At 60.6% G+C, this 108,536-nt stretch carries 99 protein-coding genes and 1 riboswitch; of the genes, 39 read left to right on the forward strand and 60 right to left on the reverse strand.

Going from position 1 to position 108,536, the window contains the following annotated elements:
* Window positions 1-549, forward strand: a 549-nt coding sequence (locus tag AB4Z13_RS30205) for a DUF4082 domain-containing protein (protein WP_442207576.1), incomplete at its 5' end; no start/stop codon positions are given.
* Window positions 550-640: 91 nt separating this feature from the next.
* Window positions 641-1,825 (forward strand): GTP-binding protein, encoded by a 1,185-nt coding sequence (locus AB4Z13_RS30210; protein ID WP_442207577.1) that lies wholly within the window; start codon window positions 641-643, stop codon window positions 1,823-1,825.
* Between the two features lie 69 nt (window positions 1,826-1,894).
* Here AB4Z13_RS30210 and AB4Z13_RS30215 read toward each other — a convergent pair whose 3' ends face one another.
* From AB4Z13_RS30215 to AB4Z13_RS30235, 5 genes are all read right to left on the reverse strand, one after another.
* Entirely contained in the window at window positions 1,895-3,076 is a 1,182-nt protein-coding gene (locus AB4Z13_RS30215; RefSeq protein ID WP_442207578.1) for a M20 aminoacylase family protein, read from the reverse strand.
* 87 nt (window positions 3,077-3,163) lie between these two features.
* On the reverse strand, window positions 3,164-3,943 hold the full coding sequence (locus tag AB4Z13_RS30220) for an amino acid ABC transporter ATP-binding protein (RefSeq protein WP_113323821.1): 780 nt from the start codon (window positions 3,941-3,943) through the stop codon (window positions 3,164-3,166).
* Window positions 3,940-4,881, reverse strand: coding sequence for an amino acid ABC transporter permease (locus tag AB4Z13_RS30225; protein ID WP_442207579.1), 942 nt, complete (start codon window positions 4,879-4,881; stop codon window positions 3,940-3,942). The genes AB4Z13_RS30220 and AB4Z13_RS30225 overlap by 4 nt, the downstream gene beginning before the upstream one ends.
* On the reverse strand, window positions 4,878-5,768 hold the full coding sequence (locus AB4Z13_RS30230) for an ABC transporter substrate-binding protein (protein ID WP_442207580.1): 891 nt from the start codon (window positions 5,766-5,768) through the stop codon (window positions 4,878-4,880). The genes AB4Z13_RS30225 and AB4Z13_RS30230 overlap by 4 nt, the downstream gene beginning before the upstream one ends.
* A 46-nt stretch (window positions 5,769-5,814) precedes the next feature.
* On the reverse strand, window positions 5,815-6,786 hold the full coding sequence (locus AB4Z13_RS30235) for a nitrate ABC transporter substrate-binding protein (protein WP_442207581.1): 972 nt from the start codon (window positions 6,784-6,786) through the stop codon (window positions 5,815-5,817).
* A 100-nt stretch (window positions 6,787-6,886) separates the two neighbouring features.
* Between AB4Z13_RS30235 and AB4Z13_RS30240 the strand changes: the two genes are divergently transcribed.
* Window positions 6,887-8,215 carry an aminotransferase-like domain-containing protein gene (locus tag AB4Z13_RS30240; protein WP_442207582.1) on the forward strand — a complete coding sequence of 443 codons (1,329 nt, stop codon included), beginning with the start codon at window positions 6,887-6,889 and terminating at the stop codon, window positions 8,213-8,215.
* Window positions 8,216-8,233: 18 nt separating this feature from the next.
* Here AB4Z13_RS30240 and AB4Z13_RS30245 read toward each other — a convergent pair whose 3' ends face one another.
* From AB4Z13_RS30245 to AB4Z13_RS30270, 6 genes are all read right to left on the reverse strand, one after another.
* Complete coding sequence (locus tag AB4Z13_RS30245; protein WP_442207583.1) at window positions 8,234-9,919, reverse strand: GMC oxidoreductase; 1,686 nt, start codon at window positions 9,917-9,919, stop codon at window positions 8,234-8,236.
* A 72-nt stretch (window positions 9,920-9,991) separates the two neighbouring features.
* Window positions 9,992-11,071 (reverse strand): ABC transporter ATP-binding protein, encoded by a 1,080-nt coding sequence (locus tag AB4Z13_RS30250; RefSeq protein ID WP_442207584.1) that lies wholly within the window; start codon window positions 11,069-11,071, stop codon window positions 9,992-9,994.
* Between the two features lie 6 nt (window positions 11,072-11,077).
* Window positions 11,078-11,956: a carbohydrate ABC transporter permease gene (locus AB4Z13_RS30255; RefSeq protein ID WP_113324019.1), complete on the reverse strand. Its 879-nt coding sequence runs from the start codon at window positions 11,954-11,956 to the stop codon at window positions 11,078-11,080.
* Window positions 11,953-12,843, reverse strand: a complete 891-nt coding sequence (locus tag AB4Z13_RS30260) for a carbohydrate ABC transporter permease (RefSeq protein ID WP_442207585.1) — start codon at window positions 12,841-12,843, stop codon at window positions 11,953-11,955. Before AB4Z13_RS30260 ends, AB4Z13_RS30255 begins: the two co-directional genes overlap by 4 nt.
* A 74-nt stretch (window positions 12,844-12,917) precedes the next feature.
* Window positions 12,918-14,147, reverse strand: coding sequence for an ABC transporter substrate-binding protein (locus tag AB4Z13_RS30265; RefSeq protein ID WP_442207586.1), 1,230 nt, complete (start codon window positions 14,145-14,147; stop codon window positions 12,918-12,920).
* Between the two features lie 55 nt (window positions 14,148-14,202).
* Entirely contained in the window at window positions 14,203-15,156 is a 954-nt protein-coding gene (locus AB4Z13_RS30270; RefSeq protein WP_442207587.1) for a sugar phosphate isomerase/epimerase family protein, read from the reverse strand.
* A 234-nt stretch (window positions 15,157-15,390) separates the two neighbouring features.
* Here AB4Z13_RS30270 and AB4Z13_RS30275 point away from each other — a divergent pair, with 234 nt between their 5' ends.
* Window positions 15,391-16,470 carry a LacI family DNA-binding transcriptional regulator gene (locus tag AB4Z13_RS30275; protein WP_442207625.1) on the forward strand — a complete coding sequence of 360 codons (1,080 nt, stop codon included), beginning with the start codon at window positions 15,391-15,393 and terminating at the stop codon, window positions 16,468-16,470.
* A 260-nt stretch (window positions 16,471-16,730) separates the two neighbouring features.
* On the opposite strand, the gene AB4Z13_RS30280 is transcribed toward AB4Z13_RS30275, so the two are convergent.
* The 6 genes from AB4Z13_RS30280 to AB4Z13_RS30305 are packed head-to-tail and all read right to left on the reverse strand — an operon-like array spanning window position 16,731 to window position 21,509.
* On the reverse strand, window positions 16,731-17,012 hold the full coding sequence (locus AB4Z13_RS30280; protein ID WP_162748064.1) for a hypothetical protein: 282 nt from the start codon (window positions 17,010-17,012) through the stop codon (window positions 16,731-16,733).
* Window positions 17,013-17,057: 45 nt separating this feature from the next.
* Entirely contained in the window at window positions 17,058-17,795 is a 738-nt protein-coding gene (locus AB4Z13_RS30285) for a TfuA-like protein (RefSeq protein ID WP_442207588.1), read from the reverse strand.
* Entirely contained in the window at window positions 17,792-18,949 is a 1,158-nt protein-coding gene (locus tag AB4Z13_RS30290) for a YcaO-like family protein (protein ID WP_442207626.1), read from the reverse strand. Before AB4Z13_RS30290 ends, AB4Z13_RS30285 begins: the two co-directional genes overlap by 4 nt.
* A 48-nt stretch (window positions 18,950-18,997) precedes the next feature.
* A complete protein-coding gene (locus tag AB4Z13_RS30295) occupies window positions 18,998-19,216 on the reverse strand; it encodes a hypothetical protein (RefSeq protein ID WP_113324011.1) in 219 nt (72 codons plus the stop codon).
* 11 nt (window positions 19,217-19,227) lie between these two features.
* Window positions 19,228-21,069, reverse strand: coding sequence for a peptide antibiotic resistance protein (locus AB4Z13_RS30300; RefSeq protein WP_442207589.1), 1,842 nt, complete (start codon window positions 21,067-21,069; stop codon window positions 19,228-19,230).
* Window positions 21,070-21,077: 8 nt separating this feature from the next.
* Window positions 21,078-21,509, reverse strand: a complete 432-nt coding sequence (locus AB4Z13_RS30305) for a helix-turn-helix domain-containing protein (RefSeq protein WP_113324009.1) — start codon at window positions 21,507-21,509, stop codon at window positions 21,078-21,080.
* A gap of 398 nt (window positions 21,510-21,907) precedes the next feature.
* Between AB4Z13_RS30305 and AB4Z13_RS30310 the strand changes: the two genes are divergently transcribed.
* Together AB4Z13_RS30310 and AB4Z13_RS30315 are read left to right on the forward strand one after the other, a co-directional pair.
* Complete coding sequence (locus AB4Z13_RS30310) at window positions 21,908-22,594, forward strand: dimethylsulfonioproprionate lyase family protein (RefSeq protein ID WP_025668907.1); 687 nt, start codon at window positions 21,908-21,910, stop codon at window positions 22,592-22,594.
* Between the two features lie 174 nt (window positions 22,595-22,768).
* Window positions 22,769-24,052: a cystathionine gamma-synthase family protein gene (locus tag AB4Z13_RS30315; protein WP_113324007.1), complete on the forward strand. Its 1,284-nt coding sequence runs from the start codon at window positions 22,769-22,771 to the stop codon at window positions 24,050-24,052.
* Here the strand turns inward: AB4Z13_RS30315 and AB4Z13_RS30320 are convergent.
* The gene (locus AB4Z13_RS30320; protein ID WP_442207590.1) at window positions 24,027-24,476 is read right to left on the reverse strand and encodes an efflux RND transporter permease subunit; all 450 of its coding nucleotides are present in this window, start codon (window positions 24,474-24,476) and stop codon (window positions 24,027-24,029) included. The genes AB4Z13_RS30315 and AB4Z13_RS30320 overlap by 26 nt on opposite strands.
* Here AB4Z13_RS30320 and AB4Z13_RS30325 point away from each other — a divergent pair.
* From AB4Z13_RS30325 to AB4Z13_RS30350, 6 genes are all read left to right on the forward strand, one after another.
* Window positions 24,470-24,763, forward strand: coding sequence for a DUF2934 domain-containing protein (locus AB4Z13_RS30325; protein WP_442207591.1), 294 nt, complete (start codon window positions 24,470-24,472; stop codon window positions 24,761-24,763). The genes AB4Z13_RS30320 and AB4Z13_RS30325 overlap by 7 nt on opposite strands.
* 380 nt (window positions 24,764-25,143) lie before the next feature.
* Window positions 25,144-25,578, forward strand: coding sequence for a flagellar hook assembly protein FlgD (flgD, locus tag AB4Z13_RS30330; protein WP_113324005.1), 435 nt, complete (start codon window positions 25,144-25,146; stop codon window positions 25,576-25,578).
* A 314-nt stretch (window positions 25,579-25,892) separates the two neighbouring features.
* Window positions 25,893-26,474 (forward strand): TetR/AcrR family transcriptional regulator, encoded by a 582-nt coding sequence (locus tag AB4Z13_RS30335; RefSeq protein ID WP_442207627.1) that lies wholly within the window; start codon window positions 25,893-25,895, stop codon window positions 26,472-26,474.
* A gap of 121 nt (window positions 26,475-26,595) precedes the next feature.
* Window positions 26,596-27,198, forward strand: a complete 603-nt coding sequence (locus AB4Z13_RS30340) for a hypothetical protein (protein WP_442207628.1) — start codon at window positions 26,596-26,598, stop codon at window positions 27,196-27,198.
* Window positions 27,199-27,299: 101 nt separating this feature from the next.
* Complete coding sequence (locus AB4Z13_RS30345; RefSeq protein ID WP_442207592.1) at window positions 27,300-28,154, forward strand: cytochrome b/b6 domain-containing protein; 855 nt, start codon at window positions 27,300-27,302, stop codon at window positions 28,152-28,154.
* Complete coding sequence (locus tag AB4Z13_RS30350) at window positions 28,151-28,930, forward strand: molybdopterin-dependent oxidoreductase (protein WP_113324001.1); 780 nt, start codon at window positions 28,151-28,153, stop codon at window positions 28,928-28,930. Before AB4Z13_RS30345 ends, AB4Z13_RS30350 begins: the two co-directional genes overlap by 4 nt.
* Window positions 28,931-29,057: 127 nt before the next feature.
* Here the strand turns inward: AB4Z13_RS30350 and AB4Z13_RS30355 are convergent, their stop codons facing one another.
* Together AB4Z13_RS30355 and AB4Z13_RS30360 are read right to left on the reverse strand one after the other, a co-directional pair.
* A complete protein-coding gene (locus AB4Z13_RS30355; protein WP_113324000.1) occupies window positions 29,058-30,086 on the reverse strand; it encodes a zinc transporter ZntB in 1,029 nt (342 codons plus the stop codon).
* 211 nt (window positions 30,087-30,297) lie between these two features.
* Window positions 30,298-31,173, reverse strand: a complete 876-nt coding sequence (locus AB4Z13_RS30360; protein ID WP_113324025.1) for an AraC family transcriptional regulator — start codon at window positions 31,171-31,173, stop codon at window positions 30,298-30,300.
* 214 nt (window positions 31,174-31,387) lie between these two features.
* Between AB4Z13_RS30360 and AB4Z13_RS30365 the strand changes: the two genes are divergently transcribed.
* From AB4Z13_RS30365 to AB4Z13_RS30390, 6 genes are all read left to right on the forward strand, one after another.
* Window positions 31,388-32,854 (forward strand): alpha-glucosidase/alpha-galactosidase, encoded by a 1,467-nt coding sequence (locus AB4Z13_RS30365; RefSeq protein WP_113323999.1) that lies wholly within the window; start codon window positions 31,388-31,390, stop codon window positions 32,852-32,854.
* A gap of 124 nt (window positions 32,855-32,978) precedes the next feature.
* Window positions 32,979-35,066: an ABC transporter substrate-binding protein gene (locus AB4Z13_RS30370; protein WP_442207593.1), complete on the forward strand. Its 2,088-nt coding sequence runs from the start codon at window positions 32,979-32,981 to the stop codon at window positions 35,064-35,066.
* Window positions 35,067-35,184: 118 nt separating this feature from the next.
* A complete protein-coding gene (locus tag AB4Z13_RS30375; RefSeq protein WP_113323997.1) occupies window positions 35,185-36,192 on the forward strand; it encodes an ABC transporter permease in 1,008 nt (335 codons plus the stop codon).
* Window position 36,193: 1 nt separating this feature from the next.
* On the forward strand, window positions 36,194-37,324 hold the full coding sequence (locus AB4Z13_RS30380) for an ABC transporter permease (protein WP_113323996.1): 1,131 nt from the start codon (window positions 36,194-36,196) through the stop codon (window positions 37,322-37,324).
* A gap of 10 nt (window positions 37,325-37,334) precedes the next feature.
* Entirely contained in the window at window positions 37,335-39,002 is a 1,668-nt protein-coding gene (locus tag AB4Z13_RS30385; protein WP_113324024.1) for an ABC transporter ATP-binding protein, read from the forward strand.
* A 22-nt stretch (window positions 39,003-39,024) separates the two neighbouring features.
* Window positions 39,025-40,389, forward strand: a complete 1,365-nt coding sequence (locus tag AB4Z13_RS30390) for an alpha-glucosidase/alpha-galactosidase (RefSeq protein WP_113323995.1) — start codon at window positions 39,025-39,027, stop codon at window positions 40,387-40,389.
* Between the two features lie 53 nt (window positions 40,390-40,442).
* On the opposite strand, the gene AB4Z13_RS30395 is transcribed toward AB4Z13_RS30390, so the two are convergent.
* From AB4Z13_RS30395 to AB4Z13_RS30415, 5 genes are all read right to left on the reverse strand, one after another.
* The gene (locus AB4Z13_RS30395) at window positions 40,443-40,937 is read right to left on the reverse strand and encodes an RES domain-containing protein (protein ID WP_113323994.1); all 495 of its coding nucleotides are present in this window, start codon (window positions 40,935-40,937) and stop codon (window positions 40,443-40,445) included.
* A 9-nt stretch (window positions 40,938-40,946) separates the two neighbouring features.
* Window positions 40,947-41,297, reverse strand: coding sequence for an MbcA/ParS/Xre antitoxin family protein (locus AB4Z13_RS30400; RefSeq protein ID WP_439017437.1), 351 nt, complete (start codon window positions 41,295-41,297; stop codon window positions 40,947-40,949).
* A gap of 55 nt (window positions 41,298-41,352) precedes the next feature.
* A complete protein-coding gene (locus tag AB4Z13_RS30405; RefSeq protein WP_442207594.1) occupies window positions 41,353-42,987 on the reverse strand; it encodes a GMC family oxidoreductase in 1,635 nt (544 codons plus the stop codon).
* A gap of 107 nt (window positions 42,988-43,094) precedes the next feature.
* On the reverse strand, window positions 43,095-43,967 hold the full coding sequence (locus tag AB4Z13_RS30410; RefSeq protein WP_442207595.1) for an amidohydrolase family protein: 873 nt from the start codon (window positions 43,965-43,967) through the stop codon (window positions 43,095-43,097).
* Window positions 43,964-45,676, reverse strand: coding sequence for an IlvD/Edd family dehydratase (locus AB4Z13_RS30415; RefSeq protein ID WP_442207596.1), 1,713 nt, complete (start codon window positions 45,674-45,676; stop codon window positions 43,964-43,966). Before AB4Z13_RS30415 ends, AB4Z13_RS30410 begins: the two co-directional genes overlap by 4 nt.
* Before the next feature lie 220 nt (window positions 45,677-45,896).
* Between AB4Z13_RS30415 and AB4Z13_RS30420 the strand changes: the two genes are divergently transcribed.
* Window positions 45,897-46,922 (forward strand): Gfo/Idh/MocA family protein, encoded by a 1,026-nt coding sequence (locus AB4Z13_RS30420; protein ID WP_442207597.1) that lies wholly within the window; start codon window positions 45,897-45,899, stop codon window positions 46,920-46,922.
* Between the two features lie 26 nt (window positions 46,923-46,948).
* On the forward strand, window positions 46,949-47,620 hold the full coding sequence (locus AB4Z13_RS30425) for a GntR family transcriptional regulator (RefSeq protein WP_442207598.1): 672 nt from the start codon (window positions 46,949-46,951) through the stop codon (window positions 47,618-47,620).
* 4 nt (window positions 47,621-47,624) lie between these two features.
* On the opposite strand, the gene AB4Z13_RS30430 is transcribed toward AB4Z13_RS30425, so the two are convergent.
* From AB4Z13_RS30430 to AB4Z13_RS30465, 8 genes are all read right to left on the reverse strand, one after another.
* Window positions 47,625-48,611 carry a PfkB family carbohydrate kinase gene (locus tag AB4Z13_RS30430; RefSeq protein ID WP_442207599.1) on the reverse strand — a complete coding sequence of 329 codons (987 nt, stop codon included), beginning with the start codon at window positions 48,609-48,611 and terminating at the stop codon, window positions 47,625-47,627.
* Window positions 48,608-49,663, reverse strand: coding sequence for an ABC transporter ATP-binding protein (locus AB4Z13_RS30435; RefSeq protein ID WP_442207600.1), 1,056 nt, complete (start codon window positions 49,661-49,663; stop codon window positions 48,608-48,610). The genes AB4Z13_RS30430 and AB4Z13_RS30435 overlap by 4 nt, the downstream gene beginning before the upstream one ends.
* 24 nt (window positions 49,664-49,687) lie before the next feature.
* A complete protein-coding gene (locus tag AB4Z13_RS30440; RefSeq protein ID WP_442207601.1) occupies window positions 49,688-50,509 on the reverse strand; it encodes a carbohydrate ABC transporter permease in 822 nt (273 codons plus the stop codon).
* Window positions 50,509-51,447, reverse strand: coding sequence for a carbohydrate ABC transporter permease (locus tag AB4Z13_RS30445; protein WP_442207602.1), 939 nt, complete (start codon window positions 51,445-51,447; stop codon window positions 50,509-50,511). The genes AB4Z13_RS30440 and AB4Z13_RS30445 overlap by 1 nt, the downstream gene beginning before the upstream one ends.
* The gene (locus tag AB4Z13_RS30450; RefSeq protein ID WP_442207603.1) at window positions 51,447-52,778 is read right to left on the reverse strand and encodes an ABC transporter substrate-binding protein; all 1,332 of its coding nucleotides are present in this window, start codon (window positions 52,776-52,778) and stop codon (window positions 51,447-51,449) included. Before AB4Z13_RS30450 ends, AB4Z13_RS30445 begins: the two co-directional genes overlap by 1 nt.
* Before the next feature lie 52 nt (window positions 52,779-52,830).
* Window positions 52,831-53,490, reverse strand: coding sequence for a GntR family transcriptional regulator (locus tag AB4Z13_RS30455; RefSeq protein WP_442207604.1), 660 nt, complete (start codon window positions 53,488-53,490; stop codon window positions 52,831-52,833).
* Window positions 53,491-53,513: 23 nt separating this feature from the next.
* Window positions 53,514-54,395 (reverse strand): dihydrodipicolinate synthase family protein, encoded by an 882-nt coding sequence (locus AB4Z13_RS30460; protein ID WP_442207605.1) that lies wholly within the window; start codon window positions 54,393-54,395, stop codon window positions 53,514-53,516.
* 360 nt (window positions 54,396-54,755) lie between these two features.
* A complete protein-coding gene (locus AB4Z13_RS30465; RefSeq protein ID WP_442207606.1) occupies window positions 54,756-56,384 on the reverse strand; it encodes a GH39 family glycosyl hydrolase in 1,629 nt (542 codons plus the stop codon).
* 355 nt (window positions 56,385-56,739) lie between these two features.
* On the opposite strand from AB4Z13_RS30465, the gene AB4Z13_RS30470 reads away from it, so the two are divergent.
* The 5 genes from AB4Z13_RS30470 (at window position 56,740) to AB4Z13_RS30490 (ending at window position 62,487) form a co-directional block, all read left to right on the forward strand.
* The gene (locus tag AB4Z13_RS30470; protein ID WP_113323986.1) at window positions 56,740-58,641 is read left to right on the forward strand and encodes an ABC transporter substrate-binding protein; all 1,902 of its coding nucleotides are present in this window, start codon (window positions 56,740-56,742) and stop codon (window positions 58,639-58,641) included.
* 64 nt (window positions 58,642-58,705) lie between these two features.
* Window positions 58,706-59,710, forward strand: coding sequence for an ABC transporter permease (locus AB4Z13_RS30475; protein ID WP_113323985.1), 1,005 nt, complete (start codon window positions 58,706-58,708; stop codon window positions 59,708-59,710).
* A gap of 5 nt (window positions 59,711-59,715) precedes the next feature.
* On the forward strand, window positions 59,716-60,573 hold the full coding sequence (locus tag AB4Z13_RS30480; RefSeq protein WP_113323984.1) for an ABC transporter permease: 858 nt from the start codon (window positions 59,716-59,718) through the stop codon (window positions 60,571-60,573).
* Between the two features lie 4 nt (window positions 60,574-60,577).
* A complete protein-coding gene (locus AB4Z13_RS30485) occupies window positions 60,578-61,612 on the forward strand; it encodes an ABC transporter ATP-binding protein (RefSeq protein ID WP_310382272.1) in 1,035 nt (344 codons plus the stop codon).
* Entirely contained in the window at window positions 61,609-62,487 is an 879-nt protein-coding gene (locus AB4Z13_RS30490; protein WP_113323982.1) for an ABC transporter ATP-binding protein, read from the forward strand. Before AB4Z13_RS30485 ends, AB4Z13_RS30490 begins: the two co-directional genes overlap by 4 nt.
* Before the next feature lie 40 nt (window positions 62,488-62,527).
* On the opposite strand, the gene AB4Z13_RS30495 is transcribed toward AB4Z13_RS30490, so the two are convergent.
* The 13 genes from AB4Z13_RS30495 to AB4Z13_RS30555 all read right to left on the reverse strand — a co-directional run bounded on the left by AB4Z13_RS30495 (window position 62,528) and on the right by AB4Z13_RS30555 (window position 75,785).
* Window positions 62,528-63,679 carry an alpha-hydroxy acid oxidase gene (locus tag AB4Z13_RS30495; RefSeq protein ID WP_113323981.1) on the reverse strand — a complete coding sequence of 384 codons (1,152 nt, stop codon included), beginning with the start codon at window positions 63,677-63,679 and terminating at the stop codon, window positions 62,528-62,530.
* Window positions 63,680-63,890: 211 nt separating this feature from the next.
* Window positions 63,891-64,571, reverse strand: a complete 681-nt coding sequence (locus tag AB4Z13_RS30500) for a hypothetical protein (protein WP_113323980.1) — start codon at window positions 64,569-64,571, stop codon at window positions 63,891-63,893.
* 69 nt (window positions 64,572-64,640) lie between these two features.
* On the reverse strand, window positions 64,641-65,540 hold the full coding sequence (locus AB4Z13_RS30505; protein ID WP_113323979.1) for an ABC transporter ATP-binding protein: 900 nt from the start codon (window positions 65,538-65,540) through the stop codon (window positions 64,641-64,643).
* Window positions 65,537-66,340: an ABC transporter ATP-binding protein gene (locus tag AB4Z13_RS30510; protein ID WP_113323978.1), complete on the reverse strand. Its 804-nt coding sequence runs from the start codon at window positions 66,338-66,340 to the stop codon at window positions 65,537-65,539. Before AB4Z13_RS30510 ends, AB4Z13_RS30505 begins: the two co-directional genes overlap by 4 nt.
* Complete coding sequence (locus AB4Z13_RS30515) at window positions 66,337-67,215, reverse strand: ABC transporter permease (protein ID WP_113323977.1); 879 nt, start codon at window positions 67,213-67,215, stop codon at window positions 66,337-66,339. Before AB4Z13_RS30515 ends, AB4Z13_RS30510 begins: the two co-directional genes overlap by 4 nt.
* Window position 67,216: 1 nt before the next feature.
* A complete protein-coding gene (locus tag AB4Z13_RS30520; RefSeq protein WP_113323976.1) occupies window positions 67,217-68,194 on the reverse strand; it encodes an ABC transporter permease in 978 nt (325 codons plus the stop codon).
* Window positions 68,195-68,255: 61 nt separating this feature from the next.
* On the reverse strand, window positions 68,256-69,902 hold the full coding sequence (locus AB4Z13_RS30525) for an ABC transporter substrate-binding protein (RefSeq protein WP_442207607.1): 1,647 nt from the start codon (window positions 69,900-69,902) through the stop codon (window positions 68,256-68,258).
* A 44-nt stretch (window positions 69,903-69,946) separates the two neighbouring features.
* Entirely contained in the window at window positions 69,947-70,969 is a 1,023-nt protein-coding gene (locus AB4Z13_RS30530) for a glycoside hydrolase family 3 N-terminal domain-containing protein (protein ID WP_442207608.1), read from the reverse strand.
* Window positions 70,970-70,995: 26 nt separating this feature from the next.
* Window positions 70,996-71,475, reverse strand: a complete 480-nt coding sequence (locus tag AB4Z13_RS30535) for a GNAT family N-acetyltransferase (protein ID WP_113323973.1) — start codon at window positions 71,473-71,475, stop codon at window positions 70,996-70,998.
* Window positions 71,476-71,659: 184 nt separating this feature from the next.
* Window positions 71,660-72,472 carry a bifunctional hydroxymethylpyrimidine kinase/phosphomethylpyrimidine kinase gene (thiD, locus tag AB4Z13_RS30540; protein WP_113323972.1) on the reverse strand — a complete coding sequence of 271 codons (813 nt, stop codon included), beginning with the start codon at window positions 72,470-72,472 and terminating at the stop codon, window positions 71,660-71,662.
* On the reverse strand, window positions 72,469-73,104 hold the full coding sequence (gene thiE, locus AB4Z13_RS30545) for a thiamine phosphate synthase (protein ID WP_442207609.1): 636 nt from the start codon (window positions 73,102-73,104) through the stop codon (window positions 72,469-72,471). The genes thiD and thiE overlap by 4 nt, the downstream gene beginning before the upstream one ends.
* On the reverse strand, window positions 73,101-73,901 hold the full coding sequence (gene thiM / locus AB4Z13_RS30550; protein ID WP_442207610.1) for a hydroxyethylthiazole kinase: 801 nt from the start codon (window positions 73,899-73,901) through the stop codon (window positions 73,101-73,103). Before thiM ends, thiE begins: the two co-directional genes overlap by 4 nt.
* Window positions 73,902-73,952: 51 nt before the next feature.
* Window positions 73,953-74,051: riboswitch (TPP riboswitch) on the reverse strand.
* A 210-nt stretch (window positions 74,052-74,261) separates the two neighbouring features.
* Entirely contained in the window at window positions 74,262-75,785 is a 1,524-nt protein-coding gene (locus tag AB4Z13_RS30555; protein WP_442207611.1) for an aldehyde dehydrogenase (NADP(+)), read from the reverse strand.
* A 225-nt stretch (window positions 75,786-76,010) separates the two neighbouring features.
* Between AB4Z13_RS30555 and AB4Z13_RS30560 the strand changes: the two genes are divergently transcribed.
* Window positions 76,011-77,888: a DUF4139 domain-containing protein gene (locus AB4Z13_RS30560; RefSeq protein WP_113323968.1), complete on the forward strand. Its 1,878-nt coding sequence runs from the start codon at window positions 76,011-76,013 to the stop codon at window positions 77,886-77,888.
* Between the two features lie 166 nt (window positions 77,889-78,054).
* Here AB4Z13_RS30560 and AB4Z13_RS30565 read toward each other — a convergent pair whose 3' ends face one another.
* The gene (locus tag AB4Z13_RS30565) at window positions 78,055-78,489 is read right to left on the reverse strand and encodes a pyridoxamine 5'-phosphate oxidase family protein (RefSeq protein WP_113323967.1); all 435 of its coding nucleotides are present in this window, start codon (window positions 78,487-78,489) and stop codon (window positions 78,055-78,057) included.
* Here AB4Z13_RS30565 and AB4Z13_RS30570 point away from each other — a divergent pair.
* Window positions 78,431-79,738 carry a YihY/virulence factor BrkB family protein gene (locus AB4Z13_RS30570; protein WP_442207612.1) on the forward strand — a complete coding sequence of 436 codons (1,308 nt, stop codon included), beginning with the start codon at window positions 78,431-78,433 and terminating at the stop codon, window positions 79,736-79,738. The two genes, AB4Z13_RS30565 and AB4Z13_RS30570, sit on opposite strands and share 59 nt — an antisense overlap.
* Window positions 79,739-79,824: 86 nt before the next feature.
* On the opposite strand, the gene AB4Z13_RS30575 is transcribed toward AB4Z13_RS30570, so the two are convergent.
* From AB4Z13_RS30575 to AB4Z13_RS30630, 12 genes are all read right to left on the reverse strand, one after another.
* The gene (locus AB4Z13_RS30575) at window positions 79,825-80,277 is read right to left on the reverse strand and encodes a hypothetical protein (RefSeq protein ID WP_113323966.1); all 453 of its coding nucleotides are present in this window, start codon (window positions 80,275-80,277) and stop codon (window positions 79,825-79,827) included.
* 566 nt (window positions 80,278-80,843) lie between these two features.
* Window positions 80,844-81,881 (reverse strand): endonuclease/exonuclease/phosphatase family protein, encoded by a 1,038-nt coding sequence (locus AB4Z13_RS30580; RefSeq protein ID WP_442207613.1) that lies wholly within the window; start codon window positions 81,879-81,881, stop codon window positions 80,844-80,846.
* Window positions 81,882-81,892: 11 nt separating this feature from the next.
* Complete coding sequence (gene ugpC, locus AB4Z13_RS30585; protein ID WP_442207614.1) at window positions 81,893-83,002, reverse strand: sn-glycerol-3-phosphate ABC transporter ATP-binding protein UgpC; 1,110 nt, start codon at window positions 83,000-83,002, stop codon at window positions 81,893-81,895.
* A 13-nt stretch (window positions 83,003-83,015) separates the two neighbouring features.
* Window positions 83,016-83,930: an ABC transporter permease subunit gene (locus tag AB4Z13_RS30590; protein ID WP_113320679.1), complete on the reverse strand. Its 915-nt coding sequence runs from the start codon at window positions 83,928-83,930 to the stop codon at window positions 83,016-83,018.
* A 10-nt stretch (window positions 83,931-83,940) separates the two neighbouring features.
* Window positions 83,941-84,825, reverse strand: a complete 885-nt coding sequence (locus AB4Z13_RS30595) for a carbohydrate ABC transporter permease (RefSeq protein ID WP_113320680.1) — start codon at window positions 84,823-84,825, stop codon at window positions 83,941-83,943.
* Between the two features lie 127 nt (window positions 84,826-84,952).
* Entirely contained in the window at window positions 84,953-86,311 is a 1,359-nt protein-coding gene (locus tag AB4Z13_RS30600; RefSeq protein ID WP_113320681.1) for an extracellular solute-binding protein, read from the reverse strand.
* Window positions 86,312-86,835: 524 nt separating this feature from the next.
* The gene (locus AB4Z13_RS30605) at window positions 86,836-87,684 is read right to left on the reverse strand and encodes an HpcH/HpaI aldolase/citrate lyase family protein (protein ID WP_113320682.1); all 849 of its coding nucleotides are present in this window, start codon (window positions 87,682-87,684) and stop codon (window positions 86,836-86,838) included.
* On the reverse strand, window positions 87,681-88,133 hold the full coding sequence (locus AB4Z13_RS30610; protein ID WP_442207615.1) for a MaoC family dehydratase: 453 nt from the start codon (window positions 88,131-88,133) through the stop codon (window positions 87,681-87,683). The genes AB4Z13_RS30605 and AB4Z13_RS30610 overlap by 4 nt, the downstream gene beginning before the upstream one ends.
* A complete protein-coding gene (locus tag AB4Z13_RS30615) occupies window positions 88,133-89,998 on the reverse strand; it encodes an acetyl/propionyl/methylcrotonyl-CoA carboxylase subunit alpha (protein WP_442207616.1) in 1,866 nt (621 codons plus the stop codon). The genes AB4Z13_RS30610 and AB4Z13_RS30615 overlap by 1 nt, the downstream gene beginning before the upstream one ends.
* A 9-nt stretch (window positions 89,999-90,007) precedes the next feature.
* Window positions 90,008-91,618 (reverse strand): carboxyl transferase domain-containing protein, encoded by a 1,611-nt coding sequence (locus tag AB4Z13_RS30620; protein ID WP_442207617.1) that lies wholly within the window; start codon window positions 91,616-91,618, stop codon window positions 90,008-90,010.
* Entirely contained in the window at window positions 91,615-92,760 is a 1,146-nt protein-coding gene (locus AB4Z13_RS30625; RefSeq protein WP_442207618.1) for an isovaleryl-CoA dehydrogenase, read from the reverse strand. Before AB4Z13_RS30625 ends, AB4Z13_RS30620 begins: the two co-directional genes overlap by 4 nt.
* Before the next feature lie 65 nt (window positions 92,761-92,825).
* Entirely contained in the window at window positions 92,826-93,902 is a 1,077-nt protein-coding gene (locus AB4Z13_RS30630; RefSeq protein WP_442207619.1) for an AraC family transcriptional regulator, read from the reverse strand.
* A gap of 82 nt (window positions 93,903-93,984) precedes the next feature.
* Here AB4Z13_RS30630 and AB4Z13_RS30635 point away from each other — a divergent pair, with 82 nt between their 5' ends.
* The 7 genes from AB4Z13_RS30635 to lpdA are packed head-to-tail and all read left to right on the forward strand — an operon-like array spanning window position 93,985 to window position 102,045.
* Complete coding sequence (locus AB4Z13_RS30635) at window positions 93,985-94,752, forward strand: 3-hydroxyacyl-CoA dehydrogenase (RefSeq protein ID WP_113320688.1); 768 nt, start codon at window positions 93,985-93,987, stop codon at window positions 94,750-94,752.
* A 23-nt stretch (window positions 94,753-94,775) separates the two neighbouring features.
* On the forward strand, window positions 94,776-95,963 hold the full coding sequence (locus tag AB4Z13_RS30640) for an acetyl-CoA C-acyltransferase (protein WP_113320689.1): 1,188 nt from the start codon (window positions 94,776-94,778) through the stop codon (window positions 95,961-95,963).
* Window positions 95,964-95,975: 12 nt separating this feature from the next.
* Window positions 95,976-97,103: an acyl-CoA dehydrogenase family protein gene (locus AB4Z13_RS30645; protein ID WP_113320690.1), complete on the forward strand. Its 1,128-nt coding sequence runs from the start codon at window positions 95,976-95,978 to the stop codon at window positions 97,101-97,103.
* 60 nt (window positions 97,104-97,163) lie between these two features.
* Window positions 97,164-98,396, forward strand: coding sequence for a 3-methyl-2-oxobutanoate dehydrogenase (2-methylpropanoyl-transferring) subunit alpha (locus AB4Z13_RS30650; protein WP_037097466.1), 1,233 nt, complete (start codon window positions 97,164-97,166; stop codon window positions 98,394-98,396).
* 1 nt (window position 98,397) lies between these two features.
* Window positions 98,398-99,411, forward strand: a complete 1,014-nt coding sequence (locus AB4Z13_RS30655) for an alpha-ketoacid dehydrogenase subunit beta (RefSeq protein ID WP_439017474.1) — start codon at window positions 98,398-98,400, stop codon at window positions 99,409-99,411.
* A 3-nt stretch (window positions 99,412-99,414) separates the two neighbouring features.
* Window positions 99,415-100,644, forward strand: a complete 1,230-nt coding sequence (locus tag AB4Z13_RS30660; protein WP_442207620.1) for a dihydrolipoamide acetyltransferase family protein — start codon at window positions 99,415-99,417, stop codon at window positions 100,642-100,644.
* 3 nt (window positions 100,645-100,647) lie between these two features.
* Window positions 100,648-102,045 (forward strand): dihydrolipoyl dehydrogenase, encoded by a 1,398-nt coding sequence (gene lpdA, locus AB4Z13_RS30665; RefSeq protein ID WP_442207621.1) that lies wholly within the window; start codon window positions 100,648-100,650, stop codon window positions 102,043-102,045.
* A 28-nt stretch (window positions 102,046-102,073) separates the two neighbouring features.
* Here the strand turns inward: lpdA and AB4Z13_RS30670 are convergent, their stop codons facing one another.
* Entirely contained in the window at window positions 102,074-103,141 is a 1,068-nt protein-coding gene (locus tag AB4Z13_RS30670; protein ID WP_113320694.1) for a LacI family DNA-binding transcriptional regulator, read from the reverse strand.
* 343 nt (window positions 103,142-103,484) lie between these two features.
* Here AB4Z13_RS30670 and AB4Z13_RS30675 point away from each other — a divergent pair, with 343 nt between their 5' ends.
* The 5 genes from AB4Z13_RS30675 to AB4Z13_RS30695 all read left to right on the forward strand — a co-directional run.
* Window positions 103,485-104,591 (forward strand): mandelate racemase/muconate lactonizing enzyme family protein, encoded by a 1,107-nt coding sequence (locus AB4Z13_RS30675; RefSeq protein ID WP_442207622.1) that lies wholly within the window; start codon window positions 103,485-103,487, stop codon window positions 104,589-104,591.
* Window positions 104,592-104,618: 27 nt separating this feature from the next.
* The gene (locus tag AB4Z13_RS30680; RefSeq protein ID WP_442207623.1) at window positions 104,619-106,217 is read left to right on the forward strand and encodes an ABC transporter substrate-binding protein; all 1,599 of its coding nucleotides are present in this window, start codon (window positions 104,619-104,621) and stop codon (window positions 106,215-106,217) included.
* 33 nt (window positions 106,218-106,250) lie between these two features.
* Entirely contained in the window at window positions 106,251-107,186 is a 936-nt protein-coding gene (locus AB4Z13_RS30685; RefSeq protein WP_113320703.1) for an ABC transporter permease, read from the forward strand.
* Window positions 107,186-108,094, forward strand: coding sequence for an ABC transporter permease (locus AB4Z13_RS30690; RefSeq protein ID WP_113320697.1), 909 nt, complete (start codon window positions 107,186-107,188; stop codon window positions 108,092-108,094). The genes AB4Z13_RS30685 and AB4Z13_RS30690 overlap by 1 nt, the downstream gene beginning before the upstream one ends.
* On the forward strand, window positions 108,091-108,536 hold a 446-nt coding region (locus AB4Z13_RS30695), incomplete at its 3' end, for an ATP-binding cassette domain-containing protein (RefSeq protein WP_442207624.1). The genes AB4Z13_RS30690 and AB4Z13_RS30695, both read left to right, overlap by 4 nt.

Consider the following 108,536-nt stretch of genomic DNA (forward strand, 5'->3'; position numbering starts at 1 on the left):
CTGTCGGCCAACGAGACCTTCAATGTCGCCGTGTCGACGGCGCCAACGAGCTACAGCCTGTTTTCCGCCTCCAGCACGCCGACCCAGACGAACCTCAACGATGGTCAGCAGATTGAACTCGGCGTCAAGTTCCAGTCGAACGTTGCCGGTGACATTACCGGCATCAAGTTTTACCGCAGCGCCAACGACAACGGACAGAATGTCGTCGACCTGTGGACCACGACAGGCACCAAACTCGCGACCGCCACCTTCACCAACACCACGGCGAGCGGCTGGCAGACGGTGAACTTTACAACACCGGTTACCATCACCGCCAACACCAACTATGTCGCCTCCTATCACACGACAGGTGCCTATGTGGCGACGGACGGCTTCTTCACCAATGCGGTGACAAACGGTCCGCTGACGGCTCAGTCAAGCGCTTTGGCCGGTGGCAATGGCGTCTATGCCTATGGCGGCTCCGCAACCGCGGGGCTCTTCCCGACCAGCACATACGATTCAGCGAATTACTATGCCGATGTGATCTTCCGTCCACAGCTTGCCGCATGACGCATCGGCAGGAGGCTACGAACGGGATTCGAATGAGGCCCATACGACGCAAATACCGACCGCTCCGAGTGCCCACGTTCAAGGCATGCCGATGAACAGGATCGAGCGGCTCCCGGTAACCGTGCTCGCCGGCTTTCTCGGCGCTGGTAAGACGACGCTTCTCAGTCACGTCCTGAGCAATCGTGAAGGCTTGCGGGTTGCCGTCATCGTCAACGACATGAGCGAAGTGAACATAGACGCAAGCCTCATTCGAGACGGCGGCTGCAACCTGTCGCATACGACCGAGACATTGGTCGAGCTCAGCAATGGCTGCATATGCTGCACCCTGCGCAACGACCTGCTGACGGAAGTGCGGCGGCTGGCCGAAGAGGGGCGATACGACTATCTGCTGATTGAAGGCACCGGCATTGCCGAGCCGCGCCCCATAGCGGCAACATTTTCCTTCTGCGACGAAAACGGCGTTTCGCTTTCCGATTTTGCCAGACTCGACACGATGGTCACCGTGGTCGATGCTGCAAACTTGTTAGCCGACTACAGTAGCTCCGATCTGCTGGCCGACCGCGGCCTGCAACGGGATGGTGAAGATCGGCGCACCCTCATCGACCTGCTGGTCGACCAGATCGAGTTTGCCGATGTCGTGGTGATCAACAAGATCTCGGATGCGACTGAAGAGGTCCGCGCGGAGATCCGCAAGATCGTGGCGTCTCTCAACCCGGATGCGCGTCAGGTGGAGACGGATCTCGGCAAGGTCTCACTGGCAACCGTCCTCAATACCGGCCTCTTTGATGAAGAAAAGGCCGCCGCGCATCCTTTGTGGCACAAGGAATTGTACAGCCCGGGCGAGCATGTTCCGGAAACGGAGGAATACGGGGTATCGAGCTTTGTCTACCGCACGAGGCGCCCTTTCGACCCCAAGCGGTTTCGGGCATTCTTGGACGAGCCTTGGCCTGGAGTGCTTCGCGCCAAGGGCCATTTCTGGCTTGCCACACGTCCGCGTCACGTGGGGCTTATGTCGGCCGCAGGCGTGCAGCGACGCTGCGAACCCATGGGGCTCTGGTGGGCAGCTGTTCCCCGGCAGGACTGGCCGAGCCATCAGCAGTTTCATCAGCACCTGCAGAGCCGATGGGACAGCGCCTGGGGCGACCGCCGGCAGGAACTGGTGTTCATCGGGGTTGGCATGGACGAGACAGGTGTGCGGACCGCATTGGACGACTGCCTCGCCAGTGCGGACCCGCGCGAATGGTCAGCTCTCGAAGATCCGTTCCCGGTCTGGTAGCACGCCAGGTTGCAACGTTTGCGCCACGAACGCATGGACGCGAGAGTTCACGGCCTGTGCCGAGATGCCTCAGTCGTCGAGATAGCGTTCGGTCAAGCGTGCCCACATCGCGGCACCCACCGTCAGGGATTTGTCGGCAAAGTCGTATTTGGCACTGTGCAGGATCGCGGATTCCACACCGTTGCCAAGTCGCAGGAAGCTTCCGGGTTTGTGCTCGAGGAAGTGCGAGAAGTCCTCACTACCGGGGATGAGGTTGCAGAGAGCTACCTTGTCAGCACCGACGAGTTCTTCTGCGACCATGCGGGCGAATTCCGTTTCCGCTTCCGAATTGACGACCACGGGGTGACCGCGAGTGTATTCGATTTCGGCGGCTGCGCCGTAACCGTCGGCGATCGTTTCGGCGAGCCTGCGGATCCTGACCTCCAGCGTCTCGCGTACTTTCGGGTCGAAGGAGCGAATGCTGAGCAGCAGTTTTGCACTTTCGGGGATGACGTTTGCGGCCTCGCCGGCATGGATCGCCCCGACCGTGACGACCGCGGTTTGTGTCGGATCGATGCTGCGGGAAACGACCGATTGCAGGCTGACGACGAGGTTGCAGGCAACGACCACCGGATCGACGGTCAGATGCGGCCGCGAGGCGTGGCCACCCTTGCCCTTGATGATGATCTCGGCGCTGTCGGCAGCCGCCATCAGCGGGCCCGACCGCATCAGCCAGGTGCCTTCGGCTGCGCCGGGATGATTGTGCAGACCAAAGATAACGTCGAAGGGAAAGCGTTCGAACAGCCCGTCAGCGATCATTGCGGGCGCACCACTCAGCGGACCTGCCTCCTCGGCCGGCTGGAAAATGAGATTGACGGTGCCGTTGAAGCGGCGCGTGCGCGCCAGATATTCGGCTGCACCCAGAAGTATCGTCGTGTGGCCGTCATGTCCGCAGGCATGCATCTTGCCGGCAACCGTGCTGGCATAGGGGCGGCCGGTCTCCTCGGTGATCGGCAGAGCGTCCATGTCGGCGCGGATGGCGATGCTCTTCTTTCCGGCGCCGACCGTCATGCGCGCAACCACGCCATGGCCGCCGACGTTGCGGGTGACGTCATACCCCCAGGATTCGAGCTTTTCGGCAACAAAACGCGCGGTCTCGGCCTCCTCGAAGGAGAGCTCTGGATGAGCGTGCAGATGCCGGCGGACAGCCGTCAGCTCCGCTTCCATCGGTTCGAAATCGGAGAGGTGGGCAAAATCATTGTCGAGGGACATGGCAATTCCAGTTTCATGGGCGCGGTATCGCCGGCCGGCTCACGGTAAAGCCAGCCCGCAGGGCAAGAGCATGGAGGAGCCGCCGCGCTAGATAAAGCGCGACAGGAAACTTCTGGTGCGGGGGTGCTGCGGGTTGCCGATCACGTCCTCCGGCTTGCCTTGTTCCACGACCTTGCCGTCATCCATGAAGACGACGCGGTCGGCCGCTTCCCGCGCGAAACCGATCTCGTGAGTGACGACGATCATCGTCAGACCCTGGTTTGCAAGATCCCGCATGGTGGCGAGAACCTCGCCGACCAGCTCGGGGTCGAGTGCCGAAGTCGGCTCGTCGAAGAGCATCAGCTTCGGCTTGATGGCGAGCGCGCGGGCAATCGCCACGCGCTGCTGCTGGCCGCCGGAAAGCTGCCGCGGATAGCTGTCGGCCTTGGCCGAGAGCCCGACCCGTTCCAGGAGCCTCAGCGCATTTTCGGTCGCAACCTTGCGGCTCTCACCGTGGATGCCGACCGGTGCCTCGATGATGTTCTGCAGCGCCGTCATATGCGGGTAGAGATTGAACTGCTGGAACACCATGCCGATCTTGCGGCGCTGCAAGGCGATCGCGTGGTTCGACAGCTGCAGCAGCCGGTCCTTGTGCAGGCGGTAGCCGATCTGTTCACCATCCACCTCGATTGAACCCTGGTTGATGGATTCGAGGTGGTTGATACAGCGCAGGAACGTCGATTTGCCGGAGCCGGAGGGGCCAAGGACGACGACGACCTCGCCGGGCGCGACGTCGAGATCGATACCCTTCAGCACTTCCAGATCCGCGAAGGACTTGTGGACATTGCGTGCCTTGACGAGAGGCTCGATAGTGGAGATCGCGTTCATGCGCCTGCCTCCGTTGCCTGTGCCATGACAGCCGTTTCCTTTGCAGGTTTGGCGGCGCCCGTGCGGCGATCGCCGCGGCTGTAATAGCGCTCGATATAGGCCTGGCCGATGTTCAGGACCGACGTGATGAGCAGGTACCAGAGAACGGCAACCAGCAGCATCGGCACGATCTCGAAGGTGCGGTTGTAGATCGACTGCACCGAATAGAGCAGATCGGCCATGGCGATGACGCTGACGAGCGAAGTCGCCTTGATCATGCTGATCAGCTGATTCCCGGTCGGCGGAACGATCGAGCGCATGGCCTGCGGAATGATGATGCGGCGAAGCGCGCGGATGCGCGTCATGCCGAAGGCTTCCGCCGTCTCGAACTGACCCTTGTCTACCGAAAGCAACCCGCCGCGAATGATTTCGGCCATATAGGCGGACTCATTGAGCGCGAGACCGGCGATCGCGGCCGTCATCGGGCTGATCACCGAGTTCGTATCCCAGCTCATGAAGGTCGGGCCAAAGGGAATGCCGATCGACAGCGTCGGAAACAGCGTCGAAAGATTGTACCAGAAGATCAGTTGTACCAGGAGCGGCGTTCCGCGGAAGAACCAGATGAACAGCGAGGCGAGCGAGCTTGCCAGCCGATCGCTGGACATTCTCGCGACGGCCAGCACGAGGCCGAGCGCGATGCCGATGATCATCGCGACGACCGTCAGGCCGAGCGAGACGTAAAGGCCCCTGATGACGGTCGGGTCGAAGAAATATTGAGTGACGACCGGCCAGCCGAAATTCTCGTTATGCGCGACCGACCAGGCCCAGTAGGCGGCGATCGCAAGCGTGATGGCCCAGGCCGCAACGCGGCCTTTGGGGAAGGGCTTGTGGGCATGGGCCACATCCCTGCTTCTCGCATCGCCGGAGGGCGATGCGAGTGTTTGCGTTTGTGTGCTCATTTCGGAAGCGTCCCACCGAGGTTGATGCCGGGCTCCTTGATCATATTGTTCTCAAGGCCCCACTTCTTCATGATCGCGGCATAGGTGCCGTTGTCCATCAGCACTTTGACCGCATCGCGCAGGACTGGGCCGAGCGGCGAGCCCTTCGCGACAACCGCGCCCTGATAGAGATTCTCAAAACCGTTCTTCTGTCCCACACCGGTCAGTTCCAGCTGACCGTTGGCCTGCGACACGAAATAGGTGAGCGGCGCCTGGGAGGAGAAGAAGGCATCCGACCGCTTGGAACGGACGGCAAGGATCGAGCTCGGCTGGTCGGTGAAGGACTGCACCTCGATCGCGCCCTTGCCATCGGTCTTGCACTTTTCGGCCTGCACCTGGATGACCTTTTCGGCCGAACCGCCGGCCATGACGGCGATGCGGTTACCGCAGGCGGTATCGAGCGAGGTGATGCCCTTCGGATTGCCCTTCTGCACCGAGAACACCACAAATTCCTGCACCCAATCGACGAAGTCGTTGGATTCCTCGCGGCTCTTGAAATCGCCGACGGGACCGAAGGCAAACTGATAGCGGCCCGAGTTGACGCCAGCCAGCAGCGCCGGCAGACCGCCCACGGTCTCATGCTCGATCTCGACGCCGAGAACCTCACCCAGCGCGTCGGTCAGATCGGCGCTGGCGCCGCTCAYCTCGGTGCCCGTGACGATTTCATAGGGAGGAAACGAGCCATTGTTGACGGAGATCATCTTGCCAGACGTGCGGATCGCTTCGGGCAACTGCGCATGAAGCGCGTCGTTGACGGAAAGCTTGGGCAGGGCCGCATCTTCAGCGAAGGCCGTTCCCGAGATCGCCACGCTCGTCAGAGCAAGGCATGCAATTTTCCTGATCGACATTGTTCATTTCCCCTGTTTGGTTCGAATTTATGGTTTCGTGTTGCGTTCACCCGATGCGGCTACCGTCCACATCGAAGGAGAAGAGGTCTTCCGGCGTCATCAGCTGCGGCAGGATGCCCTGGACGTGAAGCTCGCTGGCGAAGTCGGCGATCATCTTGCGGTTGACCGCAAAGCCGCTGGCCTCCCAGCCGACCGGAAGCTCGGCTGCCGACTTCAACAGTTCGTCCATCATGAAGGGCGAGGTGTCGGCGTATTTGCGGCGTTTGCTCAGCCACATCCGCTGCGATTCATCGATCAGCTTGCTGAGCTCCTCGATCACCCACGGGTTCCGCGCGACGATGTCCGCTTTGATGCCGATCAGATGCATGCCGGGAACATAGCCCACATCATCGAAATATCGACGTTCGGCACCTCTGAAATCGGAAACGACTTGCCGGAACGGCGATCCTCCGCCGAAGTAGCCGTCAGGCATGAAAGGCGTGAAGATCGCATCAAGGAAGCTTTCCTTGAGCAGGTCGACCATGGGGCGCTCGCCAGGAGCCGCTTCGATGCGGCCGGGCCGGCCGAACCCGTCTAGGCGATCGACGACCGGATGCGCTTCCGTCAGGCGGCCCGCATACCACATGGCATCCTCGACGCCGACGCCCTCGCGGCGAAGTGCTGCTCTGGTCCAGGTGTTTCCGGAGTCGCGCCATCCGGTGACGCCGATACGCTTTCCGGCCAGTTGGCCGAGTTCGGTGATGGGGCCGTCCTTGCGGGTGATGATGCAGCGGTGACGGAAGCCGCGCATGATGAAGTTCGGAATGCCGACGACGCTCTCGTCGCCATCAATGCGCAGCTGCGTATAGCGGCTGAAGGACATTTCCGCGACATCGTAGTGGTCGCTTTTTCCGAGATGCGAGAGCAACGTGCCGACGCGGTCGACCTTGATGTCAAGCTTGGGAGAGGAGACATCGCCGAGAACCAGGGGCGTCATGTAGTCCCAGTCACGCAGGGCAAGTCGGAGGCTAAGGGGCATCGGCATTCACTCGCAAAGACCTTGTTTTCGGAACAATTAAATGTTCAAAATTATCTGATCAAATGTTATTACGTTATTGAACATTAAAAGTGGCGATTAAATGAGCGATATTGTCGACGCGGCATGGTTTGCCCAAAAATTGACCGATCGGACAATTCGAGGAATTGCGATTGAAACCAGTGCCTTGATCCGCGCCGGGGCGCTCCCCGTCGGAACGAAGCTGCCACCGATCCGCGATCTCGCCTTTGCGCTCGGGATCAGTCCGGCGACGATCTCCGAGGCCTGGAGCGAGCTGAGACGCCAGAAAATCATTACCGGCAGGGGACGGAACGGCACCTGGGTGAGCGGCGATCGTTTCGTGGCGAAACCCGAACGGCTCGGCAGTTACGGCCGTTATGGAGCCGACGTCCTCGACCTGACATCGGCCGTGCCGGATGTCCGGCTTTTGCCAAAGCTTACCGAAGCCATGGCCTATGGAGCGTCGGCCGAAAATCTCAACAGCTACGAGCGAAGCCGCATTCTTCCGGAACTCGAAGAGGCTGTCCGAAAGACTTGGCCATACGAACCGGAGGCATTGCTGGCGACGAACGGAGGCTATAATGCGGTCTACACGCTTATCCAGGCGCTCGTCATGCCCGGTGCGTCCGTTGCAATCGAAGATCCGACCGCCATGCGGCTTCTTGATATTCTGGAGGACCGCGGCGTGCAGATCATTCCGGTCCAGTGCGATCGGGAAGGGCCGCTGCCTTCGTCTCTCGAGGCCGCAATGAAGCTGCGGCCGGTCGCCTTCATTTTCCAGCCGCGGCTTCATTCGGTGACCGGCCAGCACGTCAGCAGCGAGCGGTTGCAACGACTTGGAGACATTCTCGACGGCACGGACACCTTGATCGTCGAAGATGACGGCATTGCCGACATTTCCACGGCTCCGCGTCATTCGCTCGGTGGCCGGTTTGCCGACCGGACCATTCACATTCTCTCCTATTCGAAGACGCATGGTCCGGATCTCAGGCTTGCTGTGCTTTCAAGCTCGCGGGCGATCGTCGAACAGATCCAGTCCTACCGTAGCTTCAGCGCCGGCTGGACAAGCCGCATCCTTCAGGCGGCCACCGCCTGGCTTCTGCGGGATCCCGTGACGCAAACCTCGCTGCAACACTCTCGCGATATCTATTTCCAGCGTCGGGCCGATCTGGTCGACGCCCTGGGGGGACGTGGGATCGAAGTGCAACATGGGAGCGGCCTGTGTGCCTGGGTGCCGGTCGCATCCGAACCTTTCGCGATGGTCACGCTGGCGGCGCGAGGTATTGCGGTTCATCCCGGTGCTAAATTTTCCATCCTTCCAAGCGCACATCTTCGCGTGGCGACAGCCATACTGTCTGATCGGCTAAACGACGTGGCCGACTCGATTGCGCTGGCCGCCAGCCCGGCCTAGCCTTCGGTGCTTCTCCAGCTATCCCAACACTTCACCGCGTTTGGAGACGCCGGCAGATCCGCGGTACTGCGCCGCGAGCTTCCGGCAGGCGCGAAGGGTCAGGGCCATGACGGTCAAGGTCGTACCCGCCGTTCCGCCGCCGGCAAAGGCGCTCGCGTCGGTCACAAGAAGATTGGGCACGTCCCAGCTCTGGTTCCATCCGTTGAGGACGGAGTTTTCCGGCGAAGTGCCCATGCGCGCCCCGCCGCTTTCATGGATTGCCGCACCCATGCACATGGTCTTTCGGAACCACTTGCGGAACAGGAAACGGCTTAAAGGATCGGCATCCGGGAAGGCGCCGCGGCCCATTTCTCTCAGGCCAAGCGGGGATCCGATGAAGTCGAGCTCGCCGCCGGCACTCTTCACCATGTCGATCAGGGTCATTTCCTGCTTGCGGATCAGTTCCTGCTCGGGCTCATGCATGACGCAGCGGATGTGCGGTACGGGAATGCCCCAGGCATCCTTGCGGCTGGCATCGAGAGTGATGCGATTGTCGGCGTGCGGCAGCATCAGGCCGAAGCCGAAGAAGGCAAGGCTCGATGGCTCGTTATCGCCGACCGGCGCGCGGCCGACGCTGCCCTGATAGGCGAAGTCGCCGCGCGGCGCCTTTCCTTCCACATTGTCGAAGCGCGGGACGAAGATCCCGCCCGACGGATTGTAGAACGGGTCCTGCGGGGCCGAATCGTCATGCGACCAGCCACGGGCAGGCGCAAAGGTTCCAAAGGCCAGACAAGGCAGCTGGTCCATGAAATAGCGACCGAGCGTGCCCGAACTATTGCCAAGCCCGTTCGGGTGCCTTGCCGATGCCGAATTCAGGAGCAGGCGAACGCTTTCGATCGGCGAGGCGCAGAGGACGACGTTTTCGGCCTTGACCGCATGGACGCTGCCGGAATTGCGATCAACGTATTCTGCGCCCGTCGCCCGACCGGTCTTCGCATCCGTGGTAACGCGGCGCACGATCGCATCGTGGCGGATGGTCAACTTGCCGCTGGCGAGCGCTTCGCGCAGCGGGCGCGGCACGCGCTCGGCGTCCGGCGCGATATAACGCCAGGATACGACATGCCGTTCGGGCGCCTGGCTTTCGACAGTCTTCTTGAAGAGCTCTTCGGCCGGTGTCAGCTTGGCGGGGCGGGAATAGACGCCGTCCGGCAAGGTCGAGACATGATCCTGATTGCCGTAGAGGCCAAGCTGGCTTTCGGCTTCGGCATAGAAGGGGGCTAGTTCGTCATAGGAGACGGGCCAGTCGACGCCGCGGCCGCTGCGGCTTTCAATCTTGAAATCGTCGTCGCTCCAGCGCAGCAACACGCGCCCGAAACTGTGCAGTCGCCCACCCGACTGCCGGCCGCGGATCCACAGGAAGGGTTCGCCGCGCGGCGTGGTATAGGGGTTATTTCGGTCATTGACGAAGAAGCGGCTGAAGCGCTCGGTGAAGAAGGCGGCACGCGCCTGCACCGGCTGGCCCTTGATGGTCGCCCGTGCGCGCTCCCAGATATTGATGGCGCTTGCGGGCGGTTTCTTGCGGGTGGGATCGAAATCTTTCTTGCTGATCTCAGGGCCGGCTTCGAGAAGCAGGACGGATAGACCATTGGCCGTCAATTCCATGGCAGCAAAGGAGCCGGCCGCGCCGGAGCCGATCACCAGCGCATCATACACTTTCTCAGACATGTCGTTCAAAACCTGACTTCTCAATGGAATGGGACGGGCAGCGCGATCTCTCTGCTGCCGGGAGAGCACGGCTCAGAGGCGATTGCCGTCGCTCGCAAAAAGCGATGCCTTGGAGAGATCGAGACCGATGCCGATGACATCGCCCGGTTGGAGCGAGAGATCGCCCATCACCCGCAGCGACAGGGTCGTGTCTTTCCAGGTGAGCCAGACAACCGTATCGGAACCCATCGGCTCCAGGACTGAGACGGCTGCATGAAGCGCGGTGTCCCCGGCTTCCGGTCGGATACTCAGATGTTCCGGACGCACGCCAAGCGTTACCGGGCAGGCTTGCGGCCTTGCGGCAAAAGCGTAACCGGACATGTCGAGGGAGAGATCGCCCGCCTTGAACAGCACCTTTTCGCCGTCCTGTTCGATGCTGCCTTGAATGAAATTCATCGAGGGCGCGCCGATGAAGCCGGCGACGAAGAGATTGGCAGGCCGGTGATAGATCTCCGCAGGTGTGCCCAATTGCTGGATTACGCCATCGCGCATGATGGCGATGCGATCGGCAAGTGTGAGCGCCTCTACCTGGTCGTGGGTGACGTAGATCATCGTGTTGCCGAGCTGCTGGTGCAGCTTCTTGATCTCGACGCGCAGCTCGTTGCGCAGTTTGGCATCGAGGTTCGACAGCGGCTCGTCGAACAGGAAGACGTCGACTTCGCGCACCAGCGCGCGGCCGATCGCAACGCGCTGGCGCTGGCCGCCGGAAAGCTCGGCCGGGCGGCGGTCGAGCAGCTTTTCAAGATGCAGGAGCGATGCCGCTCGCTCGACCCGGCTGTCGATTTCCGGCTTCGGCAGGCCCGCGACCCTGAGGCCGAAGGAGAGGTTCTTGCGAACCGACATGCGGGGATAGAGCGCATAGGACTGAAACACCATGCCGATGCCACGGTCCTTCGGTTCTTCCCAGGTAACGTTTTCCCCCGAAATCCAGATTTCCCCATCGGTGATGTCGGAAAGACCCGCGATCGCGTTCAGCAAGGTCGACTTGCCACAGCCGGACGGGCCGAGCAGGACGAGGAATTCCTTCGGTGCGATATCGAGCGACATTTGCTCGATCACCGTCTGGTCGCCGTAGCTGATCTTCAGGTCCTTGATGGAAACAGCAGAGTGCATTCAGCCTTACCCCTTGACGGCGCCGGCCGCGATCCCGCGGACGAACCAGCGTCCGGACAGGAAATAGATGGCAAGCGGAATGATGGCGGTGAGGATGGTGGCCGCCATGTTGACGTTGTAGTTGCGCTCGCCCATCGTCGTATTGACGATGTTGTTGAGCTGTACTGTCATCGGCAGATTGTCGCGTCCGGCAAAGACGACGCCGAGCAGGAAGTCGTTCCAGATGCCCGTGAACTGGAACATCGAGGCGACCACGATCATCGGAAGCGCCATCGGCAGCATGATCTCGATGAAAATCCGCCAGAAGCCGGCGCCATCGACGCGCGCTGCCTTGAAGAGTTCTTCTGGAATGGTGACGAAGTAGTTGCGGAAAAGCAGCGTCACCAGCGGCAGGCCAAACAGCACATGCACGAGAATGATGCCGCCGAGGCTGTTGTAGAAGCCCATCACCGCCATGGCGCGCACCAGCGGATAGAGAAAGATCTGGTAGGGCACCAGAGCGCCGGCCATCAGCAGGCCGAACATCAGGCGTCCTGCCTTCGGGCGCCAGAAGGAAAGTGCATAACCGTTGATTGCGCCGATCAGGACGGAGATGACAACGGCCGGCACGGTGATCTTCACCGAATTCAGGAAGCCCATGCGCACGCCGGTGCATTCGCTCCCGGCGCAGGCGCCGGCCCAGGCCGTCTTCCAGGCGGTAAAATCCAGGTGCAACGGCAGGGCAAAAATCTGCCCCAGCCGGATCTCGTCCATGGTCTTCAGCGACGTGACGATCATCACGTAAAGCGGCACGGCGAAGAACAGCGCGGCGGAGATGAGGAAGGCGTATAGGCCGATGCGGGCTGCGGTGATCTGCGTCGGCCTAGGGCCGCGGGGATGGATCATAGCGTACCTGCCTGGCGCCGGGCGCGGATATGTTGGGCATAGCGGAAGGGTGCGACGATGATCAGCACGGTTAAAAGCAGGACGGTCGCCGCTGCTGTCGCAAGGCCGAGATTCTGACGCTGGAACAGATTGTCCATGATGAACTTCGCCGGCACCTCTGTTGCCGATCCCGGTCCGCCATTGGTGAGCGCCACTACGATATCATAGGTCTTGATCACGCCCATGGAGAGCAGCGTGCCGGCGGCCGCAAAGGCCGGCGTCAGTTGCGGCAGGATGATCGAAACATAGGTGCGCCAGACGGGAATGCCGTCGATGCGGGCAGCGCGCCACTGCTCGCCATCGATGCCGCGCATGCCGGCCAGCACAAGGATCATGACGAGGCCCGCGCCCTGCCAGAGGGCCGCGATCACCACCGCATAGATCGCAAGATCCCGGTTGATGATCCAGTCGAAGGAAAAACCCTGCCAGCCAAGCGCACGCACGCTTGCCTGGACGCCGAGCGTCGGGTTCATCATCCATTGCCAGATCAGGCCGGTGACGACGAAGGACATGGCATAAGGATAAAGGAAGATCGTCCGGAAGGCGTTTTCAAAGCGCACCTTGCGGTCGAGAGCGGCGGCAAGCAGGAAGCCGACAAACAGGCAACCAAGGACGTAAAGCACGCCGAAGATGATGAGGTTCTGGAAGGAGACCAGCCATTTGGCGGTCTGGAACAGTTTGGAATATTGCTCGAACCCGACGAAGTTCCACGACGGGAACAGCCGCGAATTGGTGAAGGACAGGGTCACCGACCAGACCATGGTGCCGAGGTAGACGACGACCACCGCAGCCCAGGTCGGGATGAGAGCGATGAGCGCCGCCTTCGAGCGGTTATGCTTCCGTTTCATCAGAGTGTCTTTGCAAGGGGCTTCGAAAGTCGCCTGCACCAGTGGTGCGGTGCAGGCGACAGGCTTGTTTGATTTTACTCGAAGATCGCGGCGAACTGCGCAGCCGATGCATCGACCTTGGCGGACGGATTGGCCCAGAATTCGCCGATGAAGTCTGTCAGAGCGCCCACCTGCTCCGGCGTCGTGGTGATGGCGTGTTCGGGAACGATCTTGCCCTCGGCCATGAAGGCCATGCCCTTCTGGGTGCAGGCGTCGAACTTGGACTTGTCGACATCGATGCGTGCGGGGATCGAGCCCTTGTTCAGCGAGAATTCGACTTGAACTGCGGGGTCCATGACGACCTCGGCAAGCAGCTTCTGCGCTGCGTCCTGGTTGGCGTCGTTCGTCTTCAGATAAGCGAAAGCGTCGGAGATATAGATCAGGCCTGGGGAAGCGGGAGAGATGGCGCAGCCGAAATCCTTGTCGGCGACTTTGCCGGCAGCCGTGAACTCGCCCTTGGCCCAATCACCCATGAACTGCACGCCGGCCTTGCCGGTGATGACCATGGCGGTCGCGTCGTTCCAGTTGCGGCCGGCAGAGCCTTCATCGACATAGGTCCGCATCTTGCCGAAGATTTCGAGAGCCTTCTTGACGCCGTCGGAGGTCAGGGCTGCCTGATCCTTTTCAGCATAGATCTTCATGAAGCCGTCCATGCCCACCTGGGACAGGAGCACCATGTTGAAGACCTTCACCTCCTGCCAGCCTTGGCCGCCCCAGGCGATCGGTGTCAGGCCTGCGGCCTTCAGCTTGTCCATGTCGGCGAAGAAGGTGTTCCAGTCCTTGGGCTCTTCGGTAATCCCGGCCTTGCTGAAGGCGTCCTTGGAATAGAACATCCAGCTTTCACCGTGGATACCGGTCGGCGTCAGATAAACTTTGCCGTCATAGGTGATGTAATCGTAGAGTGCCTTCGGAAGCGCATCCTTCCACTTGCCGGCAGCCGCCACTTCATCCATCGGCTTCATCAAGCCCTGATCGATGAATTCGGCCGGGTCCTTGCCGACGACGACCTGTTTTGCCGTCGGGGGATCACCGGCGACGAGGCGGTTCTGGAAGGCGGCATTGGCATTTTCGAAGCCGGCAATCGTGGAGCTCTCCCACACACCGCCGCGCTTTTCGAATTCCGTCTTGATGGCCTCGACGGCGCGGCCCTCGCCACCTGATGTCCAGGAGGTAAAGACCTCGGCCTTCAGCCTGTCGTCTGCATTCGCAAGGCCGGCAGCACCAAGCAGCATGGTACCGGCGAGCAGGAGCGTCATTTCCTTCATTGTTCCACCTCTTGAATAGGCCCTCTTTGCGGGGCCGTTTGGTTGCAAGCTACGGTTAGCGATAGATCGGCAGCAGCGCCTGCCGCACGAGGGTCAGACCGCTGGCAATGTCGCCAACGGGATCAGCTGCGGCGTCGAGTTCGAGAATTGCCCAGCCATTGAACTGGCGATCCCGCAAGAGGCGGATCCAGGCCGGCCAGTCGACGCGGCCAAGGCCGAAGCCGCAGAAAAAGGCACGGTGGCGCTCGTGGATGTCGGTGCCGATCGGCGTGTCTGCCGGCATTTTGCCGACCGCATCCTTCCAGTGGGCGATGATCATCCGCTCGTGATGGCGATCGACGAGCTGGATCGGGTCGGAACCCTCGAGAATGATGTGCGCCGTGTCCGGGCACATGTGCACATAAGCCGGATCCGTCAGCAGCATCAGAAGATCGACGTCGCGGGCAGCGGCAAAGATCGAATGCGCTTCCGTATGCACGGCGAGCTTGACACCCTTCTTGCAAAGGATGGCTCCGAGCCGATTCAGGAAATCGGCGATGATCTTGGCCTGTTCGAAATCGCGGAAACGCACGGGCTCGTCGCCTGGCGTCTGACGCATCGGTGCGCCAATGACCATGATATCGCCGCCGCAGGCCTTGATGAAATCGGCATATTGTTCGGCCCTGGCGATGATGGCTGCCTGCGCGGCGGCCTCGGTAAAGTCGCCCGATGCCTCCAGCTCCGCGAAGAAGCCGGATGCGAGCTGGAGCCCGCGGGCAGAAAGCTCGGCGCTGAAAGTCTCCACAGACCCGTAGGTCTTGATCGCATCCTGCCAGTTGAACGGAGAGAAGGTCAGCTCGACACCGGTCACGCCCGAGGCCTGGATGCTATCGAGGATCTTGTCCCAGAACTGCCGCGGCTGCGACTTCGCGTGTTCGATGATTGCGTCATAGCTGTCGACGCCCCAGAAGCCCGGGTGAAAGAAGGTGACCAGGTCCACACCAAAACGCAGATTGTCACTCGTGGCCATTATTCAGTCCCCTCCATCCAGGCATAGCTCATCCGTCGCGAAGAGCGTCTCTCGCATCGAAATTTATCCAGTGAATTCAATTTTTTGACAATTGGCAATCGATTGCCATGCCTGGATATTAGTCAAGCCGATAAAATATGCAACGCTTTTCTTCGAGTTTTTGGCAATCGTTTGCTATAACGGGATTCGTGAGCCGAACAGGGTTTGGTTGCACTGGGCTAAGTGGATGGAATGATGAAGAAAACCGAAGATAGCCTATCCACAGAGGGATCATCCGCCCTGATGGCCGATGTCGCACGTCTGGCGGGCGTCGCAACTTCCACAGTCAGCCGCGCTTTGGCCAATCCGGGGCGGGTCAACGAAAAGACCAGAGCAAGGATTGCAGCCGCAGCCGAACAACTCGGCTATACGCCCAATGCCGCTGCCCGCAACCTGCGCGTCGGCAAGTCGAACGTCATTATGATCATCCTGCCGGGCTCGCTGCATTATGGCGCATCCCAGATCATTCCCCAGGTTCTGGAGGCCGTGAATCGCACTGTTATCCGCAACGGCTATAATCTGATGATCGCCAACCTCGATCGTGACGAAAGTTCCGAGCGGCATATCCTTGATCTTGCCTTCGGAGGGACGGTGAGGGGCGCGCTGATCCTGTCATCGCAGCTGCCGGTAGTCGCCAACAGATCGCTTGCCGAGGCGGGACTGCCGATCGTTTCGCTTCTGCTCGACATGAGCGATACTTCTGTTCCGAGCATCATCACCAATGACAGACAGGCTGTGAAAGAGGCTGGTCGGGAGCTCCTGGCGCTCGGGCACCGCCGTTTCTTCTACATCGCCGGTCCGACGGGCAACTATCACGACATCGAACGCTATGCCGGTCTCGTCGAAGCATTGCAGGAGGCGGGGCTTTCCGAACGGCATGTCACGCGCGCCGGTGGTCAATTCACCTTCCAGTTTGGCTTTGAAACGGGTCTGCAGGCTGCCGAGGACTTTGCAAAGCTCGACGAAAAGCCGACCGCTGTCGTGGCGACTAGCGACGACATGGCAATCTCCTTCATGAGCAAGGTTCAGAAGATGGGATGGCGCGTACCTGAGGACCTGTCGATCGTCTCGTTCGACGGATCTCCGGTGTGCGAATATTGTGCGCCCCCGCTCTCAACGATCGAGCAACCCATGGAGGCTCTCGGGGAGACCGCGACAGAATTCCTGATTGCCAGGATGGAAAAGTCGGATGAAAGGCGAGAACTGCGCGTCGTCATTCCGAGCCGGTTCATTCGCCGTGAAAGTATCGCGGTGAACTCGAAATTGACAACCTGACTTTATTTTTGACGCGAAGGCGCGTCCTGAGCACCGACCGCGATCGGGCTCTCTCGGAATTGTCTGGATGCAGCCTGAGGCTGACCGCATCGACAGGTGCGAAATCACCTGCCGGGCCCCAGTCCGTTTCTGCGAACATTGCTTCGGCGCCAACGAATCTTGGACGGGAGAGCGTTCAACGACCTTTAGTCAAAGCGGCTGTACCGGTGTCGGCGTGTTGTGGAATCGAACAACGATTGAGACATTCGCCGCATGGCTGATCAGTGCAGCTCGATATTCATGTCCGCGAGCAACGGCTCCAGACCGGGAAGATCGGCATCCGTCGCCCTGCGCAGCTCCCGCGTAACCGCCGTCAATGCCAGATCGAGAGACTGAGCGCCCAGTTCGATGTTCAAATCTTCCGCTAGCGCCTTTGCATAACTGATCATCCGAGCCAAAGCCATGAGCTCGTCAAGATCACCCATGTCTGCCGCCGCTGCGTGCTGAAGCTTTCCCAACCCTATGACCGACATATCAATTCTCCAGATTGCATAGATGACCATAGGGACAGTTCGGTACTAAAGTGCGTGAAAAATGCGTGAAACACTTTATAGGTGCAATTGGATCCGGGCTTTTGAGCGGGCTAGTTGTTCGGACCAGAGCGTGGTTTTCCTGAATTCCCAATGGCGATTTATCGGCACTCGCTGATCATCCGCAGCGCGAACAACTTCGAGGAGAGCCAGGGCATCGAGCCGCTTCTGATCGATTGCGTGGGTCTTCACCATGTTCAGCCAATGCGGCTTTTGCGATGCCGGTATTGCCGCGCATGTGCGAACGATGAGAGCCCAGCTTCTCTTCTTGAAGAAGAGATTTGCCGCGGTTTGTTCGAGAGCCAGGCGAAAGGCTTTATCAAAGAGCTGCAGCCTTTCCATCTCGTCCAGAGTGCTTCTCACATTGACCATCGGCACGGTCAGCGGTCTGCCGCCCAGCTCCATTGGTTCGTGCAAAAGCGCGACATCGGCGTCATCGACGATGGTTCCGCTGACATACTCGTTGAAAATCCGGCCAACGCCGATCATTCCAAATGCTTGGCATTCGGCGGCGCGCAAGGCACCCATGCTGGCCGCGCCCAGAACCGTGACATTAAGGGAGAGAGCGAAGAGAATTTCCTTATGCCAAACCGGTGCGGTATTTTCAAAGCCGCCGTCCACCAAACCGATGACGTTTGCGCTATCTTCCACCGCCCTTAACACATCTCCCTGAACAGCGGGCGGCCTCAGAACGATATCCGTCGCGGCGTGGCTTGCTGCGTTAGGCAAGCTCGGGCCGATGAAGACGACCTTCACCAGCGCATCGCCCTTGCAAGGGCACGTTGGCCGAAACGATGGAGCCTGTTGCCCTCGGGGTTCTCGAGATCGGGTATGAATATCTTCACCACCGAAAATGGCAGGTTTGCAGGTGTCAGAGGAAGGGCAATCACCGAGCCGATTCCGCCGGCGCGAAGTCTCCTCAGCAGGTCATGCAGCAGGACGGATATGTTTCCAGCCGGTCTTGTGATGGTGGCCGCAGATACAGAAGCAGGGACGGCAAGAAAGGTGGCGCGGGTTTGTGCCGGAAGCGGCGTTGTGAACCATTCGGGCCAGACATCGTCGCGGGCGCCGCTGATATAAGTCAGTCTAGACTGAAGCGCTTCCGTTGCGGCGCGGATTGCCGCCCGCACGGCCCAGGGATGAGCGCCGCTGCCGCAGGTGACCTCGACGAACCGGAGCGGCACTTTGCCGTTGACCGCTGATGGGGCGACGAGTGCGGTATAGCAGGGGATACCGATATCGCTCGTGATATCGAAGAGTTTCAAGATGAGCCCGGCGGCCTCGATCCTGTCGATCAGGCCCGAGAGCGCGGCGTCGGCAAAACTCCTGGGATCGACGCAGCGTGCGCAGCGCTTGTCATCGCTCAAAATCTGCCAAAGCACATGGGCGTCGCGTTCGATGCGCTCCAGAATGCCATGGAATATTGCTTCTTCCATGGTGTTGCCCGAGGCAAGGCCATCCGACGACATCCAGAACCGGTTATGCCGCGTTCGGTCGAGGAGGGCGGCATCCTGCGGGACATGGATCGGCTGGTCATGAAGCAACTCGCTTGCCAGGCTCCAGACCAATTCCTCGTCTTCGCCCACGACCTGCTCGCCGCTTGCGATCAGGCAATCGAGCGGTTCGGCGCAATCGCCCCGGCGTCGCAGGTCTCGTGCCGACGAAACCGTAGTTATGGTGACGGGTTCGCCCGCCACCGCGCGTTCCAGGGCCTCCATCGCCGCCGAGACTTTGGCGTCGATATCCTCAAGTCCCTTGCCTTGGGCGATGACAATGGAGCGGGAGTTCGGTGTATAGGCGCACCAGACCGGAAGACCGACACAATCGAGATCAGTCTGTCGTGACAGGCGCGTGATGCCCATTGCCTCTAAATAAGGAGCGACCCGGGACAATGTGTCCCGCGGCGCAATTGTTCGGTCGGAATAGAGATCGGAATGACCGGTCAGCGTCGCTTGCCTTCAGCCATCCACATGGCCGGAGAAGACTGTCTGCGCCGACGAGACGGCGACGGCGAAATCGACATTCTTGATCAATGTACCGCCGGCCTCGCGCTGCTTGACGGCCGCTGCCAGATCGGTGCCTGCAGGCACCTGCAGCGGTGTCACGGTCCCTGCGCCAATATCCACAAGCCAAAGTCCCTTGTCGCCCGATACACCCAATACAACAACTTTTGCCATAATATTCTCCTTCAGGTTTTTGAAAATCCGGCCTTGAAAAGACCGTCTCGGTAAAGCTCTTTTTGCCACTGCTCCTTGAAGGGCACCAAGGCGAGCCATTTCTCAACCTCGAAAGCCGGATTGAGGAGTTCGGCGCGCTGCCGATAAAACTGTGCCCGTTTTTTATCGCCGATCATCGCGCAACTGGCGGCTGCGATGCGATAGGCCGGTGCCTTGTCTTTCATCCGATCGACATAGGCGAGCGCCTCTTCGTAGTGTTCAAGGAAGTAGCTCGCCCCGGCCGCGCACCAGAGGTAGGCGTCAGGCGCGATCGGATTGAGCGAGATCGCTCTCTTGATTTTCTCCAGCGCATCTTGCGGCCGCGATGCATGGACCAGCGTGTCCGCATGGCTATAGATCACATCGGCATAATGCGGGCTGAGGCTTTCGGCGAGGTCGAGTGCTGCAACGCTGTCATCGACAGCACCCTGGTAAAGTTTCGTTACGCCAAGTTCCCGATGCCCGGCTGCCGATTCTGAATCCCTCTCTATCGCCCGAAGTGCCTGATCTTCCGCAAGCTGCAGCAAGGCAGGATCGCCTTGCGTGGTCAATAGCCACTCGCTGGTAAATGTCCGCGACAGGCCTGTGAAAGCGGGGGCATAGTCTCGAGAAAAATGCAGTGCGCGCTTGAAGGATTTCCGCGCACGCCGGATATCGGGCAGGCTAAGCTTTGTGAGCAGACCGGCGCCAAGGAGATAGGAATGATAGGCCTGCGGATCCGCTTCGTTACGAAGGCGAATGCTTTCGTTCCGCTTCAATTGCCCGGAGACGGCATCGGCAAGTTTCTGGGCGATCAGGCGCCTCTGTGTCGGCAGCGTTTCGACCGCCATGTCAAATCGGGCTGCCCACAAGATCTCGTCGGTTGGAAAATAGATGAGTTGTGCATAAAGCCCCTCTCCGGAAAGCCGTGTGTCCAGGAGGTAGGAAATCGAATGCCGTTGAACGATGGTAGCCTTGTCGGAGTCGCGGCGGATCTGCTCGGCTGTATGGGGTGCGACGACCGATATGTTGCGCAGGGCGCAGAGCTCGATCGTGACATCCTCGATAAGGGCGTCGGCAATAGCCGCCTCGCGCGTCAGGGTCGCCGCACCCGGGGGCAGGAGTACGAGCCGCGGCGCAGATGTCGCCGTTATGATTTGCGGCATGCCGGCGTCTTGCTGCTCGGCGATCAGACTGCGAGCCATTGCCACCGCTCTCGCCGCCTGCGGGCGGCGTTGCGAATGATCCTCTGCCGTGCCACGAAGGATCGATCGGATCTGCTCGTCACCGGGAAAGACTTCAAGAAGTTGAAGTCCCGAGCGGCGCAGAAGGCGACGTTCCTCGTCATCACGAATATGATCTGCAGCCCTGACGAAAATATCCCTTAAGGTGAGCAGGTGCAGCTGCCGTTCACGCTCGATCCATCCATCGATCGCCTTGGTCGATGCGCTGAGACCGGCAATGAAGCCACGTTGCACAAGATCGCTGACGGCCGCCAATTGCGCCACCGGCTGCTCTTCCTTGCGCAATATGTCGAGATCAACCGACAGGACGTTCTTGTTCAGGCTGACGAAAGGTGGCCCGAAATTCAGTATCTGTTCGTCGGGTCCTGTCGTCGTGTCGCGAATGCGTGAAATCAACTTCCGCAAATTGAGATCGGCAAGATGATCTCCGGTCTCGTTCCACAAGAACCGCGCGAGCTCTTGTCGGCTGCGCTGGTAATCCGGCGAGCAATACAGATAGGCGAGCATCACCAGAGCCTTGACCGGATAGCGGATGGGCGCACCCAGGCCGTCTGTCAGTCGCAATTCGCCAAAGGTCTGGAGATGGATCACGAAAGCCCTCAGGCGCCGGTTTCTGGATGAATGACGTCGACATCAGGGTGGGTGTTCCTGGCCAGGCTCTTGGCAAGGGCGACGAGCTTCTGGCGGATAGCCGGGCTCTCGATCGCCATGAAGGCGCGATTGAGGGCTTGGGCGTCCTTCGACGCCAAAAACGCATTCAGATCGTCCCTGCCGTTGCTGACAAGGTTATAGGTGGTCGGCTCGGTGTCATTTTCGAAGAAGAACTGAACGGGTACGCCCAATGTCTCGGCGATCGTTTGCAGCCGGCTCGCACCAATGCGGTTTATGCCTTTTTCATACTTCTGGATCTGCTGGAAGGTGACGCCGATCCGTTCGGCAAGTCCGGCTTGCGATAGCCTGAGCAGCTTGCGGCGCGCCCGCACTCTGCTGCCGACATAGGCATCGATCGATGTGGGCGACTTGGCCTTCATGGCTGGAACCTCCGGTCACGGATGATCATTGCGAGGTTTGCGTCAAAATGCAACCGAAAGTAATATAATAATTTTCGTAATCAGGGCTGCGACGCTAGTAACATTTTGCCGAAATTTAGATTTTCTGTATCGCAATCATTCGATCGGTGATGCCGAATAAAGCATGAAAGTAAAAGGCTCGGCCTGGAAAACCGCAAGGCCTGGGAAAAGCTCTCCCTGATCCGCTTTCCAACGAGGAGAGCCAAGGCGTTTTCCCATTGGATAAATGCGAAAGATAGGTGCCTGAAGTTCATTTGCAGATAAACTTCGCTTGCTATTGGGCTCTGGGGGCCGATTGATCAGAGACCTTGCCGGATCTGGATTGGGCACTGTAGGGAAGGTTCTGCACGGAGAAGGTAATGGGCAGAACAATCAAACGAGACGCAGATCTCCTCATCACCGATGAGAAAGAGCCGGTGAAACACAGGCTGCGCGAACGAGGCGCCGCCGAACGCCCGGTGGAGCTCGACAATTTCCTGAATTTGCTGGCCCGCGCGATGCTGCATCCATCTGCTTCGACGATGGCGAGCTTTGTCGCGGGTAAAGTCTTTCAAAAGCTTGAACGTACGGGAACGCTGCGCGACAAGCGGCCCCACGATACCGGAATCCCCTCCGGCCTTGAGGCGGCGCTTCAAAACGCAATCGCCGCTCGAGACATTTACGCCGAGGTCGCGCAGAGCGTTTGGCGCCTCGCTGATGCGCTCGTATGGATCAGAGGCAGAAGTGGACCATTTGCCAGCCTGAATTTTGAGAGGGCCCATGCACACAGCGTGATTGTTGGCCCAGGCGGCTTGGAAGACCGGGCGGATATCCGGGTCGGCCTCACTTACATGGAGCCCTATAGCCGTTTTCCGGATCACGTGCAGCGGTTTTCACGGGCTTTCCTGCTGCTTTCTCCCTGCGAACTTTCAATAGCCGGAGAGAGCTGGTTTTCGACCGGAATAGGTGGCGTCTTTGCTGCTGAAGCGGGACAGTCATTCGCCATGCGTTGCACCACCACTCCGCTTCTTGCGGTCTGGTGTCACGTTGAAGAGATAGGAAGGTGAATAGCAAAACGCCGACGCATCCGAACCTCCCCGCCTCTCGCGCCAGGCCGTTCAATTCAGCAAATTTACCTAGCCATCTGCCAATGGGTGTTTCTCTGTCGCAGCAGCGCTCCAGATAACAACAAGGCGAAGGCATATTGATGCCGGGAAGCCGCTAATTGAGGGAGACGTTCCATGACTGCACCGCATCCTCCAAGAACCCATATCGGCAATCATCCCCTGCATCCGGAAACCCAGATGCTGAACTATGGCTATGATCCGGAACTCTCCGAAGGCGCGGTCAAGCCGCCCGTCTTCCTGACGTCCACGTTCGTTTTCAACTCCGCCGAAGACGGTCGCGATTTCTTCGATTACGTCTCTGGTCGGAAAGAGCCGCCGGAAGGCAAGGGGGCCGGCCTCGTCTATTCGCGCTTCAATCATCCAAACAGCGAGATCATCGAAGATCGTCTGGCGGTCTACGAGCGGGCCGAGAGCGGGGCGGTGTTTTCATCGGGCATGTCCGCCATCGCCACGGTCCTGCTTGCCTTCGTCCGTCCGGGGGATGCCATCCTCCACTCACAGCCGCTTTATGGCGGGACGGAAACATTGCTTGCGAAAACCTTCCTCAATTTTGGCGTTTCTGCCGTGGGTTTTGCCGATGGCGTCAGCGAAGTCTCAGTAAAGGCAGCCGCCGAGGAGGCAATGGCCAAGGGCCGCGTCTCGGTCGTCCTCGTCGAGACGCCCGCAAACCCGACCAATAGCCTTGTCGACGTCGCGATGATCCGGCGGATTGCCGATGTGATCGGTCAGAAGCAGGGCCATACACCTGTCGTCGCCTGCGATAACACGCTGCTCGGCCCGGTCTTCCAGCGCCCGATCGAGCATGGCGCAGACATTTCCCTCTATTCGCTGACCAAATATGTCGGCGGACATTCGGATCTGATCGCCGGGGCAGCGCTCGGCAGCCGGGCGCTCATCAAGCAGGTGAAAGCGCTTCGCGGCGCCATCGGCACGCAGCTCGATCCGCATTCATGCTGGATGCTTGGGCGTTCGCTCGAAACGCTGCAGATCCGCATGGAGCGGGCCAACAGTAATGCGAAGGCGGTGGCGGATTTCCTGAAGCAGCATCCCAAAGTCGAGACGATCCATTACCTTCCATACAGCGATCCCGATTCTGCCGTTGGCAGGACATTCGCGGCCCAGTGCAGCGGCGCCGGTTCGACATTCTCCTTCGATATCCAAGGCGGTCAGCCAGCCTCGTTCCGGTTTCTGAACGCGTTGAAAATCTTCAAGCTCGCCGTCAGCCTTGGTGGAACGGAATCTCTGGCATCGCATCCGGCAACCATGACGCATTCCGGCGTGCCGGCGGAGGTGCGCCAGCGTATCGGTGTCCTTGATGCAACGATCAGGCTGTCAATCGGTATCGAACATCCAGACGACCTCATTGCCGATCTCACCCTGGCGCTCGATGCAGCGTAGGCCTTGTCGCCAACTCGCAATCATATGAGGGCCGCATCAGCACCGTTGAAACCATCAGTCCGCTGATGGCCGCGACCGCCATAGGCGCCCTGAACTCGACGCCGATCCGGTGGCGGAGAGCCGCCGGCAGCATGCCAGCCACCATCGCCAGCGTCGTCATGATGATCGGGCCTGGCCGCTCGGCGCAGGCTTGGATGCTCGCATCGGTGTGCGGCGCCCCAAACTGAGTTCTTGGCCGGCGATAGCCGTTCTTTTTCGTAAGCATTCCGTACGAACGCCACAATGGGAACTGGTGTTCGAAAGACGTGCTGGCAACAGTTCCGCTCGATGGTGTCGGGAAATGCGCGCGCAGCCATTGCCCTCCGGCCGCGTCGCGCCATCTGATTGTTCCTGGCAACAGCTTCACAGGAGAGTCAGATGGCATCGAACGAGGGTCGCATCAGACAACGTGCCTACGAGATCTGGGAACGGGAAGGTCGGCCACAAGGCGAGGACCTGAAGCATTGGCTGCAGGCGTTTCAGGAAATCGCCGCGAGCGCCGAGACGGACGCTCAGTCAGCCAAGAAGCCTCGCTCCAGAAAGGCCGCGGCGACTGACGCTCCTGCGAAGCCGAAAGGCGCAACGAAGGCTAAAGGCGGTGCCCAGAGTGTTCCAACGACAACCCAGCCGTCAAAGCCGACCAAGGCATCCGGGAGCGTCACCAGGCACTGAGCCGATCTGGCCGATGCCAAGCGCCGATCTGGAGCGCGTAGAACGCGTTTGTACGGATCACTTCCGACAACGGGACTTGTCGGAAGTCCTGAACTCACGCCCCGAAATGCGGTTGCCGATCACCGTGGATAAGTGAATTCGCCAGGAAACCTGGGCTCTTCCACACGTGGCTGTCCGCCATCCGACAATGGCAGGAGCGCGGAGGGTCCGGCCGAGGTAATCGGTATTGACAGAAAACCTACTAGAAGGTAGGCAATGTGCGCTTCACTAATCCTGGCGCGTCATGCGGAAGACGTAATTTATAATCTACCGACTAGTAGGTAAGGGTGCTGGAGTTTGCAAGGCGCCTTCCAACTTATCCCAAACAACCGAGATCGACTATGACGATAAATTCTCTCACAGGCCTCGGCGCCTCCATGGCGGGTAGCGCGGCTACCGCGCAGCAGAAGGCGATGGTGAACTACGACGACTTCCTGCAACTTCTCATCGCGCAACTGAAGAACCAGGATCCGACCGACCCCGTGGATGCCAGTCAACAACTGGCGCAGCTCGCCAGCTTCTCGCAGGTCGAACAGACGATCCAGACGAATCAGAAGCTGGATGCCCTGCTGACAGGCTCCAGTCTCGCCCAGGCCGGCGGTTACATCGGCAGCTACATCGAAAGCGCAGACGGTACGGTCAAGGGGACGATTGCTTCCGTCAAAATCTACAGCGACGGAATCATAGCCACGACGACGGAGGGCGGGAAGATTCTCGTCCAGCCGGGTGTCAGCCTCTCTCAGCCGAGCGGTGGTAGCGCTGCGGCCACCGAATGACCCTGACCGTCATCGAGGTTCGTTGCATCCCGGTAAAGATAGGTCGGGCAAGCCCTTGAGGGAGTACCCGATAGATCTGCGCGGTTAATGGTTGAACAGTAGCCTCCTGTGAGAACATGGGGCCCCTTCTCATCGGGCGCCTCCTCCTCGTGCAGATAGCCAAGGTTACGGGAGATCACCGGCCAGCCATGCTTGTTGCCGTGATCGATGCGCCGCTGTTTCTATTCGTTTTCACGGCGACCATCACACCGGTCCCAACAATTAGAATGGAATGTGGATTGACAATCTTCCTACTAGAAGGTAGGCAAGCGCGTATGAGTTGCCTTTCGAATACCTATGACGAGATCCTGAACAGTGCGGAAAAGCTGATCGTATCAGGCGGCTATAACGGGTTCAGTTATGCCGACATCGCTGCCGTTGTTGGCATCCGCAAGGCCAGCATCCATCATCATTTTCCAAGCAAGGTCGATCTGGTGCGTGCTCTTGTCGCCCGCTACCGCGCAAACGCCGAGACTGGCTTGGCCGAGGTCGAAAACAAGTTTAGCGATCCGCTCGAACTGCTGAAGACCTATGCCGGTTTTTGGGCCCAATGCATCGAGGATGCAAGCCGTCCCTTTTGTGTCTGCGCGCTTCTTGCAAGCGAGCTGCCGGCCCTTCCTATGGAGGTCGCGGTCGAAGTGCGTGCCTATTTCCACCATCTCTCAGGATGGCTGACATCGGTCATCGAGCGTGGTGATCAGCAAGGAGCCCTGGTGATCTCTTGCCCGGCGCGCGTAGAGGCAGAGGCTTTCATGGCCACTGTTCATGGCGCAATGCTGTCGGCCCGAGCCTATGGAACGCCTGCTATCTTTGAGCTGATTCTTGAGCCAAGTCTTCAACGGCTGCGGCCGCGGTGATCTAATTCCCGGCGACGGGGCGGCGCGTCGATGGGAAAAATGCATGGTAAAACAGCGTCGTCGAAACTCCCAACTAGTAGGTAAGGAACCTCAAATGTTGCGCAGACTTCTTCCAGTCATCATGGTCGCTGGCTTGGCTGGCGTTCCAGTAACGCTTGTTTCGCCGGCGTCTGCCCAGGCCGAAGAAAAAAAGGCCGTACTCAACATCCGGGGCAGTGTTGTCAACCTCGCCGGTTCCACCCTGAAGGTGAAGACGCGCGAGGGAGAAACCGTTGACGTCGCTCTTGCCGACGACTGGCAGGTCGCCAGTGTCGCCAACGCGAAGGTCTCCGATATTAAGCCCGGAGACTATGTGGGCATCGCCTCCCTGCCGAAGGAGCAGGGTGGGGACGGCGCTCTTGAAGTTCTGATCTTTCCACCTGCACTCAGGGGAGCCGGCGAGGGAAGCTTCGGCTGGGACCTCAAGCCGAACAGCAGCATGACCAATGCCACTGTCGCCGATGCGGTCAAGGACGTCGACGGGCGCACCGTTACCGTGTCCTACCACGGCAGGGAAAAGAAGATCTCCGTTCCGGACGGTACGCCGGTCGTGACCATCGCCCCGGCAACCAAGGAGGACTTGGTCGCAGGAGCGGTCGTGTTCATCCCGGCCGAGAAGGCTTCGAGCGGGACAGTCGCGCATCGCGTTATCGTTGGCAAGAATGGCGTGGTGCCTCCTATGTGAGCCACGTCGCCGCCGGTCAGCTTCCGCCCATTGGTCGACCGGCGGCATCCGGCTGTTCATTGCAACAAGCAACAATCCAGCCTGACCGGAGGGCCGCATCCATGAGCGACAGTCCCGATAACGACAAGATACAATATCCCCGGACCCTGATGATCCATCGTCATTCCCTGGTCACGCGGCTGGCGCATTGGCTGAACGTGATCTGCCTGAGTGTCCTGCTCTTGAGCGGATTGCAGATTTTCAACGCTCATCCCGAACTTTACTGGGGCCACTATGGTGCAGACGGAGATCCATCTGTCCTGACGATCGGCTCGAGCGGACAGGGCGAGGATATGCGCGGTTTCGTCCGGATCGCTGGTGTCGAAGTGCCGACGACCGGTGTTCTTGGCGTCTCGACCTTTGTGGGAGATCCAACGCCGCGGGCGTTTCCGGCCTGGGCGACGATCCCGTCGTTTCAGGATCTCGCAACCGGCCGCCGCTGGCACTTCTTCTTTGCCTGGCTATTTCTCGTCAACGGCATTTTCTACCTCGGCTTCAGCGTCCTGACCGGCCATTTTCGACGTGACCTGGCCCCGACGCGCAGGGGCCTTTCCCCGCGTCATCTGTGGCACGAAATCCTCGACCACGCGCGTCTGCGTTTCCCGGAAGGGGAACAAGCAAGGCACTATAACGTGCTCCAAAAGCTCACCTACCTCGCTGTGATCGTCATCCTACTGCCGACGATGTTGCTGACCGGCCTGACAATGTCCCCCGGCTTCGATGCCATCGTGCCGAGCCTGGTGGATGTATTCGGTGGGCGTCAGTCGGCGCGCACGATCCACTTCATGACCGCAACGCTTCTCGTACTCTTCGTGCTCGTGCATGTGGCGATGGTCGTGCTGTCGGGAACCTGGAACAACATGCGCTCGATGATCACGGGTCGCTATGCCATCAGAGAGAAAGGTCCACATTCATGACGCGTAGCTTCCTGACCCGCAGGCGTTTTCTGATCGGCAGCACGCTCGGCGCCTCTGCCCTCACGCTCGCCGGCTGCGACATACTGGAACAGAATACGGCTGTGGGCAGCGGTATCCGCTCGGCCGAAAATCTGACGATGAAGGCACAAAGACTGCTGCAGGGACGCGATGCTCTCGCCCGCGAGTTTGCCGAGACGGACATTTCTCCGTCTTTCAGGGTAAACGGCACGAGCGCACCGGATGGCGAGGACTACGCCGAACTCGCCGAAGGCAAATTCGCGAACTGGCGATTGAAGATCGACGGCCTCGTCGATCGGCCCCAGGAATTCTCCCTTATCGACCTTAAGAGGCTTCCGGCTCGCACTCAGATCACCCGTCACGACTGCGTCGAGGGGTGGAGCGCGATCGGGAAATGGACGGGCGTACTGCTTGGAGCTGTCTTGAGCTCGGTGGGGCTCAGGCCGAACGCGCGATTTGCGGTCTTTCACTGCGCCGACGAGTTGGAGAAGACGCTCGATGGAAGTGGCCGCTACTATGAGAGCATCGACCTCATCGACGCGTTCCATCCGCAGACCATCCTTGCCTATCAGATGAACGGGAAGGATCTGACCGTCGGACACGGCGCGCCGCTGCGTCTGCGGGTCGAACGGCAACTCGGCTACAAGCAGGCCAAATACATCATGCGCATTGAGATCGTCGAAAGCTTCGCCAGCCTATGGGGCGGTCATGGCGGCTTCTGGGAAGACCGAGGCTACGAGTGGTACGCGGGGATCTGAGCGATCCGAATTCAGCCTGGACACAAGGAGAGCCGACAAAGAGCATATGAGCCCTTGTCCTTGTACGATGATCGTCTTGTGTTGAAGCCGTCCGGAAGGGCGACGTTGGACCTTTGCCTTCAGCCACTCAAAGCCAGTTGATCCGCTTGAGGACCATCAGCGTTGCGACGGAAGTGATCGCGACGAAGGCAACGATGATGATGAAAGCCCAGGTATCGTTAACGCCAGGGATACCGCCAACATTCATGCCGAAAAGACCGGCCACCACGCTCGGCGGCAGCAGCAGAGCGGCAAGTGCGGCAAGGCGATTGGAATTGCGGGCAATCCTCTCGCTGATGACCGTCGACAGGTCGTCATGAAGAATGCCGGTACGGTCGCGGATGGCGTCGAGATATTCGATGAAGCGCATCAGCTTGTCGATGACCTCGCGGAAGCGAAGTTTGTCACGCTCCTTCAGCCACGGGGCGTCGTCATGCTCGATACGGTTCAAGGCGTCGCGCTGAGGTGCGAGGTAGCGGCGAAGCTGCACGGAGCGGCGGCGAAGCTGCTTTAGCCGCTCGCGCACTTCGCTGGCTTCGCCGTGAAAGATCAACTCGTCCAGATCGTCGACCTCTTCGTCCATGGCATCAAGAACAGGCTCAAGGTCGCGGACCAGCTTTTCGCTGACGAGAGCAAGCAGTTCCCCCGTCTGTTTTGGGCCTTTGCCTTTGTCGAGGGCAAGGCGAATATCACGCAAAGCGGTTATATAATGGCCGCTGTCGCGCAGGGTCACCAGCCTGCGCTGGTCGGCCCATACATGAAGGGGAACGAGATCGATTTCGGCAGGCCTGGCTTTTGCTTCTTCCGGCGGCGTGGCGCAGACGCCGCGAAGAATAATCAGCAGCCCGTCATCGATGCTTTCAACGCGCGGGCGCGTCTCCTCCTCCAGCAAGGCTTCGGCGACGAGCGGATCGAAGCCGCCTCTCGTTGTCACCCATTCAGCAGCGGCCGGATGATCACGCTCGAAATGCAACCATACGACGCCGTCATCCGGCGTCCACCGACGCACCGCTTCCATATCAAGGGTGCGACAGCCGCCGTTGCCGTCAAGAAGCACGGCGAAACGCAAACCGGGTTCGGCGCCGTAACTTGCAACGCTCACGACCTGCTCGTGCATGAGTAACCTCCAGCTGCCAAAGCCCACCTCCCGTAAGCGCAGAGCAACAGCTTAGCGAGTTGCTGCGGGGCGGCAAGACGCTCAGTGTCCTGAGAACAAAGCTGCGGCGTTATAAAATCTTGGGATGGTCAGATCGGTGCAATCTCGTACTTGGCCGGTCATGGTGACCACCGGGTCTGTCGCCGGATACATTCTATCTTCAACCGATCTCTTACCGGCCGCGGCTGATGCTCGCATACATGCCGGTCGTGCGAAATTCGGTCGGCGTGATGCCGTAGACGCGCCGGAAGACCTTGGCGAAATAGTTTGCATCCTCGAAGCCGCACATGATCGAGACTTCCTTGACCGGCAGGAAGTCCGCCTTGGTCAACAATTTCGCGGCGCGCTGCAGGCGCTGCTGCAGGACATATTCGGCGGGCGGCACACCTTCACTTTCGGCAAAGCTGCGCGAGAAGTGGGCGCGGCTGAGGCCAACGATCGCCGCAAGCTCACTGACGGGCAGCGGTTTTTCCAGATTGGCGTTGATATGGTCGGTCACCGGTTGCATGGCGCTTTGTTCGGCCATGGAGGCCGAGGCGCCGAAGATGTCATCATAGAGCGCCATGGCGGCTTCATAGGCGACCGCCGAGGCTGAACCTGGCGTGTTTGCACCTTTGACGAGGCGCAGGCTACAGTCCGCCAGATGATCGATCGTCGATTGCTGCAGCTTCAGGACGGGACCTGCCAGGGCCAGCACCATTTTGTGGATGCGCAGCGTTTCTTCGCCGTTCATCGAGATCCAGAAATATTCCCAGCGCTCGCCCTTTTCCAGCCAGTAGCGGTGATTGTGCGGCACGAGCACCATCATCGTGTCGCCGCTCTGGAGCTTGTAATTGCGATTCTGATAGCGCAGGCGGCCGGTGCCGCTGATCGTATGCTGCAGCACCGTGAAGGGCGTCTGGCCGCGCTTTCTGCCATCCCAATCATAGGTCTCGTTTTCACGCACCTCATAACCGGCGCTTGTCGGCATGGCATGCAGACGTTGGCGTCCGCGCGGCAGCGAAACGGTTCTCATCGACTGGCCGTTGGCAATCAAATCCTGCAGCACAAAATTACCCTCGAAAGCATAATCCTTCTCTGGCCGCTCCTGCGAATATGCGCATAATCCCTTTCCACAAGAGGAAGAGATCGCGGTCGAAAGAACGGCCGGGAGGAATACAGGCACCATTTTCCAGTATTTTCAGACGGTGTGCACAAGTATGCCGCCTAGCCCTCCTTAGCTGTCTTTCTACCTAGCATTTGATCGGATCGAGGTGAAGGATATGAGTTTCAAAATCGCTATTATCGGAGCAGGCAGCGTCGGCTTCACCAAGAAGCTGTTCACCGATATTCTCTGCGTGCCGGAATTCAAGGACATTGAATTCGCGCTGACCGACCTCAGCGAACATAACCTGCAGATGATCAAGGCAATTCTCGACAAGATCGTCGAGGCAAACAAGCTGCCGACGAAGGTGACGGCGACGACAGATCGTCGCAAGGCGCTGGAAGGCGCGCGTTATGTCATCAGCTGCGTACGTGTCGGCGGGCTCGAAGCCTATGCCGATGATATCAGAATTCCCCTGAAATACGGCATCGACCAGTGTGTCGGCGATACGATCTGCGCCGGCGGCATTCTCTATGGCCAGCGCAACATCCCCGTCATTCTCGACTTCTGCAAGGATATCCGTGAGGTCGCGGCACCGGGTGCGAAGTTCCTGAACTATGCCAACCCGATGGCGATGAATACCTGGGCGGCAATCGAATACGGTAAGGTCGATACGGTCGGTCTCTGCCACGGGGTCCAGCATGGCGCCGAACAGATTGCCGAAGTGCTCGGCGCCAAGTCGCAGAGCGAACTCGACTATATCTGCTCGGGCATCAACCACCAGACCTGGTTCGTCGATCTGCGTCTCAACGGCCGCAGGATTGGCAAGGACGAGCTGATCGCCGCCTTCGAGGCGCATCCCGTCTATTCGCAACAGGAGAAGCTGCGCATCGACGTGCTGAAGCGCTTCGGCGTCTATTCGACCGAGAGCAACGGCCATCTCTCCGAATACCTGCCCTGGTACCGCAAGCGGCCGGAGGAAATTACCCGCTGGATCGACATGTCCGACTGGATCCACGGCGAGACTGGCGGCTATCTGCGTCACTCGACCGAGACCCGCAATTGGTTCGAGACGGAATTCCCGCAATTCCTCGCTTCGGCCGAAAAGCCGATCGATCCGGCCAAGCGCTCCAACGAGCACGCGAGCCACATTCTCGAGGCGCTGGAAACCGGTCGCGTCTATCGCGGTCACTTCAACGTCAAGAATACAGGCGTTATCACCAACCTGCCATCCGATGCCATCATCGAGTCGCCCGGCTTCGTCGATCGCTTTGGCATCAACATGGTCTCCGGCATTACCATTCCGGAAGCCTGCGCTGCGACCTGCATCTCGTCGATCAATGTCCAACGCATGTCGGTGCATGCAGCGATTTCCGGCGATATCGATCTCCTGAAGCTCGCCGTGCTGCACGATCCGCTGGTCGGTGCCGTCTCGACGCCGGAAGAGGTCTGGCAGATGGTCGACGAGATGGTCGTTGCCCAGGCCCGCTGGCTGCCGCAATATGCGCATGCTGTGCCAGCCGCCAAGGAGCGGCTGGTCAATTCCAAGGTCAAAACGAGAGAGTGGGAAGGGGCCGCGCGCCGCAATGTCCGCTCAATCGAGGAGCTTCGTGTTGAAAAGGCGGCGCTGAAGCAAGCCGTCTAAAGTCAGGGTGAGGGAGGCTGCGGCGGCTCTTCGGGAGGAAGGTCCCCGCACACAAGCTTCCTTCATCGTCGTTTGAGGAGAAGCGGAGACGCGTACAAGCGCTCCGGAACAAGAGGGAGAGACGATGACGAATTTCCGTAAGATCGGCATCCTGGCAGGACTGGCGCTTGGCGTTTCAGTCGCGGCCCTGAATGCCTATGCGTCCGAGCCGACAGTGCCGCCGGCACCGCCGGCTTTCCCGGCGGAAGGCAAGATCAAATATGTGTCCCGCGACTCCATCCTGGAGTTCAAGGCGCTGCCGGAATATCACGAGCCGGACTGGGTCACGAAGAATTTCGTCGACAGCGGCAAGCTGCCAGCGGTCAAGGATCGCCTGCCCAAGGAGCCGCTGGTCTTTAAGACCGAAAACATGCCTGACGGTATCGGCGGCTATGGCGACGTGATGCGCCATGTCATCGGCGGCCGGCCGGAAGGCTGGAACTATGGTGCGGGCCAGACGCAGGGCTGGGGCGGCATCGATATCGGCCTTTCCGAATGCCTGACACGCACGGCGCCGCTCTTCCAGGTGGAAGCCAAGGATACCGAGCCGTTGCCGAACCTCGCCAAGGGCTGGGAATGGTCGCAGGACGGTCACAAGCTGACCATGCATCTGATCGAAGGCGCCAAGTGGTCCGACGGCGCGCCCTTCAATGCCGATGACCTCATGTTCTATTGGGAAGACGAAGTCATCGACCCGAACGTTTCGCCACTCGGCGGCGGGGCATCGCCGGAAGCCTTCGGCGAGGGAACGACGCTCACGAAGATCGACGACTACACAGTCGAATGGACCTTCAAGGAAGCCTTCCCGAAGCAGTACCTCTATACGATGGCCTATCCGAACTTCTGCCCGGGTCCGTCGCATATTCTGAAGCCCCAGCACCCGAAATATTCGAAGAACACCTACGATCAGTTCAAGAACGCCTTCCCGCCGGAATATATGAACATGCCGGTCATGGGCGCCTGGGTGCCGGTCGAATATCGGCCGGATGACATTATCGTCATGCGCCGCAACCCCTACTACTGGAAGGTCGACGAGAAGGGCAATCAGCTGCCTTATCTCAACGAGTTGCACTACAAGCTCTCGACCTGGGCCGACCGTGACGTGCAGGCCGTTGCCGGTTCTGCCGACTTCTCGAACCTCGAGCAGCCGGAAAACTTCGTGGCCTCGTTGAAGCGTGCCGCCGAAAAGACTGCTCCGGCGCGTCTCGCCTTCGGCCCGCGCCTCATTGGCTATAATCTTCGCATGAACCTTTCGGCCAATGGCTGGGGTGATCCTGATGCCCGCAGTCAGGCGATCCGCGAACTCGACCGCAACGAGGACTTCCGCAAGGCCGTGACCATGGCGATCGACCGCAAGGCGATCGGCGACTCCCTTGTCAAGGGACCGTTCACGGCGATCTATGCAGGCGGGCTTTCCTCCGGCACGAGCTTCTATGATCGCAACTCGACCGTCTACTATCCCTTCGATCTAAAGGGTGCCAAGTCGCTGCTCGCCAAGGTCGGCCTGAAGGATACGGATGGCGATGGCTTCGTGAACTTCCCGGCCGGAACAGCTGATGGCAAGAACGTCGAGATCGTGCTTCTCGTCAACAACGACTACACCACCGACAAGAGCCTTGCCGAAGGCGTCGTCGGTCAGATGGAGAAGCTCGGCATCAAGATCATCATCAATGCTCTTGATGGTCCCAAGCGCGATAACGCGCATTATGCCGGCCAGTTCGACTGGCTGGTCCAGCGCAACACAACCGAGCTCGCCTCCGTGGTGCAGAACACCGAACAGCTTGCCGCTGTCGGCCCACGCACCAGCTGGCACCACCGCGCCGGCAAGGATAATCAGCTCGACCTCCTGCCTTACGAAAAGGAGCTTGTCGACATCGTCAACAAATTCCGCACGAGCCAGGACAATGACGAACGCGTGGCACTCATGAAGCAGTACCAGAAGACGGCGACCGAACACGTGGATACGGTCGGGCTGACGGAATATCCGGGTGCGCTGATCATCAACAAGCGTTTCTCGAATATTCCCGAGGGTACGCCGATCATGATGTTCAACTGGGCCGAGGATTCCGTCATCCGCGAGCGTCTGTGGGTGGCCGCCGACAAGCAGGGCAAGTACGAACTCTTCCCTCAACAGCTTCCCGGCAAGCCTGGAGACAAGGGTCCAATAAACTAAGAGCTCCCTCCCGAACGACAAAAGCTTCCGGTCGCGCGTGCTGCGCGCGGCCGGTCAGAATCAACAAGCCGGCCGCGCTGAGACGAGCGACTGGCGGCAAGGAGAAGCGAACCGTCTGATGCTACGATTCCTGCTCATGCGTATCGCCTCGGCGATCCCCGTCCTCTTCATCCTGAGTGTGGTGACCTTTGCCATTATCCAGGCGCCGCCCGGAGATTATGCCGACTATATCCGTTCGCAGTTGATCAATCAGGGCGGAGCTTCATTCGCCCAGGCGGATGCCCAGGCTCAGGCCTACCGCATCGAACATGGCCTCGATAAGCCGATGGTCGTCCAGTACGTCAACTGGATCACGGGAATCGTGACCAAAGGCGATTTCGGCTACAGCATGTTCTACAACAAGCCGGTTGCTGACGTGGTCGGCGAGCGCCTGCCCCGCACGCTGGCCCTGGCGCTGGTCTGCCACATTTTTGCGTCCATCCTCGGCATCACCTTCGGCATCTGGGCGGCGACCCGCCAATATAGCTGGATCGACAGCCTGCTCTCCGGCATTGCCTTTCTCGGCATGACGGTGCCGCGCTTCCTGATGGCGCTGATCATCGTCTATCTGCTGGTCTTCCAATTCAACGTCACGGAAATCGGCAGCTTCTTCTCGCCGCAGTATGGCGGGGCGCCATGGTCCTGGGGCAAATTTATGGATCTCATCAGCCATGTCTGGCCGGTCGTCGCGATCGCCACTTTCGGCGGGCTCGCCTACAATATGCGCGTCATGCGCGGCAATCTGCTCGACACGCTGAATGCTCAATATGTTGAGACAGCGCGCGCCAAGGGGCTTTCGGGCGGCGCCGTCGTCATGCGTCACGCCGTTCCAAACGCGTTGCATCCGCTCGTCATGTATCAGGGCGTCGTGCTTCCCTACATGCTGACCGGCGAGATCGAAACCGCGATCATCTTCGCCTTGCCGACTGTCGGGCCGGCAATCGTCGGCTCGATGGCGATCGGCGACGTCTATGTCACAGCGACTTTCATGCTGGTGCTGTCGGCCACGCTGATCGTCGGCAACATCATCGCCGACATGCTGCTTGCCATGCTCGATCCGCGGGTCCGTCAATATGGAGGAGCCTGATATGTTTGCCTTCGACTCTTCCCCGCCGCCACCGCATGAAGAAGCGGTCAAGAATACCCACCATGGCAATGAGAGCTATATGGCGCTGGTCTGGCGCCGGCTGCGGCGCTCCTGGACCGGCATGATCGGCCTGATCCTCGTTGGCCTCTTAATCATCATGGCTGTCTTTGCTGATTTCTTTGCGCCGATGGACCCAAAGGCGACCGATGTTGGCTTTGCGCCGCCGCAGCTCATCAGCATCCATGACAAGGAAGGCAGTCTCGTCTGGCCGCGCGTCTATGCGCTGGCGGATTCCGAAGAGCTCGATCCGGTTACCTTCCAGCCGGTCGTCGGCGTGGATTACGACAATCCGCGTCTGCTCGGCTTCTTCGTCAAAGGTTCGGACTACAATCTGCTCGGTCTCATCCCGGCCAATCGCCATTTCTTCGGCACGGTCGACGGCCAGCCGGTGCATTTCCTCGGCACCGACAAGTTCGGTCGTGACGTGCTGTCGCGCGCCATCATCGGCTCGCGCATCTCGCTGATGATCGCACTGACAGTGGTCTTCATCGTCACTGTCGTCGGCACGACGGTCGGCATGGTCTCGGGCTATTACGGCGGCGCCTTCGATGTCTGGGTGCAACGTTTCGTCGAGCTGGTACTCGCCTTCCCGCAGCTGCCGCTCTATCTGGCGCTGACATCGCTGATCCCGATCACCGCGCCGACCAACGTCTTCCTCGCCTTCGTGATCTTCGTCATGTCGGCGCTCGGCTGGGCGCAGATGTCGCGCGAGGTGCGCGGCAAGACGCTGGCGTTGGCGCGTATCGAATATGTGCGGGCGGCAATGGCGGTCGGCGCGACCGACCGGCGCATCATCTTCCAGCATATTTTCCCGAATGTGATGAGCCACGTGATCGTCGCCGTCACCATCCATATTCCGAGCGTCGTGCTGCTCGAATCCTTCCTTGGCTTCCTCGGCTTTGCCGTAAAGCCGCCGCTGATTTCCTGGGGTTTGATGCTGCAGGATACGGCCAATTATTCGGTCATCGGAACCTATCCCTGGATTCTCGCTCCCGTCGCTTTCGTGCTGATCACCGTCTTTGCCTTCAATGCGCTCGGCGACGGTCTGCGCGATGCGGTCGATCCCTACTGAGGTGATGAAGATGGCCCTTGCTCTCGTTAGTTCCTTCGCTCCGCCCGTCCGTCACGATCATCACGGCCGCAAGGAGAGCCCGATCATCGACGCGCGCAATATCGGCGTGAATTTCAAGGTCGAGCATGGCACTGTCGAAGCCGTGAAGGACATTTCCTTCCAGCTATACCGCGGCGAAACAATCGCCATCGTCGGCGAGTCGGGCTCCGGCAAGTCGGTGACGGCGCGCACCGTCATGGGGCTTCTCTCCAAGCGTGCGGTCATCTCGCCGCGCTCGAGCGTCGAGTATGACGGCGCCAATATTCTGAAATTTTCGGAGAGAGCCCGCCGCAGGCTGCGCGGCGACCGGATCTCGATGATCTTCCAGGAGCCAATGAGTTCGCTGAACCCGATCTATACGATCGGCAGCCAGATCGTCGAAGCGATCCGCGTCCACCGCAAGATGAGCCGCAGACAGGCCGACGCCAAGGCGCTGGAGCTTTTGAAGCAGGTGCAGATCCCCGATCCCGAAGCGCGCCTGCGGCAATATCCGCATCAGCTCTCGGGCGGTCAGCGCCAGCGCGTGATGATCGCCATGGCGCTCGCCAATGATCCCGATGTGCTGATCGCCGACGAGCCGACGACGGCGCTCGACGTGACCGTCCAGGCGCAGATCCTCAATCTCATCCGCAATCTGCAGACGGAATTGCGGATGGCAGTGATCCTGATTACCCACGACCTGACGGTCGTGCGCAAGTTCTCCGACTATGTCTATGTGATGCAGCATGGCGAGATGCGCGAGCACAATATAACCGAGCAGCTCTTCGCCAATCCGCAACATCCCTATACGAAGCATCTTTTGGGATCAGAGCCGCGCGGCCAGGCCAACCCGCTGCCGGAGGGATCGGATATCATTCTCGACGCCCGCGGCGTGCGCGTCTCCTTCATGCTGCGCCATGGCGGCTTCTTCAGACCGGAGCTGCGCGAACTGGTCGCCGTCGACAGTCTCAATCTGACGCTGCGGCGACACGAAACGCTGGGCCTCGTCGGTGAATCCGGTTCGGGCAAGACGACCTTCGGTCAGGCTATTCTCAGGCTCAGTGACACGGACAACGGCGAGATCTATTTCGACCGCCAGCCGATCCACGGCAAGTCACGGGCGGAAATGCGGCCCTTGCGCTCGCGCATGCAGGTCGTCTTCCAGGACCCGTTCTCGTCACTCAATCCGCGCATGACGATCGGTCAGATCATCGAGGAAGGGCTGGTCGTCAACAAGCTCGGCGCCACCAAGGGCGAACGTCTGGACAGGGTTCGCGAAGCTCTGGTCTCCGCCGGCATGCCGGGCAACATCCTCTCGCGTTTCCCGCATGAATTTTCCGGTGGGCAGCGCCAACGCATCGCTATTGCGCGGGCGATCGCACTGGAGCCGGAATTCATCCTGCTCGACGAGCCGACCTCGGCACTCGACCTCTCCGTCCAGGCGCAGATCATAGAGCTCCTGCGCAAGCTGCAGGATGAGCGCGGTCTGAGCTACCTTTTCATTTCGCATGACCTGAAGGTCGTGCGTGCCCTCTGCCACCGTGTCATCGTCATGCAGCACGGCAAGATCATGGAAGAGGGACCCGTCAACGAAGTCCTTTCCAATCCCAAGACACCCTACACCGAACGGCTCGTCAAAGCCGCTTTCGAGGTAGCCTGATTTCAGAATGCCGGAGGTTCATATGGCAAATCCCAGAATAGCGTTCATCGGAGCTGGCTCCACCGTTTTCATGAAGAACATCGTCGGCGACATCCTGCAGCGTCCGGCGCTGTCGGGGGCTACGATCGCGCTCATGGACATCAACCCGCAGCGATTGGAAGAAAGCGCCATCGTCGTCAACAAGCTGATTTCGACACTTGGTGTGAAGGCGAAGGCAGAGACCTACGGCGATCAGCGCAAGGCTCTGTCGGGCGCCGATTTCGTGGTCGTCGCCTTCCAGATTGGCGGTTACGAACCCTGCACGGTGACGGACTTCGAGGTGCCGAAGAAATACGGCTTGCGCCAGACGATTGCCGACACGCTCGGCGTCGGCGGCATCATGCGTGGCCTGCGGACCGTGCCGCATCTCTGGAAGATCTGCGAAGATATTCGTGCGGTCTGCCCCAACGCCATCATGCTGCAATATGTAAACCCGATGGCGATCAACACCTGGGCGATCGCCGAGAAATATCCTGACATCAAGCAGGTTGGCCTTTGCCATTCCGTGCAGGGCACGGCAATGGAGCTCGCCCATGATCTCGACATCCCCTATGACGAAATCCGCTACCGCTCGGCCGGCATCAACCACATGGCCTTCTACCTGAAGTTCGAGCATCGTCAACCGGACGGTTCCTACAAGAACCTCTATCCGGATCTCGTACGCGCCTATCGCGAGGGACGTGCGCCGAAGCCCGGCTGGAACCCGCGCTGCCCCAACAAGGTGCGTTACGAGATGCTGACGCGTCTCGGCTATTTCGTCACCGAAAGTTCGGAGCATTTTGCCGAATACACACCTTACTTCATCAAGGAAGGTCGCGAGGACCTCATCGAGAAATTCGGCATTCCGCTCGACGAATATCCGAAGCGCTGCATCGAGCAGATCGCCCGCTGGAAGGGCCAGGCGGAAGCCTATCGTTCGGCCGACAAGATCGAGGTCAATGAATCGAAGGAATACGCCTCCTCGATCATCAATTCGGTCTGGACCGGCGAACCCTCGGTCATCTACGGCAACGTCCGCAATAATGGCTGCATCACCTCGCTGCCGGCCAATTGCGCTGCCGAAGTCCCCTGCCTGGTCGATGCCTCCGGCATCCAGCCAACCTATATCGGCGACCTGCCGCCGCAGCTGACCGCGCTGATCCGCACCAATATCAATGTCCAGGAACTGACGGTTCAGGCACTGATGACGGAAAATCCGGAACATATCTATCATGCTGCGATGATGGATCCGCATACGGCTGCCGAGCTCGACCTCGATCAGATCTGGTCGCTGGTGGATGAGCTGCTCGCCACCCATGGCGACTGGCTGCCGGAATGGGCACGGCCGAGCAAGGTGCGCGCGGCCTGAGGCACACGAATAGGATCAGCGCTGCCCGATATGCCGGCGCTGATCCTGATGGTTCAGGATAACCTGCCTTCGTCGTCGATCAGGGCTAGACGGAAGGGGAGCGTGTCGCTCCATCGCCAAAGCACGAGGTTGAGATCGTCGCGTCTGGCCGCGGGAGCAAAACTTCTGACCAAGAGGCCATGATAGCCATCGGACACGAGCCGACGTGCGAAGTTCTGTGTCCTTGCTTCCCCTTTTTCCTTCATCTCGTCGCGCCAGCTTGCTGCGGCAATCGTTTCGGCATCCATGCCGAGCGCCTGAAGAGCGACCTCGTCCCTTGTGTCAAAGACGCGCTCGATATCGGCCTCGTAGGAGACAAGGGTGGTTGGCTGCAGGCTGCCGACCTGATTGGCTTCCCTGAGCGCCGTCAGCACGGATAGCGACGTATAAAGAGCCGGCATTCCCTTTGGATTAAATCGTCCGCCATAGAGTTCGGCGCCCCGGCCGGAAAGTGGCTGGCGTGCATAGATCGGGTTCAGCGCCCGATAGAGCTTTCCTTCGTAGCGCATTATCGGGGATCAGGCGTGGACGCCGGCATCGATCGCATCGATATAATCGAGAACGTCCTCCGCCCGTCCGTCACGAACCAGCTGCATAGCAGTCTGGCCTGAAAAGCCCGATAAGGGCTCGGAACGATACCAGGCATAGGCCATCAGCGCCGAGCCGAAGCGGGGTTCGACCTTGTTGACGACTTCGATCATTTCGCGCAGGCGCTTCTGCGTCTTGTCGGAGCGGAGGCGGTCCTTGCGCTGGATCGCATCCTTGCCGAGACCGGCGGTGCGGGCAATTTCCTCGCTCGTCGTGCGGAAGGCATCGGCGATCTTGCGCGGTGCGAACAGCCCGTCATCTGCATATTGTGCGAGGCCCATGATCCATCTCCATGCCGTTTATACTGACGTTATATAGCGTCAAAATAAGCGGCGTTCAATGGCTGACGTTCTGCCGGTAATCGTTACCGATCATCTCAGCCGCCTTGGAGCCGATTGCCATGGCTGGCGCGTTGGTGTTGCCCGATGGAATGAAGGGAATGATTGAGCAATCGATCACCCGCAACCCGTCGAGCCCGCGAACCTTCAACGTACCATCGACGACCGCCATCGGATCGTTATCCGGCCCCATGCGCAGGCTCCCGGAAGGATGGTAGTTCGTCTTCACCGTCTGGCCGGCGAATTTCGTCAGCGCTTCCTCGTCTTGCAGCGTTTCCCCCGGCAGGATTTCCATCGCGATCTTGGAACGGAAGGGTTCCGTTTCCAGAAGCCGCCGCGCCGTCTTCAGGGATGCGAGCGTCAGGCGCAGATCATCGGGATCGCCGAAGAAATTGCAGTCGACGAGCGGCTGGTCGGCAGGGTCGGCCGAGCGTAGCTTCACGCTGCCGCGCGCCTTCGGCCGCAGCAGGCAGGAGGTAAAGGTCACGCCCCAGGTCGGTTTAGCCGAGGAGACGTCACGATCGAGATAGACGATCGGCGCGCAATAGAGCTGGATCGTCGGTCGATCACCGCCGTCCGGATCGTAGAAGAGGCAGGACTCGATACCTGTGGTCGTCACCGGCCCGGAATCGAAGAGCAGATATTGCAGCCCGTTACGGATCATCGGCCAGCCTTTGTCTTCGCCGAAGTAGCCGGACTTGCCCTTCGTGGTGGCGATGACGGGAACTTCGTGATGATCCTGCAGATTGGCGCCGACTCCGGGCAGATCGGCGATGACGGCGATGCCGTGTTCGCGCAGATGATCGGCGGGGCCGATGCCTGACAGCATTAGCAGCTTGGCGCTATTATAGGTTCCCGAGGCAACCAGCACCTCGCGTTCAGCCATGGCTTCGCGCGTCTCGCCACCCCGCGTATAGGCGACGCCGACCGTGCGGCCATTCCTGATGATGAGGCGGTCGACGCGCGCTTCGGTGATGATGTCGAGACGGCTGTCTCCCAAGAGCGGGTCGAGGAAAGCCTTCTTGGCATCCGAGCGTACCGTGCGGCGACCCCATTTGGCAAAGGTGTGCTGCATGATGCCGACGCCGTTCTGTCTGGCGCCGTTGAAATCAGGATTATAGGGGTGGCCGAGCCCCTGTGCGGCGAGGATGAAATCCTCGGTCGTATCGGAGATATGGCGCGGTTCGGAAACACGCAGGTTGCCGGAAATGCCGTGGAATTCATTGTTGAAGCGGCTATTGGCTTCAATGCCTTTGAAATGCGGCAGCATGTCCGCGTAGGACCATTCGGTTCCGTTGCCGAGATAGGCGGCCCAGCTGTCGTAATCTTCCTTCTGGCCGCGCATATAGACCATGGCATTGACTGCACTGCCACCGCCGAGAGCGCGCGCGACCGGCACGATAGGGCCGCGGCCGCCGAGCTGCGCTTGCGGCACGGTATGATGCATTTCGAGGAAATCGTCGCGCGCGAGATATTTCATGTAGCCGGCTGGAAAGGACATCAGCCTTGCGGTCTCGCGCGGTCCGCGCTCGATGATGAGGACCGAAAATCCAAAGTCCCGCACCAGCCGCATGGCGGCGACCGAGGCCGCGGATCCGCCGCCGGCGATGATGAAGTCGTAGGTCTTGTTCACATTTCCTCCGAACCGGGATGATGGTATCGGCCGACTCGCAATCGACTGCCAAAGCGAGCGACAACAATGACATAGATGCCATTGGCGATCGTCAAGGCGCGTTGCGCTCAACGCCCAAAGAATAGCGTTTCGGCATTCTCGATGAAGATTTTGCGGGCAAGTTCGGGGTTGCCGATCGCGTCCTGTATCCCGTCGATCAGGTCGGCGTCATCGGGCATATCGCTCCAGAGCTCGGTATGGGGCCAGTCGCTGCCCCAAAGCAGCTTTTCCGGATGGCTGGCGGCAAGTGCGCCCACCACCTCGGCAAAACCTGCATAGCCCCGCTCGCGCGTCAGCCTGTAGGGAGCCGTGAGCTTGACGTAGCCGCCGGGATGATCGGCGAGCCTCTGGAGAGCAGGAAGATGTTGGCGCCATGCGCCGTCGGCGAGCGGTATGAAGCCTAGATGATCGATGACGAAGCGGACGCCCAGATGCGGCAGCCGCCTGGCAAGGTCATCGATTTGGTCCGGGCTGATCTGAAGCTGCAGCGACCAGCCGAAATCGCGGATGCTAACCGCGAGCGTTTCGGCCGCAGTAAGCGGTAGGCCGCCCTTGTTGCGCGTGTTGATGCGAACGCCGCGTACGCCAAGCCGGTCGAGACGGGCAATCTCCGTGGGGCCTGTCTCGGGATCGATGACGACGATGCCCCGCAACCGCTCCGGAAAGGCGGCCAATGCCTCGATCAGAACCTGGTTGTCGAGGCCGTAGACGCTCGGTTGCACGACGATGCCCCTGCCGATGCCCAGCCGGTCTGCGAAGGCGATCCAGTCTGCAGTTGTTGCGATATCTGGCGTGTAGCTACGCGGCGTATTCAGCGGCGCGTCCGACCAGAAGACATGGAAATGTGTATCGATCGTGCCCTGTGGGAGCGGCTTTACCGGAAGACGGGTCAGCGGCAGGCGCGGCAGGCAGAGTGGCGCTTGACTGTCCACCAGGCTCATTTCTGTTCCAGATCCTCATGCTGGAGGAAATCGAAATCGGCGCCTTCATCGGCCTGCAGCACGCGTGTGTGATAAAGCTTGGCATAGCCGCGCGCCGGCTCGGCAGCCGATATTTCTCCAAGCTCTGCCATGCGTCGGTCGAATTCCGCTTGGTCAATGGCGAGGTCTATGCGTCTCTCCTTGACGTCGAGGCGGATGCGGTCGCCGGTTCTCACGATCGCCAGCGGCCCGCCGGCCGCAGCCTCCGGGGCAATATGCAGCACGATCGTGCCGAAGGCGGTGCCGCTCATGCGGGCATCGGAGATGCGCACCATGTCCTTGACGCCTTGGCGCGCGAGCTTGCGCGGGATCGGCAGATAGCCGGCTTCCGGCATGCCCGGCGCGCCTTTCGGGCCGGCATTGCGCAGCACGAGAATATCGTCGGCGCTGACTTCGAGGTCGTCGCTATCGATCCGCAGGGTCATGTCCTCGACGGAATCGAAGACCACTGCTCGGCCCTCATGCTGCAGCAGATCCTTCGATGCCGCCGATTGCTTGATGACCGCGCCACGGGGCGCAAGGTTGCCGTGGAGCACGGCAATCGTGCCGATGGGCTTCAACGGTTTATCGACCGTGCGGATGATCGTCTGGCCGGGCTCGTCGGGAGCCGCATCGATTACCTCGCCGATCGTCTTGCCATAGATCGTCTGCTGGCTGCCGTCGATCTCGTGGCGCACCGCCTTCAAGAGCGTCTGCACACCGCCGGCCTCGTGGAACTGCTCCATATAATGCTGGCCGGACGGCTGTAGGTCGACGAGAAGTGGGATGATCTTGCCGAGCCTGTCGAGCTCGGCCATGTCGAGACGAATGCCAAGGCGCCCCGTGATGGCGGCAAGGTGAACGACGGCATTGGTCGACCCCCCCATAGCTTGCAAGGCGACAAGGCAGTTGCGGATGGCCGAAGGCGTCAGAATATCGCGCACCGTCGGCGCATCCGGGTTGGCTGCCAGTCCGGCGGCAACGCGGCCGGTCTCTTCGGCAAGCCGCACGCGCTCGGATTCGGCGGCGGGCGCCGATCCTGCTCGCGGCAGGCAGAGGCCCATCACTTCGGTCAGGTTGGCCATGGTGCTTGCCGTTCCCATCACCGTGCAGGTGCCGATCGAGCTAGCGAGCTTGTTGTTGACGTCGGTAATTTCCGCCTCGTCGATTTCCCCGGCACGGAAACGCCCCCAGAAACGGCGGCAATCGGTACAGGCGCCGAGCCTCTCACCCTTATGGTGGCCAACGGCCATCGGCCCGGTCGGCAGGAAGATTGCCGGGATATCGCTGCTGGCAGCGGCCATGATCTGCGCCGGCAGGGTCTTGTCGCAGCCGCCAATCAGGATCACGGCATCCATCGGCTGGGCGCGGATCATCTCCTCGGTTTCCATCGCCATCAGGTTGCGAAGATACATCGATGTCGGCGAGGCGAAGCTCTCGTGGATGGAAATGGTCGGGAAGACCATCGGCATCGCGCCGGCCAGCATGACACCGCGCTTGGTCGCTTCGATAAGTTGCGGCACGTTTCCGTGGCAGGGGTTGAAATCGCTGTAAGTATTGGCAATCCCCACGATCGGGCGATCCAGAGCATCGTCCGAATAGCCCATGGCCTTGATGAAGGCCTTTCGCAGGAAAAGGGAGAAACCCTGATCGCCGTAACTCGTCAGCTTGCGACGAAGACCGCTCGACATTGTTCCTCCCTCGTCTCTTAAATTGAGCTCAAGCCTAGTGGGATATACGGGATTGTCAATAAAGAAGATGCTTCGGCGATGCCGCTCACCGCGATGTTCGGAAAATTGAATAGACAAAATGTAAGATAATTCGAGAGTTTTCTGCTTTTCCACGCCGAATGCGCATTGGCATTTTTGGTGATGATGTCTAAATTATCGATAAAATGAGGTGGAGTGGTTCATGGCAGAGATCAAACGAAGGCGGGTGGGGATCATTGGTGCCGGCTGGGTCAGCGAATATCACCTGCCGGCATGGATGAAGCAATCGGCGCGCGCCGAGGTCGTAGCGATCGCCGATCCCTCTGCGGAGGCGCGGGCGGCCAGAAGCGAGACCTCGGGCATTCCGAGAAACTATGCGAGCGCGGAAGCGATGCTGGCGGAGGAAGCGCTCAATGTCGTCGATATCTGTGCGCCGCGCGAGGCACATGTGGAGCTTGTGCAGTTGGCGGCGGCCAGGGGCGTCGATATTCTCTGCCAGAAGCCGCTCGCGCCCGATTACGACCAGGCAGTTGCTCTCGTTGCCGGTCTGCCGGCGTCGATCCGTTTGATGGTACACGAGAACTGGCGATTTCGCGCCTATTACCGGCGGCTGAAGGCCTGGCTGGAGGAAGGGATTGCCGGCAATATCAGGCAGGTTCAGTTCGAATTCTTCTCAAGCGGCATGATCGCCGATGCTGACGGCAACAGGCCAGCGCTCATCCGCCAGCCGTTTTTCCGCAGGCAGCAGCGTCTGCTGGTCATGGAGGTGATGATCCATCATCTGGATACGCTGCGCTACCTGTTCGGCGAGATGGAGGTGGTTGCCGCACGGCTTGAGCGCAGCAATGACGACATTGTAGCCGAAGATGTTGCCTTCGTAATTCTGCGCCGTCTGGACGACGGGGTGATCGTCACTGTAAACGCCAATCTGGCGGTGTATGGCGCGCCGCCGGTGCCGCGCGATCATCTACGGATTTTTGGCACGCAGGCGACGCTGGAATTGTATGGAAGCCGTCTCTCGGCAACGGGCCATGCCGAGCGCGAGGAAGAGTTCGATGCGGATGCCGTCTACCAGGGCGCCTATGACGCAACGATCGCGCATTTCCTCGATGGGCTCGAGGGCCGAGCAGGGATGGAGACCGTGCCTGACGATAATCTGAAGACGCTGGCGCTGGTCGAAAACATCTATCGGCTGAGCCAGTTCGACGCTGAAGACAAACCGCGATAACATAGCCCGCCCCCGGAGGACTATTGATGCAGACGCTCGATGATATCAGTGAAGACGAGACCGAACACGACGATCTGAGCATTGCGCGCGCGCTTGAAGAAGACATCATCTTCGGACGACTGGCGCCCGGCACTCGCCTGACCGAGGATACGCTTCTTGCGCGCTTCCACGTGACGCGACACTTCGCGCGCCAGGCGATCGTTCAGCTTGAGACGATGGGTATCGTCGTGCGCGAACGCAATAAGGGCGCAACTGTCCGCTCGCTGACATCGAGACAGGTGCAGGAGATCTATGACGTGCGCGAGCTGCTGCAGAGGCAGGCGGCACTCTGGATTCCGTTGCCGGCGCCCGACGAGCTGATCGCCGAACTGACGGCCCTGCACGAAGAGCATGGCCGGCACGTCGAATCCGGCTACCTTCGCGGCGTGCACGAGACAAACGACAAGTTCCATCTGACGCTTTTCAGCGCCTGCGGCAATTCCCATCTCGTCCAGTCGATCGAGCTCTACATGCGTCTCAGCCTGCCGGTGCGCGCCAATTCCATGTCGAGCAAGGAATCGCTGCAGATCTCGCACGAACATCACCGGCTGATGATCGATATGCTGAAGGGCAGGGATAACTGGGTCCTGGCGCAGCTCTGCGTCGACCATCTGCAGCCGAGCAAGAGGCGCTACCTCGCCTATGTGAGCGAAAATTGAGCCCCTAGACGGATTGGCCTGCACTCATGTCGGCCGCCGCCATTGGCCTGCGCTCGCCGTCCTCCAGCAAGGCCGAAACCGCGGCACGCTCTGGTGCGCCGAGCCGCCCGCCAAAGATGCTGCATTTGAGTGCTGCGGCGGCAGAGGCCATCCGGATAGCAACCTCTGTCGTCAGTCCCTCTGTGACTGCCAGCGCATAGGCGCCGTGGAAAATATCCCCCGCCGCCAGCGTGTCGACCGTCTTGACCCGAAATGCAGGCACATGCGCGACGTCAGCTGTTTCTTCGTTCCACCAATAGCTGCCGCGCTCCCCGGCGGTGACCACGATCAAAGCCTGCGGATAGTGCGTCTTGAGAAGCGGCACCATGTCGGCCGGATCGTCGATCTGCGAAAGGCTGTTGGCCGCCGGCTCCGAGAAGATGATGTGGTCGGCATGTTTCGCAAGCATGTCGATAATGTGAGGCGCAGCGACATCGCCATCGAGGATGGCAGGCTTTCCCGCCGCTCTTGCTGCTTGCAGCACCCTCTGGGCGAGAGCCGGCCAGCGCACATCCACCATCACGGCATCGAACGCCGCGAGATCGTTGGTCGTGACCTCCCGGACATCTTCGTGCAGTCGCGGATCGTAGAAGGGAACGATCAGTCTCTCGCCATCGTCGTCGATGAGGATTGTCGAAACGGCCGAACGGGCGCCGGCAACTCGCGCGCTCCCGCCGACATCAATTCCGGCTTGTTCGAGCTCTGACAGGATCTGCTGGCCGGTCGGATCCTCGCCGACCGCACCCCACAGGCTTGCCAGACCACCGAGGCGCACGATCGCATAGGCTGCGCTGGAAGCCATGCCTTCGGCAATTTGCAGCATTTCATAGGGCAGAACCTTGCCCGGCGTCTGCGGGATCGTACGAACACGAAACAGCGTATCGAGCACGGCGGCACCGACGCAAAGCACGCGGCGCGGCTTGCCGCCGGCATTGGAGAAGGTCGGGCTCAAATGCGTCGGCCAGTCGACTTCTCGAAGAGATGAACACTTGCCGGATCGATCGAGATCGAAACCGTATCGCCGTACGCAATCGCCAGCCTTTCGCGGAAGAGGCAGGAAATCTGTTCGCCATTGCAATCTACCTTGGCAAAGATTTCCGATCCCGTTCCCTCGACGATCTCGGCACGGCCGGCAATCCCGCCTTGGCTGGCGCGGATATGTTCGGGACGGATCCCGTAGACCAACTCACCGGCAGGCGGTGCGCTTTTGATGCTTTCCGGCAGTGGCAGGATGAGGCCCTTTGCCGTGCGGAAGACACCCTCTTCGATCCTGCCGTCGATGAAATTCATCGAGGGCGAGCCGATGAAACCCGCGACAAACAGATTGGCGGGGCGGTCGTACAGTTCCAGCGGAGCACCGACCTGCTCGATGACGCCGTCATGCAATACGACGATCTTGTCAGCCATGGTCATCGCCTCGATCTGGTCATGGGTGACGTAGATCGTCGTCGTCTTGATACGCTGATGCAGCGATTTGATTTCGGCGCGCATCTGCACACGCAGTTTGGCATCGAGATTGGAAAGCGGCTCGTCGAACAGGAAGACTTGCGGATCGCGCACCAATGCGCGGCCCATGGCGACACGCTGACGCTGCCCCCCAGAGAGCTGCTTGGGATAGCGGTCGAGCAGCTTTTCAAGGCCAAGGATGTTGGCCGCCTTGGTGACCCGTTCAGAAATCTCCGACGTATCGGCCTTCTTCAGCTTCAGAGCAAAGCCCATATTGTCGGCGACGCTCATATGCGGATAGAGCGCGTAGTTCTGGAAGACCATCGCGATATCGCGGTCGCGGGCCCTCAGGTTGCTGACATCACGGGCACCGATCCGGATTTCGCCATCGCTCATTTCTTCCAGACCGGCAATCATGCGCAGCAGGGTGGATTTGCCGCAGCCGGACGGACCGACAAGCACGACAAATTCTCCGTCGGCAATATCGACGCTGATGTCCCTGATGACATTGACGGCGCCAAAGCGCTTCTGGACGTTTCGAATATTCACGTTTGCCATGTTGATAGTCCTTTGAATGTCCGGTCAGCCGCCCTTGACGGCGCCAGCCGTCAGGCCTGCAACGATCTGCTTTTGCGCAAACATCGTCAGCACCAGCACGGGCAGCGTGACGATGAGCGCGGCTGCGGCAAGCGGCCCCCAGCTGACCTGCTCAAACGACAGCATGTTGTAGACGGCGACAGGCAGGGTTCTGGTTTCGCGGCTCGCAAGCACGATGCCGAATACGAAGTTGTTCCAGGAGAAGATGACAGACAGAATGAAGGCCACGACGATGCCGGGCTTGGCGATCGGCAGCGCCACCAGGCGGAAGACCTGCCAGGATGTCGCGCCGTCGATGCTGGCAGCCTCTTCAAGCTCCATTGGCGTCGTTTCGAAATAGCCGATCATGATCCAGACGACGATCGGCACGGTCACCACCAGATGGATGATGATCTGCGGCCAGAGCGTGCCGAGAAGGTTCAGCCATTGGAACAGCAGGAAGAGTGGGATGAGGAAGGACAGACCGGGCGTCATGCGTGCGATCATGATGACCATGGCGGAACGCTCCGCCTTCAGCCGCGCAATACCGTAGCCGGCAGGCACGCCGATCAGCAGCGCGAGCAGGGTCGCCCCGCCCGTCACGAGGATCGAATTCCAGAAGTAGAGGAAGAAGTTATTTTCCTCGAAGACCTTCATGTAATTCGACCAGGCGAAGCGCTCGGGGATGAAGATCGGCGGATAGGCGCCGTTGTCGATTTCGTACTTCAACGACAGGGAGATCATCCAGAGGAAAAACAGGATGACCGGGGAGACCATGACGAGGGCGACAAACAGCAGCCCGAAACGGTCGATCGTCTTGCGTTTCATCAGCGTGTCTCCGTGTCGGACCAGTTGGCGCGCTGCCGGATCATCATCAGCACGAAGGAAAGCGCGACGATGATGATGAAGAAGACGACTGCCATCGCCGACCCATAGCCGATGTCATAGTAGGAAAAGGCCGTATTATAGAGATAGATGTTGATCGTCTCCGATGCCGTTCCCGGCCCGCCCTGTGTCATCGCATAGATGATATCGAAGCTCTTGACCGCATCGATGCTCCTGATCATCACGCCAATCATCAGGAAGGGCGCGATCATCGGCAGGGTCAGGTATCGAAACTTCTGCCAGGCGTTGGCGCCATCGATTTCGGCACTCTCATAGGGTTCGCGTGGAACGGCTGCCAAGCCTCCGAGAACGATCAGCATGATCAGCGGCGTCCACTGCCAGGTCTCGACCAGAACGAGTGAAGGAATGACGCTTTTCTGGTTGTAGATCCACTCCTGCGGTCCGATGCCGACAAGTGACAGTAGGTAGTTGAGAACGCCAAGCTGCGGATGGAACATCATGGTCCAGACTAGCGCGATGGCGACGGGTGTCGCCATCATCGGCATGACGAAAACGCCGCGCAGCAATCCGCGGAACGGAAACTGCGCGTCGAAAATCAGGGCTGCGAGCGTGCCTAGAAATAGCGGTGCGACGACCGCAAGCAGTGTATAGAGCGCCGTGTGCCACAAGGACTCCCAAAAGCGCATGTCCACCAGCAGCCGGGTGTAATTGTCCACGCCGGCAAAAACCACCGGCTGGCCCAAGGTCCAGCTGTTGACGCTCATCCAGAGCGTAAACACCCAGGGAAACACGATGACCGCGGCGATGACGACCAGTGCCGGGACAACGAAGGGCCAGTAGTTCGGAGCAAGCCTGCCAGGCTTGCTCCTCCCATTTGCGATGCTTTTCGATCGCGTGGTGTCCATGCTCACGGATGCCATTATCCCTCGCTTCGGGCCAGTACCGGTTCGAACTGCGCGGTGGCGCTCTTCAGTTCCGCTGCCGGATCGGCGCCGCCGATCATGTTAGTCAGGCCGACGCCGTAGATGTCGCGGAATTCGGTGACCGGAATGATGACCGGCAGCGCGAGCTGCGAAACCTTTGCCGAGCCCGCAACGGCATCGACCCAGCTGCTGGGCATCTTGACGCCTTCTCGAACCTTCGCATCTCCGAGGATCGAATTGCGGAAGGGAACGCCGGCGCCTGCCTGCAGCAGGCGCGCGCCCATATCATGGGAAACGACCCACTGGCAGAAGAGATAGGCTGCTTCCTTGTTCTTGCTGGCAGCGGTAACGCCGATGCCGTCGCCGGTCGTTGCGGCGGCCTGGGCCTTCGGTCCCTTCGGCATGATGCCGTAACCGACTTTGCCGACGACGCGGGACTTTTCCGGGTTCTCGATCGGCGGAGCAAAGCCGACGCCATCGAGCCACATGCCGACCTTGCCCTGCAGGAAGGCAGACTGTGCTTCCGCCCAGTTGAAGCCGGAAACGCCGACGGGCGCGGCCTTCGTCATCAGGCGCTGATAGAGCTTAGCTGCTTCCACGGCTTCATCCGAAGTCGTGCGCAGCTTTCCATCAGGACCGAGCGGCGTCGAGCCATAGCCGAGCAGCAAGGTCGTCCAGACAGGGACGTTTGCATTCTTCAGGCCGCGGGCGACGAAGCCGTAGGTATTGGTGGATGTGTCGGTGAGGGCTTCAGCGGCGCTGGCCATCTCGTCGAAGGTCGAGGGGTAGGAGAGGCCCTTCTTCTCGAACAGTTCCTTGTTCCAGTAGACGATCCAATAGTCCACCGAGAACGGAAGCGAACGCAGCACGCCCTGCGAATCCTTGGCGAATTGCATGCCGGCTTCCGCAAAGTCGCTTTCGACGAGAGACGGGTCGGTCAGTGCCGGATCCTTGACGAAGCCGCTGATATCGGCAAGCCAACCGCCCTTTTCAAACTGGCGCTTCTGGACGTGATAGCTGAGGTGCACGACGTCGAAGCTCGGCTTGCCGGAGCTGAGTTCGATCGTCGTCTTCTGACGCTGCTGCTGTTCGGGCGTGGCTTCGGCATTGACCTTGATCCCGGTCAGCGCTTCAAACTCGCTCAGATATTTGAGGATCGTTTCGCTGCGCGGGCTTTTTACGAGGTTCACCTCGAGCGTCGTTCCGGCAAAGCGCTTCCAGTCGACAGCTGCCGAAGCAGGTTTGATGCCGAAGAGGCCGGCAGCACCGATCGCTGCTGAACCCGCCAGGAAGTTTCGGCGCGTGGGACGTATGAATGATGATGACATGCTGCTCTCCTCCTCTTGTGTGGCCTGCGGTCTCCTCACCGCAGGCGTCAGTCTAAATTCTCAGCGCGCGACTTCGCGCGTGATTGATATGCGCGGCAAGCGCATCGACGGCTCCTTGCGCATCCCTGTGCTCAATCGCCTCCAGCACGCGAAGATGTTCGCCCATGACGGGGCCGACGCGCCCGTCGATGCGGAAGCGCTCCTGACTGATCAGGCGCATCTTGATGGAGTTGACGCGATAGGCGTTGGAAATGATGGTGTTTCCCAGCGCATCGATGAAGGCATCATGCATGCCCCAGTCGACGGCCTGGGCGTGGACTTCCAGTTCATGTGAATGATTGCCGCCTTCGATTGCCGCGACGATTTCGCGATGCTGCTTCAGGAGTGCCGCAATCGTCTCGTCGCTTGCCGTCTCCGTGAAGATGCCAACGGCTTCCTTTTCGAGAAAAAGCCGGAGCTGAAAAGCTTCGCGGATGAGGTTGAGATCGATATGGGCAATCTGCAGACCGCGCTGCGGCACGGTCTTGATGAGGCCCTCGGCTTCAAGCCGCGGAATGAGCTCGCGGATGGCGCCAAGCGTCAGGCCGGTCAGTTCGACAAGCCTGCGCTGGGAGACGAATTGCCCGGGACGGACGTCACGCGCAAGCAGATGCCGGGTAAAGCTCTCATAAGCTTTCTCTCTCAGCGTCGGCTGCTCGTCGGCTCCATCCATCGGGTTCTCCTCGTACATGACCGCTATGCTGCCTTTGTGCGAAAAAGTCCGTCAAAGGCAAGAGCAAGCTCGCGCCTGCCGTCGGCGGAGATTGACGTCAAAGGCGGGCGAACCGCAAGCCACGTATCATCGCCTGTCATCCTTGCCACCATGACTTTCACAGCTGGCGTCACGGGATGCTTGAGAAGCTCGGCGACGAAGTGTTCGACGCGGGGATCGTCATTGCCGTCGACGGCCATGGCCCGCACTTCATGCGGCGCAAAATTAGCCATGCCGGAAATTGCGCCCTGGCCACCCATGCGCACGCCCTTGGCGAGATGCCGTTCGTCGCCGATCAGGATGATCAGGTCGCTATGCTGGCGCAGCAGCGCTTCGGTGTAGGGCCAGTCGCCGGAGGAGTCCTTGACGCCGGTGACGATCGAGGGGAACGCCTTTCGCAACCGGGTGATCAGGTCGACGCTCAACGTGACCATTGTCACCGAGGGAATATTATAGACCAGAACGTCGCGTGCTGCGCTGCCCAGCCGCGCAAAGACGTCAGCGAACCAGGCGAAGAGGCCGTCATCGCTCACATTCTTGAAATAGGAGGGTGGGGCGAGAAGAATATTGCGCACGCCCTTGGACAAGGCCTCCGACATCTGCTGGGCGGCATCCTCGGCGGCATCGACGAGCACGCCGACAACGATCTGTCGAGGCTGGATGCCGGAGGCAGTGAACGTTTCGAGGATCCGCTCGCGCTCCTGGCTGCCGATGGATGCTCCTTCGCCGGTCGTTCCAAACAGCGTGACGCTGGCGCAACCCGAATCGAGGCTCCGCTTCGCCTGAGCGAGCATAACCTCAGTGGCAATCATACCGCTGCTCTCGAAAGGGGTCGCCAATGCGACCGACAAACCAAACCCGATCAACAATATATCTCCTATAAGTCAGTATGTACTGGCTAACATGTTAGCTATCACTTGTAAACCTGTTTGTGGTGAACCGACGCCCGAGGGACGGTGGACTGTGGATTGTCAGAGTAGCGCGGGGCTTCCGCTATATGGGCCGGTTGGCCGTACTGTCGCAGCGGATGCTGTTCCGGAAGTGCGCATCAGTCGCAGGGTGTGTGCGGTCGCTCTCGGCGTCGCCGGAGATATCGCCGGCAGATGGGCGATGTTTCAATCGATGTCTCATGGCGGTGCGCGTAGTCAAGGACAGCGCGCCGGATCTTCGCAGGGGTAAGCAGGGAGCGCAACTTGGAGGGTTGCGCTCGCTCTTTTCCTGCCGTCTCACCAGTCCAGGCGAAGGAGAGAAACGCCCTGACGCGGCAGGGAGAAGCGGAGATCGATCTTGCCGTCCGTGACGGAAACCGATGCCTTGTCGTCGATCTCAGCCAGCTTGCCGGAGGCTTCCAGCGTGGCGTAATCGGCGCCCTCTATATGCTGCGGCTTGCCCATTTCCTTCCAGGTGCGGAAGGAGTTGGAATGCTGCTCGTCCATGCGGAAGTGCTTGAGTGCGGCCGGCCGGCTGCCCCAGCCATCGATGGAAAGGCTGACCTCTGCCGCGGGGCCTGCCTCGTCATCGTCATGATAGTGCCAGACGAGAACGGACACGCCCCTATCGTCGCGGGTCGCCACGACATTGACGTCGGGCTTGTCGCGAACGCCGTGGCTCATGATGTCTTCGATATCGCGGCGATAGTCGCTGTCTGATTCCAGCCACTGGCCGCCGAGTTTGCCGAGCATGCGGAAGCCGTTCAGCACGGCCTTGTCGACGCCGTTGGTCGCCAGATCCCGAAAGCCGTCGAAATAGGGCTGGTCGTCGAAGAGGAAGGCCCAGGTGACGGCCCCTTCGATCTCGATATTGGCGCGGCGCGACAGTTCATAGGTGCGGATCATGCTTTCGACGACATAGACGCCGTAGAGCGGGCCGTTGCGATAGCCGTTCTGCGGATGGACGCGCGCCGAGCAGGCAGCGCAGCCTTCCGGGTCGGATTCGCCGATGACGACGGGCAGGTGCCGAAGCTCGGGGAATTCGTTGATGATGGCAAGATTGGTCTCGATGTCGCGTAGCTGCTTGTGCAGGCCCATGCGTACATGCCCGTCGAAGATGACCGGATTTCCCTTGGCATGGAAGGCGATGAAGTCGAGCGGTGGTTTGTTCTCGACGACATGGCGCAGGAAGGCGCGCAGAAAGGTCTGCGCTTTTTCATTGGCGAATGCGCCGCAGGTGTGCGGGCCTCCGACACGGGCCTTCGGCAACGCCCGCTTCACGGCACGCGCGCTCGCATCATACATGGCGCAGAATTCCGGGATCGTGCCGGTCCAGTAGTGGCCGTCGGGCTCGTTCCACACTTCCCAGGGCCAGGACGAGACCACGTCTTCGCCGTAGCGATCGGCGAGGTGCCGCGCCCAGGCTTCGATCAGGTCTCCCCATTTCTTCAGGTCCTTCGGCGGCGCTGTCCAGCCAGTGGTGATAGTCGCATACCGGTCTGCCGGCTCCCAATGATGCTTGTAGGGGCCATCGAAATCGGAAAGCGCTTCCGGTGTGAAGCCGATCTGGATCAGCGGGATGTTGCCAGCTTCGACATAGGCATCGAAGATCTGGTCGATGATCGTCCAGTCGTAGACGGGATTGCCGTTTGCATCCTCGGTATAGGCATTGGTCGAGCCCCATTTCAGGGCCGGCTTGCCGTCGCCGCTCGTCAAGAGATTGTGTGCGCGAATGCGCGGAGCGACGGGGCTGAGTTCGGTCAGCTCTTTCAGGAGCTTCTTGCCGTGCGGGGAGTAAGTGTAGTTCGGCTCGTCATAACCGAACCAGTTCCACAGTGGTCTGTATGGCCCGGTCGGCCGGCCGGCGTGAACGTTGATGGTCACGTCATAGGAACTCGTCATCGTCTTTTCCTCTTGAACGGTCATGCCTCAGCCTCCTCCCGAAGGCCAACCGACCAATATGGTTATGAAGTGCGGCCGTCTTGGGAGGGCGCCGCGCTCGCTGCCAAAAGCTATGCGAAATGACCATTTTGTCAATAATATAAAAAATCACACTTGAATGGCGATTGGAAAATGCCCGAATTTCCGACAGTTTTTGGCATTCTAAAAATTACCTGTTGCCGTTTGGCGAAAAATTGTCGATAAATGCAGAGGCGAAGCTCAGCGTCTGGAGGAGTCATGCGGGCCATCAGGTCACTATGCAGACGCTTTTGCCGGAACGCGATCGATAACGGATTACGGGAAGCGCCCGCGCCTGCGGGTCAAGGAGGAGGAGCGTCCGATGAAGTTCCCTAGATTTGCAGTCATTGCCTTATTGTCTCTCGCCGCTCTGCCTGCTTACGCGCAGGATTTCATTGCCGGCATCCCGCGCAATGAAACGTTGATCATCCAGGGCACGCCGCAGCAGAATGCGGATTGGTTCAACGTCTGGGCGCCCGGCGGTGGCGGCGCAGCCAATGTCAACGGCCTGCAGCAGCTGACGACCGACACGTTCTGGTTCATCAATCCGGAGGGCGGTCCGGATGCCTGGCAGAATGCGCTGGCAACCGAGCCGCCTGCCTACAATGCCGATTTCACCCAAATGACGGTGAAGCTGCGCAAGGGCATCTATTGGAGTGACGGCGTCGAATTCACCAGTGATGACGTGGCCTATACGGTCCGGACGCAGATCGACCATCCCGGCATGTCCTGGAGCGCGCCCTTCACTGTCAATGTCGCCAGCGTGGAGAACCCCGATCCGCAGACGGTCGTCTTCCATCTGAAGAAACCCAATTCGCGTTTCCACACGCTGTTTACCGTGCGCTGGAACGCTGCCTGGATCATGCCGAAGCATGTCTTCGAAAAGGCCGGCGATCCCCTGGCATTCAAAAACAATCCGCCGGTATCGCTCGGTGCCTATGTATTGCAGAGCTACGACAAGGGCGGCAACTGGACCATCTGGAAACTGCGTGACGACTGGCAGCGCACTTCGATTGGCATGGCCGCCAAGGAGCCGCCGCAGGTCAAATATGTCGTTTATCGCGCCGCCGGCAATCCGGAGGCCCGCGTCATCGAACAGCGCAATCACAATCTCGATGTCATCAACGACATGGCGCCCGAGGGCATGTTTGCCATGATGCGTGACAGCAAGAGTGTCGCCTCCTGGCTGAAGGGCTTCCCCTTCGCCCATCCCGATCCGACCCTGCCGTCGGTACTGCTCAACACCAAGAAGCCGCCTTTCGACAACAAGGATGTCCGCTGGGCGCTGGCATTGATGATCGATATCCGCGCCGTGGCACTCGGTTCCTATCGTGGTGCTGCCAATCTTGCAGCCCTTGCCACGCCGCCGACCGGCTCAGCACCGGACGATTATTACGCGCCGATGCAGGACTGGCTCACCAATTTCGAGCTCGATACCGGCAGCCGCAAGATCAAGCCCTATGACCCCAATATCTCGGCCCAGATCGCCACGATGGTCCGCGGTCAGTGGGGCGACCAGATCCCGACCGATCCGAAACAGCTGCAGCGCACCTTCGGCTTCGGCTGGTGGAAGCAGGACGTCCAGGCCGCAACCGAGCTCCTGCAGAAGGCCGGTTTCAAGAAGAGCGGCAATCAATGGCTGAAACCTGACGGCACGCCGTTTGTGATCCGCCTGCAGGTGGAAGGCGATGCCATTCCGACGCTGGCACGTGCCGGCACGGTCATCGCCCAGCAATGGAGCCAGAACGGCATTGCCACCAAGGTCGACGTTGCCGGACCGACCAACGGTCAGCGTCTCAGCACCGGCGATTTCGAAGCGGCGATCTACTGGAGCATCGAAACCTGGGGCGGTCATCCGGACCTGTCCTTCTTCCTGGACAGCTACCATTCGGAGTTCATCAAGCCACTCGGCCAGATTCAGCCGCCGCGCAACCTGCAGCGCTGGCAGGATCCGCGCCTCGATCAGCTGATCGCGAAAAACCGGTCCATCGCTTTCGATTCGCCTGATGTCACCAAGGTCGGCCAGGACTTCCTGAAGCTCGCCGTCGAAGAGATGCCGATGATCCCGCTGATGGCTTACAACAAGTTTGCGCCGTTCGACACGACCTACTGGACCAACTATCCGAGTGCTGAAAACCCCTATTCCGCATCGGGTCCGAACTGGTCGAACATCCGCTACATGGTGGTCGGCCTGAAGGCCAATCCGGCCGCTCCCAAGAACTGACCGCGTCGATATGGGGAGTGGCCGGGCAGCCGGCCGCCCCTTCTGCTATTGGAGGGTGGATGCCATGAATGGCTTTCTGATCTATGCGGGCAAACGTTTCCTGCAGTTCCTTTTTGTCGTCGTCACCGGCATCACGCTTGCGTTCCTGATCGCGCATTTCTCGCCGGTCGATCCAGTGGAGCAAACGGTGTCGCTGCTGACGAGCTTCGGCTCGACCGACCCGCAGGCAGTCGAAATTCTGCGACAGTCGCTGCGGGAGCTCTATGGAACCGGCGGCCCGCTTCTCGATCAGTATTTCACCTTCTGGGGGCGCGTGCTGACCGGCGATTTCGGTCCCTCGCTGTCGTCCTTCCCGACACCCGTCATGACGGTCATCGGCCGCGCTTTGCCCTGGACCGTCGGCCTGCTGACGCTTGCAACCATCATTGCCTGGATCATCGGCAATCTGCTCGGCGCGCTTGCCGGCTATTTCCGCAACAGCCGGCTTCTCAAGCTCGCCGGCATCGTCATCATGGCGCTGCAGCCGATCCCGACCTACATTATCGGCCTCAGCCTCGTCATCCTCTTCGGTTTCATCTGGCCGATCCTGCCGATCAGTGACGGCGCGCAGGTCAACCTCGCGCCTGCTTTCAATTGGGCCTTCATCAGCTCGGTCATCGAACACGGCATCCTGCCGGCGCTGACGCTGGTGCTCGTCGGCATCGGCGGCTGGTTCATCTCCATGCGCTCGCTCGTCTCCAACATCGTCACCGACGACCACGTGGTCTATGCCGAGCTCGGGGGCGTACGTTCACGCAGCATCTTTTCGCACTATGTGGCCCGCAATGCCATGCTGCCGCAGGTCACGGGGCTCGCGCTCAGCCTCGGCAATGTCTTCGGTGGCGCCGTCATCGTCGAATTCGTCTTCAACTACCCCGGCATCGGCAAGTTGTTGATTTCAGGGATCTATTCCGGTGACTACAGCCTGGTGCTCGGCGTGACGACGATTGCCATCATTGCCGTCGCCTCCGCCGTCTTCGTGATCGACATCATCTATCCGCTGATCGATCCGCGCGTGAAACTGGGATAATTGCGATGTTCAAGATCCTCAGAGACCTGCTCCGTTATAACAAGGAATTCCTGTTCGGGACGATCCTGATCCTGATCATTCTCGGCCTGATCGTGGCCTCCTTCTTCTCACCCTATGACGAGAATGCCATCTATGTCGTCGCCCCCGATATGCCGCCGTCTGCAGAATTCTGGTTCGGCACGACATCGCGCGGCCAGGAGGTGTTCTGGCAGATTGCAGCATCGCTTCGCAACACGCTGCTCTTCGGCATCATCGTTGCCGTCATCAGCCGCCTCATTGCGCTGGTCGTCGGCCTGGTCTCCGGCTATATCGGCGGACGCACCGACCAGATCATCATGGGCATCAACGATACACTCGGCGCATTGCCCAACATTCCGATCCTGCTTCTCCTGGTCTTCGTGCTGCGCGACCAGATGACATGGTCGATGCTGGCGATCGTCGCGGCCCTGCTCGGCTGGACACATGACAGCCGGCTGATCCGCTCAGTGGCGCTCTCGCTCCGCCACCGCGAGTTCACCCGACATGCGGTCTTCGCGGGCATGCGCACGTCGCAGATCCTCATCCGCGAGCATCTACCTTACGTGATGCCGATCGTCTTCTTCACGACGATGAACAATCTCATCTGGGCGATCGGCCTGGAAGTGACGCTGTCCGTGCTCGGCTTCTCCGACATCAACCGGCCGACGATCGGCGGCATGATCTATTGGGCCAATGCCCATTCCGCCATGGTCGCCGGCATCTGGTGGTGGGTGGCCTTCCCGATGCTCTTCGTGGTGATCCTCTTCCTCGGTCTCTTCATGCTCGCCATGTCGGTCAACGAATATATCGATCCCCGCTCGCGGCTGGCCCGGATGGGAGCCTGAGACGATGCAGAACCTATTGAGGAAAGCGCCCTTGACCCTCGTCGAAAACTCCCGGGACGCGCTGACGATCGACGGGCTGAAATGCTACTACGTCAACGACTATTTCGGCGTCCGGCGCGAGATTCGCGCCGTCGATGACATCAGCCTGACGGTACGCAAGAACGAGATCTACGGCATCGCCGGAGAATCCTCGAGCGGCAAGACCTCGTTGATCAAGACGCTTGCCGGGGCCATCCGTCCGCCGATGCGGGTCGTCGGCGGCACCGTCAATTTCAACTTCGATGGAAAGCTGATCGACGTCTACGGCGAACCGCAGAAAATGCGGTCTGCGCGCTGGCGCCACCTGTCCTATATCATGCAAGGCTCGATGAACGTGCTGAACCCGGTCCGGCGCGTGAAGCACGCTTTCAACGATTTCGCCTTCCGGCACATGAATCTTGATCCGGCTACCTTTCGTGAGCGGATCGAGGCGCATCTCGCCCGCCTGCATCTCGATCCGCATGTGCTCGAAGCCTTTCCGCATCAACTCTCAGGCGGCATGCGCCAACGACTGACCATTGCGCTCGCGACCGTCTGCGAACCGGAATTCATCATCGCCGATGAGCCGACGACAGCGCTCGACGTTCTGGTGCAGCAGGATGTTCTGGCATTGATCAAGGAGGTGCAGACGCGCATGCAAGCCTCGGTCATCTTCGTAACCCACGATATGTCCGTCCATGCCGCAATCACCGATCGCCTCGCGATCATGTATGCCGGGCGGCTGGCCGAAGAGGGGCCGACGCAGGCGATTTTCGACAATCCGCAACATCCCTATACGGTTCACCTGATCGGCAGTCTGCCGCGGATCGGCGATACGAAAACCAGAAAAAGCCTACCAGGCAAACCGCCGGCGCTCTCGAACCCGCCTTCGGGATGCCGGTTCCACCCGCGCTGTCCGATTGCAATCGACAGATGCTCGAAGGAGGTGCCCGTCATGCAGCCAAGCGCGACCGGCGGGCGTGTCGCCTGTTTCAGGGCTGGGGAGTACAAAATCCAATGAGCGGCGAACACCTTCTCCAACTTGAAAACGTCACCAAGCTCTTTCCGATCGGCGGCTTCTTCTCGCGTGCGAAGATGACGGCAGTCAACGAGGTGAGCTTCGCGCTCGAGGCTGACAGGCCCGAGATCTTCACGATTGTCGGCGAATCCGGCTCCGGCAAATCCACGCTAGCCAAGATGATCCTTGGCAATGAGAAGGCTGATCGCGGCACCATCCGCTTCGACGGTGCGGATATCGGCGATATTCGCAGCCGAAACGCCCGTGAAGCCTTCATGACCAGGGTCCAGCCGGTTTTCCAGAATCCGTTCGAAGCCTTCAATCCGCTGACACGCATCGACGAATATCTGTATGCCACCGCTCATCGCTTCAAGGGTGCGAAGAGCCGCGCCGACAGGGAGGCGCTGGCCGATACGGCGCTGCAGCGGGTCGGCCTCTCCATTGCGGAGGTTCGTGGACGGTATTCGCACGAATTGTCAGGGGGCCAGCTCCAGCGTATTGCGGTGGCACGCGCGCTCATTCCCGAGCCGAAGCTCATCGTCGCCGACGAGCCGGTCTCGATGGTGGATGCATCGCTGCGAATGTCGATCGTCAACCTCTTCCGCGAATTGCGCGATACGCTGAAGGTGTCGATCATCTACATCACCCATGATCTGGCGACCGCCTACTACATCGCCGACCGGGTCATTATCATGCGCAAGGGCGTGGTGGTCGAAAGCGGCGATGCACGCACCGTGCTCGACAATCCGCAGCACGAATATTCGATCGCCTTGAAGAATGCCGTGCTGCCACCTGATCCTCGTGAGGCGTCGACGATCATTCGCCAGCGCCAGCAGGACGCCGGCGCACTTGCGCATCGGGAGATCGTCAGCGCCTGATAAGGTCACGCCCCGAGGTGGCGCGGCCATGTTCTCGGTGTCAGGATGCGCGGAAACGCAGATTGCCGGCCGAGAGCTCGCTGACCGAGGCGCAACCCATCAGCTTCATGCCGCGCTCGATTTCGGTTCGCATCTGCAGGAGCGCCCGTTCGACGCCTGCCTGACCAGCTGCCGCAAGCGGGAACAGGTAGTAGCGCCCGACGCCGACGGCCTTGGCGCCAAGCGACAGTGCCTTCAGCACATGGGTGCCGCGCTGGATGCCGCCATCGACCATCACATCGATCCGGTCTCCGACGGCCTCGACGATTTCCGCGAGCTGGTCGAAGCCGCTGCGCGAACCGTCGAGCTGACGCCCACCGTGATTGGAAAGTACGATGCCAGTGCAGCCGATATCGATCGCGCGCTTGGCATCCTCGACCGTCATGATGCCCTTCAGGCAGAAATGTCCGCCCCAGATTTTCACCATCTCGGCGACGTCGTCCCAGTTCATGGCGGGATCGAGCATTTCGGTGAAATAGCGGCTGATCGACATCGTGCCGCTGCCCATGTCGACATGGCTGTCGAGCTGCGGCAGGCGGAATTTCTCATGCGTGAAATAATTGATGGCCCATGCCGGTTTGACGGCAAACTGGGCCATGCCTGACAGATTGAGCTTGAAGGGGATGGCAAAGCCGGTGCGCTTGTCGCGCTCACGGTTGCCACCGGTGATGCTGTCGACGGTCAGCATCATCACCTGCACGCCGGCCTGCTTGGCTCTCGCCATCATTTCTCTGTTGAGGCCGCGATCCCTGTGGAAATAGAACTGATAGACCTGCGGTCCGCTACTGATCTTACGCGCCTCTTCCAGGCTGATCGTGCCGAGCGACGACACGCCGAACATCGTGCCGAATTTGCCGGCGGCATGGGCGACCGCCCGTTCCCCCTCGTGATGAAAGAGCCGCTGCAGGGCCGTCGGCGAGCAATAGACCGGCATGGCAAGTTTCTGGCCCATGACGGTAACCGACATGTCGACCTCGCTGACGCCGCGCAGCACGCTCGGCAGAAGATCGCAGCTCTCGAAAGCAGATGTATTGCGCCTGTAGGTAACCTCATCGTCCGCCGCGCCATCGATATAGTTGAAGATCGGCCCGGGAAGGCGTTGCTTGGCAAGACGGCGGAAGTCGTGGAAATTATGGCAGTCTGAAAGGCGCATACTCGTATCCAATCGAGGGCTGGCATGTGATGCCTCCAGCCGATGAGCGGCCGCGAGACCTCCTCGTCGTCGCGATCCATGACCTATGGGATACGATTATTATCGCACCAATCTCAAGCTCTCTTGAGTGCGCTTCCGTCGCCTTGTGAGAGAAAGGCGCATTTTATTGCCCGGCGGTCATGCGAGATGACATGCGTTGCGGAGACGCTGATCAGCGGGTGGGCTTCATCGCCAGCCAGATGACATGACGTGCACCGCCGCGCTTGCCGTTGGCGCGCGTATTGATCGCATCGACCGCAAAGCCGCTATCCTTCAGCCGGCGGGTGAAGGATGGATCAGGCCCTGAGGACCAGACGGCGAGCACGCCGCCGGGGCGGAGCGCCTCGCGGGAGGATTTCAATCCGGCAAAATCATACAGCCGGTCGTTGGATTTGCGGGTCAGCCCGTCAGGGCCGTTGTCGACGTCGAGCAGGATAGCGTCATAGCCGGCCTTTCCGGCACTGATCGCTTCACCGACATCGCCCTGATGGATCGAGACACGCGGATCGTCGAGGCAACCCTTGAAGACCTCCGCCATTGGACCTCGCGCCCAGGCGACGACCGCCGGCATCAATTCAGCGACGACGACACCGGCATCCTCGGGCACAACTGCCAGTGCTGCCCGTAGCGTAAAGCCCATGCCGAGGCCACCGATCAGGATTTTCGGCTTCGGATGCGATTTGATCCGCTCGAATGACAGCGTGGCGAGCGCTTCTTCCGAGCCGCTGAGGCGGCTGTTCATCAGCTCGTTTGTGCCGAGCATGATGGAAAATTCCGATCCGCGCTGCTTCAGCCGCAATTGCCCGCCTTCGCCGGGAATGGTCGCGGAATCGAGCTGGATCCAGGGAAGCATGGCGGTTTCGTCTCGCTGAAAGGGACCGTCCCCTAGCATAGGGCTACGGTTGAAGCCAGCAAGCCCTGCTCAGACCATGCGCACGAAATGGTCCGGCTCGTGTTCCACCACCTGGTCCTGCGGCGCGGCGGAACGGCGGCGGATATCCTCGACCTCCTGCGGCTGCAGGCGCGTGCGGGGATCGTCGAAGCGCACGTCCGGATCCGGCACGGCCGAGAGTAACAGCCGGGTGTAAGGATGCAGCGGATTGTCGATCACCTTGGCCGTATTGCCCCATTCGACGATCTGGCCGGAATACAGGACGGCGATATCCTCCGCCACATAACGGGCGGTGGCGATATCGTGGGTGATGTAGAGCAGGCCGAGATTCATCTCCTTCTTCATCTCGTTCAGGAGATTGAGAACGCCGAGGCGCACGGAGACATCGAGCATCGAAGTCGGCTCGTCGGCGACGATCACGTCCGGCTGGGCCGCAAGGGCGCGGGCGATATTGACGCGCTGGCGTTGGCCGCCCGAAAGTTCGTGCGGATATTTCGGCGCGACAATATCGGGATCGAGCTTCACGCGCTCAAGCAGTTCACGCACCGTCGCGTTGATCTGACTGCCGCGGATATCCGGCCGGTGCAGTTTCAGTGGCCGCTGCAAATGATGGGCGATCGTATGGGCCGGGTTCAGCGAGGCGAAGGGATCCTGGAAGATCATTTGCACCGAACGGCGGTAACGGGCGATCTCGTCTGACTTGGCACCTTCGACCGGGCGGCCCTTATAGAGAATCTGCCCGGTCGTTGGCAGATATTCGCGCATCGCCATGCGGGCGCAGGTGGTCTTGCCGCTGCCGGATTCGCCGACCAGCGCCAGCGCGCGGCCGGCATGCAGCGAAAAGGAGATGGCGCGTGCGGCATGAACGGCGGAATAGCCTTGGCCGAAGGTCTTGGTGACCCTGTCGAGGGCGAGGATGGCATCGCTCATAGCAGCACGCCTCCGTGAAGCGAGGGGAAGGAGGCCCAGAGTTTGCGGGTGTATTCGTGCTGCGGCACCTTGTAGATCGCCTCGGCACTGTTCTGCTCGACGAGCTTGCCCTGGAGCATGATGCCGATGCGGTCGCAGAACTGCACCATCAGTCCGAGATCGTGGGTGATGAAGAGCACGGAGAAGCCGAATTGTTTCCTGAGTTCGTTGATGCGCTGCAGGATTTCGCGCTGCACCACCACATCGAGCGCCGTCGTCGGTTCGTCCATGACGACAAGCTGTGGATCGAGCGCCATGCAGATGGCGATAACGATGCGCTGGCGCATGCCGCCGGAGAACTGGTGCGGATAGTTGCGCATGCGATCCGGCGCGATATCGACGAGCCTCAGCATCTCGGCCGTGCGCTCACGCGCCTGCGCCTTCGTCATGCCCTTGTGGGTGCGCAACACGTCATAGAACTGGTCTTCGATGCGCAGAACCGGGTTCAGCGAGTTCATGGCGCTCTGGAAGACCATGGCGACTTCGCGCCAGCGGAAGGCAGAAAGCGCCTTCGGATCCAGGTCCAGCACGTCACGGCCGGCAAGCAGGATCTGGCTGTCCTTGCGGATCAGCGCCGGCGGCTTGTGCAGGCGGCTGATGGCAAAGGCGATCGTGCTCTTGCCGCAGCCGGATTCGCCGGCCAGACCGAAGACCTCGCCCGGTGCCACGTCGAAGCTGACATTGTCGACGGCGCGAAAGTCCTTCTCCTCGCCGATATAGTCGATCGTGAGGTTCTTCACGGAAAGCAAGGGTTGCGTCACAGGCGGCCCTCCCCGGAGCGGACGAGCAAGGACCAGCGCTTCAGATGATTGCCGGTGCGCAGGCGCGGATTGGCGATCTCATCGACGGCGAAATTCAGCAGCGACATGCCGATGCCGAGGAAGGCGAGCGCAAAGCAGGGCGTGAGAATATCCCACCAGGCCCCGACCGAAAGCGCAGAGGCCTTCTGCGCATTATAGAGCATGGTGCCCCAGGAAACGACGCGCGGATCGCCAAGGCCGAGGAATTCCAGCGTCGCTTCGGTAATGATCGCGAAGATGACGCTGCCGATGAAATTGATGCCGACGATGGAAATCACGTTGGGGAAGATCTCGAATGTCATGATGCGCCATTGCGGCTCGCCCATCATCTCCGCCGATTTGACATAGTCCTTCTGCTTGACGGAGAGCGTTTCGGCGCGGGTGACACGCGCACCCCAGGCCCAGGATGTGCCGCCCAGGATCAGCGCAATGACGATCGGGCTCGCCTGGCCGATGAAGGCTGCGAGAACGAGCAACAACGGCAGGTTCGGTACGACGAGCACCATGTTTGTAAAGAAGCTGATGACCTCGTCCGTCTTGCCGCCGCGATAGCCGGAGATGATGCCGAGCGCGGTGCCGACGGCGGTGATCAACAGACCGGCGCCGAAGCCGACGGCAAGCGAGGTGCGCGCGCCATAGATCAGCCGGGCGAAGACATCCTGGCCGATGCGCGTCGTGCCGAGAATATGTTCGGCTGATGGAGGCTGATGCGGACGGCCCGTACGGGCGGCGGGATCATAATGCGTCAGCAAGGGGGCTGCGATCGCGACGATGATGATGAAGGCAATGATGGCGAGGCCGATCAGCGCCTTGCGATTGCGGAGCAGGCTCTTCATCTCACGCTCCCTTCAGTCGCGGATCGAGCAGCACATAGCTGACATCGACGATGAAATTGGCGATCAGCATGGTCGCGGTCATGATGAGAAGCTGGCCCTGGATGACGGGATAATCGCGGGCAAGGATCGCCTGATAGAGGATGTTGCCGAGGCCGGGATAGTTGTAGACGACCTCCGTCACCAGCGAGCCGCCGAGAATGGTGCCGATGGCGATAGCAAGGCTGGAAACGGTCGGCAGCAACGCATTGCGAGCGGCATACCAAAGCATGACATGCCGGTCGGAAAGACCCTTGGCGCGGGCCATGACGATATAGTCCTCGCCGAGCAGGTTGATCATGTTGTTCCGCATGGTGACGGTAAAGCCGCCGACCAGCACGGTGCAGAGCGTGATCATCGGCAGGATGCCGTGATAGGCCACACTGCCGATATATTGAAAGCTGAAGGCAGGATCGAGCGAGGGATCGGCCGCATAGCCGTTCGGGAACCAGCCGAGCGTGAAACCGAAGAAAAACAGCACGATCAGCGAGGTGACGACGGCCGGTACCGATGTCGCGAAGATCGCGCCGATCGAGACGATGACGTCGAATTTGGTGCCGCGCCGCCAGGCCGCGACGATGCCGAGAAACGTTCCGAGCGCGAAGCTGATGATCGTCGCCGTGCCCATCAGGCCGACGGTCCACACCAGCGCGTGGCCGAGCACGGACGTGACCGGCAGTGGGAAATATTTGATCGAGCGGCCGAGATCACCGGTAAAGATGCTGCCGAGATAGGTCAGGTACTGCTGCCAGAGCGGCCCGTCGACGAAGCCGAAGGTCAGTTTCAGCGCCTGCAGGCTTTCCGGCGGCAGTTCGGCACCCGCACTCGAAAACATGATGCGCACGGGATCGCCCGGCATCAGCCGGGGCAGGAAGAAATTGATCGTGGCTGCCGCGATGAAGGCCGCCAGGTAAAAGGCGAGGCGGCGAAGCAGAAAGGCCATGGGGACTCCGTCAAAACAGGAGCGGCGCTTGCCGCGCCGCTCCCGCCGTTTGTAATAATGGCTACTTGACTGGCTCGAGCGCCAGCAGGTTCAGAAGACGTGCCGGGTTGGTACGCGAGATGGACGGATTGACGAAGGGGTTTTCCTTGGTCGACCAGCCGGTAAAGCGCTTGGTGTTGTACTGATACCAGTTCGGATTGTTGAAGACCGGGATGACAGGCATGTTTTCGGCAACGATGCGCTGTGCCTTGTTCATCGCTTCCTTCTGCTTGTCGAGGTCGGCCGTGTGGGTGAACTGGGTCACCAGATCTTCCACTTCAGGGTTGAACCAGCGCTGCGCGGTGAAGCGCGTCTTGCCCTTGTCCGAGGCGCTGAAGGCGCGCTTGTAGGGGTAGTAGGGCGATGCCGAGGCCGGCAGGCTGTTGATCGCCGCATCGAACTTGCCGTCGATGAGGTCGGAGGTCCAGACGGCTTCTTCCGGCGTCTCGATCTTGGCGTCGATGCCGACGGCCTGCATGCCTTCGATGGCGATGTTGACAGTGTCGATCCAGTCCGTCCAGGCATTCGGAACAATGATCGAGAAGGAGATCTTCGAGCCGTCAGGATTGTCGCGCAGACCGTCGCCGTCCTTGTCGACATAGCCTGCTGCATCAAGCAGCGCCTTGGCGGCATCGGCGTCATAGGCGCCGAACTTGCCGAAGTCGGCCTTGACGGACGGGTCCGCCCAGCTCTTGTAGAGCTCGCCCATCAGGCCCGGGTCTTCGTTCAGCGTCGGATAGCCGTAGCCGGCGACATCGATCATCGTCTTGCGGTCAAGCGCCATAGAGACCGCCTGGCGGAACTTCACGTCGTTGAAGGCCTTCTTGTTGGCCTCGTTGGAAGTCTCGAGATTGAACAGGAAGGCAACCATGCTGCTCGGCGAATACCAGTAGTGATAATGAGCCGGATCCTTGGAGACATAGACATTATCGATATCGGGAATGAAGGAAACGCCCCAGTCGAGCGTACCGTCGGCGGTCGCCGTCAGGATCTGGTTGTTGTCGGCAAGCTGCGGGAAGCGCATGCAATCGACCTTCAGGTGCTCGGCATCCCAGTAGTTCGGGTTGCGGCACTGGTCATAGGTCTGGCCGGTGAAGCGCGGCACTTCCGTCAGCGGGCCACTGCCGACAGGGGTTTCGTTGGCATAGGTGACCGGATCGGCAACGTCCTTCCAGACATGTTCCGGCACGATCGGCAGCTGCGACAGCTGTTCGGCTGCGAGCGAGCTCGGATTGGCGAGCGTGAAGCGTACCGTCTGGGCGTCTACAGCCTGCACGTCGGTGATAAAGCTCCAGATGCTGACGAAGTCGAGCGCCGGGAATTTCTTCAGATAGTCATAGGTGAACTTGACGTCGGCAGAGGTCAGCGGCTTACCATCCGACCACTTGAGGTTCGGGCGCAGCTTGAAGTCGATGCTCTTCAGGTCGTCGGAGAGCTTGAAGCTTTCGGCCAGGCGATAGACCGGCTTGTTGCTGTCGAAGCGGTTGAAGATGACCAGCGGCTCATAGATGAAGTCGAGTGTCGATTGGCGCGACGAGGTCTGGTTGAACGGGTTGAAGTTGCGCACCCAGGTCGTGGCCGGCTCGATGTTGGCCGTCAGGATGGTCTGGGCCATGGCCGAGCCTGACATCATGGTCAGGGCCGCGGCCGCCAGGATATATTTCTTCATGTCAAATTCCCCTTTTCTTATGCGGTGAAAAATCGTCGCGCCGGTCAGGAGACCAGCGCGCTTGCAAACATGGCTTCGACTTCCGCCTGGGCAGCGCGATAGTCGATCTTGAGAGTGCCGAGGCGGGCCTTGGCGGCGGCAATACGGTTCTGTGCGGCGTCGGTCAGCGGGCGTGCGGCCTTGGCGGCGGCTTCGCTTTCCTTGACGTCGCCGTGGCTGTGAAGGGCGATGTCGAAACCGGCCTCGAGCACCTGGGCGACGCGTTCCGGCAGGATGCCCTGCAGCGACTCCATGAAGATGCAATCGGAGATCAGCACGCCGTCATAGCCCATGTCGTTGCGGATCACGTCATGCATGATTGGCGAGATGGAGGCCGGACGCTCTGCATCATAGGCGGCGTAGACGACATGGGCGACCATCGCCCAGGGCGTGTCCTTCAGCGCCACGAAGGGCTTGAAGTCGGTGGCAGTGAGCGTCTCGCGCGAGGCGTCGACGACAGGGCGTTCCTTGTGGGAATCGAGCGTGGCGCGACCGTGGCCCGGAATATGCTTCATGACCGGCATGTTGCCGGTTTCGAGAAGCCCATCGACCACCTCGCGGCCCAGTGCGGCGATGAAATCCGGATCCGGGCCGAAGGAGCGGGCGCCGATCACAGCGCTTGTCGTCTCGAACACGAGGTCGAGTACGGGCGAGCAGCCGCTCGAAAGGCCGAGTTCGCTCATCATTGCGCCCATGGCCTGGGTGGAAAGGCGCAGCGCCTTCTTGCCGAGGTCGAGATCGCGGCGGGCAAGTTCGGCGAACTGGCCGAAGCTGCGGAAGAGCGGCCAGGGGCCGGCATCCATATGCTGCACACGACCGCCTTCCTGGTCGGTGAAGACGGGAGCATCCGCGCGGCCGACGGCCTCGCGGAAACGATCGATCAGGATCTTTGCCTGTTCCGGATTGCGCAGGTTGCGGCGACCGACGAAGAGGCCGAGCGGATTGGTCTCGCGGAAGAGGGCGAATTCGTCGTCCGAAAGTGTGGGATTGGGAAGGCCGACGAAGAGAGCGAGCGGGGTCGAGGACACTATTTCAAAACTCCGGTATCAGATGGTCATTTCGGCTGGCTTCGCAGCATGCCTTCGTAGATGCCCTTGTCCGGGGCGGGAATTTCGACCGCGCCGGCGGTCTTGACGTAGAAATCGACGGGGCCGGCATCGCCGATGAAGGCATAGGCGTGGCCGAGCGTCTTCAGGTTTTGCAGGCAGGCGGAAAAGAGGGCGAGGCCGATGCCTTTGCCACGCGCCGCGGGATCGACGCCGGTCGGGCCGAAAAAGCCACGCGCTGTCGTGTCATAGCAGGCAAAGCCAGCGAGCTTGCCGTTTTCGACGGCGATCAGACAGGCAACGGGCTGGCGGGAGAAGGCGACGGTGACTTCACTTGCCCAGTTTTCGCTGAAGTGCTCGCGCACCCAGCCGGCCACGACGTGAAGTTCCGGCGGCAGAGCCGGCCGGATTGTGATGCCGACGGAGCCGGCTTTTTCTTTCAGTTCCGCGAGCTTCGTGGAATATAAGCTCACAAGCAGGTCTGACACCCGAATTCCTCCAGTTATTCCGCTATTACGGAATGTATCCCCTTTTAATGACATAGATTTGGATATATGGGCGGCCATGTCAACAGGCTTTTTTGCGAGGCAGGCTTGGTTCAACTGAGGGTAGGTAAAACAAAACGGCCCGGTTTGACCGGGCCGTTGGGCAATCCTTAAATTGTGATCCGGCTCAGATCCCGGCGTCTTTCCACAGGGCATGGAAATGATGGACAGGTCCATGGCCGGAACCGACCGCCAATTCGCCTGCCGCAGCGACCGCTTGCGCAAGATAGGTTTTCGCGGTCGCGACGGCCACTTGTGGCAACGCGCCCTTTGCGAGCTCGGCGGCAAGCGCGCTGGAAAGGGTGCAGCCTGTGCCATGTGTGTTTTTGGTCGGTACGCGTTTCGCCTCGAACCAGTGCAGGCCAGAGGCGGTCGACAGCACGTCGGGGCTTTGCTCGCTATCCAGATGGCCGCCCTTGACCAGCACCGCGGTGGGGCCGAACATACGTAGGCGCTCAGCCTGTGACGCCATCTGCTCGCGGCTTTCAGCAACCTCTTCGTGCAGCAGCGCGGCCGCCTCCGGCAGATTGGGGGTCAACAGCGTGGCGAGCGGCAGCAGGTGCCGCGTCAGCGCATCGACGGCCTGCGGGTCGAGGAGCGCTGCTCCACCCTTGGCGATCATGACCGGATCGACGACGATAGGGATGCCGCGATGAGGTGCCAGCGCCTCGGCAACAGCTTCGGCAATGCCGGCATTGGCGATCATGCCGATCTTGACCGCGTCGACGCGCACATCGGCAAAGACCGCCTTGATCTGCTGGGCGACGAAGTGCGGCGGCACGAGATGCACGCCGGTCACCCCTTGGGTATTCTGCGCCGTCAATGCTGTCAGCGCCGCCATGCCATAGACGCCGCGCGCCGAGAAAGCTTTGAGATCGGCCTGAATGCCGGCGCCGCCAGAGGGATCGGAGCCGGCGATGGACAAGACGTTGCGGATCATCGGCGAACCTTTTGGATTTCCTCGGCGATGCGGATCGTCGCTGCTCGCGGATCCGGCGTACCGCAGATTGCTGAGACGACAGCAAGCCCATCGGCACCTGCCGCGAAGACGGAAGCGACATGCTCGCTCTTTAGTCCGCCAATCGCAACCGTTGGAACGGGCGCGGCTTTCACCAGCTTCGCCAGCCCATCGAAACCGATCGGCTGCTTATGATCGGTCTTGGTTGGAGTGGCAAAGACCGGTCCGATGCCGGCATAGTCGACAATAGCGGGGTCGATGGCTGCTGCCAGCGCTTCGGTCTCGACCGACAGGCCGAGGATCATGTCCGGGCCGATCATCGCACGGGCGGCGGCGGGTCCCGCATCGTCCTGGCCGATATGCAGACCGTCAGCGCCGATCGCAACGGCTGCCTCGACGTCATCGTTGATAACAAGCAAAGCGCCGGTACCCTTTAGGATATCTTTGAGCGCCAGACCGGTCTCAATCATCCTTGCCGTTCCGCCATGCTTGTCGCGCAGCTGCACCATCGTTGCACCACCGGCGACGGCAAGCCGCGCCGTCTCGACCATGCCGATTCTGGCGCAGAGATCGGGGTCGAGAACGAGGTAGAGGGAAAGATCGAAGCGTTTCATGCGGCGCTGATCCTGACCTTTGCATCGAGTGTCGCGCCGTCGAGCGCGGCGAGCTGATCGAGGAAGCGCCAGGAGAAAGAGCCGGGACCATCCGCATTTTTCGCGGCCTCCTCGCCGGCAACAGCGAAAGTAGCAAGTGCAGCAACAGCGGCTGCGAAAGGGTCTGCGGGAATGGTGGCGGCGAAGGCGCCTGTCAGGCAGGTCAGCGAGCAGCCGAGCGCGGTCACCTGCGGCATCAGCGGCGTGCCGCCTTCGACGCGCAAGGCCTGCGCGCCGTCAGTCACGAAATCCACGACGCCGGTGACGGCGACGACCGCGCCATGCCGTTCGGCAAGCAACCGCGCGGATGCCTCGGCCTGTTCAACCGGGTCGCGGCTGTCGACGCCCTGACCACGGCTCTCGCCGCCGGCAAGTGCGATGATTTCGGAAGCATTGCCGCGGATGATCGTCGGGCGAAGCGCCAGGAGATCAGCAGCAGCCTTGCGCCGGAAGGATGTTGCGTAATGAGCGACCGGATCGAGGACCCAGGGCTTGCCGCCCGCATTGGCGGCCGTTGCCGCGGCATGCATGCCGTCGATCCATTGGGTGGAGAGCGTGCCGATATTGACGGTCAAAGCCCCCGCGATCGCGGCGAATTCTCCCGCTTCCTCGGCGGCATGAACCATGGCGGGCGATGCCCCGGCCGCAAGCACCACATTGGCGGCGATGTTCATGGCCACGTAGTTGGTGATGCACTGTACGAGCGGCGGTTTCGCGCGCATCGCCGTCAACAGTGCTCCGGGTGTCTTGTTCTCCATAGTACCCCTTTCAGGCGGGGCAGGCGCGGGAACGATCGTGCGATGAAGCAGGCTTCGACCCGAGCGACTCCCTCCGCCGGCATTATCCGGTTCAGGTTCGAAGGGTGCTTCTCAGCCAGTTCTTGCGAACGGGCGCCCCTGTCTCTCAACAGCACTCTTTCTTGCAGAGAACGGCGCCGATGTCACTGGCAAAATGACGGTCTTGCGAACGAGGATCCGCACCTGACGCCGCCGCGCCAACTGGAGACAGCTGTCATCAGTCAAGCTGGTGTCTGCTTGCAGCCGGTGCGGGAGCTTGCCAATCCCTCCGGCGGTCCCCTTGGAGACGCCGCCGTATGAAGTCTGGCAAGCTCCGGTACATCAACGCAGCGGAGCCGGAAGCAGGTTGCTGGTGAAATCCTGATACGAAACGGGCCGCAGGAACCTGTAGATGGCGAGCGTCCCGACAGACGTCGATCTGCCGTCGGCCGTTGCCGGATAGGGCCCGCCATGCACCATGGCAGGCGATACTTCGACGCCGGTTCCGAAGCCGTTCACGAGCAGTCTTCCGGCCAGCATTTCCAGCTTGGGAACAAGGCGCTTTGCGTCCGGCTCGTCTTCGCTCGCAATGTGCAGGGCAACGGTCAGCTGGCCTTCGAGGCCATCGAGGACGCGCTCGAGTTCTGCAAGATCGCGGCAGCGAACGATGAGGCCGGCTGCACCGAAGACCTCGTCCTGAAGCTCGTGATGCGCAAGGAATGCCGCAGCTGTCGTCTCGAAGAGAGCGGCCGTGCCTTCGAATTCACTGCCCGGCTTGCCATTGGCAACGAGACGGACTTCGGGATGCTTTTCCAGCCGGGCGACGCCATCGCAGAATGCCTTGGCGATGGAGCCCGTGAGCATCGTCTGGGCGCCGACATCGGGCAGAAGCTCCCGGCTCTTGGCAATGAAAGTGTCCAGACCTTCGCTGTCGACGGCGAGAATGAGGCCGGGATTGGTGCAGAATTGTCCGGCACCCAGGACCAGCGAGCTCACGAAAGCCGTTGCGATTTCTGCCGCGCGGGTCTTCAGGGCATTCGGGAAGAAGATGACCGGGTTGATGCTGCTCATTTCGGCATAGACCGGGATCGGCTGCTTGCGCTCGGACGAGATCTTCATCAGCGCAGTACCGCCGCGGCGGGAACCCGTGAAGCCGACGGCACGAATTCTGGCATCGGCGACAAGCTTCTGCCCGACTTCGAAGCCGGTATCGAAGAGAAGCGCGAATGTGCCGGCATGCAGGCCCGCCTTGGCGACGGCGCGCTGTACGGCGCGGCCAACAAGCTCGGACGTGCCCGGATGGGCGGAATGGGCCTTGACGACAACAGGGCATCCTGCCGCGAGCGCAGACGCCGTGTCTCCGCCGGCGACCGAGAAGGCGAGCGGAAAGTTCGATGCGCCGAAAACGGCGACGGGGCCGAGCGGAACATTGCGAAGACGCAGATCAGGCTTCGGAACCGGCTTGCGGGAGGGATCCGCGCCGTCGAAACGAAGCTCCTGGAACCGGCCTTCGCGAACCTCCTTCGCAAACAGCCGAAGCTGTCCCATCGTGCGAGCGCGCTCGCCCTCGAGACGTCCGCGCGGAAGTCCGGTTTCCGCCATCGCCCGCACGATCAGCTCGTCGCCGATAGCCTCGATCTCACTGGCAATCGTTTCAAGAAAGGCAGCGCGCGTTTCCAGATCGGTTTCCCGGTAGGAGGCGAACGCTTCCCATGCAAGCCTGGTTGCCTCTTCGACGTCTTCGGCGGAGGCGCCACCGAAAGAGACGGGCAGTGCCGTCCCTGTGGCTGCCTCGACGCCGTAGAGCTCGCCACGCGTGCCGCGCTTTTCCGATCCCGCGACGAGCAGGCTTCCATTGATAGTCATGACGGATTTCCTTTCAAACAGACTCGAGCGACGTATATAGGCGTTCGCCTTCTCATTTTCACGACATCTTTGCCCGATATCGCATCGAAGATGGACATCTCCTGCAGAGATTTGGTCGCCTCGCCGAACGGGTAGACGACGGCGCACGCAAAAGCAATTTCCTGTCGAAATGCCGCCCCTTTTTTACGCTCATTCTCGGGCGGGATTAAATATCGAGGGGGCCACATGAAATACGCATCCGCTGTCTGTGCGGCGTTTACCGCAGTACTGCTCTCCACGACTGCATTGGCGCAAAGCGGAACGATCAAGTCGATCCGGCTGTCCTCCGGTGGTGTGGCCGAATATGTGCGCAGTCTTAATGTCGGGGACGACGGCAACGCCGTCGTCGAGGTGCCGACAGACCAGATGGATGATTTCCTGAAGACCCTCGTCGTATCGGGACCGGCCCCCGTGAAGGGGCTTTCGACCACCGGCCCGAGCATGGTCGACGAAACATTCAAGGTGCTGCCGATCAAGCCGCAAGATCTGGATTCGGCTGCGGGTGTGCTGAGGGCTCTGAGAGGCGCGCCTGTCTCTGCGAACGGGGTGAAGGGACGCATCGTCGGGGTAGAACCTCCGACGGAGAAGCAGCGCGCTCGGCTGATCGTGATGCTTGACAGCGGCGCGTTTGACGTTGCCGAGATCGGTGGCGCCATGGCTTACAAACTCGACGACGCCAAAGATGCCGAGATGATTGCCCGGGCAGCGGAACTGCTGTCGAGCGACAGAGTGCAGGGGACGCGAACGGTCACCATTGCGCTCGATGGCAAGGCGTCCGCGGCAGTAGACATCTCCTATGTCGTCGCAGCCCCGCTCTGGAAGCCCTCCTACAGGATCATTGTCGACGCCGAGGGCAAAGCGCGATTGCAAGCATGGGCCGTGCTGGAGAACGCGTCCGGCGAGGACTGGCACGGGGTTTCGATATCCCTGACATCAGGCAAGCCAGTGACCCTTCGCCAGAGACTGTACGCAAGAACATGGTCATCACGTCCGGAGGTTTCGGCCGCATTTCTGGACGGAGCAGGCGCCAAACGGAGTATGGTTGAGGGTGTGTTGCTGAATAGGCCGGCCGCCGAGGCTCCTGCACCCGTTACGGCCGCTCCGGCCGCCACTGTCACGGCCACTGCCGACGAGGGCGACGTGGTCGCAAACTTCGATCTTCCTGGCGCATACGACCTGAAGAACGGCGAGACGATTTCCGTGCCGATCCTCGATCGCGAGATCGAGGCGAAATTCGTTGCTCTCTATCGTGAAGGAGCCCAACATCCGGATGCCGCGCTGGTGCTGACGAACGACACGGGTAGCTCGTTGCCGCCGGCGATCGCGGCGGTCTATGACGAAAAAGGGCGCTATGTCGGCGATGCACGCATAGGCAACATGAAGCCCGGCGGAGTGGAAACGGCGACATTTGCAGCTGATCAGAAGATCGAGCAGGAAATGGCAACCACCACGTCTAGCTCCTTCCGAACGGTTGTCGTTAAGGACGGTTATCTCGACGCGACTCTGGAGCGCCGCTTGAGAAAGACCTTCACTGCCTGGGGCGGGGATGTCGACAGGACGTTCATCGCGGAAGACCTAGGCATGGCAGAGTGGGAGCTCGTTCCATCAGAGAATGTGGAAGAAACGCCGCAAGGTGCACGGGCGACTGTCATCGTGCCCGCCGGCAAGAAGGTTTCGACGACCATCGACTGGCGCATGACCGAGAGTGAGACGCAGGCGATTGCCGATATCGATGACACGGTGATCCTGCAATGGCTCGACGAAGGGCCGTCCCCGGAAATTGCCGAGAAGCTTCGGCGCCTTGTGACGGCGAGGACGGCTCAGAAGGAAGCGGAAAGGGACCTGTCGACGGTTATGCAGGCGATCGAGGACGCAACATCGGAGTCTTCGCGTATATCCGCAATGCTTGCCTCTGTCGGTGATACGCCGCTCAAGCAGCAGTTCCTTCACGACCTGACGGAACAGGAGCGGTCCATCAAAGAGCTACGGGCGCAACGCGACGAGGTGCGCACTCGGCTTGAAAAGCTTCGAAAGGAGCTTGGAGAAGCAATCGCGCGTCTGTAGGCGGTCTTGCCATGAATTGGCGTTGCTCGAAGAGAGCTGAAATATTTTCGCGGCCAGCTTTTCCACCTGACCGCGCAAGGGTGATTTCTTGTGTCGATAACCTCTTGGGCATGCTTACGGAGCGTTGGCTTTTATGCACGCATCAGAGCAGATCATAGCTTGAAGATTAGAGGTCGATTTTTCCGTTCTCTTCGCCGTCCCAGTATTGAGCCGAAAGCGCTGCAACCTTGATGAGGATAAGCCCAGGCGTGTGCACGCCCTCGGGAAACCATCGTTCCAGCCCCTTGGCCCAATGGTTCTCGAATTGTGAAATGTCCTCGATGAGAGAGGCGTCACCATCGATTGCGATGAAGATCCCCGGCTTGCCGAGCAGGTGCGGGGGCGCCGTAAAGGTCAGCAGCACTGCGCTGTCTTTCCTAATCTCCAATATTTTGCGGGTGTCCGCATAGGAGAAAAACCAGGAATCACCGTCATATTCGACGTCGCCATTGTTGCTCATCGGGCGAGTGTTCATCCGTTTTGAGGCTCCGCGTGTCGAAAACATGCAGAAATCCAGCTTCTTCAAGTGCCTGGATAGCTCTTCTTTTGACATTGATGTCATCTGGCGTCCTCCAATCAGACGGAAACAACGGGCGATGATCGAAGTTCCATATACCCGCGACCTGCATGACGATCAGTTGCCTATCAGTCCACAATATCAATTGCGATGTCGCACCTTTAGGCGTGATCGCGCGTTCATCGTTATGCCGAACGGAGGCAGAGAGGCGACGCGCATGAATTTTCAAGTCAGCCTGAGATCAACAGCGATCCTGTCGCTCGCTACATTTGCCGGCATCCTGCTTGCGATGCGCCGTTTCGACATCAGTCCGGAGGCGGCCGTGCAGGCTGATGTGTCAACAGGCGGCGACAGCCATGGGCGGCAGGCCTCGGTCCCGGAATCCATTCCAAGGAAAGGGTTAAAAGACGTATTCTGGCGTGTCGTACACGAGGTGTTAGAGGACAGGGTGATGCTGATCGCCGCCGGGGTGACATTCTACCTTCTGCTTGCGATGTTCCCGGCACTTGCGGCATTGGTTTCCCTTTACGGCCTTTTCGCAAATCCTCTCACCATGTCGGAACATCTGGACGAACTGGCAGCGGTGCTGCCGCCAGGCGCCTTCGAGCTCGTTTCGGAACAGATCCGTTCTCTCGTGGAGCGACGCGACAGTGCGCTCGGCATAGCTTTTTTCATCGGATTGGCTATCGCTTTGTGGAGCACACATAGCGGGACGCTTGCGCTCTTCGATGCCATGAACGTGGCCTATGGAGAGGGGGAGAAACGCAGCCTGGTCCGCCTGAACCTGATCGCGCTCTGTTTCACGGTCTGCGCCATCATCACCGCGATCATTCTCATCGGACTCGTTGCTGTGATGCCCGTGGTGCTGTCTTTCCTCTGGCTTGATCGCTTCCAGGAGCAGATGGCGCTCGTTCTCAGATGGCCGCTATTCCTGGCCGTGGTGGTTGCCGCCGTCATGGCCATCTATCGTTTCGGTCCCAGCCGTGAGCCGGCTCGTCTGAGGTGGATGACATGGGGTGCTCTGGTGACGACATTTGTCTGGTTTCTCATGTCGCTGGGCTTGTCTGTCTACCTCGACCGGTTCGCGAACTACAACGCGACTTACGGAACGCTCGGCGCGTTGATCGGCTTCCTTGTCTGGATTTGGCTTTCGGTTGCGATCCTGATCGTCGGGGCAGAACTGAATGCCGAACTTGAACACCAGACCGCAAAAGATACGACGACGGGAAAACCGAGGGTGATGGGCATGCGCGGCGCCTATGTTGCCGACACGCTGGGTGAAATAGCGGACTGACCCAGGGCTTTATTGAGCCGTGACCGTCCCGACGGAAGCCAGGCCCGGCAGAAAACCAGAATCGCTAAATCCTTGGATCGCTTCGTTCAATCGGGCTGCACGGGCCGGATCGTATCCACCGCAATCTCACCCTCAATCACACCTCGCATAACATCGGTTCGATTCCGATCGATCTCGACAACCGTGTAAAGCTTGTCGTCACGAAATGAACTCGCATTTGTCGTGGTGACATCTTCGGCAGGTGCCGCATCAACCTCCATGAAGTCAAGTTCGCGCCCCGCCGCAACGATCCGTGCGTCACCTGCCGTTCTCGCTGCGACTACCACCACGCCATGGCCCGGCGAATTCACCCATCTCGGATCATCTGCTGTTGCGATCGGTTCAAGCCGATAGATGCCGAGAGGCTCTCCGGTAGGGTGCGTTGAACTTTCCGCCGCAGCATCTTCCATTTGCGCCCTGCTCTCGACCGATCGCCCGAACGTGTTCGGATTTGTCGCGTTGTTGATCTCGTCCGTTCCTGTTCGTGACACGTTAGACATGTCGTCCTCCATTTGCTGTGAACATAACGATGGCGAGATCCGACTGTTCCGTTGTTTGCTAAAAGGAATTGTACTGACGCGACTTTTTTATGTCGGATCATGCTTGAGCGCGGGCGAGCCAATCGGAAAGGTCAACAGCCCGTCACAGGATTCTCCGGTCGTGTGGATTGTTCCAGGAGATTCTCATCTCGCCGGCGGAAGACATGGGGGCTCTGTCGGCGCCGAAGCCGGAACGGCCTGTTACGAGACGTATTTGTTGCTGTTTGGCTGCCGATGAGGCGTTCGATTCAAGCGAGTATGGGATGGCCGCAGATACGCAACGCGCAGCCATCCCATTTGAGCAGGCGTCCCCTCGTGGACGCTTGCAACCGGCCCCCGCCAATCCCAGAATGTTAGCAATATCTAAAGCAGACCCGCTAGTGCGCGAATGCAACACATCATGAAAGGTTTCTGATGAATGACCGCTCGCGGACGCTGCTTATCGTCCGGGAGCAAGGAGCGAGCATGAATGCGACCCGACCCCGCGCGCGCTTGCGTGACGACATGCCATGACGAAGGGTTGCCGGTCAGGACGCGAAAAAACGCGCCTTGACCAGTTCGTGATCGGAGATTGCTACGTCGTCGCCATCGACAGCCGGAACGGTCGCGGCGTCGCTTACCGCAAGGCCGCGGGCAAATAGCCAGTCGAGGCGTGCAAAGGGTGGCTGAGGCGTTCCGTCCGGGCGTGAGCGCTGCGAGGGAGCGAAGTCATTGGCCGTTTCCCAGTGATAGCCGGCCTCCGCAAGCAGGCCGAACAGCGGCTCGTGCGCTTCCGGTTGGTGCGTTCCGGCGGGGAGGACATTGGTATTGAAGTCGCCGCCTATCACGACGGGCAGATTGCCGGCGAGCTTATCTACCGCCGCGATCAGCCGGCGCGTCTGCCTGGCGCGATCCTCGACATCGGTCTTGCTTTCCAGATGCACGCTGACGGCGAGGATCGGCCCGACTGCGGTTTCGACCCTCGCGGCAAGTGCCATGCGTCCACCGATCCGGCCTTGACCATCCTTCGCATCCGTCCACCACGTGCCGCCATCGTCGAGGCGGATGAGTGCGGCGTCCTCGAGCGGCAGGCGGGAGAGCAGCGCATTGCCGTGGAAACCGACCGAATTCGTCTCGCCTTTGTGCCATTCGCGCTCGCGGGAATCCCCAAGGCCGAGTTCGATGAACTCCACGCCGAAGACATAGGACATGCCGAGATCGCGAGCGAGATCGGCAACGGTATGGCGGTTGCCGGCGCGTGCCGTGCCGAGATCGGCCTCGGTCAGCAGCAGGATATCGGCGCCGCTCTGGCGAACGAGTTCGACGGAGGGGGCGGGATACTTTAGCCGTTCGGCATTCCATGCGGCGACGACGAGGTCGTTGCCCATATGAGTGCCGCTCTCGATATGGACCACTTCGATCGTCGACAGGGCCGGCTGGGTTGCCGCCAGCCGGTCATGTTCGGCCTTCGTTAGCTGCGCAGCCCGTGCCTCGGCGAAGAAGGCGGTCGATGGTGTGGCAAGCGCCTCCACGGCGACCGCAACGAGGTTGCGGTCGCCGGCGGCGAGATCGGAAAAGCTGTTCATCGCTGCGAGGCTCAGGCGTCGACGGTCTTGGCGCCGGTGCGAGCCGGCGCGACGAGACCTGCGCCGGTGTCGGCCGAATAGAGATGGATCGAATCCTGATCGATCGCGATGCCGATCCGGTCGCCGGTTTTCAGCGAGACCGAACCGGTCATGGCGACGGCGAAGGGCAGGCCATCGAAATCGGCATGCACGACGCGGCTTGCGCCCAGTTCTTCGATGAAGTCGGCGGTCGCAACAAGCGCACCCGGTGCATCCGGAGAGACGAGGCGGGCAGCTTCGGCGCGTACGCCGAGAACGACACGCTGGCCGGCGAGCTGCTTGCCACGCTCGGCCGGAAGGGCGACGGTACGGCCGTCGTCATAGATGAAGGTGCCGTTTTCGTTGACGCGGCCCTCCAGCAGGTTCATCGCCGGCGTGCCGACGAAGCCGGCGACGAAGCGGCTTGCGGGAAAGTGATAGACCTGTTCCGGCGTGCCGACCTGCTCGACATTGCCGGCATTCATGACGATGATGCGGTCGGCAAGCGTCATGGCCTCGTTCTGGTCGTGCGTAACGAAGATCGAGGTGGCGCCGAGGCGGCGATGCAGGCGGCGGATTTCCGCACGCATGGCGATACGAAGCTTGGCGTCGAGGTTCGACAGCGGCTCGTCGAAGAGGAAAACCTTCGGTTCGCGGATCATCGCACGGCCCATGGCGACGCGCTGGCGCTGGCCACCCGAGAGAGCGGCTGGGCGGCGTTCCAGGAAGGGCTCGAGGCTGAGTGCTTTGGCGACGTCGGCGATGCGACGATCGCGTTCGGCTTTCGGCACGCCAGCGACCTTCAGCGCATAGCCGATATTTTCGGCAACGCTCATATGCGGATAGAGCGCGTAGTTCTGGAAGACCATGGCGCAGCCACGTTCACGCGGCTCGAGTTGGTTGACCACGCGGCCGTCGATCGCAATTTCGCCCCCGGTGATTTCTTCCAGGCCGGCGACCATGCGCAACAGCGTGGACTTGCCGCAGCCGGACGGGCCGAGGATGACGATGAATTCGCCCGACTGGATTTCGAGGTCGACGCCATGAACGACGGCGTTCTTGCCATAGCTCTTTTTCACGCCACGGATGGAGATCGGTGCCAAGGGTCTGTTCCTTTCACTTCTCGGTGGAGATAAGGCCGCGCACGAACCAACGCTGCATCAGGATGACGAGGATCAGTGGTGGCGACATGATGATCAATGTTCCGGCCATTGCGACGTTCCAGTCAGGCAGGCCGAATTCGGAGGGGATGAGTGTCTTGAGCTGAGTGACGGCGATGCCGAACTTCGGATCGGTCGTGATCAGCAGCGGCCAGAGATACTGGTTCCAGGCCCAGACGAACATGATAGTGAAAAGTGCAATCATGTTCGGGCGCGACAGAGGCAACAGCACGTCCCAGAAGAATCGAACCGCACCTGAGCCATCCATCTTCGATGCTTCGGCAAGCTCATCGGGAACCGTCAGGTAGAATTGGCGGTAGAGGAAGGTACCGGTCGCGGTGGCGACCATCGGCAGCACGAGACCCGGGTAGGAGTTCAGAAGACCCCATTCAAGCTTGATCTGGATGCCGGTGACCTGGGCGACAAGCCAGCTGATGCCGGTGACATCAAGGACCGCCTGGAAGGGCTGAAGCGCATTGGCGGCGATCGAATAGGTCGGCACGATGCGCACTTCCAGCGGCAGCATGAGCGTAATGAAGATGATCCAGAAGATCAGATAGCGGCCGCGGAAGCGGAAATAGACGATCGAGAAGGCGGCCATGGCCGAGAGGATGACCTTGCCGGCGCCGACCGTGGCAGCGAAGATGACGCTGTGAAACAGCTTGTTCCCGAGATCGGCGCGAACCCAGGCAGTCTGCACGTTCTCCCAGAAATGGCTGCTCGGGACCAGCGGCAGCGGCACGCGGTTGACTGTCTCGAGATCAAGCGTCGATGCGACGATGACGATCAGGAAAGGCAGGAGTGCGATTACCAGACCGAGTGCGAGTAGGGTGTAGCAGACGAAATTGAATATTGGCGTGCGTTCGATCATGTTTGCGACCTCACTTGTAGTGCACGCGCCGCTCGATGAAGCGGAACTGGAAAATGGTGAGCAGGATGACGAGCCCCATCAGGATCATGGATTGTGCTGCGGCGCCGGAATAATCGAGGCCCCTGAAGCCGTCGAAATAGATCTTGTAGACCATCAGATCCGTGGCGCGCGCCGGACCGCCCTGGGTCATGACGTCGACGATACCGAAGGAATCCTGGAAGCTTTCGGTGATGTTGATGACGAGCAGGAAGAATAGCGTCGGCGTAAGCAGCGGCAACTGGATGTCCAACATGCGGCGCAGCGGCCCCGAGCCGTCCATGGCGGCCGCCTCGATCAGCGAGCGTGGAATGCCCTGCAACGCCGAGAGGAAGAAGATAAAGTTGTAGCCGATATATTTCCAGGAAAAGGCGACGATCACGGCGATCATGGCGTCCTTGCCGTCGAGCGCCGGGTTCCAGAGGCCAGGCCAGACCTGGTTGATAACCGACAGAAGACCAGCCTCCGGTGCCAGGATGAAGCGGAAGGCAAGACCGAGAGCGGGAGCAGCAATCGCGTAGGGCCAGATGAAGACCGAACGGTAGATTTTGTGGCCGCGCAGTTCACGATCCGTCAGGAGCGCCAGGATGAGTGCCAGCCCCATGGCGATAGCAGTCGAACTGAAGCCGAAGATCATGCTGCGGGTGACGGAGTCCCAATAGATCGGGTCGCTCAGGAGCAGTTTGAAATTGTCGAAACCGACCCAGGCGTTACCGCCGCCCCATGGCTGCTCGAGCGTGAACGCCCAATACAGCGCCTGCGCGCTCGGCCAGTAGAAGAAGACGAAGATCAGCAGCAGCATCGGAAATGCGAAGAGAAGGCCGATCGTCGTCGAGGAGAAAGTGACGCGCTTTTCCATGAGTGGTCGTTTTCGTCCTGGTTTGGTTCTGGCGCGGGCGGCGATGTCGCTCCCGCAGCGGGTAGGGGAATGTGCAAAGACGCACCCGGCACGCCAAAGCGGCCCGGGTGCGGCTCATATCAGTCGATTAGGGAAGCTGAACGCCCTTGTAGGTCTGCTGGAAGCGACGCAGGAGCTGGTTGCCGCGATCGGCAGCAGTGTCGAGCGAAGCCTGGACATCGGCATTGTTGACGAAGATTGCCTGCAGGCCGTTAGCGATTTCGGTGCGGACCTGGAGCAGGCCACCGAGACGGATGCCCTTTGCAGAGGTGTCGCCAGCCGGGGAAGCGGTCAGGCTCTGAATGGCGAGTTCGCGACCGGCATAGGGAGCCTTGTCGTAGAAGCCCTGCTTCTTCAGGTATTCGAAGCCGGAGTTACGAACCGGGATGTAGCCGGTAACGGTTGACCAGGTGAGAGCTTCTTCCGGCTTTGCGATGAAGTTGAAGAAGGCAGCAGCAGCCTTGTATTCGGCGTCCGAATGACCTTTCAGAACCCAGAGCGAAGCGCCGCCGACGTAGGAGCTGTGACGGGTCGCGTCGCCATAGGTCGGGAGCATCGAAACGCCCCAGTTCATGCCCTGCTTGGCGGTACGGCCGACGTTGCCGTGGTCGCCAACCGAGGTCAGGATGACCTGGCAATCGCCAGCAGCGAAGGCTTCAACGAAGGTCTGGCCGACAGCCTTGTTCTTGATGACGGCGAGCTTGTTGTCGTACCAGGACTTCAGGTCCTTGACGTAGCTGACGAGCATCGGGTTCTTGTTGAACACCAGCTCGGCGTCGAGGCCTTCAAAGCCGTTCTTCTTCGTAGCGATCGCTTCGCCGTTGACGGCTTCGAACTGCTCGATGTACTGCCAGACTTCGTTGTTGGAGATGTCGAAGCCGAGCGGGCAAGCATAGCCTGCGTCCTTGAGAGCCTTGAAGTCTTCGCCTGCTTCCTTCCAGGTTGCCGGAGCATGGTCCTTGCCGATCTTGGCGAAGGCGTCCTTGTTCCAATAGAGCAGAGCCGTCGAGGAGTTGAAGGGGAAGGAGTACATCTCGCCCTTCGACGTTGCGTAGTAGCCGGCGATACCGGAGAAATAGTCCTTCCAGTCAACATTGTAGCCCATGTCGCTCATGAGCTTGTTGGCCGGGTAGTAGGCGCCCGAAAGCATGATGTCGAGTGTGCCGGCATCCGAAACCTGAGCGATGGTCGGCTGCTTGCCGGCGCGGAAGGCAGCGATCGTATTCTGCAGCGAGGCGTCGTAGGAGCCCTGGCTGGTGCAGACGACTTCGTAGTCGCCCTGGGACTCGTTGAAACGGTCGCACTGTTCCTGAACGCGCTTTGCGATGTCGCCCGAGTTACCGAACCAGAAATCAATCTTGGTCTTTTCGGCGGCGGCGGCAGGACCAGCAGCAAGGAAGGCTGTAGCGAGAAGGGCGCCTACGGCGCCGAGAAGCTTGGCTTGCATGAGAACCCTCGAAAAATAGGACGCGCCCCCTCTTGAGCGCACGCCCTATTAACTGGTTCAATTTGCGGTAACCAATGAAGTTTCTATGACATGAATAGAGTAGAAAGTTTCTGTCACAAAATATTCATGTGCAAATTTTGTGAACTTTTCATCGAACATCGATGCCTTACGTTCCCACTATCCGCTGATGTGATCGCCTATATTCCATTTATATATGAAATATAGCTCGAATGGCGAAAGCTGCCGTGCCTATTCAATTCTATTAATAGCCATTATTATTAGGCCGATTTCAAAAATCTCTCGAATGCTCGACCGGAAACAACCTGCTGTCAGGAGAATTCGACCTCGGAAATAGCTTTGCACAGCTGTGCGTTGAGCCGCAAAGAAACGACATATGATATTCGTTTTGCGACATTTTTACCATTTTGCCTATTTATTGGGCGCTTCCGGTATCGGTGAACCGCCGTATCCAAGTCCCTGCGTCTGCCAGTTTCTCGCTGTCGCCTGACTGGGCCAGAAGCCAATCATCCTTCATGCGCTAGTTTTCCGGCCTCCAGAATGCGTTTTGCGAGTTTCAGATGCGGCAGATCGAGCATGCGCCCATCGATCTGGATGACGCCGGTGTCCGGCGAGATGGCGAAGGCAGCCACGACTTTTTCTGCCCAGGCGATCTCCGCCGCATCCGGTGTAAAGGCGTGGTTGATCGGTTCGACCTGGCTCGGATGGATCGCCATCATCCCCGAGAAACCGTCGCGTCGGGCGCGAGCAGCATAGGCCGCGAGACCGTCGAGATCGCGGAAGTCGGGATAGACGGTCTCGATGGCAGGAACCGCTGCGGCGTGCGCGCCAAACAGCACCAGGGATCGGGCCAGCTCATAGGGCGCGGTATAACGTCCGTCTGCCTCGCGGGCGGTCGCAGCGCCGATCGTGGCAGGAAGATCTTCCGCGCCCCAGGTCAGCCCGAAGAGATGAGAGGCGACATCTCTGTAGCTGCCGATCTCGAAGATGGCGGCCGGTGTCTCCGTCGCGATCGGCAGGATAGGGACCGCGGATGACAGGCGGCCTGCGAGCTGGCGTACCGAAGCTGCGCCTTCGGACTTCGGCAACATGATCGCGAAGGGATTGATATTGCCGAGCGCAACGAGATCGTCTTCACAGGCTGACGTAGTGAGGGGATTGATGCGAATAACAAGCGTCGCATCAGTTGCGCGGCGTGCGACGAAGTCGTGTACGGCGTCTCGAGCCAACGGCTTGTTCCGCGCGGAAACCGAATCTTCCAGATCGAGGATGAGGGCATCGACGCCGCAGGCGAGGGCCTTGTCAAAACGCTCCGGCCTGTCGCCGGGCACGAACAGCAGCGAGCGCAGCCTCATGACGGCTTCACCTGCAGCATGGCCGTGCGCAGGCACTGGCAGACGATCTCGTTTCGCTGGTTCAGCGTGATATGCTTGAACGTGACGATCCCGGCATCGGGTCGCGAGTTGGAGCGCCTGAGCTCCGTCACTTCGGTTTCCACACGAAGCGTATCACCAATGAAAACCGGCTTCGGCATCGTCACCTTGTCGTAGCCGAGATTGGCGACCAGCGTGCCGAGTGTCGTGTCACCGACTGAGAGGCCGACGGTGAGCGCGAAGGTGAAGGTGCCGTTGACCACGATGCGGCCGAATTCCGTACCCGCCGCATAATCGGCGTCGAGATGCAGTGGTTGCTGATTATGGGAGAGCGTCGTGAAGAGCAGGTTGTCGGTTTCCGTGACCGTGCGGCGGATCTCGTGGGCAACCCGGTCGCCGACCGTCCATTCGTCGAAGTAGCGGCCGGCCATCAGTGCTCTTCCTTCATGACGTTGACGACGAGCTGGTTTTCCGAGACCCGGACGCCCACGGAGACTGGCAGCTTGCCGACCAGGCCGTCAAAGGGTGCGCGCAGCGTATGTTCCATCTTCATCGCCTCAACCGTCAGCAGCCTGTCGCCTTTGACAACGTGATCGCCCTCCGCGACATCGACGGAAATGACGAGGCCCGGCATTGGCGAAAGGATTGCGCCATCGCCGGCGCCCTGATGTGCTTCGACTTCACTGGCGACGGGAAGGCCGATCGGCCAGGCATTGCCGCCATCGAAGAGGACCACGGTATCGCCGGACCTGACGGCATTGGTGTCGAGACCCGGGCGGACATGCCCCCAATAGAGGTGGTCGCCGATGCGGACGCGTGTGCGGCTATCGCTTGCTCCTGATATGCGCAGGCCGGCGAGGGCCGACCAGGGATCGGTCCCTTCCTTTGCTGCCAAGGCCGTCGCCGCCCTGTCGATAGTCGTCTCGTCGGGCTCCTTCGGCAGCAGGGCCTCACCGTGACGGTCGAGAAAGCCCGTATCGATCTTTGCCGCGCAGAAATCCGCGTCGGCGGCAATGCGGGCGAGCAGGCCGGCATTGGATTTCACCGGCCAGACTTCGATGCTTTCGCAGGCTCTGGTGAGCCTGGCGAGGGCTGCGTCACGATTTGGGCCGTGAGCGATGATCTTGGCGATCATCGGATCGTAGAAGGCGGTGATCTCGTTGCCTTCCTCGACGCCGCTGTCGACCCGGACATTTTGGGGCAAGCGCAGATGATCCAGGCGGCCGATCGAGGGCAGGTAGCCGGCAGCAGGGTTTTCGGCGTAAAGGCGAGCCTCGAAAGCCCAGCCGTTCATGAGGATATCATCTTGCCCCTTCGGCAGCGGCTCGCCGGCGGCGACCTTCAATTGCCAGAGTACCAGATCCTCACCGGTGATGGCTTCGGTGACAGGGTGTTCCACCTGCAGCCTCGTGTTCATCTCCATGAACCAGATACGGTCCGGGCGCAGGCCCTCCGAGGCATCGGCAATGAATTCGATGGTGCCGGCCCCGATATAGTTCACCGCCTTCGCAGCCCTGACCGCCGCCTCACAGATTGAGGCGCGGGTGGCGGCGTCGAGGCCGGGAGCGGGGGCCTCCTCGATCACCTTCTGGTGCCTGCGCTGCAGCGAGCAGTCGCGTTCGAAGAGGTGGACGCAATTGCCGAAACGGTCGGCGAAGACCTGCACCTCGATATGGCGCGGATTGGCGATATAGCGCTCGATCAGCACGCGGTCGTCGCCGAAGGACGAGGCCGCCTCGCGGCGGCAGGAGGCGAGCAGTTCGGCAAAGTCTTGCCTCTGATCGACACGGCGCATACCCTTGCCACCGCCGCCCGCGACAGCTTTGATGAGCACGGGATAGCCCGTCGCATCCGCCTCCGCAGCAAGCCTTTCTCCGCTCTGATCCGCTCCCATATAGCCAGGTGTGACCGGCACGCCGGCGGCCTGCATCATCTGCTTGGCAGCATCCTTCAGCCCCATGGCACGGATCGCGGTAGGTGGCGCACCAACCCAGATAATGCCGGCATTCTCGACGGCTTCGGCAAACTCGGCATTTTCCGACAGGAAGCCGTAACCGGGATGGATTGCGGCCGCACTCGTCCTGTGGGCGGCCTCCAGAATACGCTTCTGTGAAAGATAGCTCTCGCGAGCAGGCGCTGGGCCGATGGCAAGAGCCTCGTCTGCCTCTGCCACGAAGGGCAGGCCGGCATCGGCCTCTGAATAAACAGCAATGGTGCGGATGCCGAGGGCTTTCGCCGTGCGGATGATCCGACGAGCGATTTCACCCCTGTTGGCTATGAGCAAGCTTTCCATCATCGCGCCACCTCACATCCGGAAGACGCCGAAGCGCGGCCCTTTGGGGATCGGCGCGTTCAGGCAGGCGGAAAAGGCAAGGCCCAGCACATCGCGCGTCTGGCGCGGATCGATGATGCCGTCGTCCCAGAGGCGTGCGGTGGCGTAGTAGGGATTGCCCTCGGCCTCGTAACCGGCGCGGATCGGCGCCTTGAAAGCTTCTTCATCTTCCACCGGCCAGCTTTCGCCGCGCGCCTCTATCGCATCACGGCGGATGGTGGCAAGCACGGAGGCCGCCTGCTCGCCGCCCATCACGCTGATACGGCTATTCGGCCACGTGAAGAGAAAACGTGGGCGATAGGCGCGGCCGCACATGCCGTAATTACCGGCGCCGAAACTGCCGCCGATGATGACGGTGACCTTGGGTACGGTGGCAGTCGCGACCGCGGTGACGAGTTTTGCCCCGTCCTTGGCGATGCCGCCTGCCTCATAACGGCCGCCGACCATGAAGCCCGATATGTTCTGCAGGAACAGCAGTGGCACGCGGCGCTGGCAGGCAAGCTCGATGAAATGCGCGCCCTTCAACGCGCTTTCGGAAAACAGCACGCCGTTATTGGCGATGATGGCGACCGGCATGCCCCAGATACGGGCAAAACCGCAGACCAGTGTCGCGCCATAGAGCGGCTTGAATTCATGCAGCTCGGAGCCATCGACGATGCGGCCGATGACCTCCCGAACGTCATAGGGCGAGCGCACATCCTCCGGGATGATACCGCCCAGATCTTCCGGATCGAGTTTTGGCGGACGTGGTGCTTGAATGTCGATATCGACTGATTTCACGCTGTTGAGGCTGGCGACGATATCGCGCACGAGAAGCAGCGCATGCTCGTCATTTTCGGCGACGTGATCGACGACACCGGAGCGGCGGCCATGGGTTTCGGCGCCGCCGAGCTCTTCGGCCGAGATGATCTCGCCGGTCGCGGCCTTCACCAAAGGCGGGCCGGCAAGGAAGATCGTACCCTGATTGCGAACGATGACTGTCTCGTCGGACATGGCAGGCACATAGGCGCCGCCCGCCGTGCAGCTTCCCATGACGCAGGCAATCTGCGGAATGCCTTCGGCCGACATCTGTGCCTGATTGTAGAAGATCGCCCCGAAATGATCGCGGTCGGGAAAGACCTCGGCCTGATGCGGGAGATTGGCGCCGCCGCTGTCGACAAGGTAGATACAGGGCAGCCGGTTCTGCATGGCGATCTCCTGCGCCCGCAGATGTTTCTTCACCGTGACAGGGAAATAGGCACCACCCTTCACCGTCGCATCATTGGCGACGATCATCACCTCGCGGCCGGAAACGCGGCCCATGCCGGTAATGATGCCGGCACCCGGCGCCTCGTCATTATACATGCCGTTCGCCGCCAGCGTGCCGATCTCCAGGAAGGGGCTGCCGGCATCGAGCAGCAACTGGATGCGATCGCGCGGCAGGAGTTTACCTTTGCCGGTGTGGCGCTCGCGCGCTGCCTGCGAGCCACCTTCACGGGTCTTTGCTGAGCGGTCGTAGAGCGCGTCGATCAGTCCTTTATTGTTGATTGTGTTGGTCTTGAAGGTCTCGCTGTCGCGATCGATGTCAGAGGAAATCACCGTCATGATGCGATGAGCTCCCGGCCGATCAGATAGCGGCGGATCTCGTTGGTTCCGGCGCCGATATCGTAAAGCTTGGCATCGCGCAGGAAACGTTCGACCGGCCACTCCTTGGTATATCCGGCGCCGCCGAGCGCCTGGATCGCCTCCAGCGACACTTTCACGGCATTCTCGCTGGCAAAGAGGATCGCCGCCGCCGCATCCGTGCGGGTCGTGCGGCCACCATCGCAGGCGCGGGCGACGGAATAGACGTAGGCGCGCGATGAATTCAGCGCGACATACATATCGGCGATCTTGCCCTGCATCAGCTGGAAGTCGCCGATCGCCTTGCCGAACTGCTTGCGCTCCCGCACATAGGGCAGCACCACGTCGAGGCAGGCCTGCATGATGCCAAGCGGACCGGCGGCGAGCACTGCACGCTCATAATCGAGGCCGGACATCAGGATCTTCACGCCGTCGCCTTCCCGGCCCATCAGTGCTTCTGCCGGCACCTCGCAATCCTGAAAGACCAATTCCGCCGTATCGCTGCCGCGCATGCCGAGCTTGGAAAGCTTTTTTGAAACGCTGAAACCGGGCATCCCTTTCTCGATGATGAAAGCTGAAATACCTTTCGGTCCGGCGGCCGGATCGGTCTTTGCGTAGACGACGAGCACATCGGCATGCGGCGCATTGGTGATCCAGTACTTCGTCCCGTTAAGGAGGTAGCGATCACCCTTGCTTTCCGCCTTGAGCCGCATTGAAACGACATCCGAGCCGGAGCTGGCTTCGGACATGGCAAGCGAGCCGACATGTTCGCCGGAAATCAGCTTTGGCAAATAGCGTTGCTTCTGCTCCGGTGTGGCCCAGCGGCGGATCTGGTTGACGCAGAGATTGGAATGGGCGCCGTAGCTCAAGCCGACGGAGGCCGAGGCACGCGAGACTTCCTCCATAGCAACGACATGTTCGAGATAGCCGAGACCGGCACCGCCGAATTCTTCTTCCACGGTGATACCGTGCAGGCCGAGCGCACCCATCTGCGGCCAGAGCTGGCGTGGAAATGTGTTGCTTTCATCGATCTCCGCTGCGAGCGGAGCAATAGTATCGGCGGCAAATCGCGCCGTCGCCTCGCGGATCGCGTCCGCGGTTTCGCCCAGCGAAAAATCAAACATGGCATTCCTCCCGCTATAATATGTAGCGCGGGTTGCTGCCGCTTCAAAGCTCCCTCGAAGGAAGCCTATTCCCACGGCGCCGATTTCGCCTCCTCGCGGCGGAAGGCGTCGGGGCTCTTGCCCATCCATTTCCGGAAGGCGCGAAAGAAGGCGCTGGGTTCGGAATAGCCGAGCTGCACGGCGATTTCGCCGATGGTCTTCGACGTGTTCAATAGCGCGTCGATGGCAAGGTCTCGGCGGATATCGTCCTTGATGCCGGCATAGCTTTGGCCCTCGTCATGCAGGCGATGGCGGAGCGTCGAGGATGGCAGGCGCATCTCGGCAGCGAGCGTCTGGAAGCTCGACCAGGCGGCGGGAGAGGTTTGCGAGAGACGACGGCGCACGGCAGCAGCAATGCCGGCATCATAGCGATAGCGCACGAGGATATTGGCCGGCGCGCCCCGCAGAAATTGCTTCAATGCCTGTTCGCTGCGCGAAATAGGCAGATCGAGCAGAGCGTTGTCGAAACCGAGCCGGCTGATCGGTTGCGAGAAACGCACCGGCGCACCGAAAAAGAGCCGGTAATCGGCGCCTTGGTTTGGCTCTTCGCATCGGAAATCGACAAGGCGGATCGGGATACGCCGGCCGACAAGCCAGCAGATGATGCCATGCAGGATGATCCAGTAGGTACGATAGGCGAAGGCCGAGCGCGGCTCGCCTGCGTCGCGAAGCTCAATCTGAGCCAGCCCGTCGCGGATAACGAGCGTACCACGCGGATCGTCCAGCACCACGTCGAGGAAACGCAAGGCCCGCCGCAGGGCATGGCCGAGCGTGGGCGCGTGCAGCACGCAATGACAGAGCAGGGTGAAGCTGCCGCTACGCATCGGTCGGGCGCCCATGCCGAAGAATTCGTCGTCGAGTTCGGCGGCGATCGCTAGCCACAATGCACCATAGGCCTCAGCTGAAACCGGTTGATCGATCCGCTGCGGCAGGCCGAGCTTGGTCAGAAGAGACGCCGTCGGCTTCCCAAGGCGGCGCAGGCTGTCGAGAGCTTCCTCGACGAAGCCCGGTGCGATCATGCGTCGCTCGATTTCGGCCATCGCTGCTTCACTCCGGCAAACCATATGGCAAAACTGGCCGAAATAATGGGGCAATTCTGTCATCGCTTGCAATAGGGCGAGGGAATAGAATCTCTGTTCAGGCGGACTCTGGAGGAGATGTCCGCCGAGCAGGGAGGAGCGATCCGTGCAAATCCGCGGCGCAAGTTTCATTGTTACCGGTGGCGGCTCAGGGCTCGGGGCGGCAACGGCACGCATGCTCGTCGAAGCCGGCGGGCGCGTGACGATTGCCGATCTCAATCTCGATGCAGGCGAGGCGATCGCTCGCGAACTGGGACAGGATGCGCGCTTCATCAAGGCCGACGTGACCGATGAAGAGGACGGTGCGGCGGTGATTGCCATGGCCGTGGATGCTTTCGGCCCGCTTCGCGGGCTTATCAACTGCGCCGGCGTAGCGCCGGCCGAGAAAGTGGTCGGCCGCGAGGGGCCGCACCGGCTGGAGAGCTTTGCCCGTACGATCGGCATCAATCTCATCGGCACTTTCAACATGATCCGGCTTGCCGCCGCCGCTATCCAGGCTGTGCAACCGGATGCGGAGGGCGAACGGGGCGTAATCGTCAATACGGCCTCGGCCGCCGCCTTCGACGGACAGATCGGTCAGGCAGCCTACGCCGCCTCCAAGGGCGGTGTCGCCGCGATGACGCTGCCGATCGCCCGCGAGCTTGCGCGTCACGGCATCCGCACCGTGTCGATCGCGCCCGGCATTTTCGAAACGCCGATGATGGCCGGCATGCCGGCGGAGGTGCGGGAAGTACTTGGCAAGAGCGTGCCTTTCCCACCGCGTCTCGGGCATCCGGCGGAATTTGCCGCGCTGGTGCGTCATATTCTTGAAAACAGCATGCTGAACGGCGAGGTCATCCGCCTCGACGGCGCATTGCGTATGGGCGCGCGATAAGCGCCTGGCCCGAAGGAGGAAACATGACCCTGCAGGATCCTATCGTCATCGTCGGTGCAGCCCGCACGCCGATCGGCAGTTTTCAGGGTGAGCTCAAGGATGCTGCGGCCCCTGAGCTCGGAGCAGCCGCAATTCGTGCGGCCCTGCAGCGCAGTGGCGTCGAGGCGGATGCAATCGAGGAGGTCGTTTTCGGTTGTGTACTGCCTGCCGGACAGGGCCAGGCGCCAGCTCGCCAGGCGGCGATCCATGCCGGCCTGCCCTTTGCGACAGGGGCAAGCACCGTCAACAAGATGTGCGGCTCCGGCATGAAGGCGGTCATGATCGCTCATGACCTGATTGCGGTGGGAAGCGCTTCCGTGGCGGTCGCGGGTGGCATGGAAAGCATGACCAATGCGCCCTATCTCCTTGATCGTGCCCGTGCCGGTTACAGGCTTGGTCATGGGCGGGTCGTGGATCATATGTTCCTCGACGGGCTGGAGGATGCATATGACAAGGGGCGCTTGATGGGCAGCTTCGCGGAGGATTGCGCCGAAGCCTATCAGTTCACACGTGAGGCGCAGGATGCCTATGCGGTCGCCTCGCTGACCCGGGCGCAGAAGGCGATTTCCGGAGGCTATTTTGACAGCGAAATCGTGCCCGTGACGGTGAAATCCGGCAAGGCCGAGCAGGTGGCAAGCCGTGACGAACAGCCGGGTAAGGCGAGGCCTGACAAGATCCCGACCCTGAAGCCGGCCTTTCGTGACGGCGGCACGGTGACTGCCGCCAATTCCAGTTCGATTTCCGATGGTGCGGCGGCGCTCGTTCTGATGCGGCGCTCGGAGGCGGATCGCCGCGACCTGAGGCCGCTTGCCACCATCCTCGGCCATGCCACGCATTCGCAGGCCCCCAATCTCTTCGCCACCGCGCCGATCGGCGCTTTGCAGAAGCTTTCCGATCGCACCGGTCTGCCGCTTTCCGATGTCGATCTCTTCGAAATCAACGAGGCCTTTGCCGTCGTTGCCATGGCGGCGATGCGCGACCTCGACCTGCTGCATGAGAAGGTCAATGTACATGGCGGCGCTTGCGCGCTTGGCCATCCGATCGGCGCGTCCGGAGCCCGTATTCTGGTGACGCTTCTGTCGGCGCTGGAGCGTTACGACCTGAAGCGCGGCATGGCCGCACTTTGCATCGGCGGTGGCGAGGCAACCGCCGTCGCCATCGAGCGGCACTAGGGGAGGGGGCCGATGATCCTTTCTGAACTTCAGCAGCAGATCCGCGATCTCGCGCGTGACTTCGCCCGCGAGCGGCTGGCGCCGGGCGCGGCCAAACGCGACCGGGAATCTCTTTTCCCGCGCGAAGAGTTGAAGGAGATGGGCGAACTCGGTCTGCTTGGCATGCTCGTGCCTGAGACCTACGGCGGATCGGATACCGGTGTCATCGCCTATGCCGCAGCCATTGAGGAGATCGCGGCCGGTGACGGGCCATGCTCGACCATCATGAGCGTGCACAGTTCGGTCGGCTGCGTGCCGATCCTGAAATTCGGCAATGAGGAGCAGCGCCAGCGCTTCCTGCCGAAACTTGCCAGCGGTGAATGGATCGGCGGCTTTGCCCTGACGGAGCCTCAGGCGGGTTCGGATGCCTCGAACCTGAAGACGCGGGCGCGGCGCGACGGCGACCATTATGTGCTCGATGGTTCAAAGCAATTCATCACCTCGGGCAAGAACGGCCAGGTCATCATCGTCTTTGCCGTCACTGATCCCGAGGCCGGCAAGAAGGGTATCACCGCCTTCATCGTGCCGACCGATACGCCGGGTTATGAGGTGATCCGGGTCGAGGAAAAGCTTGGCCTTCATTCCTCCGACACCTGCCAGATCGCCTTCACCGGCATGCGCATTCCGGCCGAGCTCAGGCTTGGTGAGGAGGGTGAGGGCTATCGTATCGCGCTTGCCAATCTCGAGGGCGGACGGATCGGAATTGCGGCGCAGGCCGTCGGCATGGCGCAGGCGTCCTTCGAGGCGGCGCGCGACTATGCCCGTGAGCGGACTGCCTTCGGCAAGCCGATCGTCGAACACCAAGCCATTGCCTTCCGGCTCGCCGACATGGCGACGCGGATCGAGGCGGCGCGCCAGCTCGTCTTCCATGCGGCCTCGCTAAGGGAGGCGGGACAGCCATGCCTGTCGGAGGCTTCCATGGCAAAGCTCTTTGCCTCTGAGATGGCCGAGCGTGTCTGCTCAGATGCGATCCAGATCCATGGCGGTTATGGTTACATAGCCGACTATCCGGTTGAGCGGATCTATCGCGATGTGCGCATCTGCCAGATCTATGAGGGAACAAGCGACGTGCAGCGCATGGTGATTGCCCGCAACCTATAACGATAAGGTCCGGCTTCTGGAGGAGAGGAGCGGGGCCGATAGAGGGAGGAAAAAGACCACATGGTGGAATCTGCTCGTTTGAGCCTGCATGTCCCCGAACCCGCCGTCCGCCCGGGCGGCCATCCCGATTTTTCCAATGTCAAGATCGCCAAGGCTGGGTCGGTGCCGAGGCCGGAGGTCGATGTCGCGTCTGAAGACATCCGTGAGCTTGCCTATTCGATCATCCGTGTGCTGAACCGCGACGGCGAGGCGGTCGGTCCCTGGGCAGGGTCTTTGACGGACGAGGAATTGCTGACCGGGCTTCGAAACATGATGAAGCTGCGCGCTTTCGATGCCCGCATGCTGATGGCGCAGCGTCAGGGCAAGACCTCCTTCTACATGCAGCATCTCGGTGAAGAGGCGGTCAGCTGCGCCTTCCGCAAGGCATTGCAGAAGGGAGACATGAATTTCCCGACCTATCGCCAGGCAGGCCTCTTGATCGCCGACGACTACCCGATGGTCGAGATGATGAACCAGATCTACTCGAACGAGAGCGACCCGCTGCGCGGGCGCCAGCTCCCCATCATGTATTCCTCCAAGGAGCACGGCTTCTTCACGATCTCGGGCAATCTCGCGACCCAATATGTGCAGGCGGTCGGCTGGGCCATGGCCTCGGCGATCAAGAATGACAGCCGCATTGCCGCGGCCTGGATTGGTGACGGCTCGACGGCGGAATCGGATTTCCATTCGGCCCTGGTCTTTGCTTCCACCTACAAGGCGCCTGTTATCCTCAACATCGTCAACAATCAGTGGGCGATCTCCACCTTCCAGGGCATTGCCCGCGGCGGCTCCGGCACATTTGCCGCCCGTGGCCTCGGCTTTGGCATTCCGGCACTACGGGTCGATGGCAACGATTATCTCGCCGTCCATGCCGTTGCCCGCTGGGCGGCTGAGCGCGCCCGGCGCAATCTTGGCCCGACGCTGATCGAATATGTCACCTATCGCGTCGGCGCCCATTCGACCTCCGACGATCCGAGCGCCTATCGCCCGAAGACGGAATCGGAAGCCTGGCCGCTCGGCGATCCCGTCCTGCGGCTGAAGAAGCACTTGATCGTCAGGGGCGTTTGGTCAGAGGAGCGCCATACTCAGGCCGAAGCGGAGATCCTGGATGAGGTGATTGAGGCTCAACGTCAGGCCGAGGGGCACGGCACGCTGCATGACGGCGGCAAGCCCTCGGTGCGCGATATCTTCGAAGGCGTCTATGCCGAGATGCCGCCGCATATCCGCCGCCAGCGGCAGAAGGCGGGGTACTGACATGGCCCGGATGACGATGATCGAGGCCGTACGCAGCGCCATGGACGTCTCGATGGCGCGTGATGACAATGTCGTGGTTTTCGGCGAGGATGTCGGTTACTTCGGCGGCGTCTTCCGCTGCACGCAGGGCCTGCAGGCGAAATACGGCAAGACGCGCTGCTTCGACACGCCGATCAGCGAATCCGGCATTGTCGGCACGGCGATCGGCATGGCGGCCTATGGGCTGAAGCCCTGTGTCGAAATCCAGTTCGCCGATTATATGTATCCGGCTTACGACCAGCTGACGCAGGAGGCGGCGCGCATCCGCTACCGCTCAAACGGCGATTTCACCTGCCCGATCGTCGTGCGCATGCCGACCGGCGGCGGCATTTTCGGCGGCCAGACACACAGCCAGAGCCCGGAAGCGCTCTTCACCCATGTCTGCGGCCTGAAAGTGGTCGTGCCCTCCAATCCCTATGATGCCAAGGGCCTGTTGATCGCCGCGATCGAGGATCCCGACCCCGTCATGTTCCTGGAGCCGAAGCGGCTCTATAACGGACCTTTCGATGGCCATCACGAGCGGCCAGTGACGCCATGGTCGAAGCATGATCTTGGCGAGGTACCGGAGGGACATTTTACGATCCCGATCGGCAAGGCTGAGGTACGGCGCAAGGGCTCTGCTGTGACGGTCGTTGCCTACGGCACGATGGTACATGTGGCGCTTGCCGCCGCCGAGGATGCCGGCATCGATGCCGAGGTGATCGATCTCCGGAGCCTTTTGCCGCTCGACCTCGATACCATCGTCAAATCCGTCGCCAAGACCGGGCGCTGCGTCGTCGTGCATGAAGCAACCCTGACATCGGGTTTCGGTGCGGAGGTCGTTTCGCTGGTGCAGGAACATTGCTTCTATAATCTGGAAGCCCCGGTCGTGCGCGTAGCAGGCTGGGATACGCCCTATCCGCACGCGCAGGAGTGGGACTATTTCCCCGGACCCGGCCGCGTCGGACGCGCGCTTGCCGAAGTGATGGAGGCCTGAACCATGGGCGAATTCATCATCAAGATGCCCGATGTCGGGGAAGGTGTCGCCGAGGCAGAACTTGTCGAATGGCATGTGAAGACCGGCGATCCCGTGCGCGAGGACATGGTGATCGCCGCCGTCATGACCGACAAGGCCACCGTCGAAATTCCCTCGCCCGTCAGCGGCACGGTGACCTGGCTTGCCGGTGAGATCGGCGATCGAATTGCCGTCAAGGCGCCGCTGGTGCGCATCGAGACGACAAGCGGAGCCGGAGAGGCGGAACCCGAAACGGTTCCTCAGCCGCGGCCCGCCGAGCCCGTGAAAGCAGAAGCTCCGAAACCCGTTCCGAAGGCGCCGGCGCCGGCAGCTCCGCCGACCGAAAAGCCACTCGCTGCGCCATCGGTACGGCTGTTTGCCCGCGAGAGCGGTGTAGATCTAAGGCAGGTGCAGGGCACAGGGCCGGCCGGCCGTGTCCTGCGCGAAGATATCGATCAGTTCCTAAGCCAGGGGTTGGCGCCCGCTCCGGCGCGTACCGGCCTGGCAAAGAAGACGACGACCGAGGAGATCAAGCTCACCGGTCTTCGGCGCCGCATTGCCGAAAAGATGGTGCTTTCGACCTCACGCATTCCCCACATCACCTATGTGGAGGAGGTGGATATGACGGCGCTCGAGGAACTACGCGCCACAATGAATGCCGACCGCAAGGCCGAGCATCCCAAGCTGACGGTGTTGCCCTTCCTGATGCGGGCGCTCGTGAAGGCGATTTCCGATCAGCCCGATGTCAACGCCACCTTCGATGATGATGCCGGCATCATCACGCGCCATAGCGCCGTGCATATCGGCATTGCCACGCAGACGCCGGCGGGGCTCACCGTGCCCGTGGTGCGGCATGCCGAAGCGCGCGGCATCTTCGATTGCGCAGTCGAAATGAGCCGGCTGGCGGAAGCGGCGCGTTCTGGTACCGCAACACGTGACGAACTGTCAGGCTCGACCATCACCATCAGTTCGCTCGGGGCTCTCGGCGGCATCGTTTCCACGCCCGTCATCAATCACCCGGAAGTGGCGATCATCGGCGTCAACAAGATCGCGATACGGCCGGTCTGGGACGGTGCGCAATTCGTGCCGCGCAAGATGATGAACCTCTCCTCCAGCTTCGATCACCGCATCATCGACGGCTGGGACGCGGCAACCTTCGTGCAGCGCATCCGCACGCTGCTCGAAACGCCAGCGCTCATTTTCATCGAAGGCTGAGCCATGAAAGAGATTGTCTGCAAGCTCCTTGTCATCGGTGCAGGTCCCGGCGGTTATGTCTGCGCCATCCGTGCCGGCCAGCTCGGCATCGACACTGTCATCGTCGAGGCCGGTAAGCCGGGCGGTACCTGCCTGACGGTCGGCTGCATTCCCTCCAAGGCGCTGATTCATGCCGCAGAGGAATTCGACGCCACGCAGAAAATGCTTACGGGCAAGAATCCGATGGGCATCCGCGTCGAGGGCGCCTCGATCGATCTGGCAAAAACAATCACCTGGAAGGACGGTATCGTCGGCCGGCTGACGAGCGGCGTCTCCGGCCTGTTGCAGAAGGCGCGCGTGAAGATCGTCCACGGCCGCGCTCATTTCCGCGATGGCAAGACGGTCGAGGTAGAGACGGAAACCGGCCAGCAGATCATTCGTGCCGAGACCGTCGTCATCGCCACCGGCTCCGATCCGGTTGAACTCCCGAACCTGCCTTTTGGTGGCCGCGTTATTTCTTCGACCGAGGCGTTGTCGTTGGGCGAATTGCCGAAAAATCTCGTCGTGGTCGGCGGCGGCTATATCGGGCTGGAACTCGGGACAGCATTCGCGAAGATGGGATCGCAGGTGACGGTGGTCGAGGCAACGCAGCAGGTGCTGCCGCAATATGATGCCGATCTCGTTCGGCCTGTCATGCGCAAGATGACCGAGCGCGGCATCCGCGTCTTGACCGGCGCGAAGGCGATCGGCCTTTCCGATGCTGGTGATGGACTTGTCGTCGAAACGCCTGACGGCCGGCAACAGGCGCTTGCCGCAGACCGTATTCTGGTGACTGTCGGCCGTCGTCCGAGAACGGCGGGCTCAGGCCTCGAAGAGCTTGATCTCGACCGCGCCGGTCCGTTCCTCAGGATCGACGATCGCTGCCGCACGTCCATGCGCGGCATTTATGCCATCGGTGATGTTACCGGCGAGCCTATGCTCGCGCATCGGGCCATGGCGCAGGGGGAAATGGTGGCGGAGATCGTTGCCGGAAAGAAACGCGCCTGGGACAAGCGCTGCATTCCGGCGATCTGTTTTACCGATCCGGAAATCGTCAGCGCCGGTCTGTCCCCGTCAGAAGCACGCGCCCAGGGTTATGATATCAGGACCGGCCAGTTTCCCTTTAGCGCCAATGGGCGGGCGATGACCATGCTCTCGGAGGAGGGATTCGTGCGGGTCGTGGCGCGGGCCGACACCAATCTGGTCCTCGGCCTGCAGGCGGTGGGCGCTGGGGTTTCCGAACTCTCGGCCGCCTTCGCGCTTGCCATCGAAATGGGCGCGCGGCTGGAAGATATCGCCGGCACGATCCATGCTCATCCGACGCGCAGCGAAGCGGTCATGGAAGCGGCACTGAAAGCCCTGGGGAACGCTCTTCACATTTGAGCCGCTCGCCGCCTGCTGATAGTGGAGGCTACTCTGCGTCAGGTTCCGCGCCGGTCGAGCGCCGTTCGATGAGTTCTCCCGAAAGGCGGATGGTCGTGGCTGCCCGCAGCAATGCCGATGTATCTCCCTCGATCATTTCGACGACGACGCGCACGATTTCATCGACCGGCTGGCGGAAAGTGGTGAGGTTGTAGTGTGGCCAGCCTGCCATCGGGATGTCGTCGAAGCCCGCAACGAGGATATCGTCGGGCACGCGGCAGCCTGCCTCCTCCTTGAGGGCATCGATGCCGCCGATCGCCAGAATGTCGTTGGCAAAGAAGATCGCATCGGTGCTTTTCCCGGCGGCAATTTCAAGCGCGGCCTTGCGGCCGGCATGGTAGCTGTATTCCTGGCCCTCGATCTGGACGCTCAGCGTCATGCCAAGTTCCGCAATCCGCGTGACGAAGCCGCTCTGGCGTTCGCGGTTAGTGGTCGTGTGGCTGAGACCGGCGACATAAGCGACCCTTCGGGCGCCCTGCCGATGGAAATGATCGGCGATGGCGCGGGCACCCTCGACATTGTTGCAGGCGACACAGCTGAGGTTCGTGTCTTCGATGACGCGGTTGATCAGGATGGCCGGCCTGCCTTCCGTTGCCCAGCTCAGCGTCGAGCCTGACAAGATCGTCGCAGAAATGACGATGACAGCGTCCACGTTGTATCGGCGCAGTGCCGAAAGCTGCTCTTCGAGGTTCGATCCCTTGGTGATGTTAAAGAGAAGGCTCTGCAGGCCGATGCGTTGCAGCGAGCGCGAGAGTTTTTCGATCAGGCCCGGATAGAAGGGATTCTGCATGTCGGAGACGACGATGCCGATAATGTTCGTGCGGCTCTTCGAGAGCATGCTGGCGATCGCATTCGGTTGATAGTCGACTTCTGCCGCATATTTCAGGATCCGCTCGCGCAGATCGGCTGCGATGCTTGCGCCTGGTGTAAAGGCACGCGATACAGCCGACTGGCTGACGCCAAGCATGCGCGCAAGTTCGCGGGCCGTAATCGGCTTTCGGCTGAACGCTTCGCCGGACGGTTCTCCCTGCAAGGACGGCGATCCCTGTTTGCGCATGATCCATTTCCCCGGTTGCCACTACCTTTCCTACACTTTTTGCATTCGGATGCAACAATTTCAACTGCTGCTTATACGCAGTCGCTAAGTCGTCCATTGATAGTTCTTCCAACTCTCGAATCCAGGCGCCCGAGTGCGCTGCCGCATCCAAGAGCCGACGAAATAAGGAAGTATCCGATTTTTGTATGCTCGATATCCAGCAGTGAGCATTTTTGCAGATTCCGGCATAAAACCTGTTCCAATTTCAATTCAATCGCCTTGTTGCATACGGATGCAAATTGGAAGATGCTTTCCTCAACAACAACACCGGCGCTGAAAACGTCCGTTCTCCGAGGGAATGCCAGTGGGTACGATCATCAAGTCCGTCGAAGCTTTTCAGGTGAAATGGGAGCCCAATGAGCCGCCGGGTCGCCGCACGGCTCTCGTGCGCGTGACGACCCAAGATGGCATCGTCGGCCACGGCGAAGCCTCGCCGATGATGGGCGGCGAGCACTCGCTCGGCGTCGTCAGAGATTTCGCAGCCTCGCTCGTCGGTGCGGATGCGCTCGACCAGTCGGTCCTCTACGATCGGCTGCTGCATAAATATGTAAAGCTCGGCCCGGAAGGCGCCGTCACCGGCGCGCTTGCCGCCCTCGATATTGCCCTCTGGGACATCAAGGGCAAGCACTTCAACCAGCCAGTCTACAAGCTGCTCGGCGGCGCCTGGCGTACGGAACTGCCCTTCTATTCCTCGGTTGGCAACAATGCCGGCCGCACTGTCGATGAAACCGTTCGCGTGGTCGAGCATCGCTGGAAGGCCGAAAAGCCGGCTGCCATAAAGATCCGCTGGGACGGCGACCGCACGCGTCAGGACTATGATATTCCAGGTGACATCGCCAAGGCAAAGGCCGTGCGCAAGCTGGTGGGCGACGATTTCCCGCTCGCCTTCGATGCCAACAACCAATATTCCGTCGGCGGCGCCATCCGGGTCGGCCGCGCGCTCGAAGAGCTCGGCTATGTCTGGTTCGAGGAACCGGTCCAGCACTATAACGTGCGCGCCATGGGCGAGGTTGCCCAGCGTCTCGACATCACGGTTTCGGCTGCCGAACAGTCCTATACCACCCAGGCTGTCGTCGACATGATCAATGCAGGCGTGCGCATGGTGCAGCCCGATATCATCAAGATGGGCGGCATTACCGGCCTCATGCAGTGTGCCGCGATCTGCTTTGCGCATGGCGTCGAGCTCGTTCCGCATCAGACCCAGCCGACCATCGCCCATGTGGCGAACCTGCATGTGCTTGCGACGCTGATGCACAATACCAAGCCCGCCGAATTCTCCGATCCGTCGACTCGCATGCATGTCGGCTTTGCCAATCCGCCGATCCCGGAAGACGGCAAGTTCAAGGTTCCGTCCGGTCCGGGCCTCGGCCTGATCGTTGAAGATGCCGAGCTCGACAACCGGCGAAGCTGAATATTCTGACAAGTGGGAGGAAATGACATGAACCTGAGAAGACGCCAGTTTCTGGAACTGACCGCGGCCACGGCTGCGATGAGCATGCTTGGATCCGCCATTGCGCGTGCAGCAAGCGATCCCGACACCATCCGCATCGGCATTGCCGCCAGCGGTCCCCGCAGCAGCGATCCGAACTATACGACGCAGGGGGGCGACAACTGGGCGACCGAGCAGATGTACGAACAGCTCGTGCGCCCCGATGACGGCACCTTCGCCACGACGCCGGACCAGTATCGGCCAACGCTCGCCACCGAGTGGTCCGCTTTGTCAGATGCCAAGACCTGGACCTTCAAACTCCGTCAGGGCGTGCAGTTCCACAAGGGTTTTGGTGAAATGACGGCGGAAGACGTCGTCTTCTCGTTCAAGCGCGCCATGGCCGACGGCACGAACAAGCCGATCCTGTCGAATGTCGCCGATGTCGTCGCGAACGGCCGTTATGAGGTCGTCATCACGCTGAAGAATTCAGACGTGAACCTGCTCGGCACGACAATCTTCCTCAACAACACTTCGATTGTCTCCAAGAAGGCCTATGACCAGATCGGCGCGGACAAGTTCAAGACGGATGCCGTCGGCACCGGCCCCTACGAACTTACCCGCTTCGACAATCAGTGGGGCACAGCGCTGAAGCGCCATGAAACCTATTGGGGTGAAAAGGCGAAAATCGCCAAGGTCGAATCCGTCTATATCGCCGATACGACGGCCCGCACGCTCGCGCTGCTCTCTGGCGACGTCGACATGATCGAGGCCGTCCGTGCGCCGGGCTGGGTCGATTCCATGCTGCAGCGCGACCCGACGCTGCAGTTCGACATGACGTCGCCGGGTTCGTTCAACACGCTGCATATCAACCTGAAGCGCAAGCCGTTCGACAATATCAAGGTGCGCCAGGCGATCATGTACGCCGTCGACCGCCATGCGGTCGGCAATGCGTTGAAGCCGATGGGCGGCTTTACGGCCGGCCTGCAGCCCGACGTCTTCCCCGGCGGCTTCAAGACCGAAGACCTGCCGCCGGAGCTTCAGTACAATTACGATCCGGACAAGGCCAAGGCGCTGCTTGCCGAAGCCGGTTTCCCCGATGGTTTCGACTTCGACAGCAATGTCAGCCAGCGCGAGGACTATGCCTCCATCATGCTGATCGTGCAGGAGCAGCTGCGTTCCGTCGGCATGCGCATGAACCTGCATATCGGCGATCACACCGCCTATCATGCTGACAATCAGCACGACAAGAATACGCTGGCCCTGCATTCGTCCAGCTATCCGCCGATCCCGACGCAGCTCTACATCCAGCAGCTGTCGACCAAGGCGGAAGTCAAGCCGGATGGATCTGGTGGTATCAACTACAGCCATTACGGCGTGGTCATGCCTGGTATCGACGACCTGCTCGCCAAGGCACTGCAGGCGACCGACTACAAGGCCTATGTCGATTACTGCAAGCAGATCGAACTTCAGGTCCTGCGCGACCTGCCGTTGATCGGTATGTCGACGCTCTCCTTCACGGTTGCCCGCAATGCACGCCTCGACCTCGGCTACAAGGTGCAGAGCGGCTATGCGCGCTGGCGCTTCCACCACGCGACCAAGAAGGCCTGATCTCCAGGTCGCGATGAATGCGAGTGAATGAACATGGCTAGATATTTTCTCCTCCGGCTGGCGGATGCCATTCCGACAATCTGGCTGGTGCTCACGCTCGTGTTTATCGCGATGCGGATCCTGCCGGGTGATCCGGCGATTGCGGCTCTGGGAGACATGGCTCTCCCGGAGCAGCTCGCCGCCTTCCGCCACAAGATGGGGCTCGATGTGCCGCTGTGGCAGCAGTACATCAACTTCCTGATCGGCGTGCTTAGCCTCGATTTCGGCCAGTCGTACATGAATGGCGAGCCGGTGCTGCGCCTGATCGTCGCCAATCTGCCTTACACGATCGAGCTGACGGTCGCGGCGATGATCATCGGCGTCGGTGCCGGTGTGCCTTTCGGCGTGCTAGCTGCGACCCATCGCGACCGGCTGCCGGATTCCGGCATGCGTCTCTTTTCGCTGCTTGGCTATGCCATTCCGGACTTCTATCTCGGCGCGCTGCTCCTGATCGGATTTGCGCTGAACCTCGGCTGGTTCCCGATCAATGGCGGCGGCGATGGTTTCGCGGATCGCATGTACCATATCGTGCTACCGGCGCTGACGCTTGCACTCGTCAAAGCCGCCTTCATCGGCCGGCTGTCGCGGACCGCACTTCTGGAAACGCTCGGTAAGGATTATGTCCGCACCGCCCGTGCCAAAGGTGCCCGTGAACCGCGTGTCATCTATCGCCACGGTCTGCGCAATGCGTTGCTGCCGCTTTCGACCGGCATGGGGCTCAGCCTGCTTGCCACGCTGTCAGGGTCGGTCGCCGTCGAGCTGGTCTTCAACAGGCCGGGCCTCGGACGTCTGCTCATCCAAGCGATCAACGAGCGTGACTACGGCATCATCCAGGGTGGCGTCGTTGTCTTTGCGCTCCTCGTCCTTCTCATCAATCTGGTGATGGATCTTCTCTACATCGTCATCGATCCAAGAATCCGGGTGAAATAATGAGCATCATCACGCAAACGCCGGGATCCCCCTTGCAGGCCTTTGAGCAGCCTTCGCTGGCGCCTGCGCCCGGCCTCCTGTCGCTTCTGTCCCGAACGCTGCTCCGGCGGCCCTCGACGCTTTTCGCGTTGGCAATCGCGCTCGTCTTCTTCGTGATTGCGGTCTTTGCACCGCTGCTTGCGCCCTATGATCCGCTGGCCCAAAGCATCCTCTCGATCAACAAGATGCCATCGGCCGCTCATTGGCTCGGCACCGACCAGTTCGGGCGCGACGTTCTCTCGCGCATGATCCACGGGTCGCGCAACTCGCTGCTGTTTGGCCTGATTTCGCCTGTGCTTGCGGCGCTAGTCGGCACCGCGCTTGGCGTGACCGCCGGTTATTTCGGCGGGCTGATCGATCGCGTCATCAGCCGCTTCATCGACCTGCTGCTCGCCTTCCCGGAACTGCTGCTCGCAATCATCATCGCAGCCGTGCTCGGCGGCGCCTTCTGGAATATCATTGCCGTCATCACCGTTGCCTTCATTCCGGGTTTTGCCCGTGTGGCCCGCGCCTCGACACTGTCCGTCAAGCAGGAGCCCTATGTGGAAGCAGCGATCGCCGTGGGCGTGCGTACGCCCGTCATCATCTTCCGCCATATCATCCCGAATATCGCGGCGCCTATCGTCGTGCTAATGACGCTCTGGGTCGCCTCCGCCATCCGTCTCGAAGCCTCGTTGAGCTTCCTCGGCATCGGCACTCGTGCTCCCAATCCGAGCTGGGGCAACATCATCCGCGATGGCCTCAACAACCTCTTCGGCTCGCCCTGGCCGATCATTGCCGCCGGCTTTGCCATCACCTGCGTAGTGCTCTCCTTCAACCTGATCGGCGATGCCGTGCGCGACATGCTGGACCCGGAGACGAGCCAATGACGTCTAAACCACAGACACCATTGCTCAAGGTTGACGGCCTCACCGTCGAATTCGGCCCGAAGGATTCTCCGATCCGGGTTGTGAACGGCGTCTCGTTCGAGATCGAGGCCGGCGGTTCGGTCGGCATCGTCGGCGAATCCGGTTCCGGCAAGTCGATCACGTCGCTGGCGATTATGCGGCTGATCCCCAATCCGCCTGGCCGCATCGCGCAAGGGCGCATCGAGCTTGAAGGCGTCAACCTTCTTGATCTGCCGAAGACGAAGCTGCCCGAGATCCGCGGCCGCGACATCGCAATGATCTTTCAGGAGCCGATGAGCTCGCTGAACCCGGTCATGACGATCGGCGACCAGATCGGCGAGGCGATCAAGCTGCATGAGAAGATGAGCCGCGGAGAGCGCCGCGCCCGCATCATCGAACTCCTGAAGCTTGTCGGCATCCCCAA

Source organism: Rhizobium sp. YAF28 (genome assembly GCF_052113285.1).
Classification (GTDB): domain Bacteria; phylum Pseudomonadota; class Alphaproteobacteria; order Rhizobiales; family Rhizobiaceae; genus Rhizobium.

Coding starts and splice junctions, on each gene's coding strand:
- AB4Z13_RS30210 (WP_442207577.1), top strand. CDS start 641: ATGAACAGGATCGAGCGGCTCCCGGTAACCGTGCTCGCCGGCTTTCTC.
- AB4Z13_RS30215 (WP_442207578.1), bottom strand. CDS start 3,076: ATGTCCCTCGACAATGATTTTGCCCACCTCTCCGATTTCGAACCGATG.
- AB4Z13_RS30220 (WP_113323821.1), bottom strand. CDS start 3,943: ATGAACGCGATCTCCACTATCGAGCCTCTCGTCAAGGCACGCAATGTC.
- AB4Z13_RS30225 (WP_442207579.1), bottom strand. CDS start 4,881: ATGAGCACACAAACGCAAACACTCGCATCGCCCTCCGGCGATGCGAGA.
- AB4Z13_RS30235 (WP_442207581.1), bottom strand. CDS start 6,786: ATGCCCCTTAGCCTCCGACTTGCCCTGCGTGACTGGGACTACATGACG.
- AB4Z13_RS30240 (WP_442207582.1), top strand. CDS start 6,887: ATGAGCGATATTGTCGACGCGGCATGGTTTGCCCAAAAATTGACCGAT.
- AB4Z13_RS30245 (WP_442207583.1), bottom strand. CDS start 9,919: ATGTCTGAGAAAGTGTATGATGCGCTGGTGATCGGCTCCGGCGCGGCC.
- AB4Z13_RS30250 (WP_442207584.1), bottom strand. CDS start 11,071: ATGCACTCTGCTGTTTCCATCAAGGACCTGAAGATCAGCTACGGCGAC.
- AB4Z13_RS30255 (WP_113324019.1), bottom strand. CDS start 11,956: ATGATCCATCCCCGCGGCCCTAGGCCGACGCAGATCACCGCAGCCCGC.
- AB4Z13_RS30260 (WP_442207585.1), bottom strand. CDS start 12,843: ATGAAACGGAAGCATAACCGCTCGAAGGCGGCGCTCATCGCTCTCATC.
- AB4Z13_RS30265 (WP_442207586.1), bottom strand. CDS start 14,147: ATGAAGGAAATGACGCTCCTGCTCGCCGGTACCATGCTGCTTGGTGCT.
- AB4Z13_RS30270 (WP_442207587.1), bottom strand. CDS start 15,156: ATGGCCACGAGTGACAATCTGCGTTTTGGTGTGGACCTGGTCACCTTC.
- AB4Z13_RS30275 (WP_442207625.1), top strand. CDS start 15,391: ATGAAGAAAACCGAAGATAGCCTATCCACAGAGGGATCATCCGCCCTG.
- AB4Z13_RS30280 (WP_162748064.1), bottom strand. CDS start 17,012: ATGGTCATCTATGCAATCTGGAGAATTGATATGTCGGTCATAGGGTTG.
- AB4Z13_RS30295 (WP_113324011.1), bottom strand. CDS start 19,216: ATGGCAAAAGTTGTTGTATTGGGTGTATCGGGCGACAAGGGACTTTGG.
- AB4Z13_RS30305 (WP_113324009.1), bottom strand. CDS start 21,509: ATGAAGGCCAAGTCGCCCACATCGATCGATGCCTATGTCGGCAGCAGA.
- AB4Z13_RS30310 (WP_025668907.1), top strand. CDS start 21,908: ATGGGCAGAACAATCAAACGAGACGCAGATCTCCTCATCACCGATGAG.
- AB4Z13_RS30315 (WP_113324007.1), top strand. CDS start 22,769: ATGACTGCACCGCATCCTCCAAGAACCCATATCGGCAATCATCCCCTG.
- AB4Z13_RS30325 (WP_442207591.1), top strand. CDS start 24,470: ATGGCATCGAACGAGGGTCGCATCAGACAACGTGCCTACGAGATCTGG.
- AB4Z13_RS30320 (WP_442207590.1), bottom strand. CDS start 24,476: ATGCCATCTGACTCTCCTGTGAAGCTGTTGCCAGGAACAATCAGATGG.
- flgD (WP_113324005.1), top strand. CDS start 25,144: ATGACGATAAATTCTCTCACAGGCCTCGGCGCCTCCATGGCGGGTAGC.
- AB4Z13_RS30335 (WP_442207627.1), top strand. CDS start 25,893: ATGAGTTGCCTTTCGAATACCTATGACGAGATCCTGAACAGTGCGGAA.
- AB4Z13_RS30340 (WP_442207628.1), top strand. CDS start 26,596: ATGGTCGCTGGCTTGGCTGGCGTTCCAGTAACGCTTGTTTCGCCGGCG.
- AB4Z13_RS30345 (WP_442207592.1), top strand. CDS start 27,300: ATGAGCGACAGTCCCGATAACGACAAGATACAATATCCCCGGACCCTG.
- AB4Z13_RS30350 (WP_113324001.1), top strand. CDS start 28,151: ATGACGCGTAGCTTCCTGACCCGCAGGCGTTTTCTGATCGGCAGCACG.
- AB4Z13_RS30355 (WP_113324000.1), bottom strand. CDS start 30,086: ATGCACGAGCAGGTCGTGAGCGTTGCAAGTTACGGCGCCGAACCCGGT.
- AB4Z13_RS30365 (WP_113323999.1), top strand. CDS start 31,388: ATGAGTTTCAAAATCGCTATTATCGGAGCAGGCAGCGTCGGCTTCACC.
- AB4Z13_RS30370 (WP_442207593.1), top strand. CDS start 32,979: ATGACGAATTTCCGTAAGATCGGCATCCTGGCAGGACTGGCGCTTGGC.
- AB4Z13_RS30375 (WP_113323997.1), top strand. CDS start 35,185: ATGCTACGATTCCTGCTCATGCGTATCGCCTCGGCGATCCCCGTCCTC.
- AB4Z13_RS30380 (WP_113323996.1), top strand. CDS start 36,194: ATGTTTGCCTTCGACTCTTCCCCGCCGCCACCGCATGAAGAAGCGGTC.
- AB4Z13_RS30385 (WP_113324024.1), top strand. CDS start 37,335: ATGGCCCTTGCTCTCGTTAGTTCCTTCGCTCCGCCCGTCCGTCACGAT.
- AB4Z13_RS30390 (WP_113323995.1), top strand. CDS start 39,025: ATGGCAAATCCCAGAATAGCGTTCATCGGAGCTGGCTCCACCGTTTTC.
- AB4Z13_RS30395 (WP_113323994.1), bottom strand. CDS start 40,937: ATGCGCTACGAAGGAAAGCTCTATCGGGCGCTGAACCCGATCTATGCA.
- AB4Z13_RS30400 (WP_439017437.1), bottom strand. CDS start 41,297: ATGGGCCTCGCACAATATGCAGATGACGGGCTGTTCGCACCGCGCAAG.
- AB4Z13_RS30410 (WP_442207595.1), bottom strand. CDS start 43,967: ATGAGCCTGGTGGACAGTCAAGCGCCACTCTGCCTGCCGCGCCTGCCG.
- AB4Z13_RS30415 (WP_442207596.1), bottom strand. CDS start 45,676: ATGTCGAGCGGTCTTCGTCGCAAGCTGACGAGTTACGGCGATCAGGGT.
- AB4Z13_RS30420 (WP_442207597.1), top strand. CDS start 45,897: ATGGCAGAGATCAAACGAAGGCGGGTGGGGATCATTGGTGCCGGCTGG.
- AB4Z13_RS30425 (WP_442207598.1), top strand. CDS start 46,949: ATGCAGACGCTCGATGATATCAGTGAAGACGAGACCGAACACGACGAT.
- AB4Z13_RS30435 (WP_442207600.1), bottom strand. CDS start 49,663: ATGGCAAACGTGAATATTCGAAACGTCCAGAAGCGCTTTGGCGCCGTC.
- AB4Z13_RS30440 (WP_442207601.1), bottom strand. CDS start 50,509: ATGAAACGCAAGACGATCGACCGTTTCGGGCTGCTGTTTGTCGCCCTC.
- AB4Z13_RS30445 (WP_442207602.1), bottom strand. CDS start 51,447: ATGGCATCCGTGAGCATGGACACCACGCGATCGAAAAGCATCGCAAAT.
- AB4Z13_RS30450 (WP_442207603.1), bottom strand. CDS start 52,778: ATGTCATCATCATTCATACGTCCCACGCGCCGAAACTTCCTGGCGGGT.
- AB4Z13_RS30455 (WP_442207604.1), bottom strand. CDS start 53,490: ATGGATGGAGCCGACGAGCAGCCGACGCTGAGAGAGAAAGCTTATGAG.
- AB4Z13_RS30465 (WP_442207606.1), bottom strand. CDS start 56,384: ATGACCGTTCAAGAGGAAAAGACGATGACGAGTTCCTATGACGTGACC.
- AB4Z13_RS30470 (WP_113323986.1), top strand. CDS start 56,740: ATGAAGTTCCCTAGATTTGCAGTCATTGCCTTATTGTCTCTCGCCGCT.
- AB4Z13_RS30475 (WP_113323985.1), top strand. CDS start 58,706: ATGAATGGCTTTCTGATCTATGCGGGCAAACGTTTCCTGCAGTTCCTT.
- AB4Z13_RS30480 (WP_113323984.1), top strand. CDS start 59,716: ATGTTCAAGATCCTCAGAGACCTGCTCCGTTATAACAAGGAATTCCTG.
- AB4Z13_RS30485 (WP_310382272.1), top strand. CDS start 60,578: ATGCAGAACCTATTGAGGAAAGCGCCCTTGACCCTCGTCGAAAACTCC.
- AB4Z13_RS30490 (WP_113323982.1), top strand. CDS start 61,609: ATGAGCGGCGAACACCTTCTCCAACTTGAAAACGTCACCAAGCTCTTT.
- AB4Z13_RS30495 (WP_113323981.1), bottom strand. CDS start 63,679: ATGCGCCTTTCAGACTGCCATAATTTCCACGACTTCCGCCGTCTTGCC.
- AB4Z13_RS30500 (WP_113323980.1), bottom strand. CDS start 64,571: ATGCTTCCCTGGATCCAGCTCGATTCCGCGACCATTCCCGGCGAAGGC.
- AB4Z13_RS30505 (WP_113323979.1), bottom strand. CDS start 65,540: ATGAGCGATGCCATCCTCGCCCTCGACAGGGTCACCAAGACCTTCGGC.
- AB4Z13_RS30515 (WP_113323977.1), bottom strand. CDS start 67,215: ATGAAGAGCCTGCTCCGCAATCGCAAGGCGCTGATCGGCCTCGCCATC.
- AB4Z13_RS30520 (WP_113323976.1), bottom strand. CDS start 68,194: ATGGCCTTTCTGCTTCGCCGCCTCGCCTTTTACCTGGCGGCCTTCATC.
- AB4Z13_RS30525 (WP_442207607.1), bottom strand. CDS start 69,902: ATGAAGAAATATATCCTGGCGGCCGCGGCCCTGACCATGATGTCAGGC.
- thiD (WP_113323972.1), bottom strand. CDS start 72,472: ATGATCCGCAACGTCTTGTCCATCGCCGGCTCCGATCCCTCTGGCGGC.
- thiE (WP_442207609.1), bottom strand. CDS start 73,104: ATGAAACGCTTCGATCTTTCCCTCTACCTCGTTCTCGACCCCGATCTC.
- thiM (WP_442207610.1), bottom strand. CDS start 73,901: ATGGAGAACAAGACACCCGGAGCACTGTTGACGGCGATGCGCGCGAAA.
- AB4Z13_RS30555 (WP_442207611.1), bottom strand. CDS start 75,785: ATGACTATCAATGGAAGCCTGCTCGTCGCGGGATCGGAAAAGCGCGGC.
- AB4Z13_RS30560 (WP_113323968.1), top strand. CDS start 76,011: ATGAAATACGCATCCGCTGTCTGTGCGGCGTTTACCGCAGTACTGCTC.
- AB4Z13_RS30570 (WP_442207612.1), top strand. CDS start 78,431: ATGCAGAAATCCAGCTTCTTCAAGTGCCTGGATAGCTCTTCTTTTGAC.
- AB4Z13_RS30565 (WP_113323967.1), bottom strand. CDS start 78,489: ATGACATCAATGTCAAAAGAAGAGCTATCCAGGCACTTGAAGAAGCTG.
- AB4Z13_RS30575 (WP_113323966.1), bottom strand. CDS start 80,277: ATGTCTAACGTGTCACGAACAGGAACGGACGAGATCAACAACGCGACA.
- AB4Z13_RS30580 (WP_442207613.1), bottom strand. CDS start 81,881: ATGAACAGCTTTTCCGATCTCGCCGCCGGCGACCGCAACCTCGTTGCG.
- AB4Z13_RS30590 (WP_113320679.1), bottom strand. CDS start 83,930: ATGATCGAACGCACGCCAATATTCAATTTCGTCTGCTACACCCTACTC.
- AB4Z13_RS30595 (WP_113320680.1), bottom strand. CDS start 84,825: ATGGAAAAGCGCGTCACTTTCTCCTCGACGACGATCGGCCTTCTCTTC.
- AB4Z13_RS30600 (WP_113320681.1), bottom strand. CDS start 86,311: ATGCAAGCCAAGCTTCTCGGCGCCGTAGGCGCCCTTCTCGCTACAGCC.
- AB4Z13_RS30605 (WP_113320682.1), bottom strand. CDS start 87,684: ATGAGGCTGCGCTCGCTGCTGTTCGTGCCCGGCGACAGGCCGGAGCGT.
- AB4Z13_RS30610 (WP_442207615.1), bottom strand. CDS start 88,133: ATGGCCGGCCGCTACTTCGACGAATGGACGGTCGGCGACCGGGTTGCC.
- AB4Z13_RS30615 (WP_442207616.1), bottom strand. CDS start 89,998: ATGATGGAAAGCTTGCTCATAGCCAACAGGGGTGAAATCGCTCGTCGG.
- AB4Z13_RS30620 (WP_442207617.1), bottom strand. CDS start 91,618: ATGACGGTGATTTCCTCTGACATCGATCGCGACAGCGAGACCTTCAAG.
- AB4Z13_RS30625 (WP_442207618.1), bottom strand. CDS start 92,760: ATGTTTGATTTTTCGCTGGGCGAAACCGCGGACGCGATCCGCGAGGCG.
- AB4Z13_RS30630 (WP_442207619.1), bottom strand. CDS start 93,902: ATGACAGAATTGCCCCATTATTTCGGCCAGTTTTGCCATATGGTTTGC.
- AB4Z13_RS30640 (WP_113320689.1), top strand. CDS start 94,776: ATGACCCTGCAGGATCCTATCGTCATCGTCGGTGCAGCCCGCACGCCG.
- AB4Z13_RS30645 (WP_113320690.1), top strand. CDS start 95,976: ATGATCCTTTCTGAACTTCAGCAGCAGATCCGCGATCTCGCGCGTGAC.
- AB4Z13_RS30650 (WP_037097466.1), top strand. CDS start 97,164: ATGGTGGAATCTGCTCGTTTGAGCCTGCATGTCCCCGAACCCGCCGTC.
- AB4Z13_RS30655 (WP_439017474.1), top strand. CDS start 98,398: ATGGCCCGGATGACGATGATCGAGGCCGTACGCAGCGCCATGGACGTC.
- AB4Z13_RS30660 (WP_442207620.1), top strand. CDS start 99,415: ATGGGCGAATTCATCATCAAGATGCCCGATGTCGGGGAAGGTGTCGCC.
- lpdA (WP_442207621.1), top strand. CDS start 100,648: ATGAAAGAGATTGTCTGCAAGCTCCTTGTCATCGGTGCAGGTCCCGGC.
- AB4Z13_RS30670 (WP_113320694.1), bottom strand. CDS start 103,141: ATGCGCAAACAGGGATCGCCGTCCTTGCAGGGAGAACCGTCCGGCGAA.
- AB4Z13_RS30680 (WP_442207623.1), top strand. CDS start 104,619: ATGAACCTGAGAAGACGCCAGTTTCTGGAACTGACCGCGGCCACGGCT.
- AB4Z13_RS30685 (WP_113320703.1), top strand. CDS start 106,251: ATGGCTAGATATTTTCTCCTCCGGCTGGCGGATGCCATTCCGACAATC.
- AB4Z13_RS30690 (WP_113320697.1), top strand. CDS start 107,186: ATGAGCATCATCACGCAAACGCCGGGATCCCCCTTGCAGGCCTTTGAG.